This is a genomic window from Streptomyces alboflavus, assembly GCF_000716675.1.
In the GTDB taxonomy this organism is placed as follows: domain Bacteria; phylum Actinomycetota; class Actinomycetes; order Streptomycetales; family Streptomycetaceae; genus Streptomyces; species Streptomyces alboflavus.
The window spans coordinates 1-110,856 of sequence record NZ_JNXT01000016.1; the positions used below are offsets into that span (position 1 = coordinate 1).

A 110,856-nucleotide genomic window follows, 5' to 3' on the forward strand; every position below is an offset into this window, starting at 1 on the left:
GGGGCCGGGGCGGTGAGGGTGGGGGTGGGGGTGGGACGGGGGGTCGGCGGTGTGGGCGGCGTGAGCGGTGTCGGGTCGTCCAGGGCCGCACGGAGCGCCTGTTCCGCGGCCGTCACGGTGAGGCGTCGCTCCGGGTCGCGCTCCAGCAGGCCCCGGACCACCGGCAGGAGGGGGCCGAGGGTGTCGGGCAGGGCGATCTCGTCCAGGACCACCGCGTGCAGCACCCCGGCCACCGAGTCCCGGTGGAACGGCGATTCGCCCGCCACGGCCGCGCACAGCAGCACCCCGAGCGACCACAGGTCGGACGCGGGCCCCGACCGCTGACCCGACATCCGCTCCGGCGCGGTGTACTCGGGCGAGCCCACGAACGCCCCGGTCTGCGTGAGCCGTGTCTGCCCCGCGACCTGCGCGATGCCGAAGTCGGACAGGACGACGCGGCCGGACTCCGCCTCCAGGAGCACGTTCGCGGGCTTCAGGTCGCGGTGCAGCACCCCGGCCGTGTGCGCGGCCCGCAGCGCGCCGAGGAGCGCGAGAGCGATCCGGCCCGCCTCGGCGGGCGGCAACGGCCCCTCGGCCGCCATCCGGTCGGCGAGCGACCAGCCGTCGATCAGCTCCATCACCAGCCAGGGCCGCTCCTCGTACCGCACGACGTCGTGCAGGACGAGGATGCCCGGGTGCTTCACCTGCGCCACCGACCGGGCCTCGTGCAGCGTCCGCTCCTGCTGGCGCTGCGCGTCCTCGGGGGTCAGCGCGTCGTCGACGTGCAGTTCCTTGACCGCGACGGCCCGCCCGAGGAGTTCGTCCCGCGCGCGCCACACGGTGCCCATGCCGCCGCGGCCGAGCCGCGTCTCGATGCGGTAGCGTCCGGCGATCAGTTCCCCCGTGCTTGCCATGGGCGCATCATACGAACTCCCTGCCCCCGCCCCGTGATTGGGCCGTGCGCGGCGCACGTCCGGCCGGGTGCCACCTCCGCACGCTTGTCACTTTGCGTGTCTGATCCGCTACGTTTGGTCGCTCAAGAGGGTCGCGTCGGGAGCGGTCCACGTGGTGAAGGGGTATGCGCATGACGCGACGGATGAACAAGGCGGCCAGGGCGCTCGGGGTGCTCGGCGCGGCAGCGGCACTGGCGCTCTCCGTGCCGGGGTCGGCGTACGCGGCGGAGGGGGTTCTCGTCATCAACGGCCAGGCCTACGAGGATCCGAGCGGCTGCTACCCCGTCGACTGGTTCCCGACCTCGGTGGCCAACAACACCGACGCCATCGCCGAGGTCCACTCGGGCCCGGACTGCACCGGCCAGGTCGAGTGGCTCGTGTACCCGGGCGAGACGTACCACACGGAGACCGCGCAGAGCGTCTTCATCCTCTGAGGCGGCCGGCGGCCGGTTGTTAGCCTGCGGGGGCTCTGATCGCGCACGAAGAAGGAGTCCCCGTGACCGGCCCCCGCATCGCGCTCGTCACCCGCCGCCCGCAGCCCGAGCACGACCGCGACCTGCCGGTCCTCGCGCGCGCCCTCGACGAGGCGGGCGCCGAGGTCCGGATCGTCGGCTGGGACGACCCCGGCGTCGACTGGGCCGGATTCGACCTCGCGCTGATCCGCTCCACCTGGGACTACAGCTGGCGCGCCGAGGAGTACGTGGCGTGGGCCGAGCGGTGCGCCAAGCTCACCCGCCTCGCCAACCCCGCGGACGTCGTGCGCTGGAACACCGACAAGCGGTACCTGGGCGAGCTGGCCGCCGCCGGTGTGCCCACCGTCCCCACGGCCTACCGCGCGCCCGGTGACGACGGCGAACTCCCGCCCGCCGACCGGGAGTTCGTCGTCAAGCCCACCTCGGGGGCCGGTGCGCGGTACGCCGCCAGGTACGGCGCGGACGAGCGGGACGCCGCCCACGCGCACGTCGCCCGCCTGCACGAGGAGGGCTTCACCGCCATGGTGCAGCCCTACATGCGGCGCATCGACGTCACCGGCGAGCGCGCCCTCGTCTTCGTCGGCGGCCAGTTCCTGCACGCCATACGCAAGGGCGCGGTGCTCGCGCCCGGCACCGCGTTCGACGCCGACAAGGTGTCCCACCCCGACCCGCGGCCCTGGCGCCCCACCGAAGCCGAACTCGCCGTCGCCGAGCGGGCGTTGGCGGCGATTCCCGGCTCACCCGAGCTGCTGTACGCACGCGTGGACCTGGTGGACGGGGACGATCCCGACGACGGTCCGCGCGTCATGGAGCTCGAACTCGTCGAGCCCAACCTCTTCCTCGGCCTCCACCCGGACTCGCTGCCCCGGGTCGCGGAACTGATCCTCAAGGCCGCCGCCCAGTAGACCGGGAGCCCGGCAGCTCCCGTCGACCCGGCGGCCCGGACCCCGCCTCACCCCTCCGGGAACGAAAGCCGCTGCAGCAGCCCCCACGTGAACTCGGCTACACAGCGCCGCCGTTCACCCGACTCCGCGTCCGGCGCGGTGAAGGCGAGCCGCCACCGCGTCGGCGCCGTCCCCTCCATCGGGCGGGCGGGCGCGAACGCGCGGGCGGCCTCGTCCACGGTGCACGACCAGGGCGTGAGGTCGGCCAGGGTGCGCAGCGCGGGACCCGGCGCGCCGGGGGCGCGGATCAGCCACTCGTTCCACACCGCCGCGTTCGGCCCGAGCAGCACCTCGAAGCTCAGGTCGGGCCAGAGCGGCACCGGCCAGAGCAGCGCCTCGCACTCCAGGTCGCCGATCTTCCGGGGGACGCTCGCCTCGGGCGGTCCGAGCACCGAGCGATACCTGGAGACCGCCGCGCGCCCTCCGCGCGCGTGCAGCATCGCCTGCCAGCGGCGGTTGGCCTCGCGCATGTCGGTGATGGAGGTGCCCAGCGCGTGCCGGGCGTCCTCGACGAGGTCCGGGTTGTGGTCGGCCATGCGGCGCAGCAGGACCAGCTGGAAGTCGAGGGGCGTGAACGGGCCCGGCGGACGCGAGGCACGCGACGAACCCGGTCCGGAACCGGCGGCGGAGCTAGCGGACATACGCCCCATGGTCCCGCACGGCCCGCCCGGCCGGACGCCGCCCGTCCGGCAGGAAGAGCACCGAGTTCACATACCGCGGCCGCCGCGGCGTCAGCGCGCGCCGCACCAGGCCCTGCGTCACGACGTACGAGGTGGCGCGCTGGTGCGCCTCCAGGTCGAAGGAGTCCAGGGGCAGCCAGGTGTCGTCCGGCAGCACCCAGCCGCGGTAGCCGTGCGCGTCCGCGAGGTGGTCGACGACCGGGGCGATGGGCTGGATGCGGGCCTCCAGCTCGACGAAGAGCGCCGGGCGGTCCCGGTCCAGGAGTGTGCGGGCGCCGCGCAGGACGGGCAGTTCATGGCCGTCCACGTCGATCTTGATGAAGTGCACGTCGTGCAGGCCGAGGCCGTCGAGCGTCAGGCACGGCACGTCGAGCGCGGTGCCGTGCACGCCGTCCCTGCGCACCAGCGAGGACACCCCGCGGTCGCCCCGGTCGTCCTCGGGCAGCCAGAGCCGGGCCGTGCCGGGCTCCTCGCCCGCCGCCGCCTGGATCACCCGGACGTTGCCGGGCGTGGCCGCCGCGAGCAGCCGCGCCAGATGCGGCACCGGCTCCACGGTCACCACGCGCCGGGCCCGCCGGGCGAGCCGGCGCGACCAGGGCCCGTACCAGCCGCCGACGTCGACGGCGGTGCCGCAGTCGGGCGGGCACAGCTCGCCGAGGCGGGCCAGCTCGGGCTCGAAGCGCGGATAGACGAGCCGGGCCAGGGCGGCCACCGCGCGGGTGGGGAGCCGGGGCGCGACGCGGGCGGCGAGGGTCTTGCGCGCGGCGGGCGTCACGACGAGATCAGCTTGAGCAGGCGCTCGTGCTCGTCCTCCGAGACCTGTTCACCGGAGGACGGCAGGAGCTGTGGGATGCCGTCCACGATCGGGTAGCGGCGGTGCAGCCGGGGGTTGTAGAGGGCCTGTTCGGGCAGCGGCACCGGTTCCGGTGAGGGGTCGGCGGGGAGGGTGGCCTCCGGCGCGAGGAGGACCAGCGGACCCTTGTCGAGGGGGCAGGCGAGGATCTTCAGCAGCGGGTCGTCGGGGTTCATCAGGGCATCAGCTCCTTGGGTGGCAGATTCGGTTCGGCGGGCACGGCGGGTGCGGGGTCGTGCTTGGGCATCACCAGGAGCACCGCCACCGCGAGCACCGTCCCCGCGACCCGCAGCGTGAGCCGCACCGGGTCGTGGGGCAGCGCCTCACCGAACGCGAGCGTCCCGAGCACGGCGGTGAACAGCGACGTCACCGTCGTGCACACCGGGACGATCAGTGAGGCCCTGCACTTCTGGAGCGCCGCCTGCGACATGATCAGGCCGAACGCTCCGGTGAAGAGCAGCAGATAGGGGTACGGGGAGCGCAGCAGGTCGAGCAGGGCGCCGCCCAGGCCGCCGTCCAGGGACAGATGGCTGGACACGCCCTTGATGGCCAGCGAGCTGACGCCGTAGAGCAGGCCCACCGCGACGCCGTACTCCACGCCCGTCGTCGGCTGGCGGTGCTTGCTGCGGGTGCGGCGCTCGGCGGACGCGTACAGCCACAGACCGGCCGCGAGCGAGGGCAGGCAGACCGTGAGGACGAGCGGGGCGGGCGCGTCGCGGCCCACCGTGTCCGTGCCCTCCTTCAGGGACAGCACGACCATCAGGAGCGCGGCGAGGATCGCGGCGACCGCGTACCGCTCGCGCCCCGACGTGCGCTCGCCGAGCAGCTTCGCCGACAGGAGCAGGAGCAGCACGAGCCCGGAGACGAAGATGCCCTGGGCCGCCGCGATCGGCAGCGTCCGGTAGACGATCAGCTGCGCCCCGAAGCCCGCGGCGAGCGCCAGCGAGCCGCCGATCCACAGCGGGCTGGAGATCACCTGGCGAAGGAGCCGGGCCGGGTTGCGGACGCTGACCGACGGCATCGCGGTGAGCGCCCGCTTCTCCAGGACGAAGCCGGTGCTGTAGAGCAGGTTCGCGAGCAGCGCCGCGGCCACACCCCACCACATGGCTACGCTTTCCGCGCGTGCAGCAGCAGGATGGAGGCGGCGCCCGGCACGGAGCAGGCGAGTCGGTCCAGGGCGCGCAGCGGCCGCGGCACGCCGTGGAAGGGCGCGCCCGCGAGGCGTACGACGTCGAAGCCGGACGCGGCCACGAACTCCCTGAGCGCGCGGGCGGTGTAGAGCCGCAGATGGCCCACCACCTCACGCCCGGGGCGGCCGTGGATGCCGCGCAGGCTCACCTCGGAGAACACCGGCTGCACGCCCGCGAGCAGCAGCCCGCGGTTGTACCAGGCGGCGAGGTTGGGCGTGGACAGCATCAGGTGGCCGCCGGGCCGAAGGACGCGGCGCAGCTCGTCGAGGGCGCTGTCGGGGTCCACGAGGTGCTCGATGACCTCGCTGAACAGGACGGCGTCCGCCGATCCGTCCGCGAACGGCAGCCCGCCGTCCGTGAGTTCGCCGCGCACGACGTGCGGCAGGTGCGCCCCGGCGCGGCGCAGCGCGTCCTGGGACCAGTCGACGCCGACGACGCGGTGCCCGGCGAGCAGCGGCGCGGCGACACGCGCGGCGCTGCCGTCGCCGCAGCCGATGTCGAGGACGACCCCGGCGCCCGCGCTCGCGGGGCCGAGGGCGGCGGCGAGCATCCGGGCCTGGCGCAGGCTGCGGGCGTCGCCGGAGGCCACCGGCACGTTCGGGTTCTCGTAGAAGTCCCGCAGCCCGTGCGGGCGTTCGCCCTCGTCGGTACGAGGGGTGGCGCTGGTCGTCGTCATGAGCCGCTGCCCTCCGGGGTCGGGTGGAGGTTCTGCGTGGCGTGCAGATAGTGCTCGAAGAGGTCCCGCAGATGGGAGCCGTCGCCGTGGCTGAGCAGCGTCCGGGACCAGCGCAGGGCCAGGTGCAGGCGGCCCGCGGTGGACGCGGTGGTCACGGTCAGGCCGCGCGGCATCCGGGCGGGCGCGGAGAACCACACGGCGGTCGCCGCCCCCGCGTCCCCGAAGTCGAGGGCGTACGGCACCCGCCCGATGTTGCTGAGCAGCGTCGTCGACGTCCACGGCCCGGCGGCCCTGCGCAGGCCGCGGGTGACGGCGGCGCGCACAGTCACCGGAAGGACGGGCGCGGTGAGGAGCGTGGCGCCGTGGCCGAGCTGCGGGCGCGACAGGGCCTTGAGGGCGCGGGTGCGGTCGGAGGTGCGGCGCAGCAGGGCGTGGATCTCGTCGGGGGTCAGGTCTCCCGGGCCCGACCGGCCGGTTCCGGCGTCCGGCTCCAACTCAGCGGCACCGAAAGGCACTTCGACGAGCCGGGTGCCGTTGCCGATGGGCATCGTCATGTCGCGCGGCCGGTCGTCGACGGGCATGGTGATGCGCAACGGGCGCGGCCTGGAGCCGTGTTCACGGTTCCAGTGCGCGATCATCAGCGCCGTGGCGACCATCAGCTGGTCGTTGACGGTGTACGGCGCGCCCTTGGGGCGGCGCGGCACCGGCAGCTCGGCGACGAGCATGCCGTTGCCGGGGGACGGGTCGGGGGTGCCGTGGGCGACGCGGGCCGGGGCTGCCCACGGCGACGGCAGGCCGGACGGCGCCTCGTCGGTGCCGCCCGCACCGTCCGCCGACACGGGCGTACGGGTCGGCGGCGCCGCGGGCGCGTTGTCCCGGCCGCCGTACAGTTCGGCGGCGGTGGCGAGCACCCGCAGACAGGCCGGGCCGTCGAGCGCGGTGTGGTTGATGGTCAGGAACAGCACGCTGGAGGTGCCGCCCGCTTCGGCGTCGGCGACGACCTCCAGGCGGATCGGCGGGGACGCGGTGAGCGGCGGCGCATCGCACAGGGCGCGCTCCCTGGCCCGCTTCAGGGCGTCCGGCACCGGCGCCGGGAACGTGACCACCTCCACGTCGGGGCCCTCGGTCAGCTCCCACTCGTACCGCCGCCGGTACCAGGCGCCGCGCGCCTCCCGCACCAGGATGCGCGGGTGGCGTCGCAGCGCCTCGCCGAACGCCGCCTTCAGCCGCTCGGCGTCCGGCGTGCCCGGCAGATGCACCTCGATGTGGACGGTCTCCGGCTCCTCCTCCTGCAGGCAGTGCCGGGCGACCTCGTCGACGACGGGGAACGGCACCCGGCGCGGCGGACGGCCGGGGCCGTCCGCACGCCGGGCCGGGTGTTCCAGGGCGGTCATGGTGCGTTGTCCTCTCCCGGGCGCGGATCCTCACCCGAGCGCGTACCCCGGCCGGGGGTCCCCTCATCCGTCGGGGCGCCGTCGGCCGGTTCAGGCGTGTCCTTGCGCAGCGGGTCCGGGCCGCGGGCCGACAGGGTCGGGCTCGCGCTGTACGGGGGGACGGCCGGGGGCGCGTCGGGTGCGGGCGCGCCGGGTGTGGCTGCCTCGGTCCCGCCGGTCTCCCCGTCGAGCTCGTCCCCGCGCCTGCGGTGCGGCAGCGGTGGCGCGGTCGGCCCGCCCAGGTCACGGTCGGGCCCGAGCGGCATCGTCACGGCGTCGGGGGAGCCCTGCGGGCGGGGCGGCGCGGGCGTGGCTCCGCCCGCACTCCCGGGCCCGGCAGGACCGGCGGGGCCGCCGAAGACACCGGGGCCACCGAAGCCCCCGGGCCCCGCCGCCGGAACCCCCGGCCCCACGGGACTGCCCACACCCACGGCACCGCCAGGACCACCGGCACCGGGACCACCGCCACCCGCGACCGCCGCGCCCTGCGCGTCGGCCCCCTCCCGCACGCTCACCAGCGCCGCGAACAGCGCGATGAACGCGAGGAGTTGAGCGGTGTGCCCGAAGGCCCCCTGGTCGGCGGCGACGGCCTCGCCCGCGCCGGTCGCGGCGGCGATGCCTGCCCCGGCCATGGCCAGGAACGCCAGCGGCACGAGCAGCGTGTGCTTGCGCCAGGCGAGCACCGCGAGGACGGGCACGAGCACGGCGAACCAGCCCGCGACGACCACGGCCACCAGCGTCAGCACCACCGTGCCGAGCACCGGACCCGGTCCCGGCGGGGTCACGCCGGGCCCGTCCGGGTTCGGGTCGCGGCGCCGCACGAACACCAGCGCCACCAGGGCGAGGACGCCCACGCCACCGCCGATGAGTCCGGCCTCGTACGCCGTGGACGGCTCGTAGGTGAGCTTGACCGTGCCGCCCTCGCCCGCCGGGACGAGCCAGCCCTGCTGCCAGCCGTCGAGCCGCACCGAGCGCAGCTCCTTGCCGTTCAGGGTGGCCTTCCAGCCGTCGTTGACGTTCTCGTAGGTCGTCAGGTACTGGGCGGCGCCGTCCCCGACGGCCACCTCGCGGCGGTCGCCGAGCCAGTCCTTGATCTTCAGCTCGCGGGCCTTGGTGACGAGGCTGCCCGGGGTGCCGCGGGTGAGGGACACGTCGGTGACGGCGAGCGGGCCCTCGTCACCGGCCTCCACGCGGTGCTGACCGGCGGCGAGGTCCACCGAGGTCTGCTTCTTGTTGTCGTCGCACAGCGTCAGGTCGACCGGCCTGCGGTCCACCAGGTCCCGGACGGTGCCCTCGGCGCTCGTCGCGTACAGCTTGCCGTCGACCGACACCGCCGGGCCCTCGCCGCAGGCGAGTTCGAAGGTGCGGTCGGGGTCGGGCTGCTTGGTGCGGAACTTGTCGAGCGCCGGGACGTAGGCCTCGGTGAGGCCGACGGGCAGCTGCAGCTTCTCGTCCGCCACCGGGTTGTGCAGGGTGAGCGGCGCGGTCTTGGTGATGGTGATGTCGAGGCGGTCGGTGGTGATCGGCGCGAAGCGGGCGTTGCCGTTCTCGTCGACCCCCGCGACGGCCGCGCCGTCCGGAGAGCTGATCTCGATCTTCTCGGGACGGGTGGAGAGTCCGCCCGCGGGCGGCAGTACGATCTGGTCGACCGCGACCTTGCCGGGCCACCGCAGATGGATGACCGGCTTGTCGCCCGCGATCCACGCGGTCGTCAGATCGCCGTCGGTGAGGTTGCGGGGCGAGAGTCCGCCGCCGAGCTCGGACGTCGAGTCGGCGCTGGCGATGATCTGCTCGCGCTGGTCGGGCGCCACCTTGTAGAGGAGCTCGTCGAGCTTCTGGCCGGGGACGGCGACCGCGCTCGCCTTGACCTTGTAGCTGCCGTCGCCCGTGGTGGTGAAGCGGCGGTGCAGGCCGGCCTCGGCGGTCACCGGCGACAGACCGGACTGGTCGGCCGAGCGGTGCATGGAGTACGTCGTGGCGTCGGCGTCCGCGCCGTCGGTGCCCTCGGTGTCGGCGGGCATCCGCAGCAGCTTGGTGACCTGCACCTTGGGGATGCTGATCTCCGAGAACCCGGCGCCGGTCAGGCCGTCGTGGGCGACCTGCGCGTCGAGGATGGTCAGCTTCAGCCACGAGGAGTCGCCCGGCTTGACCTTGACGCGCTGCGTCTGGCCGTCGGGCCGCAGGTACGAGACCGCCTCGCCCTGCTCGGTCTCCACGCGCACCTTCGTCGGCGCGGACCGCACACCCTGCTGCGGCAGCGGCGTCACCTTGATCGACGAGGGGATGGCGGTCTTCTTCGTGAACTCCGCCTTGATCCACTCGTTGTCGGGGTTGCCCGGGTTGCCTTCCGTCCAGGCCGTGTTCGGGTTGCCGTCGAAGGCGTTCACCGGGTCGAACTGCGGCAGGTGGAACAGCCAGTTGCCGTAGCTGGACGCCGTCACGGACTTGGCGCCGCGCAGCTCCGCGACGGTCTGGTGCTTGATGCCCTTGGTCGGCAGGATCTGCCGGGGCTTCTCGCCGCCGTCCTGGAGGGCGTCCGGCGCGTTCTTCTCGTCCTTGGTGTAGGGGTACGAGGTGTTGGTGTTGACCAGGCCGAAGCGGGTGTCGGCGCGGCGCAGGCCGTCACCGACCGCCTGCAGGGCGGGCGGCGAGCCGAGGCCCGGGTGGTTGTCGCCGGTCAGGACGGCCGGACGGTCCTTCATGTCCGGGTCGGCCGACAGCGGGAGCAGCGCCTCGGGGCCGCCGCTGACGACGGCCGTGTTGGCCACCGGCTTCAGGCCGGCCTGGCCGGGGCGCTGGGCGCCGTCGCCGGGCGCGTAGATCTCGACCGCGCGCTGGCGCGGGTACAGGCCCTCGACCTGCACGGGCGTGTCGTCGGCGATCCGTCCGCCGGTCTCGGTCGGCCCGAATCCGGTGACGCGCTTGAACCCGGACTCCTCCAGGGTGCGCTTGACGGTCGCGGTCGGGACGTAGCCGATCTGGTCGGGGTCGAGGTCGTTGCGTACGACGACGTAGTAGAGCCCGGCGCGGGTCAAGTAGTCGCGCAGGCCCGGGACTTGGCCGCCGGTCATGAGGGCCTGCTCGACGGCGTCCATGGCGCGCCGGTTGCCCTTGGTGCCGAACGGCACGTAGTCGCGCTGGGCCCAGCGGGAGTCGGCGAGCACGTCGAGCGGCTGGTCGATGGGGGAGCCCCAGGTGTAGATGCCGTGCGCGGTCGCGGGCACGACCAGGGCGCGCGAGTCCGGGGAGTACTTGTCCAGCCAGTCGGCCGTCGTGTCCCAGTAGTCCGGCAGCTTCTGGAACGAACCCGGCTGCAGGATCGAGCCGTTGAGGTACGGCCAGGCGAGTCCCGGGATCACGAGGACGGCGGCCACCAGCGGCGCGTACCGCCGCCCGCGCACCGGCCGTGCCCCGCGCGCCCGCGCCGCCACACCCACCAGGTGGGCCAGGCCGAAGGCCAGGGCGAGCGCGAGCCCGGTCTGGAACTTGTAGATGTTGCGGAACGGGACGAGCCCGCCGTTCAGCCAGTCCTGCACGGTGCCGTGGAAGGGCGCGCCGAACACGCCGCCGTACCCGGCGAGGGTGACGAGCGCGACGGACAGGACCGTGAGCACCAGCCAGCGCCGCTCCGGCAGATCGCGCCGGGCGAGCCCGGCGAGGCCGAGGGCCGCGGCGAACGCCGAGCAGACGATGGCGATGACGGAGGTCGCGACGGTCCACCCGGCGGGCAGCCAGGAGTCACCGAAGTGCAGGTACGCCACCCAGTTCCCGGCGCCGCGCAGCGTCTCGGTGGCCGACATGGTGCCGGTCGTGGTCGCCGAGTTCTCCACGTACGGCAGGAAGTTCTCGCCGTAGATGCCGAGCAGGAGCAGGGGCACCACCCACCAGGCGGTGGCGAGGATGACGCCGGGCACCCACCAGGTGATCAGCTTGCGCTTGCGCGGTCCGTTCGGGCGCGACAGGAGATAGAGGCCCACGGGCAGCAGGGACGCCAGCGTCGACGCGGCGTTCACCCCGCCCATGAACGGGATGAGGAGCGCCGAGCGGAACGCCGCGATCCGTGCGGTCACGCGGTCGTTGGTGAGCGGGATAAGCACCCACGGCAGGAACGCGCCGGGCAGCGCCGCCGCCGACGTCGAGCCGACCACGACGGTGAACGTCGGCCACAGCGCGTACACGACCGCGCCGAGCAGCCGCGAGCCGTTGCTGCCGATGTTCAGCCGCTCGGCGAGCCGCAGCGCGCCCCAGAAGGCGACCGCGACGATCAGCGACATCCAGAGCCGCTCGGCCAGCCAGACGGGGATCTGCAGCAGGTCGGTCAGGGCGTAGTACGGCAGCATCGGGAAGGCGTAGCCGATGTACTGGTCCTGGATGCCGCCGAAGCCGCCCCGGTCGTGCCAGAGCTGGCCGAGGTCGGAGAGGAACTGCCAGGGGTCGACGGCGACGCCGAGCTTGGTGTCGAACGTCATCCGCCCCGGTTTGACGGCGAGGAAGCACACGAACACCACGGCCCAGAACCCGGCGAGCCAGCGCCGTGAGCGAGGCCCGCGCCCGGGTTCGGGCGCGGGCGCCGTCGGCTTCAGGGCCGCCGGGGGTGGGGACTGGACCGTGGTGGTCATGGACACCGCCTGAGGATGAGGAGGAGGTTCCAGGTGGCGACTTCGCGCAGACCTGGGACCTTCGCGACCGTTTCGGCCCAGAACGGCCAGTAGCGGGAGCGGGCCGAGACGACCTGGACGTCGTCGCGGGCCCGCACCTGTCTGAGCGTGGGTCCGACGTGGTGGGCGAAGAGGTTCTCGCCGAGCTTGTGCTTGGCGGGTTTTCCGGTGCGGCGTTCGTAGCGGGCGCGGGCCCGCTCGGCGCCGAAGTAGTGCAGGGGCGCCCACTCGTGGCCGCCCCAGGGGGAGTACCAGTTGGTGAACGCCACGTAGATGAGCCCGCCGGGGCGGGTGACGCGCACCATCTCGCTGAGGAAGGTGCCGGGGTCGTCGACGTGCTCCAGGACGTTCGAGGAGAACGTGACGTCGGCGACGCCGTCGGCGAGCGGAAGCAGATAGCCGTCGGCGACCACGGAGCCCTCGGGGGGCTTCGCGCCGAGTTCGTGCGGGTCGGGCTCGAAGAGGTAGGCCTGCGCGCCGCGCCGCTGGAACTCCTCGGTGAAGTAGCCACCGCCGCCGCCCACGTCGACGACCACCCGGTCCTTGACGGGCAGGTGCCGCTCGACCTGGTCGGCGGCGTCACGGGCGAGCAGCGCGTAACACTTCTCCGGCTCCTGCTGCTCGCGCAGGAAGGCCCGGAACAGGGTCACGGAGCGGCGCAGCGACGGGTCCCTCACGCAGATCCCTTCACTTTCGCCGGCGGCTCGTGCGCGGCGACGGCCTCGGCGGCCACCGCGCGGAACTGGCGCACCGTGTTCGCCCAGCGGAAGTGCGCGGCGCGCTCCGCCGCGGCCTTGCCGAAGGCGCGGCGCCGCTCGGCGCTGAGGGCGAGCGTGCACCAGTGGGCGGCGAACGCGCTCTCGCCGTGCGCGAGCAGCCCGGTCACCCCGTCTTCTATGGAGTCGCGTACTCCGGGTACGTCGAAGCCGATGGCGGGCGTCGCGCGCGCCGCGGCCTCGGTGACGACCAGGCCCCAGCCCTCGACGGCCGAGGGGTGCAGGAGCAGCCATGACTCGCAGAGCAGCCGGTGCTTCTCGGCCTCCGAGACATGGCCGGTGAACTGCACGCCGGGCCCGGCCATCCGCTCCAGGCGCGCCCGCTCGGGGCCCTCGCCGACGATCACGAGGCGGCCCCCGGTGACCGGGCGGACCCGCTCCCACAGGCGCAGCAGCAGATCGACACGCTTGTACTCCACGAGCCGGCCCATGGCCAGGAACATCGGTTCGTCGGAGCGCTCGTGCAGGGGCCCGGGCTCCTCCACGCCGTTGTGCACGACGCGGATGCGGTCGGGCTCGACGCCCAGGTCCTGCAGGGCCGTCGCGGTGGACGGCGACACGGCGACCAGGAGGTTGCCGCGCTGGGCGCCCGAGAGGGCCCAGTGCTCCAGGCGCCGTCCGAGGCGCGCGGCCGGGGCGAGCGGTCCCTGGAAGCGCATCGACCATAGCTCGGTGTGGACGTGGTTGACCAGGCACAGGGTGGGGCCGCGGTGCCACAGCGGGGCGAGGTACGGCATGCCGTTGCACACCTCGACCAGCAGGTCGGTGTCGCCGATCTGGCGGGTGAACGCCGACCGGGCACGCAGGTAGTGGCCGAGGTCGCCGCCCGCCGACACCACGCGGTAGTCGCGGTAGGCGGCGGGGCCGCCGCACAGCAGCGTGACCTGGTGGCCCTCGGCGGTCAGTCCGTCGGCCAGCTTGTCGACCAGGAGTTCGGAGCCGCCTGCGGCCGGGTTTCCCAGGTCGCGGCGGGCGAGGAAGGCGATCCGGCGCGGCTGTGGGGGGAGCGCCGGAAGGGGCCACGCGGGCCGTGATGCGACCGGGCGCAGCGACGACGGCACGTGCTGGGGCATAGGTGCTCCAACTCGTCTCGGGGTGCGGAACTGTGGGGGAGTTCGGGTGGATCCGGGGTGGGGCCCGGCTGTACGGGTGGCGCGAATGGATCCGGTGGTGCGGGGTGGTGCGACGTGCTACGGGGTGGTGCGGGTGGTGCTGCCGGGACCGGGGGCCGGTCCCGCGGTGCGGGGCGGGACTCCGGTGCTCCGGGGACGGAAAACACCGGGTGGTTTGCGCAGTCGTTGTGCTGGGACTGTGCGGGGACTGTGTCTGGGTGGAGTGGACAGTTTTCGCCGCACCGAACGGTGCGGCTACTCACCGGGGTGACAATTTCGGCCCTTCTTGACGCTGACGTCTCATCACATCGTGGTGGGTTGCAGGGAATTTGGGGACGTATCGGAATGTGGACCCATCGAATCCGGTCCTTCACCGTCCCTCCCCGAGCCGTTCGAGTCCTTCTCCCTGCCGCGCGCCACGAGCACCCCGCCGAGGATCGCGAGCGCCCCGCCGAGGACCACGGTGACCAGCGGCAACGTCTCGCCGACCAGCTTCAGACGCGAGCTGTCGTCGTCCGCCAGGTCCACCTGGGACTGCTGGGTCTTCTTGGTGAACGCGATCCGCTCGCTGTCGAGCAGGACGGTCGCGTCCTTCTTGCCGCCGGGGGCGCGCAGGGTCTTGCGGGGGCCGATGGCGGCGAAGATGATCCGGCCGGTGCGCTGGTCGGCGACCAGCTCGATGCCGTGGTTGGCGTACCACTCCTCGGCCATGACCTGGCTGCGCTCCGGCTGCTTCACGAGGCGCCCGGGGACCTGGCGGGTGCCGGTCTTGGTGGCCTTCACGGTGCCGGTGAAGCGCAGGCCCTCGTAGCCCTGGATCTTCTTCTTGCCCTGGTAGGACAGCGGCACCGTGGCGCCGAGCGTGCTGTCCCACCACAGGTAGGTGCGCTTCTCGACGTCGAAGGGGAACTTCAGGTACGCCTCCCCCTCGAAGTACGGCTTCTCGCCGCAGCAATGCACCGGTTTGTTCGTCTTCCGGTCGGTCACCCAGCGCTCCAGGCTCCACTGGAGCGAGTCGTGCGGATCGGCCGCGGGCAGCGACTTGTCCGGGTCGACCGAGGTCGATACGTCCCAGATCGCCCGTCCCGACTTGTCGCTGTCGGCGACGTCGCCGCGCACCTGCCGGGTGATGGTCAGGTTCTGACCGGTGACCGTCTTGATCTTCTCGGTGTCGAAGTAGCTGCCGGTCCCCTTGAAGACCGTTATCTGATCGACATCAATGGGCGTGCGTTTCGCACGCGGCTCGACGTACCAGGCCAGCATCGGGGCCAGGACGAGCAGAAAAGCGCCCAGGCCGAGCAGGACCAGGGACAAGGGCGAAGCTGTACGGCGCATCCGGCGCTCCTGCCGTGAGGGCGAACAGGGGTCGGTCGGTCAACTGTGCTGGATTACCGACGAGTTATGAGATTGCTGCGGTGCTGCGGCCGCCGGATTGCCCGAAATGATGCGGCGCTGTTTCGACGGAGTTACTGACCCGTATGGGCCGCGAACGTAGGCGGACCCTTGACGCAGTGTCAATGCGTTGTCGACACTGTCCTCCTGCGGAGCGGGGTGGGGACGACCTCCAGCAGAGAGGCTGACCCTGTATGCACCGACTGCTCGCCGCCACGCTGACCGTCGCGGCCGCCGCGGCTCTCGCCGTGGGCGCCGCCCTTGGCATCGTGGCGCTCCTGAACGCCACGCCCGACCAGCCGAACCGGCCGCTCGTGCACTACGAGTCGCCCGAGCGGGACCGGTGACGGACGTGGCCGCCATCTCCGAAAGCGTTTCCGAGAGCGCCCCCGAGGACATCGCGGACGGCGCTCCCGGAAGCCCGGGCTCCGCGTACAAGGGCTCCGCCTGGCGCGATGTCCCGCCCCTCCAGGTGCGCCGGTTCGCCGCGCTCGCCTTGGAGGAAGTGCCCATCCTCGCTCAGGACATCCTGCGCGAAATCCGGGCAGAGTACCCCGGCCTGCCGGTCGTTCTCGACGACTCCGGCGAGCCGATGGCGCTCATCGGGATCCGCCGCGCCCTGGAGGGCTTCGTGCAGCAGCTCGCCACCCGGGAGGGCCGGCCGCGCTACCACCCGGAGGTCTTCCAGGAATTCGGCCGCGGCGAGGGACTGCACGGCCGCAGCCTCGACTCGCTCCAGGCCATCTACCGCCTCGGCGTCCGGCTCGCCTGGCGCCGCCTGGCCGAGATCGGCCAGCAGACCGAGATCCCACCCCCGGCGATGTACGAGCTGGCCGAATCCGGCTTCGAGTACCTCGACGGCCTGGTCGACCAGTCGGTACGCGGCTACGCGGAAGCGGCGGCCCGGCAGGCCGGTGAGCGGCTGCGACTGCAACGCAAGCTCATGGAGCTGCTGCTTTCCGAGCGCCGCCCCGACACCTCCGCCGCCTCCGCGCTCGGTGCCGAGAACGGCCTGGACGAGCGGGCCGCCCGGGTCGGCTGGCAGCTGCCCGAGCGGGTCGCCGTCGGCGTGCTCCTGCGCCCCGCCCGGGAGGCCGTGGCCCCGGCCGTCGGCGAGGGCGTGCTGCTCGACATGGAGGCCGAGCAGCCCCGCATGGTCGTGCCCGACCCGGACGCCGCGGGCCGCCCCGAACTGCTCCGCCGCGCCATGACCGGCTGGTCGGGCGCCATCGGCCCGCCCGTGCCGCTCGCCGACGCCGCCAAGTCGCTGCGCTGGGCGGAGGCCGCGGTCGCCCTGATGGGGCGCGGACTGCTGCCCTCCGGTGAGGTCCTGTACTGCACCGAGCACACCGAGGCCCTGGTCCTGCTCCAGCCCGAGGAACTCATCGAGGACCTGTCACGGCGCTGCCTGGCGCCCCTGGACCACTGCGGCCCGGCGCACGGCCGCCGCCTCGCCGAGACCCTGCTCGCCTGGCTGGAAACGCGCGGCGGCGCCCCCGAGGTGGCCGCCCGACTCGGTGTGCACCCGCAAACCGTGCGCTACCGGCTGCGCCAGATCAGGGAGCTGTGGGGCGACGAGGTCGACGACCCCGACCGCCGCTTCGAGCTGGAGCTTGTGCTGCGGGCACGGAGGCTGCGGGGGGAGTTGGGGAGGGCGTGAGGTGCGGCCGGGCCGACGGGTGAGGTGAGGTCCGCCCCGAAGTGGGGCCAGGCCCGCCCCGAAGTGGGGCCAGGTCTGCCCCGAAGTGAGGTGAGGTCCGCCCTGACGCCTGCCTCCCTGGGTCCGCGCATGACCCTGCCCCGAGGAGGGCTTTCGCCCCGGACGGACCCGGGCCGCCCCCGCCGCCACGTGCGGCAATTCGGACGAAGCCTGCCCTGCCGTACGGTGCCGGGCGCGCCCTGACGCGAGGGCACGCCGGAAGGTTCGACTCCGCACACAACCTTCACAGCATCGGCTTCCTCCGTACCGGCCCGGGACCTAGCCTCCATGCCTCATGGACTACTGCCACGCGTGCCACCGGCACCTCAACGGCGCCCTCGCCTGCCCGGGGTGCGGCACCCCGGCCGAAGCCTGCCGTGAGTACGCGGAGGCGCTCGCCGCCCAGGACGAGCCCGACGACCTCGACGAGACGGACGAGGAGCCCTCGCCCCGCGGCCGGGTCCGGGGCCGCGGCCGCCGCAGGGAGCGGAGCCGCCGGGCCGCCCAGCACCGCCGCAGGCGCCGCAAGGTCATCCTGATCGCCGCGGGCGTCGCGCTCGCCGCGGGCGGCCTGAGCCTGGCCGAGCTGGGCACCGAGTCCGCGTCGGACGACTCCAAGGCGACGTCCGCGCGGGACCGCGACGAGTCGGCGGGAGCCGGGGACACGGGCGGCGGGCAGGGCTCGAACCCGTCCGTGGAGCCGGTGGGGGAGCCGACGGACGGTTCGCCGTCGGCATCGGAGTCGGCCCGGAAGGGCAAGGCCGACGACGACGCCGCCGACGACAAGGACAAGAAGGCGGACAAGAAGGCGGACAAGGGCGGCAAGGGCACCCGGGACGCCGATGACGGCGAAGGCGCCGACGGGGACGCCCAGGGCCCCGGCGGCGACGAGACCACCGGCGGCACCGGTACGGCGACCGGCGGCACCGGCACCTCCGGCGGCCCGGACCCGGACCCGACGTCGGGCAACCCCACCACGAGCCCGCAGGACCCGGACCCGAAGCCGTCCGCCACGAAGCCCCCGAGCGACCCGGACCCGGACCCGAGCCCGTCGGAGACGTGCGACCGGTTCCTGTGGTGGTGCACGTAGGGCGAGCCCCCGTACCGACGCGTCCAGGACACGCTCCCGCACCGGCGCCCGGAGTGCTCAGGCGCCCAGCATCCGCCGCAGCAGCTCCCGCAGCGACTCCCGCTCCGCGCGGGAGAGCTCGGCCAGCGGCTCCCGGGCGAAGTCGAGGGACTCCCGCAGGCTGCGCGCGGTCGTGAGCCCGTCGGCCGTCGGCGCGGCCAGCTTCACGCGCCGGTCGGCGGGGTCGGGCCGCCGCTCGACCAGGCCGCGCGCCTCCAGGCGGTCCACGATGCCGGTCACGTTCGACGGCTCGCACTTCAGCTTCTGCGCGATGCGCCGCATCGGCATGGGCTCCAACGAGAGCAGCCCGAGCACCCGCGCCTGCGCGCCGGTCAGCGCGTGCTTGCCCGCGGCGACCTCGTACTCCTCGTAGTAGCGCGCCACGACGGCACCGATCAGCTCGACGACCTCAAGGGTCAGCGGGTCGACGCGCGGGGCGGGGGTGTCCGGTTCCTGGGTGGCCATGGCTCCAGGTTACCCATTTACTTGACAACATGAAATATCGAAGCGCATGCTTATTTCAGAACATGAAGCATTAGCGGGCGGGGCCAACCGCTCCGCCACCCCGCCGCCCCCCAGCCTGAGGAGGACACCCTCATGTCCGCAGCCCCCGAGCAGCTCCCGGCCACCGGCCGCGCCTGGCACCTCGTGCGTCGCCCGCACGGCTGGCCGGTCCCGGAGGACTTCGCGCTCCGCGAGGTCCCGGTCGAGGCCCCCGCGGAGGGCCGCGTCCTGGTCCGGAACCTGCACTTCTCGGTCGACCCGTACATGCGCGGCCGCATGAACGACGTGAAGTCCTACATCCCGCCGTTCCAGCTGGACCAGCCCATGGACGGCGGCGCGGTGGGCGTCGTCGTGGCGTCGAACGCGGACGGCTTCGCGGTGGGCGACCACGTGCTGCACTTCGCGGGCTGGCGGGAGTGCGCGTCGGTGCCGGTGTCGTACGCGACGAAGGTGGACCCGGAGGCGGCGCCGCTGTCGGCGTACCTCGGCGTGCTCGGCATGACGGGCCTGACGGCGTACGCGGGACTGCTGGAGGTGGCGTCCTTCAAGGAGGGCGACACGGTCTTCGTCTCCGGCGCCGCGGGTGCCGTCGGCAGTGAGGTCGGCCAGATCGCGCGGCTCAAGGGTGCCGCGCGCGTCATCGGCTCGGCGGGCTCGGACGAGAAGGTCAAGCTCCTCACCGAGGAGTACGGCTTCGACGCGGCGTTCAACTACCGCGACGAGCGCCCGGTCGTCGAGCAGCTGAAGGAGGCCGCCCCCGACGGCGTCGACGTCTACTTCGACAACGTCGGCGGCGAGCACCTGGAAGCCGCCATCAGCCGCATGAACGTGCACGGCCGGATCACCATTTGCGGCATGATCGCCGGCTACAACGAGACCGAGCCGACGCCGGGCCCGCGCAACATGGCCATGATCATCGGCAAGCGGCTCCGGCTCCAGGGCATGCTCGTCCAGGACCACCAGGACCTTCAGGGTCAGTTCGTACGCGAGGTCGGCGGCTGGGTGCGCTCCGGCGAGCTCAAGTACAACGAGACGTTCGCGCACGGGATCGAGAGCGGCGCGGAGGCGTTCCTCGGCATGCTGCGCGGCGAGAACACGGGCAAGATGATCGTCTCCCTGGACGCCTGACCCTCACCCCTCGCTCTTCCGTAATCCGATAACCTAATTCCACAATCGCCGGGTCGGCGGGCGCGCGACCCGGCACACCCCAGGAGGGATCGGCCGTTATGTCCATCCAGAACATCGACGTCAAGTACACCGCCGTGGCCACCGCGGAGAACGGCCGCGACGGCCGGGTCGCCAGCGACGACGGCAAGCTCGACGTCGTCGTGAACCCGCCGAAGGAGATGGGCGGCAGCGGCGCGGGCACCAACCCCGAGCAGCTCTTCGCCGCCGGCTACAGCGCCTGCTTCCAGGGCGCGCTCGGCGTGGTCGCCCGCCGCGAGAAGGCCGACATCTCCGGCTCCACCGTCACCGCGAAGGTCGGCATCGGCGCGAACGGCGCCGGCGGCTTCGGCCTCGAGGTCGAACTCACCGCCTCCATCCCGAACGTGGACGCCGCCACGGCGCAGTCCCTCGTGGAGAAGGCCCACGAGGTCTGCCCCTACTCCAACGCCACCCGCGGCAACATCAAGGTGGACCTGAAGGTCGCCTGACGCGCGGAACGCGAGCAGGGGCGGGACCGGGGCGCCCTGGGTCCCGCCCCTGCACGCCTCTTAGGTGACGGGCTCCACCTCCGGGCAGAAGCCGTTGGCGCCTATGCCGACCTTCGGTGGTCAAGGGCACTTCTTCGTCACGGATGCCCGGAAAGGTGTGCCTTCCGGCCGGTGAGTCGCGCTTGCCGAGCGTGGTCGTGCTGCCCGTGGTGCTCCGGATGTTCGCGCCCGCGCACCTGAGCACGAACTGATCATTCACCCGACTCCACCGTCGAGCGTCCCGTCCTTGACCGCCGACACGAATGCCCCCCAACTGGCCGCCGCGAAGACGGTCGCGGGGCCGTGGGAGTTCTTGGAGTCACGGACGGGGACGCCGGTGGGGTGGCCGTCCTGGACTTCGAGGCAGTCGTCGGCGTTGGGGCCGCTGTACGACGACTTGCGCCAGCCACTCAGCAGAGCTGCGTCCGGTATGAGGTGCTCAGCCATGATGTCCGTAGTCCTTCGCTGTTGCTCTCAGCAGAGCCAGTGACGCCTTCAGCGGCAGTGCGTCGCTCAAGGCGAGATCGTAACTAGTCTGCAACTCCCGGACTACTGACGGGGAGTCATGAACCATCCCTACGTAGACGCCCTCGCAGTAGGCCAGAGGTGGTTGGTCCTCGAACCACATCAGCTTGAGCATGCTCTGCGCCAGCGGATGCGGGCCCACCGCGAACGGCAGCAGATGCACGCGGATGCGACCGGTCTCAGCGAGGCGGACGAGGTGCATGATCTGCTCCGCCATCACGTCTTCGCCGCCCACGGGGCGCCGTAGCACCGCCTCGTCCAGCAGCGCCCAGAGGATGGGCGTCACCGGATCGTCGAGGATCTTCCTGCGTTCAAGGCGGGTGGCGAGACGCTTGGCTTGCGTTTCCTCGCTCACCGGAGGGAACGCCTGGCTCAGGACGGCGTGCGCGTACCTGTCCGTCTGGAGCAGGCCCGGGACGTACGACAGGCCGAACTCCCGGATCATCACCGCCTGCTGCTCGAAGATCCTGACCGCCTCGAAGTAGTCGGCGACCTCCACCTCCTTCTTCGGGAGGAAGTTGGTCAGCGCGTCCTTCGTGCCCAGGGTCATGTCGAGCCGCCTCGCGTCCTCCGGGGACGGCACGCGGCGGCCCGCCTCGATGTGCGCGATGTGCGTGCGCGTCATGATCGCTGCTTCGGCCAGCTGCTCCTGCGTCATCCCGGCCGCCTCGCGCTGCGCCTTGAGCCAGTCTCCGTAGGTCCTTCCCATGGTCAACTCCCGTGCGGCAGAGGACGGATCGCTTGTTCCTCTGGCGAGAGTAGCCGGGGGCGGTCTCCCTCTGTGAGCGATTCGTTACAGAGCGCGGCGCTGGCGCCGAGGCGCCGCGCGTTCCGGTGACCTTGTGAGCGCGGCGGCAGCGGGGCGCCCGCGCACAGGCGCCCCGCGAGGGCTACCTCGTCCCCAGCAGCGCCCGCCCGACCTGAGCGAACACCCCCTTGGGATGCCCCCGGAACAACGGTTCCGTGCCGAACAGGACGACCCGCGTGGCCCCACGCGCACCGCTGACCACGGACGCCTCACCGGCGGCGTCGCCGGGCCCACCCGCGCCGGACGCATCCGCACGCCAGTGCCCCGACACCAACGGCTTGCCGTTCGCGTAGGCCTGCTCCACGCGAACCCCGTCCCCGAGCCCGGTGAACCACATCGGCGCGTAGACGAAGCCGTACCCGGAGCCGGAACCGGCCACGGGGCCACCGGCGTTGCGGACCCGGACCACACCGTTGGCGTCACCGTTGCCCTGGACGGCCGTGACGGGCAGGAGCCCGGCGGCCTCGTTGAGGGCGGCACCCCCGGCACCTCGCCCGACAAGCCCGCCGCCCCCGGCGAGGAACGCGTCGAGCCGCTTGCGCGCCGCGGGCTTGAGCTTGGCGCGATCGAGCCCGGAGGACACGAACAGGACGTCGGCCCTGCGCCAGTCGAAGCCGTCGTTGAGGACGGCGGTCGACACCGGCACCACGTCGAAGTTCATCTCCCGGAGCGCGAAGAGCTCCCCGGGCGTGACGGCCGCCGCAACCCGCGTGCGCCGCACCACGTCCTTGCCCCGCGCCTTGGTCGCGGTGAACGCCACGTCGTACTTCTCGGCCGCGTCCCGTGCGGCCCGCCGCGCCGAACCCGGCACGATGACGCTGCCGCCGTCGGCGGCCCGGCGCACCGAAACACCGTCAGCGGTGAGGGAGTTGAGCGCGGCCACCTCGCGGGGGTCGTCCAGGCGAAGGCGCAGGTCACCGCGCGGGGCGACGTAGCCGACGCGTGCGGCGGACTGGACGGAACGCGACGGCACCGCGGCGGGGTCGCCCTTGCGGGCGGACACCACGGACGCGCCCCACAGCCGGCCGAGGCTCCAGCCCGAGATGTCGTACATCGCCGACACCTTGTCGCTGATGTCCCGCCCGTCCGCGAGGATCACGTTCGCGATGCCCCGCTTGGGCTGGCGCATGTCGACGACGTACGAGCCCTTCTCGTACGAGGCGTTGCCGAGCCGGAAGTCCCGGGTGGCGCGCCGGACGCGGACGTCGTTGGCGAGGAGGTGGTCCACCAGGCGGGCCGTGGCGGCGGCGGAGCGCTGGCGCTTGCCCGCCGGGATGACGTACGCGCGCGGGAACTTCGTGGTGTAGACGTCCTCCGGGCCGATGCCCGGCACGCCCGGCACCGTCTCCTCGGAGATCTCCACCGACTTCGCGCCCGCGGCCCCGCGCCGGAACACCTCGATCTGGTCGGCGATCAGCGACGCGCGGTGGCCGCGCGCGTAGTCGAGCGTCGCCTTCATGGCCGCGCCCGCGATGTCCACGTTGATGGCGGAGCGGCGGCGCAGCTCGGCGGCCGGCTGGGAGTCGTACTCCTCGTTGTTCACCTGCATGGGGAACTCGATGGTGTGCGCCGCGACCGCGCCGTGGAACGGCATGTACTGCGGAGTGAAGATCGGCGGCCAGTCGTCCCAGCCCTCCTCCTGGTCGCGGAAGGGGATGACCGCGGGCAGCACGCCGTCCTTCTGCTCGGTGTAGCCGAGGCCGTTGACGGCCTTCTCCATGCCGAGGGCGTTGGCGTAGCTGTTCTTCAGGAACAGGTCGTACTCGTAGTTCTCGCCGTGCGGCGGGGTGGTCGGCTCGATGAGCGTGCCGTTCACGTACCCGTGCAGGTCGATCATCATCGTGGGCTGCTTGTCGATGGCGATCCGCCGCACCGCGCGCGTCTCGGACTGGGTGCCGGTGATGAAGTCCCGGTTCAGGTCGAAGCCGTTGGCGTTCTCGCGGGTGCCCGCGATCCGCCCGTCGGGGTTCATCGTGACGTTGAAGTAGAGGCGGTGCCGGGCGAGCAGCTCGCGGGTCTTCGTGTCCTTGGCCTTCGCCAGCTTCTCGATGAGCTTCAGGGCCGCGTCGGTGCCCTCCCACTCGTTGCCGTGGATGTTGTTGTTGATGAACACCGGCGCCTTGTACGCGGACTTGAGTGCCTTGTCCTTGGCGGCGGCCGCGGGCGCGTTCTCGATGCGGTCGCGCATCTTCTCCTGCCGGGCGGCCTCGCGCGCCGACTCGGGCGCGGTGACCGTCACCAGATACAGGTCGTGCCCTCCGGCCGACCGCCCGGCAATCTCCACGCTGACGCGGTCGCCGATGCCCTGGATCTTGTTCAGCCTGGGCGCGATGGCGTGGTACGGGGTCAGGCCCAGCTTGATCGACTTGTCGGCCGGGTTCTTCGGCACCGCGGCCAGCTTCCGCTCGCGCGGATAGCCGCGCCCCGCGCCGGTGCGGGCCGCGCCCGCGCTGTCGTCGAGCGCGCGGTCCGCCGCGCTCTCGGGGGCCCGCGCGGCCCGGTCGGGCGAGTCGAGGGGGGCCTCGTCGCGGATCACGGGGCGGGGCGCGGGGTCGGCGCTCGCGCCGCTCGGGGTCAGCACGGTGAACAGGAGCGTGCCCGCGGCGGCGGATGCGGTCAGGAGCACGGGTCTTGACGGGCGGGATATCCCCATACGTACCTCCGAAGCGTGGGCCGTTCGCCGACCCGAGAGATCAGTCGAGAGATCAGTAGGGGAGGTCTACAGGGTGAAATCGCGCGCAACAAGGGGGTATTCACGAAACAGCCACCCCACCCGTACCGGCCCGGGGCCCCGGCGGCGGGCCGGATAAGGTGTGCCGCATGCGTGAACTGGGTCGTGGATTCGGCTATCTGGTGAAGGGGCAGCGCTGGGTCGCCCAGCACGGCAAGCAGTTCGGATGGGGGCTGCTGCCAGGACTGATCACCCTCGTCCTGTACGCGGGCGCGCTCGTCGCCCTCGCCCTGTGGGGCACGGACCTCGTCTCCTGGGCGACGCCGTTCGCCGACGACTGGTCGGGCCCGTGGCCGGGCCTGTTCCGCGGCTTCCTCACCGTCCTGCTCTTCGCCCTGGCGCTGCTGCTCTCCGTGGTGACCTTCACCGCGGTGACGCTGTTGATCGGCGAGCCGTTCTACGAGTCGCTCTCCGAGCAGGTCGACATCTCCGTGGCGGGCTTCGCGCCCGAGTCGGGCCTGCCGCTCTGGCGCGAGCTGCTCATCTCCATCGGCGACAGCCTCCGCATCGTCGTACGGGCCTTGATCTGGGGCGTGCTGCTCTTCGGCCTGGGCTTCCTGCCGGTCGTCGGCCAGACCGTGGTCCCGGTGATGGGCTTCTTCGTCACCGGCTTCTTCCTGGTGGAGGAGCTGACGGCGGTCGCGCTGCAGCGCCGCGGTGTGCGGCTGCGCGACCGCCTGGCCCTGCTCCGGGCCCGCAAGTCCCTGGCGTGGGGCTTCGGCGCCCCGCTCGCGGTCGTCTTCCTGGTGCCGTTCGTCGCCGTGTTCCTGATGCCGGGCGCGGTCGCCGGGGCGACGCTGATGGCACGGGACCTCATGGGCGAGGACGCGGGCGCCGACGACGACTCCGACGACTCCGACGACACTGACGGCTCCGGCGACGCGAGCGGGACCCCCCGGCCGGACGGCCGGGGCGCGCCTACCGCCCGTTAGCCTCCACGGCCGTCACGACGATCTGGCGCACCTGCCCGATGATGTCGACCCGGTTGCGGACGAACTCCGCATCCGTGATCTTGCCGGTCGCCGGGTCGGTGTTCCCGGCGCCGAACTGCAGGACGGGCGTGTGCACATGGCCGCCGGGCAGCCGGTCGCGCAGCCCGAGCCGGTCGCGCAGCAGCGTCGCCCGGTAGGCGATCTCGTTGGACAGGTAGTCCCCGCCGCCGCCCTGCCGTGCCGTCGACCCCGGCGTCGGCCCGTCAGGCCGCTGCACCGGCGTGCTGCCGCCCGCCGGGATCTCGGTCACGGCTGTGTTGTCGTACACGGGGAAGCGCCCGGTGTCGGCCGCCACGATGTCCTTGTACGGGAGCGTGGTCGTCGTCCACTGCGGCTGCGAGGCCGGGTCGGTGACCGGCACGGTGCCGGTGCTCGACAGGTTCTCGTTGTCCCCGAACCCGCCCCGCCAGGCCCCGTTGGTCCGCTCGATGTCGAACTTGCCGACCCGGCCCTGGCTCACCGTCGTGAACAGGTCGACGCGCGGCAGCTGCCGCCGCAGGACCCGCTCCACCTCGCCCTCGGCGAAGTCCGTCCAGCGCACCGGGAACACGGCCGTCTCGATGCGCACCGGGCCCGCGGCGGTGCGCACGACGGTGCCGTCGAGGGCGAGCGCGGAGGCCCCGGAAGGGTTGCTGATGCGGGTGTCGCGGTCGAGCGTGAACGGGTCGAAGCCGGTCACGAGCACCCGCTTCATCCGGTGACCCTTGGGGTAGCTGATCGTGTCCTGGCCCCGGGACGTCGTCTCCAGCTTCCCGAGCAGCCGCTCCCGCCGCTCGTCACCAAGATCGAACCCGCGCGGCTCCCAGCCTCGCAGCGCCCGCGTCATCCCGAGCCGCGCCCAGTACAGCGGCCGGTCGTCGTCCCGGCTCAAGTCCCCGCCCTTGGGCCCGCGCCCCTGCGCCCGGTCCACGGCCCGCCGCCACAGCTCCGCCCCCTCGCGTGCGACCAGCCGCTCCGCCTGCGCGTAGGAGCGCACCCGGCCGAGGTCCCGCGCGAAGCCGGGCGCGATCCGGTCGAACCCGGCGCGCCGCAGGATCTCCTGGGGCGCCGCGCGGTCGAGGCGCTGCTCCTCGACGGTGGGCGCGCCGGCCCGGGCGGTGTCGGCGGCCGACGCGGACGGCACGGCGGCCCCGGCGAGGAGCAGGGCGCCCAACACGCCGTACACGCCGAGCCGTCGGCCTGATATCCCGGGGGTGGGGGACGTAGCCACGAGAGTCCTTCCGTTGCAGGTGAGGTGGCCGAAGTATCGCGGGGCGGGGGTGGTCCGCGCCATGCCCCGCGGAAAGCTTTCCCCACCGCCGTCGCCACGCTGAGTCCCCGCCGCTCTCGCTACGCCGAGTTCCCACCGCCGTCGCTACGCCGAGCCCCCACCGCCCCGCTACGCCGAGCCCCCGCACGCCTCCCGCAGCGCCGCCAGGAACGGGCCCACCGCGGGCGGCGGCGTCCGGCCCCGCGCCGTCGCCGCGTACACCACCCGCGCCGGGACCCCCTCGTCGCGCACCGGCACCAGGGCGATGTCGGGCCGCGCCCCCTGTGCCGCGAGCGCCGGGACCAGGGTCACGCCGAGGCCCGCGGCGACGTACCCCTGCTTGGCCGTCCACTCGCCGACCACGTGCGCGATCCGGGGCCTGAAGCCGTGCCGCAGCGCCGCGTCGAGGAGGGTGCCCGCCGGTTCGGGGCTGCCGGAGATCCAGTCCTCGGCGGCGAGCCGGTCCAGGCCGACGCACGGCTCGGCCGCCAGCGGGTGGCCCGCGGGCACGGCCACGTACAGCGCCTCGTCGAGCAGGTGGTGCAGTTCGTAGGCGTCGTCGGCGAGCGGGCCGCCCGTCGTCGACACGACGGCCAGGTCCAACTCGCCCTCCACGAGCCGCCCGAGCAGCGGCCCGGTGAAGCCCTCCTCGCGCGCGAGGGCCACGCCGGGGTGGCGGGCCCGGAACAGCGCGATGGCCCGCGGCACCAGCGCCGCGTCCGCCGTGGCGAACGCCCCGAACCGGAGCAGCCCGCCCGACACGTCGTCCAGATCCGCCAACTCCCGCCCCAGCAGCCCCAGTTGGCGCAGCATCGTCTCCGCGTGCGGCAGCGCGGCCCGCCCGTGCGCCGTCGGCCGCACCCCGCGCGGCAGCCGGTCGAACAGCGGCGCGCCGCCGAGCGCGCCCTCCAGGGAGGCGATCTGGCGGGACACGGCGGACTGCGTCCAGCCGAGGCGCCGCGCGGCCACGGTGAAGGAGCCGTCCCGGGCCACCGTCACGAACGCGCGCAGCCAGACGGTCGACACATCGGCCGCGGCGGCGCCGGACGCGTCACTCACGGTGCTCTTTGAGGCATGCGGATCATGCATGGCTCCCATGCTAGGCATTCGCTTGTGGCATCGCGTGCCCGGGCCTAGCGTCGTACGCATGGAACGGAACACCGAACAGAGCACGGAACCAAGCACGGAGCAGCCCGCCCCCACCCCGCGGCAGCGCGTCGCCTTCCTCGGGCTCGGGCACATGGGTGCCCCCATGGCCGGTCGCGTCCTGGCCGCCGGGCATCCACTGACCGTGTGGAACCGCACCGCCGCGAAGGCGGAACCGCTCGTCGCGGCGGGCGCGCGCGCCGCCTCGACGCCCGCGGAAGCAGTCCGCGACGCCGACGTCGTCCTCACGATGCTCGCCGGACCGGACGCGCTGCGGCACGTCGCCGACGAGATCCTGCCGGTGCTGCGGGAGCGCGTCGGCGTCCACTGGGTGGAGATGTCGACCGTCGGGCCCGACGCCGTACGGGCGCTGGGGGAGCGGATGGCGGACGGCGTCACCCTGGTCGACGCGCCCGTGGCGGGCAGCACGGACAAGGCCGCGGCGGGGCGGCTCGGCATCCTCGCGGGCGGCGACGCCACCGCCGTCGAGCCCCTGCTCGCCCACCTCGGCACCGTGACCCGCACCGGCCCGCTCGGCTCGGGCGCCGCGCTCAAGGTCGTCGTGAACACCGCGGTGCTCGGCGGAGTCGCCCTGGTCGCGGAGTCGATGGCCCTCGCCGACGCGCTCGGCCTGGATGCCGAGGTGGCGCGGGGCGTCCTGGCCCAGGGGCCGCTCGGCGGCGCCGTCGCCCGCGCCTTCGCCACCGACGTGCACTTCGGCAACGGCCTCGCCGCGAAGGACGTGGCCCTCGCCACGACCACGACGTGGCTGCCCGCGATGGAGGCGGTCCTCGGCCACTACGAGGCCGCGGCGGCGGACCCGGACGTGGCCGACGAGGACATCGCCGCGGCGGTCACCCGCATCCGCCGCACCCGCGAGCCCCGCACCTGACGCCGAGCGAGCCCGCACCTGAGCCCCACCGGCCCCGCGCCCGCCGCCCGCCGGTCACGCCGCCCTGCCCGAACCCGCCTCAAGGAGACCGACCCCATGCACGTCACCCTCGACAACCCCACCGCCGCACCCCGGCCCCTCGGCCCCTACTCCCAGGTCGCCCGCGTCCAACTCGCCGACGGCAGCGCCCTGTTGTACCTCTCCGGACAGATCGCCGAAGGCGCGGACATCGCGGAGCAGACCCACGGCGTCTTCGCGACCCTCACCGCCCTCCTCCAGGCGCACGGCGCGACGCTCGCCGACATCATCAACATCCGTACGTTCCTGACGGACATGGACGACCTGCCCGGCTACGCCGCCGTGCGCCGCACCTACCTCACCGGGACGCCGCCCACCAGCACCACGGTGTCGGTCCCCCGGCTGTTCAGGCCGGAGGCCCTGATCGAGGTGGAGGTGGTGGCTAGCTGCGCGGCCGGGCGGCCGTGACCCCCTTGTGGGCCATCTCGGCGAGGCGCGACTGCCCGTCCTTGCTGGGGTGGAACCAGTCCCAGTGGCTCAACTGGTCCCCGTCGAAGCGGAAGTCGAAGACGGCCCCGCCGTCGTACCGGCAGCGCTGATCCCGCGCGCAGACGTCCTTGAGCACCTTGTTGTACGCCACCACGCGGTCCTGCACCGACTGGCGCCGGTCGGTGGCGGCCCGGTCCATGTTGTCCGCGTCGGCCAGCATCGACTTGCAGATGCCGAGCTTCCACACCTGCTTGCCGAGCTGGTTGGTGCGGCCCGTGGACCAGAGCCGCTTCAGGTCCGGCACGCTCGCCACGTACACCTGCGTCTTCGGCTGGGTGCGGCGCAGCGCGCGCAGGGCGTCCTGGAAGTCGGCGCGGAACTCCGCGACGGACGTCATCTCGTCGGCCGAGGACCGGCAGGCGTCGTTGGCGCCCGCCATCACCGTCACCAGCTCCGGATCGCGCGCCGCCGCCCGCTGCATCTGCCCCGGCAGATCGGCCATCCGCGCGCCGGTCTTGGCGTAGTTCCAACTGTGCGTCTCCGCGCGCTGCTTGCCGAGCAGCCGCCGCGCGAGGCTGCGCACGTCGTCGTCGCTGCCGGTCGCCCAGGACGCCTCCGGGCAGTCGGAGAGCACCGAGCAGGCGTCGAAGCCGCGCGTGATGGAGTCGCCGACGGCGGCGAGGGAACGAGGGCTGGTGTCCCAGGCGGGGGCCCGCTTCGGAGCCGCTCTGTCCTGCGCAGACGACCCGCCCGGAGCCGCGGAGTCGCCGCCCGACGCGTCACACGCGGTGAGCGTGGCGAAACCGGTGAGAGCCGCCGTCGCGAGGGCGACGGCGGCCCGTACGCGGTGCCTTGAATTCCGCATCCTCGTCCCCTCTGTCGTCCAACGTGACGTCGCGCGGGCCGTTCGGGTTGCGTCCCGCCGAGTGCTGATATGTCCCGTGCGCGGCCCCGGGACACCCAACCGGGGGTTTCCGGGCCTCCCAGCGAGTGAAACCCAGGGGATTCCCGGCATGCGGACCGACGGTACGTCACACTCCTTGCCTCGCCGCACGGTAGCCTCGCCACCCAGTGGCACCCGATTTTCTCGGTTCCGCTAAATTACATCACGTCACATCTGTCCCCTTTTTTGACTTTCCTCGCTTTTGGGGAATATCGCTCGGCACGGGCGCGAGGCCGCTGGGGAAGGCGTACCTCGTCCCACACTGGAGGTCCCGGTGACGACACGTGGAGTTCTGTACGTGCACTCCGCACCGCGCGCGCTGTGCCCGCACGTCGAGTGGGCCGTCGCGGGCGTGCTCGGCGCACGCGTCAGCCTCGACTGGATCCGACAGCCCGCGGCGCCCGGCACCTGGAGATCCGAGTTCTCCTGGCAGGGCTCGGCGGGCACCGCCTCCAAGCTCGCCTCCGCGCTGCGCGGCTGGGACCTGCTGCGCTTCGAGGTCACGGCCGAGCCCAGCGCGTCGGCCGAGGGCGAGCGCTACAGCGCGACGCCCCAACTCGGCATCTTCCACGCCGTCACCGGCATCCACGGCGACATCCTGATCCCCGAGGACCGGCTGCGCGCCGCCCTCGCCCGCTCCCAGAGCGGCGAGAGCGACCTGGCCGCCGAGCTGGCCAAGCTCCTCGGCAAGCCCTGGGACGACGAACTGGAGCCGTTCCGGTACGCGGGCGAGGGCGCGCCGGTGCGCTGGCTGCACCAGGTCGTCTGAGGGCGCTCGCACAAGCGGACACGTCGAAGGCCCACCCGGTTGAACCGGGTGGGCCTTCGACGTGACTGCTGCCGACGGTGGTTACACCGTGCGGAAGGCGAGGACCACGTTGTGGCCGCCGAAGCCGAACGAGTCGTTCAGCGCCGCGATCGTGCCCTCGGGCAGCGGGCGGGGTTCGCCGCGGATGATGTCCGCCTCGACCTCGGGGTCGAGGTTGTCGATGTTGATCGTCGGCGGGGCCACCCGGTGGTACAGCGCGAGGACCGTCGCGACGGTCTCCACACCACCGGCGCCGCCCAGGAGGTGACCGGTCATCGACTTCGTCGAGGAGATCGCCATGTGGTCGACGTCGTCGCCGAAGGCCTGGCGCAGCGCCTTGATCTCACCGACGTCGCCCTGCGGGGTCGAGGTGGCGTGCGCGTTGATGTGCGCGATCTCGGCGGGCTTCAGGCCGGTGTTGTCGACCAGGTTCTGCATCGCCGCGGCGATGCCGTTGCCGGACGGCTCGGGCTGCGTGATGTGGTGCGCGTCGGCCGAGATGCCCTGGCCGACGGCCTCCGCGTAGATCCGCGCGCCGCGGGCCTTGGCGTGCTCCTCGGACTCCAGGACGATCACGCCCGCGCCCTCGCCGAGCACGAAGCCGTTGCGGTCGCGGTCGTAGGGGCGGGAGGCGCCCTGCGGGTCGTCGTTGTTCTTCGACATCGCCATCATGTTGCCGAACGCGGCGATCGGCAGCGGGTGGATGGCCGCCTCCGTGCCACCGGCGACGACGACGTCGGCACGGCCGGTGCGGATCATCTCGATCGCGTAGCCGATGGCCTCCGCGCCGGACGCGCAGGCCGAGACCGGGGTGTGCACCCCGGCGCGGGCGTTCAGGGTGATGCCGACGTTCGCCGCGGGCGAGTTGGGCATCAGCATGGGGACCGTGTGCGGGGAGACGCGGCGTACGCCCTTCTCCTTCAGCACGTCGTACTGGTCGAGGAGGGTCGTCACACCGCCGATGCCGGAGGCGATGACCGCGCCGAGCCGGTCGGGGTCGACGGCCGTGTCCTCGCCCGCCTTCGCGGTGAAGCCCGCGTCCTTCCAGGCCTCGTCGGCCGCGACCAGCGCGAACTGCGCCGAGCGGTCGAGCTTGCGGGCCTGCGGGCGCGGGATGGTCTCCGTCGGCTCGACGGCGATGCGGCCGGCGATGCGGACGGGCAGCTCGGCCGCCCAGTCCTCCTCGATGAGGCTGATCCCGGAACGGCCCGCGAGCAGACCCTCCCAGGTCGATGCCGCGTCGCCACCCAGCGGTGTGGTTGCGCCGATACCGGTGACGACCACGGTGCGATTGGTCGAGTTCACTGGATTTCTCTCTCCACGATTTGGTTCAGATGCGGATTGCGGCGGCGCCACCGCCGGGTGGCGGCTGGCAAGAGCCCCGGTCGGGTACGAGCCCGCGGTCGTCAGGCTCGGACCTGGTGTCAGGCCTGGTGCTCGAGGATGTACTTCGTCGCGTCGCCGACGGTCTTCAGGTTCTTGACGTCGTCGTCCGGGATCTTGACGTCGAAGCGCTCTTCGGCGGCGACGACGACCTCGACCATGGACAGCGAGTCGACGTCCAGGTCGTCGGTGAAGGACTTGTCCAGCTGGACGTCCTCGACCGGGATGCCGGCGATCTCGTTGACGATCTCGGCGAGACCGTCGACGATCTCCTTCTCAGTGGCGGCCATGTTGGCGCTCCTTCGTATGTATCCAGAGGGTGTGGCGGCAACCGCGTGGATCCGAAGATCCGCAGTGGGTGCCTAGGGGAGGGTAACGACCGTGGCGGCGTACACGAGACCCGCCCCGAAGCCGATGACGAGCGCGGTGTCGCCGCTCTTCGCCTCACCGGTCGCCAGAAGCCGCTCCATGGCGAGCGGGATCGAGGCGGCCGAGGTGTTGCCGGTGGTGCGCACGTCACGGGCGACCGTGACGTGCTCCGGCAGTTTCAGAGTCTTCACCATCGAGTCGATGATCCGCTCGTTGGCCTGATGCGGAATGAAGACGTCCAGGTCGTCCGCGGTGATTCCGGCCGCGTCCAGCGCCTGCTGGGCGACCTTCGCCATCTCGAACACGGCCCAGCGGAACACCGCCTGGCCCTCCTGCGTGATGGCAGGGAACTTGTCGGGGGCGCCGTCGCGGTACGCCTCCCACGACTCGGTCTGCTTGATCGTGTCGGACTTGTCGCCCTCCGAGCCCCAGACCGTCGGACCGATCCGCGGCTCCTTGGCCGGGCCCACGATCACCGCGCCGGCGCCGTCGCCGAACAGGAAAGCCGTGGCCCGGTCGTGCAGGTCGGTGAGGTCGCTGAGCCGCTCCACGCCGATGACGAGGACGTACTCGGCGGAGCCCTCGACGACCATGCCCTTGGCGAGGGTGAGGCCGTACCCGAAGCCCGCGCAGCCCGCGGAGATGTCGAACGCGGCGGGCTTGCCCGTGCCGAGCTTGTCCGCGATCTCGGTGGCGATGGCCGGGGTCTGCTTGAAGTGCGAGACGGTGGAGACGATCACGGCGCCGATCTGCTCGGGCGTGATGCCCGCGTCCGCGATGGCCTTGCCCGACGCCTCGATGGACATCGCGGCGACGGTCTCCTCGTCGGAGGCCCAGTGCCGGGTCTGGATCCCGGAGCGGGAGCGGATCCACTCGTCGGACGAGTCGATCGTCTCGAGGATGACCTCGTTCGGCACGACCCGCGTGGGGCGGTAGCCGCCGACGCCCATGATCCGTGCGTACGGGGCGCCCTGGCTGGGCTTGATCTTCGACATGCGCTACGGCTCCTTGTCTCGCTCAGGAATGCTCGGCGACGAGCGTGCGGGCCGCGTCGAGGTCATCGGGGGTCTTCACCGCGAGTGTCTTGACACCCTTGAGCGCGCGCTTGGCGAGACCGGTCAGGGTGCCGCCCGGGCACACCTCGATCAGCGCCGTCACACCGAGCTCCTTGAAGGTCTCCATGCACAGGTCCCAGCGGACCGGGTTGGCGACCTGGCCGACCAGCCGGGAGATCACGTCGGCACCGGCGGAGACCGCCTTGCCGTCGCGGTTGGAGAGGTACGTGAGCCGCGGGTCGGCGACGGTGAGACCGGCTGCGGCCTCCTCCAGCTTCGCCACCGCGGGCGCCATGTGCTCCGTGTGGAACGCGCCGGCGACCTTGAGGGCCACCACCTTGCGCACGCCCTCGGGCTTGTCCTCCGCGAGGGCGGCGAGCTGCTCCAGGGTGCCCGCGGCCACGATCTGGCCCGCGCCGTTCACGTTCGCCGGGGTCAGGCCGAGCTTCTCCAGGTGCGGCAGGGTGACCTCGGGGTCGCCCCCGAGCAGCGCCGCCATGCCGGTCTTCGTCACGGCGGCGGCGTCGGCCATGGCGAGGCCCCGCTTGCGCACGAAGCGCAGGGCGTCGTCCTCGGTCAGCACACCGGCGTACGCGGCGGCCGTGATCTCGCCGACGCTGTGCCCGGCGACGGCGCCGGGCGCGATGTCACCCAGTGCCGCGGCGGAGAGCAGACCGGCGGCCACCAGCAGCGGCTGCGCCACCGCGGTGTCACGGATCGCGTCCTCGTCCCCTTGCGTTCCGTAGTGGGCGAGGTCGAGCCCGATGGCGTCCGACCAGGCGGCGAGCCGGTCGGCGGCACCGGGGAGGTCGAGCCAGGGAGTCAGGAAGCCGGGCGTCTGAGCGCCTTGGCCGGGAGCGACGAGTACGAGCACTCTCACACTCTCTCTTGTGGACAGTACGAACCGCCCGTGGGGACAGGGACGAAGAACGGCTGAGGGAATTGTAGAGCCCCGACAAAGACTTAAGGCTGGGGATCACCGTCGGCGAGACGTCCCAGGATCAGTGCGATGCGCAGAGTGAACGCCGAGCGCACATCCGAAGGGGACCAGCCGGTGACGTCAGTCACACGTCGAAGCCGGTAGCGCACGGTGTTGGGATGCACAAAGAGCATCCGTGCGGCGCCCTCCAGGCTACTCGCCTGTTCCAGGTAGACGCTGAGGGTTTCCAGGAGCGCCGAACCGGCTTCCTCCAGCGGTCTGTAGATCTCCTCCACCAGCTGTTCGCGCGCCGCCGGATCGCCCGCGATCGCCCGCTCCGGCAGCAGATCGTCCGCGAGGACGGGGCGCGGCGCGTCCTGCCAGGCACCGCACGCCTTCAGGCCCGCGGCGGCCGCCTGCGCGGAGCGGGTGGCGGCGAGCAGGTCGGGCACGATGGGCCCGGCCACCACGGGCCCGGCCGCGTACGGCCCGATCAGTGCCTTGGCCACGGCCAGCGGGTTGTCGTTGCCGCCCGCGATGACGACGAGACGGGTGCCGAGCACGCCGGTGAGGACCTGGAGCTTGGCGTGCCGGGCGGCCCGCCGGATGGCCTCCACGGTGAGCTCGCTGTCCCCGTCAGGGGCGGTACCGAGCACCACGCACACGTGGTCCGGCGAGTTCCAGCCAAGGGCGGCGGCACGGGAGACGGCACCCTCATCGGCCTCCCCGGAGAGCACGGCGTTCACGACGAGCGACTCCAGGCGTGCGTCCCAGGCACCGCGTGCCTCGGCGGCCTGTGCGTACACCTGCGCGGTGGCGAAGGCGATCTCGCGGGCGTAGACGAGCAGCGCCTCGCGCAGCACCGACTCGTCGCCGGGCGCGGCGACCTCGTCGATCGCCGACTCCATGACCTCGATGGTGGTCCGCACCATCTCCACGGTCTGGCGCAGCGTGATCGCCCGGGTCAGCTCGCGGGGCGCGGTGCCGAAGACGTCCGTCGAGATCGCCTGGGGGGCGTCGGGGTGCCGGAACCACTCGGTGAACGCGGCGATGCCCGCCTGCGCGACCAGGCCGATCCAGGAGCGGTTCTCCGGTGGCATGGCCCGGTACCAGGACAGCGTCTCGTCCATGCGCGCGATCGCCTGCGCCGCGAGGCTGCCGGACGACTTCTCCAGGCGCTTCAGGGTCGCGGCGTGCGCGTGGGCGCGGCCGCCGCGCCGGGCGTCGGCTCCGGCGTCCTGGTGGGCTGAGTTCGCTTCAGGTACGGGCACGGGGACAAGACTGCCTTATCGGGACGGCGGTGTGCGGGGCCGGGGCTACGGTGGGGGGCGTGATTGAAGTACGGCGCTCCGGTGAGCGGTATCCCGGGGGCGACCCCATGGCGGGGATCGACTCCTTCCACGCCTTCTCCTTCGGGCCCTACTACGAGCCCGACAACCTCCGCTTCGGCGCGCTGCTCGCCTGCAACGAGGAGCACCTCGCGCCCGGCGCCGGGTTCGACGAGCATCCGCACAGCCACACCGAGATCGTCACCTGGGTCGTCGCGGGCGAGCTGACCCACCGCGACTCCACGGGGCACGAGTCCGTCGTCCGTCGCGGCGACGTCCAGCACCTCAGCGCGGGCGCGGGGGTCCGGCACGTCGAGCGCAACGCGGGCCCCGAGCCGCTCACCTTCCTCCAGATGTGGCTGACCCCCAAGGACCCCGGCGGCCCCCCGGCCTACGACATCGTCCGCGGCATCGCCGACTCCACGCCCTACGCCGTCCCCGCCGCCTCCGCCCTCCTCCACGTCCGCCGCCTGGCCCCCGGCGAACGCACGGCCCTGCCCGACGCCCCGGCGGTCTACGTCCATGTGGTCGCCGGTGAAGTCGCCCTGTCCGACGAGGAGTTGGGTGCGGGGGACTCGGCGCGGGTGACGGGGGAGCGGGGGTTGGACGTGGTGTCGTACGGAGGGAGGGCGGAGCTGTTGGTGTGGGAGATGGGGTAGGGCTTCGCCGTGCCTAGAGTTCGGCCAGCACCGCGTCCGTGAACGTCGGCCAGACCTCCACGGCCCACGGCCCGAAAGCCCGGTCCGTCAGGGCCACGCACGCGGCGCCCGCGTCCGGATCCACCCAGAGGAACGTTCCCGCCTGCCCGAAGTGCCCAAAGGCCCGCGGCGACGACGAACTCCCCGTCCAGTGCGGTGACTTCCCGTCCCGGATCTCGAACCCGAGCCCCCAGTCGTTGGGATTCTGGTGCCCGTACCCGGGAAGCACGCCCTTGAGCCCGGGCCAGGCCACGGACATGGCCTCGGCGACGGTCCGCGGGTCGAGCAGCCGCGGCCGCTGCACCTCGGCGGCGAACCGCACGAGGTCGTCCACGGTCGACACCCCGTCCTTCGCGGGCGAGGCCCCGCCGTCCAGGAACGTCGAGGACATCCCGAGCGGCTCCAGGACGGCCTGGCGCAGATAGTCCGCGAAGGGGATCTCGGTGGCCTTGGCGATGTGCTCGCCGAGCACCTCGAACCCGGCGTTGGAGTACAGCCGCCGCGTCCCCGGCGCCGCCGCCACCTGGTGCTCGTCGAAGGCGAGCCCGCTGGTGTGCGCGAGCAGATGCCGCACGGTGGCACCGTCCGGCCCGGCGGGCTCGTCCAGCTCGATCGCCCCCTCCTCGTACGCGACGAGCGCCGCGTACGCCGCGAGGGGCTTGGTGACGGAGGCGAGGGCGAACTGCCGCCCGGTGGGCCCGCGCGTCCCCGCGACGGTGCCGTCCGCGCGGACGACGGCGGCGGCAGCGGTCGGGACCGGCCAGTTCTCGATCAACGCCAGGCTCTGCATGCCCCGAGCCTAAGCGCCCGTGAGTTTCAGCTGCATGTAGGGGTCGGGCTTGCGGACGAACCCGAGCGAGGCGTACAGCGGCTCGGCCTCGGGCGACGCGGTCAGGTCGACCTGCCCGGCGCCCCGCTCCCGGAACCAGTCGAGCAGCGCCTCCACGCAGGCGCGCGAGAAGCCCCGGCGGCGCATGCCGGGGTCGGTGGCGACGCTGAAGACGTAACCGGCGACACCGTGCGGATTGCCCGCGCGCCCGATGCGGTACTCCAGGGTGCCCACGGCCAGCGCGGCGAGGGCACCGGACCGCTCGGGGTGGTCGACGACGAACGCGGCGAAGTTCCCGTCGGGGTCGGCGAGGCGCTCGCGCACGGTGGGGATGGACTCGGCGTGCCAGTCGGTGACGGAGGCGGCGGGCAGGGTGCCGTCCAGGGTGAGCACGGAGTCGATCATGACCTGGCGCAGGCGTATGACTTCTTCGGCGTCCGCCGCCGCGGCGCGTCGTACAGCATTCATGGGCCGCACGGTAGCCACCGCACCCCGGCGCCGTCCCGTGGATTACGGCCGGGTCCGGCGATCTTTCGGATTGCCCTTGCTTGGAGTGCGCTCCAAGGTTCTAGCGTGGGGGCCATGACGGTGATGGAGACCACCCCCGCACCTACACCCGCCCCCACCCGCGACCCGGCCGCGCCCGAGATCTGCCCGCCCCCGCCCGCCCATCCGCGCCCGGACGGGCAGGACCACTACACGATCAGCGAGGTCGTCGCGGTGACCGGTCTGACCGCGCACACCCTGCGCTGGTACGAGCGGATCGGCCTGATGCCGCACATCGACCGCTCCCACACGGGCCAGCGCCGCTACCGCAACCGTGACCTGGACTGGCTGACCCTCGTCGGCAAGCTGCGCCTGACCGGGATGCCGGTCGCCGACATGGTGCGCTACGCGGAGCTGGTGCGCGAGGGCGAGCAGACCTTCGCGCAGCGCCGGGAGCTCCTGGAGCGCACCCGCAGGGACGTCCGGGCCCGGATCGCGGAGCTCCAGGGCACGCTCGCCGTCCTGGACCACAAGATCGACATCTACTCCTGAGCCCCGGCCGCCCCACCACCCCCACCACCCTGAATCCCAGCGGAGGCACGACCAAGTGAAGATCAACACCGCCCGGCTCGGCACGGCAGGCCCCGAGGTCGGCGTCCAGGGCCTCGGCTGCATGGGCATGAGCTTCGCGTACGGCCCGACGGACGCCGACGAGGCAAGGGCCACCCTGGAGCGGGCGCTCGACCTGGGCGTCACGCTCTACGACACCGCCGACGCGTACGCTGCCGGCGAGAACGAGAAGTTCCTCGCCCCCTTCTTCGCGGCGCACCGCGACGAGGTCGTCATCGCCACGAAGTTCGCCCTGTCCATCGACCCGGCCGACCCGACGAAGCGGACCATCAACAACGCGCCGGAGTACATACGCGCCTGCGTCGACGCCAGCCTGAGCCGCCTCGGCGTGGACGCCATCGACCTCTACTACATGCACCGCCGCGACCCGCGCGTGCCGATCGAGGAGACGGTCGGCGTGATGGCCGAGCTTGTCGCCGCGGGCAAGGTCAAGCACCTCGGGCTCAGCGAGGTCACCGGCGACGAGCTGCGCGCCGCGCACGCCGTGCACCCGATCGCGGCCCTGCAGTCGGAGTGGTCGCTGTTCAGCCGCGACATCGAGCGCGCCGTCGTCCCGGCCGCCGCCGAGCTCGGCGTGACCCTGGTCCCGTACTCCCCGCTCGGCCGCGGCTTCCTGACCGGCTCCTTCGTGAGCGCCGACAAGGAGCTGACCGAGGACGACGTCCGCCGCATGCAGCCCCGCTTCACCGGCGCCAACGCCGAGGCGAACGCGGCCCTCCTCGCCCCGATCCGCGAGGTCGCCGCCGCGCACGGGGCGACCCCGGCCCAGGTGGCCCTGGCCTGGGTGCAACAGCGGGCCGAGGCTCACGACCTCCCCGTGGTCCCCATCCCCGGCACCCGCAAGCGCACCCGCCTGGAGGAGAACACGGCGTCCACACGCATCACCCTGACGCCCGCCGAACTGGCCCTCCTGGACCCGATCGCGGGCAAGGTGGCGGGGGACCGCTACGCGGACATGACGTTCTCGTCGGCGGGCCGCGAGTAGGAACGGCGCAGAGGGGCCCTGTAAGGGGCGCGGGGAACTGCGCGAGCAACCCCCGCGCTCCCGCGGACGGCAAGGACCAACCCGCCCCACCCCGAACCCCGAAGCCCAGCGGCAGGCTAAAGCTCAGCGAGCAACTCGGCCTTCTTCGCAGTGAATTCGTCATCCGTGAGCAACCCGGCCTGGTGCAACTCCCCAAGATGCCGAATCCGCTCGGCGATGTCCGCGGGATCACGCCGGACGGCGGGCGCGGCAGCGGGGATCACGGCGGGCGCGGGCCCCGAGGCCCGCACGGCGGCGAGCACGGACGCCGCGAAGGGCAACGACTCGTGCACGGGGCCGTAGCCGAGGCCGAACACGACGGCCGCCGGATCCTGGTCCGCCTGCGCGGGCTGCGCGGGCTGTGCCTCGCGGCGCAGCAGCCGCAGATGGCCCTCGAAGACCTCCGGCGAGCGCCACTCGACCCCGCTCAGGTCGGTGACCAGGAAACTCTGGTCACCGGCCTTCCACTTCGCCGACGAGGCCCCCGTCCAGAACCAGCGGAACGCCACCGTCTTGCCGTCGAAGGACGCCTTCCCGTCGTACGCCTTGAACTGCAGCGGCGCCTCGGGCGCGGCCACCAGATGGCGCTCCGCCGGGCCCGGGTCGTCCGAGGGGAGGGCGGCGCGCAGCTCGTCCGCGTAGTACTCGGCGAGCGTCTCGCGCTCCGCCGGGAGCACCAGGCGGTAGGGATCGGAGCCGTCCTTGAGCTGTCCCGCCGCCGCCTCCATGAGCGGATCGGCGCCCGGTCTCGGGACGGCGTGCAGGACGGTCGTCCCGCGTTTGCCCGGTGTGAGCGTGACCCCCGCGATCGCCTCATGAGGGATGCGGCGCTCACCGAGAGCCTGGAACAGCTTCGGCGTACGGATCCCCCGTTCGAAGCGGATGAGCACGGAGTCGGACTCGAACTCCCAGGCGGCGTGAAATCCGGCCAGTACATCACCCATGCGGCTCATCGTATGCGGCACGCGCTTCTCCGTCTCTCCTGCGGCGGGCCGCTGTTTCGTCGATTTCTACGCGCGTCAGGCCGCTGTCGTACCGGACATACCTTCCCGGCAGGCCACGGACTGAACGGCGCAGCGCACCTTGTCGTACGCGCCGACGCCGATCTGGGCGAAGTTGCGCAGGCTGTCCGTGCCCGGCTCGAAGTAGCCCGTGTGGCCCCGGGCGCGGTCGGCGGACACCACGCGCGCGCCGAAGCCCGCGGAGACGGGGTCGGCGCCGTGGCCGAGCCCGCCGACTTCCATGTGCGGCACATCCTGGATCCAGTCGTCGCTGTCCCGTGCGGCCCAGATCCGCGCGCGGCTGCCGAGGCCCGTGGCGCTGTCGGCGCGCATGCCGGGGCTGCCCGCGACCGCGATGTCGGTGACCCGCGACGGCAGCCGGTGGGCCGCGACTCCGCACACCACGGAGCCGTAGCTGTGGCAGTACAGCGCCACCGCGGCCCGGCCGGGCAGCGCGCTCACCAGTGAGTCGAGGCGGACGGCCCCGTCGTCGGCGCGCATCGAGGTGGCCGCGTCCACGCCGAGGCCGACGGGCGCGGTGTAGTCGGCCCAGGCGATCACGGCGGTCCGCGCGCGGGGGTCGACCGCGCGCTCCGCGCGGTACAGCGACTGCGCCATGCCGACGGGCGCCGCGTACTTGCGCTGGGTGCGCTCGAAGGTGAGGACGTTCGTGTCGACTCCGGGCACCACGACCGACACCCGTGCGGCCCGGTCGAGGTCTCCGTAGACCTCGGCCATGCGCCCCGACCCCATCGGGTCGAAGGCGAGGACCTGGCGGTCCGGGCGCATCATCACGCCGAACCGCTTCATCCTGCGCTCCGCCTCCTGCTTGCCCACGGGCGAGAGGCGGTCGTCGTGGACGCGCTTCTTCTCGATCGCGCGCGCCTGTTGCAGGGCGACGCGGTTCGCGTGGTACCGCAGTTGTACGGGGGCGCCGTTCATGTTGCCGACGGCGAGGGGGTACCGGGCGGCGAGGCGCGTGCGCTGCTGAGCGGTGAGCGAGGCGAAGAACCGGGCGATCCTGACCGCGGGTGCGCCGGAGTCGGGCAGGTCACGCCCGTCGATGCGCCCGCGGTCCCAGGCGGCCAGGGTGGCTTCGAGCGGCGATCCTGCGCCGTTGTGCTGGCGCACCGCGGTCCAGCCGGTGGTCGCGAGCATGACGAACACCACGGTGAGCGCGAGCAGTGCGCGCCAGACGCCGAGTTGGGGGGATGAGTCGAAGGAAGTCACTGCGGGACACCCTAGGAGAAGCGCGAAGCCTCCCGTGCACGGGGTGAGGCAGATCACGTTTCTAGAGGGGTAATTGTGGTGAAGCGGACACTTCCCTTGCGTTTTCGTCACGCTCTGTGCGTAGGGTGCGTACGAGGCGCATGTGCGGCGCGTGGTCACGCGGAGTGCGCCGTGGTCACTCAACGTGGGCGCGCCGGTGGGAAAGTCGGCCCGGTCAGCCCGCGTGCCAGTCCGCGGAGAGCACCGGGCCCAGGTGGTCCCGACACACCCAGGGGAAGTCCCGCAGCCGGGAGAAGCCGTCTCAGGGAAAGTCCTCCGGGTCCGCTCGGGGGGCTTTCGCCTATCAGGGTGAGCGGTACGAGAACCCCTTTCCGGCCCCGTGTCCCACGGTCGAGAGTGGCGACAAGTGAGCGATACGACACGGGGGTTGAAGCACATGCGTACGACCACGCGATCCACCTTGCCCGCCGCCACGGCCGGAGCCACGGCCGTCCTCGCACTGACCACGGCCGCCCTGGCCGCCGTGGTCCTGACGCCCGCACACGCCGGGGCCGCGGGACCACCACGGCTCGGCGGCTGCGGCCCCGGGGAGCTCTGCCTCTGGGAGAAGGCCGGTTTCAAGGGCCAACGCCACACGTACGAGCTGGCCGGTACGGACATCGAGAGCTGTGTCGCGCTGCCGGAGGGGGGCAGCGCGCAGGCCATCGCCAACCGCACCGGCCGGCCCGTCACGACGTACCAGTCGGCGGAGTGCGCCGAGACGGGGGAGTTCAACACCTATCCGGGCACCGGCACCTGGGCCCCGGAGTCGCCCTACAAGGTGCGGGCGTTCAAGATCTGGGAGAGCTGATCGGCGGTCCCGCCTCGCCGACGGAGTCCTCGGCCGCGGCCTGGCGGGGCACGGTGGTCTTCACGGGCCCCCCGGACAGGGCACTGACCTGCGCGCGCAGGGCGATGACCTCCGCGGTCAGGGACTCGATCGCGGCGGTCTGGCGGCGCTCCTCGGCGTCGTCCTTCTCGAAGCGGGCGATGAACCACGCCGCGATGTTGGCGGTGACGACACCGAGCAGCGCGATGCCCGACAGCATCAGGCCGACCGCGAGCACCCGGCCGAGCCCGGTCGTCGGCGCGTGATCGCCGTAGCCCACGGTGGTCATCGTGGTGAAGGACCACCACACGGCGTCGCCCAGCGTCTTGATGTTGCCGTCCGGCGACTCCCGCTCCACCGAGAGCACGGCCAGCGAGCCGAACATCAGCAGACCGACCACGGTGCCCACGACGTAGGTCGTCATTCGGATCTGCGACGCCATCCGGGCCCGCCGGCCGACCAGGAGGAGGGTGGAGACGAGCCGCAGCAGCCGCAGCGGCTGGATCATCGGCAGGACCACGGCGCACAGGTCGAGCCAGTGCGTGCGCACGAACCGGGCACGGTGCTCGGCGAGCGTGAGCCGCACCAGATAGTCGACGGCGAACGAACCCCAGACGACCCACTCCACCGCGGTGCAGGCGCTCGTCACGGACTCACTCGCCTCGGGTCTGACGATCGGCACGGCGTAGGCGACCGCGAAGGCCACGGCGAGCGCGAGCAGCGGACGCTGCGTCCGGCGCTCCCAACGGACCTGTGCCGACTGTTCCTTCATACCCGCATCGTAGAAAGCCCGACGGGCGGTGGCCCCACGGCCCGCCGCCCGTCGCACTGATGAGGTGTTTATGTGCCGGTCGTGCCGGTTGTTCCGGCCGTCAGGCGTCGCCCCCTGCGGCGCCCGGGTCGGCCGCCGCGACGTCCAGGAGCTGATAGCGGTCGATCGCCTGCTTCAGGACGGAGCGGTCGATCTTGCCCTCGCGGGCCAGCTCGGTGAGCACGCCGACCACGATCGACTGGGCGTCGATGTGGAAGAAGCGGCGGGCGGCACCCCGCGTGTCCGCGAAGCCGAAGCCGTCCGCGCCGAGCGACTGATAGGTCCCCGGCACCCAGCGGGAGATCTGGTCGGGCACGGACCGCATCCAGTCGGAGACGGCCACGAACGGCCCCTCGGCGCTGCTGAGCTTCCGCGTCACATAGGGGACGCGCTGCTCCTCCTCGGGGTGCAGCAGATTGTGCCGCTCCACCTCGACGGCCTCGCGGCGCAGCTCGTTCCAGGAGGTCGCCGACCAGACGTCCGCCTTGACGTTCCACTCGGCGGCGAGGATCCGCTGGGCCTCGACGGCCCACGGCACCGCGACACCGGAGGCGAGGATCTGCGCCGGGATCGCGCCCTGCTCGCCCGCCTTGAAGCGGTGGATGCCCTTGAGGATGCCCTCGACGTCCACGTTCTCGGGCTCGGCCGGATGCTGGATCGGCTCGTTGTAGACCGTCAGGTAGTAGAAGACGTCCTCGCCGTGCGGGTGGTCCGCCGACGAGCCGTACATCCGGCGCAGGCCGTCCTGGACGATGTGCGCGATCTCGAAGCCGAAGGCCGGGTCGTAGGCGACACAGCCCGGGTTGGTCGAGGCGAGCAGCTGCGAGTGCCCGTCGGCGTGCTGCAGACCCTCACCGGTCAGGGTCGTGCGTCCTGCGGTCGCGCCCAGGACGAATCCGCGCGCGAGCTGGTCGGCCATCTGCCAGAACTGGTCGCCGGTGCGCTGGAAGCCGAACATCGAGTAGAAGACGTACACGGGGATCAGCGGTTCGCCGTGGGTGGCGTAGGCCGAGCCCGCGGCGATCAGGGACGCCGTGCAGCCCGCCTCGGAGATCCCGTCGTGCAGCATCTGCCCGGTCGGGGACTCCTTGTAGGCGAGCAGCAGATCCCGGTCCACGGCCTCGTACTGCTGGCCGAGCGGGTTGTAGATCTTCGCACTCGGGAAGAACGAGTCCATGCCGAAGGTGCGGTACTCATCGGGCGCGATCAGCACAAAACGCTTTCCGATCTCCTTGTCCCGCATGAGGTCCTTCAGAAGTCGCACAAACGCCATGGTGGTGGCGATGGACTGCTGCCCGGAGCCCTTCTTCACGGCCGCGTACGTCTTGTCCTCGGGCAGGCGCAGTGGCTCGGAGCGCACCACACGGGTCGGGACATAGCCGCCGAGGCCCTTGCGGCGGTCGTGCATGTACTGGATCTCTTCCGAGTTCCGGCCCGGGTGGTAGTACGGCGGGGCGCCGTCCTCCAGCTGCTTGTCCGTGATCGGCAGGTGCAGCCGGTCGCGGAAGCCCTTGAGGTCGTCGACCGTCAGCTTCTTCATCTGGTGGGTCGCGTTGCGGCCCTCGAAGTTCGGGCCGAGCGTCCAGCCCTTGACGGTCTGGGCCAGGATCACCGTCGGCTGGCCCTTGTGGGCCTTGGCCGCGGAGAACGCCGCGAAGATCTTCTTGTGGTCGTGACCGCCGCGGCCGAGGTGCAGGATCTGGTCGTCGGTCATGCCCTCGACCATGGCGCGCAGCCGCTGGTCGTCACCGAAGAAGTGGTCGCGGATGTAGGCGCCGGTCTCGGTGGCGTACGTCTGGAACTGGCCGTCGGGCGTGGTGTTCAGCTTGTTGACCAGGATGCCGTCCCGGTCCTGCGCGAGCAGCGGGTCCCAACTGCGGTCCCACACCAGCTTGATGACGTTCCATCCGGCGCCGCGGAACTGCGACTCCAGCTCCTGGATGATCTTGCCGTTGCCGCGCACCGGGCCGTCCAGGCGCTGCAGATTGCAGTTGACGACGAAGGTGAGGTTGTCGAGCCCCTCGCGCGCGGCGATGGACAACTGCCCGAGCGACTCCGGCTCGTCCATCTCACCGTCGCCGAGGAACGCCCAGACGTGCGACTTGGAGGTGTCGGCGATGTCGCGCGCCGCCATGTAGCGGTTCATCCGCGCCTGGAAGATCGCGCCGAGCGGGCCGAGGCCCATGGAGACCGTCGGGAACTCCCAGAAGTCCGGCATGCTGCGCGGGTGGGGATACGACGACAGGGCGTGCGGGGCCTTGGACTTCTCCTGCCGGAATCCGTCGAGCTGCTGCTCGGAGAGCCGGTCGAGGAGGAAGGCGCGGGCGTAGATGCCGGGGGAGGCGTGCCCCTGGAAGAAGATCTGGTCGCCGCCGTCGCCCTCGTCCTTGCCGCGGAAGAAGTGGTTGAACCCCACGTCGTACAGCGACGCCGAGGAGGCGAAGGTGGCGATGTGGCCGCCCACCCCGATGCCGGGGCGCTGCGCGCGGGACACCATCACGGCCGCGTTCCAGCGGGTCGCGTTCAGGACCTTGCGCTCGATCTCCTCGTTGCCGGGGAAGAACGGCTCGTCCTTGGTGGCGATCGTGTTGACGTAGTCCGTGCTGCGCATCTCGGGCACGGCGACGCGCTTCTCGCGGGCGCGCTCGATCAGGCGGAGCATCAGATAGCGGGCCCGCTCGCGGCCGCGCTCGTCGACGGCGGCGTCGAGGGAGTCGAGCCATTCCTGGGTCTCTTCTGGATCGAAATCCGGGACCTGGCTGGGAAGGCCGCCAATGATGATCGGGTTGCGATCGGATCCGGAAGCCACGCTGTTCCTTCGCTGTGTGGTCGCGCGTGCGCGCGATGCGGTTCGTGCTCGGGCTTGATCTCTGCTCCGGCCCTCGCGGGGCGCTGCTCCGTCCCCGGCCGGGGCTCTGCTCTGGACTCTCTGGGCTCGTGCGTACGACGCTCACCATCGTCTACCCCGGTGCGGTCTACGTCATCTCTACCTCCAGGTAACCGGGACGACGGCCGCCGTCCCTGGGGTAGGCTCGGCCAAATCGCAACGATACGCCCATCCCGCCCAACGGCTCCGCGGAGCCGTCCGGCCCCTTCCGGATGCGGCCACAGTTGCGGTGACACGGTCGGGAACGTCACCGTTTCGGCGGTCTTGACGGCTGGGTACTTGCGCGATCCGTCCCGCCCGTGTGGACTACGGCCAATGCCCCTCGCACGCGCGGGGCCGAAGGCATTCCCAAGAACAAGATCAGGAGGCAATCCGTGAGCGCGACCGCGGACCACGCGGAGACGAACCTTGCCGTAAGGCTGGGGTTCCAGCCCGACATGGTGGTCCAGGAGATCGGCTACGACGACGACGCCGATCAGGAGCTCCGCGAGGCCATCGAGCAGGCCACCGGCACAGAACTCGTCGACGAGGAATACGACGACGTGGCTGATGCCGTGGTGCTCTGGTTCCGAGAGGACGACGGGGACCTGACCGATGCGCTGGTCGATGCCATCGCGTACATGGAGGAAGGCGGTTCGATCCTCCTCCTCACACCGAAGACAGGGCGCGACGGGTACGTCGAGCCCAGCGAGATCGGTGAGGCCGCAACCACCGCGGGGCTGTCCCAGACCAAGAGCATCAACGCGGGCAAGGACTGGAACGGGTCTCGGCTGAGTACGCCCAAGGGAGCGGCCAAGAAGCGCTAGCTGGCCGCAGGCCCTCCGCAGACCCCCGTGAGGCCCCCGACGGTTCGTCCGTCGGGGGCCTCACGTGTGTCCGGGGCGGGCCCCTGCTTCGCGCCGCCGCGCTCGTCCTCACACGCCGGACGGGCTCTCTCCCACCCACCCGCCCTTCCTGGGGCTCCGCCCCAGACCCCGCTCCTCAAACGCCGGAGGGGCTGAAAATTACCCGCCGCAGGGCCTGAAAATTACCCGCCGGAGGGGCTGCAAATTCCCTGCCCTGCGGCCTGAGGCGCACCCGCCCCGCGGCCTGAGACGCACCCCGCCGCAGGGCCTGAGGCGCACCCGCCGCAAGGCTTGAGCCTCACCCGCCGGGGTGTCCTGAACCTCACCCGCCCGGGTGGCCTGAACCTCACCCGCACACTCCCAGCCCGCCCCGGCGGCATCTCAGCCCGTCCGGCGATTGAGGACGAGGCGCGGAGCGCCGATTCGGCGGGGGTCTGTCCCACCCGAGGGGACACCCACCCCCGGGGTCCAGGGGCGGAGCCCCGGTTTCGGAGAAGGGGCGGGCCTGGGGCGCCCCGCGAGGGGACGAGGCCCACCCGTACGCTGGGGGGCACCCCAATGGCCCAGGCGAAGGGAAGTGGCTCCTCGTGGCGATCGAGGTCGGCGTCAAGGCTCCGGAATTCGAGCTCAAGGACAACCACGGGCGCACGGTGCGACTCGCGGACTTCCGCGGACAGAAGAACGTGGTGCTGCTCTTCTACCCGTTCGCGTTCACCGGGGTGTGCACGGGCGAGCTCTGCGCCCTGCGCGACGAACTGCCGAAGTTCGTGAACGACGACACCCAGCTCCTCGCCGTCTCCAACGACTCCATCCACACCCTGCGCGTCTTCGCCGAGCAGGAGGGCCTGGAGTACCCGCTCCTGTCGGACTTCTGGCCGCACGGCGAGACCTCGCGGGCGTACGGCGTCTTCGACGAGGACAAGGGCTGTGCGGTGCGCGGCACCTTCATCATCGACAAGGACGGCGTCGTGCGCTGGACCGTGGTGAACGGCCTGCCCGACGCCCGGGACCTGAACGAGTACGTGAAGGCGCTTCAGAACCTCTGAGAACACCCGTGTGGAAGCCTGTGGCCACCGGGAACCGGTCACTAGGATCCACACGTTGATCCGATGGCAAGCACGACTGGGGCTCCCCGCCCCTGGACACTATTTGGGAGGACTCGTGGGAGTCAGCCTCAGCAAGGGCGGCAACGTATCTCTGAGCAAGGAGGCGCCCGGCCTGACCGCCGTCACGGTCGGCCTCGGCTGGGATGTCCGCACCACCACCGGTCAGGACTTCGACCTGGACGCCAGCGCCATCCTGACGAACGCGGAGGGCAAGGTCAGCAGTGACGCCAACTTCGTGTTCTTCAACAACCTGAAGAGCCCCGACGGCTCCGTGGAGCACACCGGCGACAACATCACCGGTGAGGGCGAGGGCGACGACGAGCAGATCAAGGTCAACCTCGCGGCCGTCCCGGCGGACATCGAGAAGATCGTCTTCCCGGTCTCGATCTACGACGCCGAGAACCGCCAGCAGTCCTTCGGCCAGGTCCGCAACGCCTTCATCCGCGTGGTGAACCAGGCCGGCGAGGCGGAGCTCGCCCGCTACGACCTCTCCGAGGACGCCTCCACGGAGACGGCCATGGTCTTCGGCGAGCTGTACCGCCACGGCGCGGAGTGGAAGTTCCGCGCCGTCGGTCAGGGGTATGCCTCGGGTCTGCGCGGCATCGCGCAGGACTTCGGCGTCAACGTCTGAGCCGAGCAGCATCCAGCAGGGCCGTCCGGCGCCGCACACGACAGGTGCGGCGCCGGACGCGCTCGGCATCGCACGGCCACCGTGCCCCGGCCCTGGTGCCGGGGCACGCGGCAGTCCAACGCAACACCTCGGGGAGGACCAGCATCATGGGCGTCACGCTCGCCAAGGGAGGCAATGTCTCCCTGTCCAAGGCCGCACCCGATCTCACGAAGGTGATGGTCGGCCTCGGCTGGGACGCTCGCTCCACCACCGGGGCCCCGTTCGACCTGGACGCCAGCGCGCTGCTGTGCCAGTCGGGCCGGGTCCTCGGCGACGAGTGGTTCGTGTTCTACAACAACCTGACGAGCCCCGACGGCTCCGTCGAGCACACCGGCGACAACCTCACCGGTGAGGGCGACGGCGACGACGAGTCGCTGATCCTCGACCTGACCAAGGTCCCCGCGCACTGCGACAAGATCGTCTTCCCGGTCTCCATCCACGACGCGGACAACCGGGGGCAGACGTTCGGTCAGGTCAGCAACGCCTTCATCCGCGTGGTGAACCAGGCCGACGGCCAGGAGCTCGCCCGCTACGACCTCAGTGAGGACGCCTCCACGGAGACCGCGATGATCTTCGGCGAGGTCTATCGGTACGGGGGCGAGTGGAAGTTCCGCGCCGTCGGGCAGGGGTACGCGTCCGGCCTGCGGGGCATCGCTCTAGACTTCGGAGTCAATGTTTCCTAAAGGACTCTCCCCGGGATCCCCAAACGGCTGACGGCTCTGCCCGCCGGCCGCCTGAGGAGCCCGGGGGCACCCCCTGGCGAAGGCTTCGCGAAGCCGGAGCCGGGGACGGCGCGGGGGAGACCCGTACACACACGATTGGGTAGCCAGTGGTTCTGAAAACCTTCGGCTGGTCGTTCGCAGTTACTGCGCTCGGCCTGGTCGCAGCGGTGCTCTTTGGGGGGTGGACGGCGTTCGGGATCGTGGCGATCCTGTCCATCCTCGAGATCTCGCTGTCCTTCGACAACGCGGTGGTCAACGCCGGAATCCTGAAGAAGATGAATGCCTTCTGGCAGAAGATCTTCCTCACCATCGGCATCCTCATCGCCGTCTTCGGCATGCGCCTCGTCTTCCCGGTCGTGATCGTCGCCGTCAGCGCGAGCATGGGGCCGATCGAAGCGGTCAAGCTCGCGCTCAACGACAAGGACCAGTACCAGCAGCTGGTCACCGACGCGCACCCGTCGATCGCGGCGTTCGGCGGCATGTTCCTGCTGATGATCTTCCTCGACTTCGTCTTCGAGGACCGGGACATCAAGTGGCTCGGCTGGCTGGAGCGCCCGCTCGCCAAGCTCGGCAAGATCGACATGCTGTCGGTGTGCATCGCGCTCATCGTCCTGCTCGTCTCCTCGATGACCTTCGCCAAGCACGCGCACCAGCACGGCGGCACCCACGCCGACAAGGCGGAGACGGTCCTGATCTCCGGCGTCGGCGGCCTCATCACGTACCTCATCGTGGGCGGACTCTCCAGCTACTTCGAGAACAAGCTGGAGGAAGAGGAGGAGCGCGAGCACGAGGCCGAGGAGGAGGCCAGGGCCAAGGGCAAGCAGGTCTCCCTGATCCAGCTCTCCGGCAAGGCCGCGTTCTTCATGTTCCTCTACCTGGAGGTCCTGGACGCGTCGTTCTCCTTCGACGGCGTCATCGGTGCCTTCGCGGTCACCAACGACATCGTCCTGATGGCGCTCGGCCTCGGCATCGGCGCGATGTACGTCCGGTCGCTCACCGTCTACCTGGTCCGCCAGGGCACCCTCGACGACTATGTCTACCTGGAGCACGGCGCGCACTACGCCATCGGCGCCCTCGCCGCGGTCCTGCTCATCACGATCCAGTACGAGATCCACGAGCTGATCACCGGCTCCATCGGTGTGCTCCTGATCGGCGCCTCGTTCTGGTCGTCCGTCCGCCGCAACAAGGCCCTGGCGGCCGCGGAGGGCGACGGCGCGGGCTCGGGCGACAAGACCGAGGTCTCGTCCGGCGTCTAGGCGCCCTTCGGCCACCCGGCCGGAACAGAAACACCGCGACGGCGGCGTCCCCGACCCGGGGGCGCCGCCGTCGGCGTACCCGGGGTGGCATACGGTGGGCCGACTTCCTGATCCGGACGTGTGGGGCCCGCTCCGGCGAGGAACGCTTCTGTGCGGGGCGGTAGTTGGGGCGTGACCCGGGGCCGCCCCGAGACGTGACGACAACCGACGCGGGGCATTTCTTCTGGGGGTGGCATGTCCTTCTGGGACGGTCTGCGGCCGGGGCGTTCGATGGACTTCGCATCGGGCAGCGCCGCGACCAACTCCATCGAGCTGACCAAACGGCATCCGACGGTCTCGCTGACCAAACAGGGCGCCGCCACGGGCAATCTGCGCGTCACGCTGACGTGGCAGATGCGCACGTCCGACCTCATCGGCAAGAAGCGCGGGGGCGGCAGCCTGCTGCGGCACCCGCTGAAGATGTTCCAGCCCGAGCCGGTGCAGGCGCACACCCAGAGCATGGTCAACGTGGACCTCGACCTGGGCTGCATGTACGAGCTGACCGACGGCAGCAAGGGCGTCGTACAGCCCCTCGGCAACTTCTTCGGGAGCCTCAACTCCCCGCCGTACGTGAAGGGCAGCGGCGACGACCGGTTCGGCTCCGGCTCCGGCGAGACGCTCTACGTCAACCTCGACCACCGCGAGTCGATCAAGCGCCTGCTCGTGTTCGTCTACATCTACGACCAGACGCCCGCCTTCGACCGCACCCACGCCAAGGTGACGCTCTACCCCAGCAACGGTCCGCGCGTCGAGATCGACCTGGAGGAGCGCGCCCCGCAGGCCCGCTCCTGCGCGGTCCTCACGGTCGAGAACATCAAGGACGAGCTGATCGTGCGCCGCGAGGTCCGCTATGTGTACGGCTTCCAGGCCGAGCTCGACCGGCTGTACGGCTGGGGGCTGCAGTGGGGCCGCGGCTACAAGACCAAGGTGGGCGGCACCTGAGCGGCCCCGCGGGGCGGGCGCCGGGGGCGGCTCAGCGGGGCAGGAACTGCGGCCCCTGCGGCGGCAGCCGGAAGTTCGGGTCCGGCACCGGCGCGGGTGCCACCGGATGCGGGTAGCCGTACGCCGGCACGGGGGGCTGGGTCGGCGCGGGCTGCGGGTAGCCGTAGGAGGGCTGGGGCGCGGGGTAGCGCGGCGGCTGGGGCGGGTAGCCGTACGCGGGCTGGGGCGCCGGCGGCGCGGTGGCCGGGTACGGCACCGACGGCTGCGCGGGCTGCGCGGGCTGCGCGGGCGGCAGGGTGTGCGCCGGGGGCACCGGGGCGGGGCCCGTCGTGCCCAGGCGCTGCGTCTGCAGCACGGACGCGTCGGGCGTCGGCTCGGGCACGGCCTCCGACTCGTCCACGGAGATGCCGAAGTCGGTGGCGAGGCCCACCAGGCCGTTGGAGTAGCCCTCGCCGAGGGCACGGAACTTCCAGCCCTCGCCGCGGCGGTACAGCTCCCCGCAGATCAGCGCGGTCTCGGCGCCCGTCTCCGGGGTGATGTCGAAGTACGCGAGGGGCTCCGCGTCGGCCGCGGCTGGGGAGGCGTCGTACAGCAGGATCCGCAGCGCGCGGACGTGCTCGAAGGGCACGTCGTCGGCGGACGCGACGAGCAGCACCCGGCCGACCGCCGGGTCGAGGCCCGCCAGATCGGTCTGGACCGTGTCCGTCAGGCCCTCGGCGACCCGCTTCTTGCCCAGGCGCCAGACCTTGCCGGAGGGGTGGCGCGGCTGGTTGTAGAAGACGAAGTCCTCGTCCGAGCGCACCCGGCCGTCGGTGCCGAGCAGCAGCGCCGACGCGTCGACGTCGGGGGCGCCCTGGCGCGGCGTCCAGCGCAGGACGGCGCGGACGGCGGCGGCTTCGAGCGGGACGTTCGACCCCTTCAACATCGCGTGCGTCATGCGGTCATCCTGCCTTCCTCGTCCGGCGCCGGACAACGCGGGTCCCGGGCTCAGGACCGCCGTGTTCCCGCCCGGCTGCCGGGCCCCGCTTCCGGGCGCACGCTTTCGGACACCCGCCGGTCCCGGCGCCGTCCTGCCCGTGTCCTGCCCGTCTTGTGGCCTATGACACCTGCCTGTGCCGGTGTGGGGCACTCGTGTGCGACATGGCCGGGTTACCTGAATTTCATGCCCGGAGGGAACCTCCGACACCCGCCCCTACGTACTATTACCGGCCACATCACTTCGGATCGCGTCGACGATACGTCGGGTCGCGTCGGCGATACGGGCGATATCAGGAGAATTCCAGGGGAACCCCATGCGTCATTTCGGGCACATAGCCCCAGAGGTGCGAGCGCGCCTCTTCCATCGGGAGCCGTGTGCCTTCACCGCGGACTCCCCGCCGCAACTGCTCGCGGTGGCCCTCGGCGCCACGCTGTACAGCCCGGCCACCCGGCCGCGGCTCGCGGACGACATCCTCAAGCAAGCCAGCCGTGGCGTGATCTCGATGGTCATCTGCCTGGAGGACTCCATCGGCGACGCGGACGTCGTGGCCGCCGAGGAGAATCTGATCCGGCATTTCGTGGACCTCGCCGGACGGCCGGACGTCGAGCCGCCGCTGCTCTTCATCCGGGTCCGCACCCCAGGGCAGATCCCTGACCTGGCCCGCAGGCTCGGCCCCGCGATCCGCCTGCTGTCCGGATTCGTCCTGCCCAAATTCACCGAGGAGCGCGGCGTCCCGTTCCTGGAGTCCCTCGCGGCCGCCGAGGTCGCCACCGGGCGGCGGCTTTTCGCGATGCCGGTCCTCGAATCGCCCCAGCTCCTCTATCTGGAGAGCCGCGCCGAGGTCCTCGCGGGCATCGCCCGCACCGTCGACAAGTACCGCGAGCGGGTCCTCGCGCTGCGCCTCGGCGTCACCGACTTCTGTTCCGCGTACGCCCTGCGCCGACCCCCGCACATGACGGCGTACGACGTCCAGATCGTCGCGTCCGTGATCGCGGACGTGGTCAACCACCTCGGCCGCGCCGACGGCACCGGCTTCACCGTCACCGGGCCCGTCTGGGAGTACTTCCGCGTCCAGGAGCGGATGTTCAAGCCGCAGCTGCGCCAGAGCCCCTTCCTCCAGGTCCGCGCCGAGGAGCTGCGCCAGGCCCTGATCGAGCACGACCTGGACGGCCTCCTTCGCGAGATCGAGCTGGACCGGGCCAACGGCCTGCTCGGCAAGACCTGCATCCACCCCTCGCACGTCCTGCCCGTGCACGCCCTGTCGGTCGTCAGCCACGAGGAGTTCAGCGACGCCCAGGACATCCTGCGCCCGGAGCGGGACGGCGGCGGCGTCATGCGGTCCGCGTACACGAACAAGATGAACGAGGTGAAGCCGCACCGCGCCTGGGCCGAGCGGACCCTGCGCCGCGCCGAGGTCTTCGGCGTCGCGCGCGAGGACGTCGGCTTCGTGGAGCTGCTCAGTGCGGGGTTGCCCCAGTGAGCGGTGTCGGCGACGGTGCCGAGGGGATCCCCATCAGCGAGGCAAGGAATTCAGTGGACGTGGTGTGGTCGGGTACGTGGGTCGCCGAGCGGCTCGGGGTCGAGCTGGTCGAGAGCGGCGGGGCCGATGTCTCCGGCGGCTCCGCCGGGGCGGGGCCGCTGCGGGAGCTGCTCGGGCTCGCCCTGCGCCGCAACCCCAAGCGGGCGCATCTGCTCGTGTCGAACGTCCTCGGCAAGCACGTGCCGCAGCACCCGTCGGTGATCTGGCGCTCCGGGTACGACCTCGGCGTGCGCGTCCGCGAGCTGCTCGGCCCGGACGAGGCCGCCCGCGCCCTCGTCCTCGGCTACGCGGAGACCGCGACCGGACTCGGCCACAGCGTCGCCGACGGCCTCGCCCTCGCCCCCTACCTGCACTCCACCCGCCGCCCCGTGCCCGGCGTCGAGCGCGCGGGCGGCTTCGAGGAGTCCCACTCGCACGCCACCTCCCACCTGCTGCTCCCGGAGGACCCCCGGCTGCTCGCGGGCGACGGCGCCCTCGTCCTCGTCGACGACGAGTTCTCCACCGGCAACACCGTCCTCAACACCATCCGCGGCCTGCACGAGACCTTCCCGCGCGAGCGGTACGTCATCGTCGCCCTGGTCGACATGCGCGCGCCCGAGGACCGTGCCCGCCTCGACGCCTTCGCCCGCGAGATCGGCGCCCGCGTCGACCTCATCGCCCTCGCCTCCGGCACGGTGCGGCTGCCCGCCGACGTCCTGGACAAGGGGCAGGAGCTGGTCGCCCGGTACGAGACGGCTGCGGCCCCGGTGTCCGCGCCCGGCGCGGGGCGGGCGCCCGTCACCCGCGTCGACCTGGGCTGGCCGGCCGGGGTGCCCGACGGCGGCAGGCACGGCTTCACCGCCGCGCACCGGGCCCGCCTGGACGCGGCCCTGCCGGAGATGGCGGAGCGGGTCGCGGCCGCGCTGCCGGAGGAGGCCCGCCGGGTGCTCGTGCTCGGCTTCGAGGAGCTGATGTACGCGCCGCTGGCGCTGGGCGTGGCTCTGGAGCGGAGGCTGGGCGGGGGTGAGGCGGAGGCCGGTGGCGTCGGCGAGGGCGCCGCGGGCGTCGAGGTCCGCTACTCCACGACCACCCGCTCACCCGTCCTCGCCGTCGACGACCCCGGCTACGCCATCCGCACCCGCCTCGTCTTCCCGGCGCACGACGACCCGGCCGACGGCCCGGGCCCGCGCTACGCGTACAACGTGGCGGGCGGCGGCTTCGACGCGGTCGTCGCGGTCGTGGACTCGGTCGCGGACACGGAGGCGCTGCACGCGCCCGACGGCCTCCTGGCCGAGCTGTCCGCGCACACCGGACACGTCCTGCTCGCCGTGGTCCCCTCGTACGTCCCGTCCCCGACCGCCGCCCCGCACCCTTCCCCGCACGCCCCCCAGGATCAGGAACCCCGCATGCTGCCCGACCCCCTCCGCGGCCCCGCCTTCTCCTCCTACGCGCCCGAGGACGTCGGCTGGCTGCTCCAGGACCTGTCGGACGTCACGCTTGAGGCGCCCACCGAGGAGCGCGAGGAGGCCATCCAAAGCGGCGGCGCGCACTACGCCGAGTCGCTGCCGGTGGAGTACCAGCCGAGCCCGCGCTACCAGGAGCTGTTCCGGGCCGCGCTCGACACCTCCGCGGCCCGCATCGCACAGGCCGTCGGCACGGTCACCGAGACCGTCCTCGCCGAGCGCGCGGGCGGCACCGGCCGCCCCGTCCTCGTGTCCCTGGCCCGCGCGGGCACCCCCGTCGGCGTCCTGATGCGCCGCTGGGCCGAGGCCCGGCGCGGCCTCGACCTGCCGCACTACGCCGTGTCCATCGTGCGCGGCCGCGGCATCGACGCGAACGCGCTGCGCTGGCTCGCCGCGCACCACGACCCGGCCGACGTCGTCTTCGTCGACGGCTGGACCGGCAAGGGCGCCATCACCCGTGAACTCGCCGCCGCGATCGAGGAGTTCGAGGCGGCGGGCGGCGCCCACGGCTTCGACCCGGCGGTGGCGGTGCTCGCCGACCCCGGCTCCTGCGTGCGCACATACGGTACCCGCGAGGACTTCCTCATCCCGTCCGCGTGCCTCAACTCCACGGTGTCCGGCCTGATATCGCGTACGGTGCTCCGCGCGGACCTGGTCGGACCCGACGACTTCCACGGCGCGAAGTTCTACCGCGACCTCGCTGACACCGACGTCTCCGGTGACTTCGTCGACGCGATAGCGGCCCGCTTCGACGAGGTGGCGGGCGCCGTGGACGTCCAGGTCAAGGAGCTCCTGGCCGCGGACAGGGAGCCCACCTGGGAGGGCTGGGCCGCCGTCGAGCGCATCAGCGAGGAGTACGGCATCCACGACGTGAACCTCGTCAAGCCCGGCGTCGGCGAGACCACCCGGGTGCTGCTGCGCCGGGTCCCGTGGAAGATCCTCGCCCGCGAGGGCGCGGGTGCCGACCTCGACCACGTCCGGCTGCTCGCCGAGCAGCGCGGCGTACCCGTCGAGGAGGTGGCCGAACTCCCCTACACCTGCGTCGGGTTGATCCACCCCAAGTACACGCGTGGCGCGACCGGCGCCGACGGCAAGGCGGTGGCGAGCGCATGAGCACTCCGCGTACGTCTCCCGCCCCCGGCTCCGCCGCCCCCCGCCCGCTCGTCGCGAGCGACCTCGACCGCACCCTCATCTACTCCGCCGCCGCGCTCGGCCTGCGCATGCCCGACGCCGACGCGCCGCGGCTGCTCTGCGTCGAGGTGTACGAGGGCAAGCCCCTGTCGTACGTCACGGAGGCCGCCGCCGCGCTTCTCGTGGAGCTGGCCGAGCGCACCGTCTTCGTGCCCACGACGACCCGGACCCGCGAGCAGTACCACCGCATCCATCTCCCCGGCCCCGTACCGCAGTTCGCGATCTGCGCCAACGGCGGGCACCTGCTGGTCGACGGCGAGTCCGACCCGGCGTGGCGGGCCGCCGTCGAGCGCCGCCTCGCCGTCGAGTGCGCGCCCCTCGCCGAGGTCCGCGCCCACCTCCTGCGCACCGCCGACCCGTCCTGGCTCCTGAAGGAACGCGTCGCCGAGGACCTGTTCGCCTACCTCGTCGTGGACCGCGCGCAGCTGCCGTCCGGCTGGGTCAAGGAGCTGGGGGAGTGGGCCGCCGGGCGCGGCTGGACCGTCTCCCTCCAGGGCCGCAAGATCTACGCCGTGCCGCGGCCGCTCACCAAGAGCGCGGCCATGCGCGAGGTCGCCCGCCGCACGGACGCCCCCGAGGTCCTCGCCGCCGGCGACTCCCTCCTCGACGCCGACCTCCTCGAAGCCGCCACCCGCTCCTGGCGCCCCTCCCACGGCGAACTCGCCGACACGGGCTGGACGACGAAGGGCCTGACGGTGCTCCCGGAGCGGGGGATCGCAGCAGGCGAACAGATCCTGCGAGAGTTCTTGGCAGGCCCCACATCTGCGTAGCCCTTCGGGCCCACCCCGCCCTGTGGGCAGCTGGTCCGCCCAGAGGGCGGGCTGGGCACAGGGCGGGCCCCGCGGCACCGGGCAGCCGTTCCCACGCCCACCGCACCGCGCCCCGGGGCCGCCCCCACCCCCGTACCCTGTCCCCATGCCCCGATACGAGTACCGCTGCCGCCCCTGCGGCACCACCTTCGAGCTGTCCCGCCCCATGGCGGAGTCCGCCGCCCCGGCCACCTGCCCCTCCGGCCACGAGGACACGGTGAAGCTCCTGTCGACCGTGGCGGTGGCGGGCACGGCCTCGGCACAGGCGTCGGCCCCGGCGGCCGCAGGCGGCGGTGGCGGCTGTTGCGGTGGCGGCTGCTGCGGCTGACGTCCCGGCGCGGGACGGGCGGGGCTAGCGGAGCACGGCCCCGTCCCCGTCCCCCAGCATCCCCAACTCCCCCCGAGTGGGCGCCCCTTCCCAGTCCCCCCGGGAGGCCACGGCGAACGCCCCCGTGGTGACCGCCCGCTCCAGGCGCCCGGCCACGTCCGCCCCGTCGAGCAGCGCGGACAGATACCCGGCGACGAAGGCGTCCCCGGCCCCGACGGCGTCCACGGCCCGCACGGCCCGTGCGGGCCGGTGGAGTTCCCCGCCCCGCGTGTACGCGGTGGCCCCGCGGGAGCCGAGCTTGACGACGACCTCGCGCACGCCGAGCCCGAGCAACAGCCCGGCCTGGTCGGCGGGTTCACCGGGAGCGCCGTCGGCGGGCAGGCACAGCGGCAGCTCGTCGTCGGAGGCGACGAGGACGTGGACGTACGGGATCCAGTCCCGGATCACCGCCGCGGCCTCCTCCTGACTCCACAGCCGAGACCGGAAGTTGACGTCGAGGCAGACCCGCACGGAGTGCTCCCGGGCGAGCCGCAGCGCCCGCTCACAGGCGGCCCGCGGCCCGGGCCCCAGGGCCGGGGTGATGCCCGTCAGATGCAGCACCCGGGGCGGCGGCCCGGCGGCGAAGGCCCGCTCCACGGCGTCGGGGCCGAGCCGTGAACCGGCGGACCCGGCACGGTAGTAGTGCACCCGCGTCACCTCGGGCAGCCGCGGCTCGAAGAGCAGCAGCCCCGTCGGCGCGCCCGCGTCCCGGCCCGCGCCGCGGACGTCCACACCCTCGGCCCGCAGCGTGCGCAGCACCAGCTCCCCGGCCTCGTCGTCGCCGACGGCCCCCGTCCAGCGGACGCCGTGGCCGAGCCGGGACAGTCCGATGGCGACGTTCGACTCGGCCCCGGCGACGGACACGGCCATCGACCCGCCGAGCTTCAGCGGCCCGTCGCCGCGCAGGGCGACCATGCTCTCGCCGAAGGTGAGGACGTCCGCGCTGCCACCGAGCGCATGCGCGTCCGTGCTCTCGCCGGAGGTGGGTGCGTCCGCGCTCTCACGGGAGGCGGGCACGTCCGCCCCGCGGGCGCTCACCCGCACACCGCCACGAACCGCGCGGCCCGCGCCCGCAGCGCGCCCACGTCCCCGCCGTCCGCCGCGTCACCGACCAGCGGCGAGCCCACGCCGACGGCGACCGCGCCAAGGTCCAGGTACTCCGCGGCGGCGGCCGCGTCCACGCCGCCGACCGGCACGAACGGCAGGCCGGGGAACGGCCCGCGCAACGCCTTCAGATACGCGGGCCCGCCCACCGCCGACGCCGGGAAGATCTTCAGGGCGCTCGCGCCCGCCGCCCCGGCCGCGATCACGTCGGTCGGCGTCAGGACCCCCGCGAGGACGGGCAGGCCCCGGCCGACAGCGGCGTCGACGCCCGGGCCGAGTCCCGGCGTCACCACCAGGTTCGCGCCCGCGTCGGCCGCGCGCGCCGCGTCGTCCGCCGTGAGGACCGTGCCCGCGCCGAGCCACGCGTCGGGACCCAGTTCGGCGCGCGCCCGGCGCAGCACGCCCAGCGCGTCGTGGCCGCTGAGCGACACCTCGACCAGCGGCACACCGCTCTCGATCAGCGCCATGACCGTACGGAACGACGCCTCCGCGTCCGTGCCGCGCACGATGGCGACGAGCCGCCGGGTCCGCAGCTCCTGCATGAAGTCGACCATGCCCCCAGGCTCGCACAGGGCCCCGGGCGCGGACCGGCGCCCCCGGAGCACCGCCCTGGTCAGACCTGGTCCGGGTGGCGCGCCTTCCAGTACGGGTTGTCGTGCGGCAGCGTCGCGCTGACGCGCCCGTACATCCCGAAGAACATCAGCAGCACGCCCACCACAAAGCTGAACAGCACGTTCTGGATGCGGAACGCGAGGAAGTTGAAGCTGCTCTCCAGCAGGGCGAGATTGACGAAGCCGCTGAGGATGAACGCGATGCCGAGGACCATGTTCAGCGTCGACGCGAAGTTGCCGCCGATCACCATCCCGGCGAACAGGAGCAGCCCGACGCAGATCGACAGGACGCTCAGCGCCCCGTTGGTGTTCAGGCCCGCCACGGTGTCGCCACGGGTGTCGAAGAACCCGATCTTGTCGATCAGGCCGAGGATGCCGAACGCGAGCAGGACCAGGCCCATCAGACCGGCGCCGAAGCGGTAGATCCGGCTCAGCCGGTGGTCGACGGGCAGATGCTCGTCGAGGGTGACGTGCCGCCTGCGGTCCTTGGACCGGGGCCCGGGATGAAGTACGTGCGTGGCCATGTCCGCCTCCCTGAATCCTTCAAGGCGCATCCTTCGATGCGCGCGAAAGGCCCGGCCTTCGTCCTTCCAGGATCCGCCCGGCGGCCGCCGACCGCCAACAAGAGGCCCACCGACCAGCACATTCGTGGTTTCGCCGGGGGCCTACGTGCGGCCTCAGGCGCCCTGCCCCCGCTCCTCCCGAATCTGGGCGACGACCCGGGCGACGGTCGTGCGCACGCCCTCCGTCTCGGTCAGGAAGTGCCAGTAGTCGGGGTGGCGGCCCTCCAGGGCGGCGACGGCCCGGTCCAGGCGGGCCACCGAGTCGTCGAGGGGGCGGGCGTGGCGCGGGTCGGGCGTGCTGCGGCCCGCCATGGCCAGGCGCTGGGCGTCCCGGACGGCGAAGCGGGTGCGCTCGATCTCGGCCTGCGGGTCCTTCGACACGGCGTTCAGGCGGCGCAGCCGGTCACCGGCGGCGGACACGGCCTCGTCGGTGGAGTTCAGCAGTGCTCGTACGGTGGACAGCAGGGCCGTGGCGTCCGGCCAGCGCTGGTCCTCGCGGGCCCGCTGCGCCTCCTTCAGCTTGGTCTCGGCCTGCCGCACGTTCTCCTCGGCCTGCTGCGGCACCCGCTGGAGGTCCTGCCAGCAGGCGGCGGTGAACCGGCGCCGCAGCTCGCTGAGGATCGGCTGCACCTGGTCGCTGCGCGTGGTCAGCGCCTGCGCGCGAGTCCGCAGCGACACCAGCCGCCGGTCGATCTCACGGGCCCGCTCCGGCAGCCGCTCGGCCTCGGCGCGGACCGCTTCGCCGTCCCGTAGGACACGGTCGGCGCGCTGCAGCGTGTCGGCGACGCCGTGCTGTCCCGCGCCCTGGTTCAGCTTGGTCAGCTCGGGGGCGAGCGCGGCGAGGCGGCCCGCCAGATCGTCGGCCTTCAGCCCCGCGGCCCGGACCGCGTCCAGGGCGTTGCTCGCGGCGAGCAGTGTCTGCCGGGCGCGCTCCACGGCCGGGGCCAGGCGCGCCAGTTGGGTCTCGGCCTTGTCGAGCAGCGGGGACAGGCCCTGCGTGAACCGGTCCAGGTCCTTCTTGGCGCTGCCGAGCGCGTCCTTGGCCTCGGTCAGCTCGGCACGGGCCCGCGCGGCGGCCGACGTCTCCAGGTCGTCGCGGTCGAGGTCGTGCGCGTCGACCGCGGTGATGTACTGATGGCTCACCTCGTCGATGCGCCGCCCGAACGCCTCGAAGTCGGCGGCGGCCTTGCGGGCGGCCGGGGAGGAGTCCACGGCCGCGATGGTCTCGATGGAGATCCGCAGGTCGCGCTGCGCGGTGTCCAGCTCGTAGAACGCGGCCGCGGCGGCGTCCTTCGCGGCCTGCGCCTCGGCCCGCACGCTCTCCCCGCGTCCGCCGAACCAGCGTCGCGTACCGCCGCCGGCGAAGGAGGCGGGCAGGGCGGCGGCGAGCAGGGGCAGGGGGAGCAGGACCAGGGCGAGGGTGTCGCGGGCGGCGGCCCGCAGGGGTGGGCGCCCGGCGGGCAGGGGTGGGCGCGCGACGGGCAGGAGTGGGCGCCCGGTCGGCAGGGGTGGGCGCGGCTTCCGCCGCCGCGACCCGCCGCTCACGGCGGCGCCGCAGCGCGAGACGACGGCATCTGCGGCGGACACCGCCGACGACGCCCATCTGTTCCCTGTGTACGGCCGCGGAGGTGTCGCCGTCACTGTCCCTCTCCCGTGCTGTTCGCCCTGCCCGGTTCATTCTCCCACCGGTTAGGGACGAACACACGGGCCGGTCAGTTCGCGCTGCGCACTGTGACGTTGCCGTCGGCGCTCCGCACGGACACGTGGTGGGGGCTGCGGTCGTCGCGGGGGACGGTGACGTCGGTGCCGCCGTCGACGGTCTCGGTGTCGACGCGGTACGAGGCGGCCCCACCTTCGCCACTCCCCTTGCTCCCCTTGCTCCCCGTCACCGGCAGCGCGATGTCCACGGACCCGTCCTGGCTGCGGGCCTGGAGCCGGTCGGGGGCGGCGGCGAGGTCGAGCCGCACGGAGCCGTCCTTGGAGGTGGCGCTGACACGCTTCGACGTGACGCCGACGGCGCGCACGGACCCGTCGACGCTGCGCAGGTCGAGCGGCCCGCTGACGTCGCGCAGCCGCACGGACCCGTCGGCCGTACGCACCTTCAGCGGCTCCCGGAACCCGGTGGCCGTCACCGACCCGTCCCTGTTCACGACATCCACGGCGGTGCCGCGCGGCACGACGACCCGATGCTTGGCCGAACAGTTGCTGATGACCCCGCTGCACTTCACGCGCAGGGTCAGCCGGTCCCCGTCCATGTCCCACGTCACCTTGGGGCTCTTCCCGAGCACGGTCCGCCCGTCGAACCACCGCGTCACCCGCACGTCCCTGGCCCCCTTGTCGCCCGCGACCACCAACTCCACCGCCGAGTCGTCCGAGTCCACGGTGAGGGTCCGCCCCGACAGCGCGAACGACCGCCGCTCCGGATCGGAGTCGTCCGAGGCATCGGCCCCGCACGCCGCGACGAGCCCGACGACGGCACTCGTCGTCCCCACGGCGACCAGCACCCGCATCCCACGCGGACTCCGCCCCTGCCCCGGACGACGACTGCGCACGGCCATGACACGCTCCCCTTGCTCACCTGCCCACAGCCCCTGCCGCAAGCACAGGACGACCGTACGAACCCGCGCCCACCAAGGGGATCCGGCTGCCCACCGAATCCGAGGTGGGGCTGACCCCCGCACCCCCGGCGACCTCCGCCCCCACCCCCACCAGGGGTTTGCGGGGCCGCCCCACCGGCAGGGTAGGCTGTCGGAACATTCCGGGCGCGTAGCTCAGGGGTAGAGCGCTGCCCTTACAAGGCAGATGTCGGCGGTTCGAAACCGTCCGCGCCCACCAGTGCGAAGACCTCCGGCCGATCCTGGCCGGGGGTCCTCGGCGTACGTGACACTCGCCCTCATCCCTGCGTCCTCACGTCGGCCGCGAGCCGCGCGGCGCGCACGGCCTGGCGCAGGCGGGTGCCCTCAGGGCACGCGTCGTCCCTGCCGCACGCCGGGCAGTCGCGCAGGTGGTGGAGGTGGGCGCGGTACAGCTGGTCCGCGTGCCAGGTGGCGCCCTCGGTCACGTCTCGGCCGCCGTCGGGCTGTCGGCCGTCGCGAGCAGAGTGCGCAGGCGCGCCGGGTCGCAGAGGTGGCCCGGGTGCCGGGGTGGGACCACCCAGGCCGCGAGTGGCGTGACGCCGTCCGGGCGGGGGACGCCTAGGTAGGCGTCGGCGCCCAGGTGTTGCTCCGTGTCGGGCCATGGGGTGCCCGGGGGTACGAGTGCGTAGTACGGGGCTTCGCTGTAGCGGGTGTCGCGGAGGACCGGACCGTGCAGCCACTCCGCCAGGACCTTGGCCACGGTGTCCGGCTCGGCGCTGCCGACCACGCCGCGCATGCGCCCGGCCGGAATCCGGATCGCGTCGAAACGACGGCCGAGAGGGAGCAGGGCGAGGCCGTGATGGGCCCATTCGGCGTGGGCCTGTTCGGGCAACGGGTGGGTGCGGGCGAGCCAGTTGCAGACCGCCCTGCGGTGCGCGGAGCACGTCGATGAGTCCATGGTCAGGACCGTAGGGACAGCTTTCGTGCGCCTGTGCGCTGATTGCGCGGGATTGCGTGGTCCGTTACGGACGGTGCGAGGAGGAGCACGGATCAGCCGAGCGCAACGCGAGCGCGGCCCAGAAGACGCCGAGCAGCGGCGTCGTGCAACGCGGACTCGTTGAGCCGGTCCCACACGCGGCCGTACAAGGTGACGTCGTCGGCCGACTCCAAGTGCAGCTCCGTATTGATGGTCTCGACGACGACCCGCTCTTCGTCGAAGATCCAGAAGCCGTGCTTGGGCGTGATCCTGAGCGGCGCACCGAGCGGCACGATGCCGAAGGACACCGACGTCATCCCCATCAGGCCCATCAGCCGGTCGAGTTGACCGGCCATGACCTCGGGCGGGCACACGAGAGCGTGCAGCGCCCCCTCCCACAGGAGGATGCGGAAGGTCTTGTCCATCTCGTACAGGACTTCCTGCCGCTTCATGCGAGCTCGCACCGCGGCCTCGGTGTCGCGCGGCGTGCCCATGAGATCGGCGTTTGCGATCAGCAGATGGCGCGCATACTCCGGAGTCTGGAAGAGACCCGGCACAACGGTGGCTTCATAGCCGCGTAGCGCCGAAGTGCGCCGATACTCCGCGACGTACTTCTCCTGTACGCCGCGATGGCCGGAGGCGAGTTGCCGACGCCAAGCACGCTGCTGCGACCGTACGCCACGCAGTCGGCTCTTCAGGTCGGCCGCGGTTTCGGGCGCGCCCACAGCAGCGGCCCACTGATCAAGGTCACTGGGTGTCGGCGTCTGTTTTCCCGTCTCCAGCCTGCTGACCCGTGACCGCTGCCACCGCAACCGAGCAGCCACGTCCTTCCCGGTGAGACCCGCGTCGGTGCGCAGTTCACGAAGCCGCGCACCGAGGGCTACCCGGTCGGCGTCGGGGTGGGTGGTCACAGCTCAGACGGTACCTGCGCCTGGAACTCCCTGGTAGGCACCGCATGATGCCAAGCCAGATCTCGGACCTGGCACGCGTGAACGACGCTCGGGGGGTCCTCCAGGACGTGCACCCCGAGTGTCACGTTGTCGGCGTCGATGACGAACCTCACGACTGTGCGGGAGTCGAACAGCCAGAAGTCGTGGTCCGGCAGGCCAAGCCGAACGGCGTCCGCGCGCCACATGTTGCGGATGTCCTCGCCCGCGGCGACGTTTCCCAGGCCGGAGGCGAGAAGGAACCGCTGCCCCTCGGTAGGAGGGTTGTCGACCAGGCGGACGCGCTCATACCGCTTGCCTTGCGCCACCTGCTTGCTGACGCCGATTCGCCAGGAGTCGGATGGCTCGCAGGCGATGTCCTCCCCGTTCTTCCACCGTCCCCACTTGGGGCTCTGACGGTCCGAGGCGTACCCGCGCCGGGTCTCCAGGCGCCATGCGGTGTGCTCGAAGTCGGTGAAGAGATGGGTGATCTCGTCGAAGGGGATCAGGTCCGGCACTTCGACTACTCCTTGTCCTGCGGTTCGTCGGACGCTTCGGCGTCGCGCGGAGCGAAGCGGGTGAGCAGCTCGCGCGGGATGCGCACGAAAGTCTCCGACGGTTTCACGTCCCGCAGGTGGGCGAGGTGTTCGGGGTCCGTCTCCCGCTCGCCCTGCACCAGGATTTCGCCCGTCTCGACGACCTCGTACAAGGTCGGACAGTTCCCGTGATCGGAGGTCGTGCCGATGAACCGGAGCGTCATGTCGCTCTCCATTCAGGCTGGTTGGGTTACAGGATGCGGCGTGCCGGAGCAGTGGCGCTGGCGGATTGCGGGCGATTGCTCGAAATCGATCGGAAGATCTTCCGTACGGGCAACCAGCGGGCTGGACGGCCTTGCTGCTACGGGCCGGCGGCCGTCTCGGCGTCCGCGACGAGCGCCGCGTAGTCGCCCTTCCTGACCCCGTCGCACGTCTCCGGTCGGCCCTTGCCGCCCTCCGCGTACTGCTGCTCCAGTGCCTGGGCGCAGTCCTCGACGCGGTCCTCGTACGAGGAGTGGTTCAGCCAGAGGACGAGGCCGGTGATGCCGGCGGCGATGGTGAGGGTGGAGGTGGGGATGAAGATGGTCGAGCGGCGCATGGGTCCCCCCCGGGGGCGGGTGTTGAGGGCCCGGAGCGTAGCGGCGCGGTCGGTGTGATCGGGTGGGAACCGAGGGGGAACCCATCGAAGTGGGTGTCGGGGTGCCGTCGTCGGTGAACTCGGGTGCGGGGGCTGCTACTTCGGCTCGTCCGGCGGGGCGAACAGGGACACCAGTGTGCGGAACGCCGTGCGGTACGCCGTGGGGGTGGTGCCGTTGAGGCGCTGGAAGTGGTGGCGGAGGTTCGCGGGGGTGCCGAGGCCCGTGCGGGCCGGGATGTTCTCCACGGGAGTGTCCGTGTGTTCCAGGAGCCACTGGGCATGGCGTACGCGGGCGCGCAGGAGGTACTGGAGCGGGGTGAGGCCCGTGTGGACGCGGAAGCTTCGGTTCAGGCTGCGGACGCTGGTTCGGGCGTGGGCCGCGATGTCCGTGAGCGTCAGGGGGCGGTGGAGGTTCGACTCCAGCCAGGTGGTGGTGGGGGTGAGGGGAGTGGGTTCGGAGGGTGGTGGTGAGTTGGGCGGGGGTGGTGGGTTCTTCGTTGGTGGTTCGGTGGTGGGTTCGTGGGGGCTGTGGGGGCCGTGGGGTGTGCGTGGTGCCGCCCGCAGCGCGTCCGACGGGTTCGGGAGCATCAGGAAGAGTTGGCGGTCCGCCTCCAGGGCGGCCTCCTTGCCGTGGTCCTCCTCGATCATCCGTACGCAGACGTCCTTGCCGCCGAGCACGCCCGCCGACGTGAGGAACGGGCCGTCGGCGACCGGCCAGTCGGTGAGTTCCACCTCGATGCGGGGGTGACGGCGGGCCAGTTCGGGCGCGTGCGACCAGGCCGTCGTGGCGCGGCGGCCGTCCAGGAGGCCCGTCGCCGCGAGGGCGAAGGTGCCGGTGCCGATCGACGCGATGCGGGCGCCCCGGTCGGCGGCCGCCCGCAGTGCGGCGAGTACGTCGGCGGGAGGCGGGTCGGGGCACGCGCCGTACCCCGTCACCAGGACCGTCCCCGCGTCCGCCAAGCCGTCCGGGCCCCGCTCCGGCGTGACCTGGAGCGGGCAGGGCGGGGCCGTCGTGATCGTCTCCCGCGCGGCGCACACCCGCAGCTCGTACGGCGGGCGGCGGTAGAACGTCCGCGAAGCCGCGCCGAACAACAGCGCCGGAGTGCTGAGCTGGGGCGCGGGCACCCCGTCGAGCGCGAGCAGCGCGATCACGGGCATGGCCAGAATTTAGCCCACGGTGGCAGCGGGACGCTTTTTCCTGGCCCCTGGGCCCACGGAACATGGAGGAACACGAGGCGGGGCCGGGTGGTGTGCATGCCACCGCCGTCCGCCCGTTCACCTCAGCTGTTCACCCATTTCATTCAGCCGCGTTCAGCACACGCAGCTGCGTTCAGCACACGCATCAGGCGAAGGGCACCTCCATGTCTGCTCCGGTCACTTCAGCCACTCCCGCACAGTCGGCTCCCGCCTCCCGCCCGTCCCGTACCGCCCGGCGCGTCCTCGGTGGTCTCGGCGCGCTCGGCGCCGCCACCGCCCTGTGCGCCACCGGCCTCACCGGCAGCGCCCAGGCCGTCGTCGGCGGCAAGGACGCCACCAAGGCGTACCCGTTCATGGTGTCCGTCCCGATGACCGTGGAGCAGGAGGACGGCAGCAAGCTGAAGGGCGTGTGCGGCGGGACCCTGATCGACCCCGAGTGGGTCGTCACCGCCGCCCACTGCGCCCAGGACGACTTCGTGGCCCGTCCGACCGGGAAGGTCCGCGTCGGCAGCGACCGGCTGAGCTCCGGCGGCACGGTGCGCACCATCGTCGAGAAGGTCGTCCACCCCGACTACGACGTCAGCGGCGGCGAGCGCTCCCACGACGACATCGCCCTGCTCCGCCTCGACCGGCCCGTCACCCGGTACGCCCCGATCCCCGTCGCCGACCGCGCCCCGAAGGTCGGCGCGCACACCCGGATCCTCGGCTTCGGCACGACCGTCGACAGCACCGACCTGGAGGAGTGGAAGTTCTCCGAGCGCCTCCAGGAGCTCGACACCCGTCGGGCCGCGGCCGGCAAGTGCCTGGACATCAAGGGCAAGACCGAGCTGTGCACGCAGAGCCTGGTCCGCGACGCCATGGCCTGCAACGGCGACTCCGGCGGGCCGCAGGTCCAGCGGGTCGGCGGGCGCTGGCAGCTCGTCGGCGCGACCTCCGGCGACGGTGACGCGGCCGTCGACCGGCGCTGCGCGGGCGGCCCGGGGATCTACACCTCCGTACCCGCGTACAAGAAGTGGATCGACAAGACGATCGCCTCGCGGCGCTGAGCGGCCGGAGCAAGAGGTGACTCCCGGCGGATGCAGGTGACTCCCGGCGGATGCAGATGACTTCCGGCGGATGCGGATAATGCCGGGTATGTCAGCTGTACCGGTCATCGCGCTGCTCGTCCTCGACGGCGTCCCCGCCCACCAGCTCACCACCCCCGGCCTGGTCCTGGACGCCGTCGCCCGCAGCGCCCCCGGGGCCGCGTACGAGCTGCGGGTCTGCGCGGTCCCGCGCACCGTCACCACCGCACGTCCCGCCCCGCTGACCGTCACCGCGGACCGGGGGCTCGACGGGTTGGCCGGGGCCGGGGCCGTGCTGGTGGCCGGGCACGACGGGTTCCGGGCGGAGCCGCCGCCGGGGGTGGCCGATGCCCTGCGCGCGGCGGTCGGCCGGGGGAGCCGGGTGCTCGCCGTGGGCACGGGCGCGTTCACACTCGCCGCCGCCGGGGTGCTCGACGGCCGCCGGGCCACGACCGAGTGGAGCCACGTCCCCGAACTGGCCGCGCGCCACCCGCGGGTGGCCGTCGACCCGGCGGGGACCCTCGTCGTGGACGGGCCGTTCCGCACGTCGGCCGGGTTCCTCGGCGGGCTCGACCTGTGGCTGCGGCTCGTCGCGGAGGACCACGGCGACGAGGTGGCCGCCGCGACCGCCCGGCAGCTCGTCCTGCCCGTGTACGACGACGCCGGGGCCGCGCGCGCCGAACTGGCCCGCGCCCTCGCCGAGTCCGGCGGTCTGGAGCCGACCGTCCGGTGGCTGGAGGCGTCCGCGGACCGGCCCCTCACCCTCGCCGACATCGCCGCGCACGCCCGCCTCAGCCCCCGCACGCTCGACCGCAGGTTCCGCGCGCACACCGGGCTCAGCCCGCTCAAGTACCTGCTGCGCGTGCGCCTCGACCGGGCCCGGCACCTCCTGGAGCACGACGACGCGACGATCGAACAGATCGCCGCGCGCGTCGGGTTCGGCTCGTCGGCGGGCTTCCGCAGGCACTTCCGCGACGCGACCGGCCGCACACCCCGGGACTACCGGGCGGCGGCCCGGCGCGACTCCGACTGAAGGTGGGCCTTCGCGTTGATCAGCGCCCGGGCGCGCAGGCGGCGCCACTCGGCGAGGTCGCCGCGGTGGCGGTCGCGGATCTCGGTGAGCGGCTGCTTGCGGAAGGCGGCTTCCGGCTTGAGGTTGTTGACGACCGTGGACACGCGGAACCAGCGTCGCTGGTCGCCGTAGAGGGTGCGCTGGGCCGAGGCGAGACAGCCGTCGGTGTGGGCGCGCACCGCGTGGCCGGTGGGCAGGGTCAGGGACAGCTCCGTGCGGCCGGTGCCGAACAGGGCCCGCGCCACCCGCTGTTGCTCGGCGGCGGACGGGGGGCGGTCGCCGGGGCGCGGCGGGGTCAGGCCCTTGCGGGTCAGACAGGTGTCGGTGAGCTGCTGCTGCGCCGCCTTGATCGTGTCGGCGGGGGGCAGTCCGGGCTTCCGCTCGGCACTCGGCGCGCAGCCGACGGTCAGGACGGTGAGCAGCAGCAGGAGGGGCAGGGGCGCGAGCGTGTGCGGGCGCCGTGCGGGCCGACCTGCTGCGTACCGGCCCGGTGTGGGCAGGTGTGCCCCGGCCTCTCGGTCGTCTCGAGGGGTGGCGTCTCGGCGCATGCGGAGGGCTCCTGGGGGCTGGTCGGTGCGCGGTGCATGCGCACCCTCCCCACGGACCGCCGCGCTAAGCGCCTTGTCACCCGTACTGGTGAGCGTCCGGGCCGGACGCTACCGGCGGCGCTGCTGCGACGCCGGATGCGTGCGCCGGTACCTGCGGTCCCAGCGCTCCTGGCGGGCCCGCCGGATGCGGTAGTCGCGGTACGAGGAGGGGGTGAAGCCGCCCCCTCCGGAACGCCCGCCGCCCGCACCACCCGCACTGCCCGTGCCTCCGGCACCACCCGCACCGGCCCCGCCAGTCGACGGTCCCGGCCGGGCGGCGGCCCTGTCGTGATGGCGGACGAGGAAGTAGACGAGCACCGCGGCGGCCACCCACAGCAGGGGCTGCTGGAAGCCCAGGGCGATCAGGACGGCTAGTACGGCGACGATCAACATGTTCATGGCTGAACCTCCGCACGCTGGACGCGGGCAGCCCGGGTCGCATGGCGTCAGCTGTGATCGATGACAGATGTGATCGGTGACAGGGGACGCGCGGGCGCGGAGCGGGGGCGGCTCCGGCGCGCGGGCCCGCTGTCACGGGGTCGTACGAGGGCTCGTTCGGCCCTCGTACCGGGAGTCAACGCCCGCCGCCACCGCCTGTCAATGCTCCTCGGCGGACGTGCTGGGCGCGGCTTCCCCGGCGTGTTCGTGCGCGTGCTTGAGCAGCATCCGGGTATCCACCGCGTCCGGGCCCGAAACCTGCTCCCAGAAGCGGTGGCAGCTCACGAACACCGCGAGCTCACGCTCCCGTGCGCGCAGCTTCTCGACCTCGGCCTGTTCGTCCGGCGTCCAGCCGGGGGAGGCGGGGCGCTCGACCTTCCGCCAGCCGCCGTCGTCGCTGAAGCCGTCCAAGGGCTCCACCGACCAGGGCAGCCGCCGCAGCAGGGCGTGCAACTCCGACCTGACCTGGTGCAGCTCCTCCTGTCCTGCGAGGAGGTCGCTCGGGAACTCGTACGAGGGGGTTGCGGGCACGCCGTAATGGTACTCCTGTTCGAATTCGGGAGGCGAGTGGTGCGGGGGGTGTGTCGGCCGGGCGGCCGCCGGTGGGTGCCAGACTGGCGCGCATGCTCGTACAGTTCCTCGCCGCCGCCGGTGTGCTCGCCGTACTGACCGTCGTGCCCGGACCCGACATGGCCGTGACGACGAAGCGTGCCATCGCCTCCGGCCGGCAGGACGGCCTGCGGACGGTCGGCGGCATCACGGCGGGGCTGCTGGTGTGGGGCGTGCTCACGGTGGCGGGCCTTGCCGCCGTCCTCGCCGCGTCCGCCGTCGCCTACACCGTCGTCAAGCTGGCCGGCGCGGCCTACCTGGTCTTTCTCGGGGTCCAGGCGCTGTGGCAGAGCCGCCGGGGCGGCTCCGGGGCCCTGCCGGTGGCCGGGCCGGCCGCGACGGGCAGCCCCTGGCGCACGGGCCTGGTCAGCAACGTGCTCAACCCGAAGATCGCGGTCTTCTACACCGGGCTGCTGCCCACCCTCGCCCCGGCCGGCCTCGCCCCGCAGGCCGGGATGGCGCTCCTCGTCCTGGTGCACGCGGTGCTGACCTTCGTCTGGCTCGGCGGCTATGTGCTGCTGGCCACGGCCCGCGCGTTCTTCGAGCGGCCCGCCGTGCGCAGGGCGCTCGACCGGGTCACGGGGGTCGTCCTGGTCGGGTTCGGGGTGAAGGTCGCGACGGCGCAGCCGTGACCGCGGGCCGGGCAGGGCAGGGCCGGATCCGGCCCGACTTCGGCGGCGCTTTGCGTGATCGGTTCCCGTCCGGGCCGCGTACGCGCGAAGCTGGAGGCATGTGCCGCAGCATCAAGACCCTCCGCCCGCCCGCCCTCCCCGAGAAGGCCACCGACGACGAGATCCGGGCCGCCGCGCTCCAGTACGTGCGCAAGGTCTCCGGGTTCCGCGCCCCGGCCGCCCACAACCGCGAGGTGTTCGACCGCGCCGTCGACGCCGTCGCCGAGGCGACGGCAGACCTGCTCGCCCACCTGGAGGTGCGCGGAGCGCGCGCGGCGTCCTAGTCGCGCGGCCCCGGGAGCGGGGCCCCGGGAGCGGGGCCCCGTGCACCTACGCCGTCGGCCAGGCCCTAGCCCGCCGTCGACTCCCGCGGCCGCCGCACCAGGAACGCCGCCCCCGCCCCGGCAAGGGCGAGCGCGAGGACCGAGACGCCGGTGGCGAGCCAGGTCGCGCCCAGCCACTGACCGCCGAAGTAGCCGAGGCCCACGCTGTAGCCCGCCCAGGCCACGCCCGCGAGCACCGACCAGGGCAGGAAGTCGCGCACCCGGCGGTGGGCCGCGCCCGCGCCGAGCGAGACGATCGAGCGGCCCGCGGGCGCGAAGCGGGCGATGACGACAAGGACGCCGCCGCCGCGCGCGAGCGCCGTGCCGAGCCGCTCCTGGGCGCTGGTCAGGCGCCGGGAGCGGGCGATGGCGCGGTCGAGGCGCTCACCGCCGCGCCAGGCGATGCGGTACGCGACGAGGTCGCCGAGCACGGATGCCGTCGCGGCGCAGAGCATGAGCAGCAGGATGTCCGGCACGTCGTGCGGGACCCGCCCGGTGCCGGAACCGGCGGCGGCCGCCGCCGTGGCCGCGGTGATGACGAGCACGCCGCTCGGCAGCAGCGGCAGAAAGACGTCGAACAACACGGAGAGGGCCACGACCGCGTAGATCCATGGGCTGCCGGTCAGCGCCCCCACACTCTCCAACACCGAAACTCCCCCGTTGTTACTCCCCGGTCGGCAACTCGTCGCCGCGATGTCGCGGGGAGCGGCGGGTGGCGGCCTGACAACAGCTGTACAGCGTACGCCGGACCACCGGCCGGAGATCCACTGGGGGCTCAGATGTTCGCTACATCACGTTCACCCGGCTGCCCTCTCCGACGCGGCGCACACCCCTGAAGTCCCGTACGAACGGAGCAGAAGCGCACACAACGGGCGCTGAATCACTGACAAGTCGACAAGTAGGAGAAAGGGAGAACTCGACAATGGTGGCAGGGATACTCACCGCGGCCGTGACGGCCGCCGTGCTCGCCGCGAGCGGCGGCGTACCGGGCGACACCGGTGACTGCGTGCGCGCGAAGGGCCGGTTCGCGCCGTCCAAGGCGCTCTCGCCCGCGCTGACTTACGACCGCCAACTGGTGCCTCCGGGCGCCCGGATCGAGGTGACGCAGCGCCACGAACGGTCCGGCACCCGGGTCGCCCTGCGGGTGCGGGGCCTCAAGCCCGGCTACGCGTACGGCGTGCACGTGCACCAGAAGCCGTGCGGCCCGGACCCGGCCGCGGCGGGCGGCCACTACCAGCACCGCCGTGACCCCGTGCAGCCCTCGAAGGACCCGGCCTACGTCAATCCGGCCAACGAAGTGTGGCTGGACTTCACCGCGCGGCGGGACGGCTCGGGGGCGGCGGCCGCGGTCCACTCCTGGGGGTTCAGGCCCGGGCAGGCGTCGTCGGTGGTGCTCCACCGGGAGCAGGGCGGCGCCGGGGACCGGGTGGCCTGCTTCACGGTGCCGTTCGCGCCGCGCGCGTGAGACGGAACGTGCGCGCGGACGGGCGGCGCGCTTGAACGGAGCGCACACGAAGGCGCCCCCTCCTCCGTACCGGGAACCACGTACGGAGAAGGGGGCGCCGCTCGGGCGGCCCGGTGGGTCAGGCCGCGATGGGCGTGCGCTCCGCGTCCGCCGTCGCCTTCGTCTCCCGCTCGCCGCGGGCCGCCGCGATCACGCGGTCGAGGCTGAACGCGCCGGAGCCCGTGAAGACGAGCAGCAGGAAGACCCAGCAGAACATCGCGGAGGCCTCGCCGCCGTTCTGTATCGGCCACAGGGCCTCGGGCTGGTGGACCTTGAAGTAAGCGTAGGCCATCGAGCCGGACGAGACGAGCGCGGCGCCGCGGGTGCCGAGGCCCAGCAGGACCAGGCTGCCGCCGACGAGCTGGATGACGGCCGCGTACCAGCCGGGCCAGGTGCCCGCGTCGACGGTGCCGCCGCCGCCGTCCGTGCCGCCGAGGACGCCGAAGAGCGAGGCGGCGCCGTGGCAGGCGAAGAGCAGGCCGACGACGATGCGGAACAGGCCGAGGGCGTAGGGCTGGGCGCTGTTGAGACGTCCAGTCATGGTGGGGGACTCCTTCGGTCTTGACTCGGTTTGGGGACGGGAACCGATCGAAGACCCAAGATTAGGTCCGCCTAATTAGTACTTGCAACTTCAACATCTGAGTGTTTCGTGAGAATCGGCTGTATCCAGCCGTCGCAGGTGTCCCGGGTGCCCGGCGCCCCGTCCTGAACCGGCGTCGCCGCCCGGACCGGAACGGCCGCCGCCCGCAGCGCCGCCCGCGCCACCGCGTCCGCGTCGGACAGCGTCACCGAGTCCACGCCCGGCCTGGCCCCGGCCGCCGTCACCCAGTGCACCCCCTCCGTCGGCACCCCGAACGCGAACCGCCGCGCGTGCGCCCGGCCGCCGCGGTCGAGCAGGCGGTAGGGGCGTGGCGTGACGTCGAGGCCGCCCGTCTCGTGGCCGTCGACGGTGTGCGGACGGCACCGTCCCGACCGCAGCAGCCCCGCCAGCAGCGCGTCCCCGGTGCGCCGCAGATCGGGCTCGGGGAGGCGCGCCTCGATCAGGGTGGTCACCCGCACCCCGGACCCGGGCACGTCCGGCGAGTACGCGTAGAACGCTCCGTCCGCCGTGTCGGCCCCGTCCGCCGGGCCGCCCCCGGCGCTCCCGCCCCCGCACCGCACGTCGAGCCGCGGCCCAAGGACCTCCACCACCCCCGCCTCGACCAGCGCCGTCAGCTCCTCGATGCGCCGCCGGGGCGGGCCGATGGACAGGAACGCGTTGAACGGCGTGTACCAGCCGTCCAGATGGGCCCGGCGCGAGGCGCCCGCGAGGCCGCCGTGGTCGACGACGAGCCGCAGTTCGTTGCGCAGGTCGCGGAGCACGTCGAGGGCGGCCTTCAGGGGGCCATGGACATTGCCGAGTGCGGCCTGCGCGGCGTCCTCGCGCAGGTGCCCGAGCAGCCAGGCGCGGAAGTCCCCGGGGGAGCGGAAGACCTGCCCCGCGTACGGGTGCGCGAGGCGCTCCCAGGACCACCGGTCGGCGGCGGCGAACCCGAACGCGTCCAGGACCAGGGACTCCTCGGGGCTGCCGTGCGCGGTGTCGAGGAATCGGTCGCGGAAGGCGGCGGCCCGCTGCGCCGCGCCGGCCGCCGCGAGCCGCGCCTCGTAGTGGACGGTCTCGACCTCCTTGGCGACCAGGGGCCAGACCTCGGTCAGGAAGTCCGGCGCGTCCCCGCTGTCGGCGCGCTTGCGGAAGCGGGCGACGGCCTCCGGGGTGAGCACGGCGGGCCGGTGCCGCCCGTAGGGGCCCTTGGCGTTGTCGCCGCGCGCCTGGTACGGCACACCCCGGCGCGAACCGGCGTACAGGCGCGGCTCGTCGCCGGAGGCGAGATAGCGCAGCCCGCCCCGCTCGCCGGGCACGAAGCGGCCGCCGCGCCCCGACGTCAGGAGCGCCATGTGGTCGAAGAAGTTCAGGCCGAGCCCGCGAAGCAGGACCGGCTCGCCCGGGGCGATGGCGGTGAGGTCGACGTCGGCGGGGTTGGCGGGCGGGATGTGGCGCAGTCCGTGCCGGTCGGCGTACGCGGACAGCTCCGCCCGGTCGCGGTCGGCGGTGTCGGGCAGATGGCCCTGCGCGAGGACGACGGCGGCGAGCCCGGATATCTCCCGGGAGTCGTCGAGGACGAGGGTCTGCGCGCCCCCGTCGGTGCGGTCGGTGCCCTTGGTGCCCTCGGTGTCGTCAGTGTCGTCGGTGTTGTCGAGGCGGACCGCGCGGGCCGCGTGCGTGCGGACGCGGACGGAACCCGGGGCGGCGCGCACCGTCTCGGCGAAGAACCACTCCAGATAGCGGCCGTAGTCGGCACGCGTCGGGTAGTCGTCAGGACCGAGCCCCGGTATGTGCCCGCGCGCCGCCCACTCGTACAGGCTCGGGCCCGGCCGGATCGGCCCCGCGCAGTCGACGCTCGCGTCGGTGAACAGCGTCACCTGGGAGGCGACGGTGTTCATCAGGAGCTCCCGCGACTGGCCGGTGCGCCAGACGAGGCCGGGCCCCGGCGGCGCCGGATCGACCATGTGCACCGTCAGCCGCGCCCCCGGCGGCAGCAGCTCGGCGGCCGAGGCGCACAGGCGCTCCAGGACGCTGGTGCCGCGCGGCCCCGCGCCGACGACGGCTATGGAGTGGTCGACGGTCGCAGCAGCAGACAAGAGCGTGACTCCCGGTACGGACGGGGCGAGGACCGGCTCATCATGCCGCCGGAGACACCGTTGCCGAAGCCCGCTTCGGAGGATCTCCATCCGGTTGTGTCCTGAGTCACGGCCAAGGCGGACATCGCCGCTACCTGTGGGAGGTTCGCCCCGTCACACCCGTACCCGCAGCAACCGTGCACACGGGACGCACGGGACGCACGAGACCCGGTGCCGTCCGCAGGCCGCACTCACGGCGTGAGCGTCGTCCGCTCCACCGTCTCCAGGCGCTCCCCGCCGCCCTTCTCCGCCCGCGCCCGGTCCAGGCGCAGCTCCGCCGAGCGCCCGCGCAGCGTCAGCGTCATCAGGTGGTTGCCGAACCAGGGGCCGCCCGTCCTGCGCCAGTTCACGGCGGCGCGCGGGAGCCGCCCGTGCCGGGCGAAGCGGCGGCCGAGGGCGCGGCCGACGCGGCTCCAGCCGAACCGGAAGCCGACCCTTATCGAGGCGGGGATGGAGTTGTGCACCGGCGAGCAGGTGAGCTGCAGGACGCGGGCGTCGGGCCCGCCGCCCCCGGGCCAGGTGGGCTCGGCGACGTACGCGTGGTGGACGTCGCCGGACAGGACGCATACCGTCGCGGGCGCGTCCGCGACGGAGCCCGCGTCGGCGATCAGGGCGGCCAGGGCGTCGAAGGACGTGGGGAAGGCGGCCCAGTGTTCGAGGTCGGCGCGTCTGCGCAGGTCCTCGCCGAAGCGGGCCCAGCGGGCGCCGCGTTCGCCCCGGCACAGGGCGGCGTTCCAGCCCTCGGCGTCGTGGATGAGGTGGGGGAGCAGCCACGGCAGGGACGTCCCGATGAGGAGGTGGTCGCAGCCGCCCTCCAGGGCCTGCTCGCGCAGCCAGGCCGCCTCGCCGGGGTCGAGCATGGCGCGCTTGTCCTCGTCGAGGACGCGGGCGGCGCGGGTGTCGACCATCAACAGACGGACGCGACCGAAGTCTCTGCGGTAGCTCCAGCGGGCGGTCGTGGGGTCGGCGTCGGCGGTGGCGGCGTGGGCGCGCAGGGCGTCGGTGCCGTCGGGCGTGGCGCGCACGGCCGCGTACACCTCGTCCCGCGCCAGCTCCTCGGGCGGCAGATTGCCCAGGTGCTGATAGACCCAGTACGACATCAGGCCGCTGAGGATGCGCTCGCGCCACCAGGGCGTGGCGCGCATCTCGGCGAGCCAGGAGGCGCTGGTGTTCCAGTCGTCGATGACGTCGTGGTCGTCGAAGATCATGCAGCTGGGGACGGTGGAGAGCAGCCAGCGCACCTCGGGGTCGAGCCAGGACTCGTAGTAGAGGTGGGTGTACTCCTCATAGTCCGCGACCTGGTCGCCCGGTGGCTCGGAGAGGTCGCGGCGGGCGGCGAGCCAGCGGCGGGTGGCCTGCGACACCTCGTCCGCGTACACCTGGTCGCCGAGCAGGAGCAGCACGTCGGGGCGCGGGGCGGCGGGGTCGGCGGCGATGCGGGCCGCCAGGGTGTCGAGGGCGTCGGGGCCGACGGGGTCGTGCTCCTTGCCGGTGTCCCTGCCGGCGCCCTTGTCGCCCCGGTGGCCCAGGTCGTGCAGGTGGGAGGTCTTGGCGGGCGGCGCGGCCCACCGGCAGGAGCCGAAAGTGACACGCAGGGCGGCGGCGTCCCCGCCGTCGGTGCCGTCCCCGCCCGGCGTGCGGATCGTGCTCGCCGGGAAGGGCGAGTCGGGCAGCGGCCACACCGGGGTGTCGTCGAGCGTGACCTCGTACGCCGTGTCGGTCCCCGGGCGCAGGCCCTCGACCGGCACCAGGGCGTAGTGGTGCCCGGCGACCTGGAAGGTCCTGGCCGTCCCGCGCGTGCCGTCGGCGCAGCGCACCTCGGCCGTGCAGGGCCGGTCGGCCTCGACCCAGACGGTCGCCCGCGCGCCGTCGACGTACCTCAGCAGTGGACCCAGACGCAGCCGCGCCACAGTGATCACCTTCCTCCGTCGCCCCGTACGGTACGGAACGACGGAGGCGGGCGGGCCGGTTCCGCACAAGCGGGACCGGCCCCGGTGCGATCAGTGGCTGCCGGGGCGGGTCAGCAGCCGTTCAGGATGGAGCTGAGCGCGCTCTTCTCGGCGGAGTCGACGGTGAGGCCGTAGTGCTGCTTCACGTCCACCCACATGCGGGCGTAGAAGCAGTGGTACGAGGTGGTGGGCGGCAGCCACTTCGCCGGGTCCTTGTCGCCCTTGGCCTGGTTGACGTTGTCGGTCACGGCGATGAGCTGGGGCTGGCCCAGGTCGTTGGCGAAGCTCTCGCGACGGGCGGTGGTCCAGCCGCTGGCGCCGGACTTCCAGGCCTCGGAGAGCGGGATCACGTGGTCGATGTCGACGTCGGAGGCGGCGGTCCAGACACCGCCGTCGTAGGGGGACCGCCAGGTGCCGGAGGTCGCGGCGCAGCTGCCGTCCTGCTGGACGTTCTCGCCGTCGCGCTTGAGGACGACCTCGCGGGTGTTGCAGGCGCCGGACTGGGTGGACCAGTGCGGGAACTTGTCGCGGCTGTAGCCGTCGGAGGAGCCCTCGGGGGCCACGGTGAGCTGGCCGAGGTAGGTGCGGGCGGTGGCGGCGCTGACCGGGGTGGGCGGGGCGGCCTGGGCGGGGGAGCCGGAGAGCAGGGTCGCGGCGGAGGCGAGGGCGGCGACGGCGCCGACGGCGGCGAGGCGGTGACGCGCGTAGATCGTGGGCATGCGAACTCCCTTGACGTGGGGGGACATTGACCGGTGGGGCGGCCATGCTGGTGCGCTCGGGTTGCCCCGAGGTGTGCATCGGGTGACAGGGTCGCGTCAATCACCTGTAAACATCAAGGGTTCTGGCGTGTCGTCATGGAGGCGTGCCGGGGCGGAAGTTGGCGATTCGGGGGAATTGCCCCGCGCGGGATGCTCCGGTTCGCGGGGGATCGCCGGGGCGGGCGCCGGGGCGGATGTGGCCCCGGTCACGGTGGGCCCGGGCCGAAAGTCCCTGGCCGGGGCCGCGCGCGGGTCGCGTACGATGGCCGGAGCAGAAGGGGAGTAGCTCTTCGCCGGACCGTCGACATACTGCTCAGCTCGTCTGAGCCGGCGCCCGGAGGCAGCCCACCGTGAGTGGGCGGCCAGCGAGACCTTCGGCCAGCAGTGCCCGACGCACACCTCCGTGTGCGTCACCGAGCGCTGCCGTGCCGAGGTGTCGTACGCGAAGGCTGCGGAACTCTCGGCGGGGCGGCCCGACCGATTGAGGAACCTTGATCAGCATCAGCGTGACGGCGCTTGTCTTCGGCGTCGTCTTCCTTGCCGAACTGCCCGACAAGACAGCGCTGGCCGGGCTCGTCCTCGGCACCCGTTACCGCGCCTCGTACGTCTTCGTGGGCGTCGCCGCCGCGTTCGCCGTGCACGTGGTGCTCGCCGTGGCGGCGGGCAGCGTGCTCACCCTGCTGCCGCAGCAACTGGTGCACGCCCTCACCGGCGTCCTCTTCCTCGGCGGCGCGGCGATGCTGCTGATGAAGAAGGACGATGACGACGAGCAGGTCAAGGCCCCCAAGGACCAGAGCTTCTGGCGGGTCTCGGGGGCGGGCTTCATGCTCATCCTGGTCGCGGAGTTCGGCGACCTCACTCAGATCATGACGGCCAACATGGCGGCGCGGTACGACGACCCGCTGTCCGTGGGCCTCGGTGCGGTGCTCGCGCTGTGGGTGGTCGCGGGCCTCGGGATCGTGGGCGGCAAGGCGCTGATGAAGCGGGTGCCGCTGGTCCTCATCACGAAGATCGCGGCGATGCTGATGCTGGCGCTCGGTGTGTGGAGCCTGTACGAGGCGATCGCGTAAGGGTGTGCCCAGAAGTGCGTCCAGGGATGTGCCCAGAGGTGCGCCTTGGTCTGCTGACCTGCGGTATTGGCGCTCGGAGGGCTTGTTTTGTACCGTGGAGGAACAAAGTGGCTTCGCCCGTTTCCCTGACCGGCGGGCGGAGCCGCCTTGTCTTCCACTTCCGTGTGCGGGCCCTTCCCTTGGAGTACGCCGATGACGGCTGCGAACGTACTGACCGCCCGAGCCCTCCTCCTGGACATGGACGGCACCCTCGTCAACTCCGACGCCGTCGTCGAACGCTGCTGGCGGCAGTGGTCCGCCAAGCACGGGCTCGACGCCGACGAGGTGATGAAGGTCGTGCACGGGCGGCAGGGGTACGCCTCCATGGCGCTGCTGCTGCCCGAGCGGCCCATGGCCGAGAACCACGCCGAGAACCGCGAGATGCTGGCGCGCGAGACCGCCGACATGGACGGCGTCGTGCCCATACCGGGAGCGCCGGAGTTCATGGCCTCCCTCGCCGGGCTGCCGCACGCCCTCGTCACGTCCGCCGACGTGGGGCTCTCCACCGGGCGGATGGCCGCGGCCGGGCTCACGCTGCCCGAGGTGCGGGTGACCGCCGAGAGCGTCGGGGCCAGCAAGCCCGACCCCGAGGGGTTCCTCAAGGGTGCCGCCGAGCTCGGGTTCGACCCGGCCGACTGTGTGGTCTTCGAGGACTCGGGGGCCGGGATCGAGGCGGGGCGGGCCGCGGGGATGCGGGTCGTCGGGGTCGGGCCGCGGGCCGGGGAGTACGGGCCCACGGTGTGGGTGGACGACCTCACGCAGGTGCGGGTTTCCGCTGACGCGGGGGTCTTGAGGCTTACGTTCGGGTGAGCCGGGTGGCCCTTGCCGGGCCGGGGGGGCGGGGTGGCCGCTAGGGGGAGTCGGTCTCGGATTCCAGGGATCTTCTTGTCGCCGGGCCGTAGGTGCCCTGGGGGTCCGTTCTGATGCCTCGGGCCCATTGGTAGCGGGATACTGCGCCGGTCACCGGGGGTGTGTAGCGGCCGTCCGCGGGGCCGATGTAGAGGTGCAACTGACGTAATCGCAGCTGGAGTTCGGCCACCTCGGCGCCCCGGTCGCCGCTGTGCAGGGCGGGCGCGCGGGATGGGGTGCGGGACGGGGGCGGGCCCACCGAACCCGTGGCGCGGGCCGTCGTGCGCGAGGGTGCGGGCGTCGGGGACTTGCGGACCGGTACCGACCGCGGGGCCGTGGCCGACGGGGTGCGGGTCGGGGTGCTGCGGGGGGCGATGGAGGCCGAGGGGGCCGGTGCGGCCCTCGGGGCGTTGCGCGGGGCGGGCTCCTTGGCGGTCCTGTGCGGGGTGTCGTCCGCCAGGTCCGGAAGCGCGCGGTCCGTGCCGCCGCCCCCGTCGCCGCCCGCCCCGTCCCCGGCGTTTCCGGACATCACCCCGCCCGTGAACACCGCTGCCGCCGCGACCACGAGGCCCGCCCCGGCGAACAGCGCTCCCCGCCCCCGCCGCGCGGACCGCTCCTGCCGGGTGGTGGCCTCGGCAGGCGTGGCCGTGGCGGCCGGGGGCAGCTGCGGGGGCAACGGTGCCGACGACAGCGCGGGCAAGGGAGCCGACGGCTCCGGCAGCGTCACGTACGGACGTATGCGTATCGGATCGAAGTCCTCCGCCGCGGCCGCCTCCGCGGACCGGGTTTCCAGGGCGGCGTCCGCGGCCTCGCGCGCGCAGCCGCAGGACGGGGCGGCCCTCGGGGGGCGGGGGGTGCCGCAGCCGGGACAGACCGGCCCGGCCGCGCCAGCCGGGCCTGCTGCCGTGTCCGCTGTGCCTGCCCCGCCCGCTGGGCCTGCTGCCGTGTCCGCTGTGCTTGCCGTGCCTGCCGCACCCGCTGCGTCCGCCGTGCCTGCCGCGTGCACCGCGTCCAGGGGGCCCTCGGGCTCCCGGGCACCCCCGGGCTCCCCGTGTCGTCCGGCCCGTCCGTTCGCCTCGCTCATCGCGTGCTCCCCTCCCTCGCCGGCCCCGCAGAGCTCTGAAGGAGTATGCAGCCACTCGGCTCGACAGGCCATAACGGATGACTCGGACCACGATGGAAGGTGGACAGCACCGCAGGAGGTGTCCATGACGCAGGACGTGAGCACCCGCCCGGCCGGGCCGCGGCCCGGCGGAGGACCTCCGGAACACGTGGGCGGCGGCGTACTGGTCTCCATCGGGGCGCTGCTCCTCGGCATGCTCCTCGCCGCCCTCGACCAGACCATCGTGTCCACCGCCCTGCCGACCATCGTCAGCGACCTCGGCGGCCTGGACCACCTGTCGTGGGTCGTCACCGCGTACATGCTGGCCGCGACCGCCGCCACCCCGCTGTGGGGCAAGCTCGGCGACCAGTACGGCCGCAAGAAGCTCTTCCAGACCGCCATCGTGATCTTCCTGATCGGCTCGGCGCTGTGCGGCGTCGCCCAGAACATGCCGCAGCTCATCGGGTTCCGGGCGCTGCAGGGCCTCGGCGGCGGCGGCCTCATGGTGCTCTCCATGGCGATCGTCGGGGACCTCGTCCCGCCCCGCGAACGCGGCAAGTACCAGGGCCTGTTCGGCGCCGTCTTCGGCGCGACCAGCGTCCTCGGGCCGCTCCTCGGCGGCCTCTTCACCGAGCACCTGAGCTGGCGCTGGGTCTTCTACATCAACCTGCCCATCGGCGTCGTCGCACTCGTCGTCATCGCCGCCGCCCTGCACATCCCGGCCAGCCGGGCCCGGCACGTCATCGACTACCTGGGCACCTTCCTGATCGCCTCCGTCGCCACCTGCCTCGTCCTCGTCGCCTCCCTCGGCGGTACGACCTGGGGCTGGGACTCGCCGCAGATCATCGGGCTCGCCGTGCTCGGCGCGGTGCTCGCCGTGTGCTTCGTGGCGGTCGAGCGGAAGGCCGCGGAGCCCGTCATCCCGCTGAAGCTGTTCCGGATCCGCACCTTCACCCTGACCGCCGTCATCAGCTTCGTCGTCGGCTTCGCGATGTTCGGCGCCATGACCTACCTGCCGACGTTCCTCCAGGTCGTCCAGGGCGTCTCGCCGACCATGTCCGGCGTCCACATGCTGCCCATGGTCGCCGGGCTGCTGATCGCGTCGACCGCCTCCGGGCAGATCGTCAGCCGTACCGGGCGCTGGAAGGTGTTCCCCGTCGCGGGCACCGCCGTCACCACCCTCGGCCTGCTGCTCCTGCACCAGCTCGACGAGAACAGCCCCACCGGCGAGATGAGCGCCTACTTCTTCGTCTTCGGCCTCGGCCTCGGGCTCGTCATGCAGGTCCTCGTCCTCATCGTGCAGAACGCCGTCGGCTACGAGGACCTCGGCGTCGCCACCTCCGGCGCCACGTTCTTCCGGTCCATCGGCGCCTCGTTCGGCGTCGCCATCTTCGGGACCGTGTTCACCAGCAGGCTCGGGGACAAGCTCACCGACGCCCTGCGCGGACAGGACCTGCCGGGCGGCGTCACCACCGACTCCCTCAAGGCCGACCCGCGCGGCATCGCCGAACTGCCCGCCGCGCTGCGGCCCGGAGTGCTGCACGCCTACTCCTCCGCCATCACCGACGTCTTCCTGTACGCGGCGCCGGTCGCCCTCGTCGCCTTCGTCCTCGCCTGGTTCCTGCGCGAGGACCGGCTGCGCGGGGCGGTGACGGCGCCCGACCCGACGCAGACGCTCGCCAGCAACCCGGTCGAGCGGTCCTCCTACGAGGAGGTGGCGCGCGCCTTGTCGCTGCTCGGGACGCGGGAGGGGCGGCGGGAGGTGTACGTCCGGATCACCGCGCGGGCCGGGTACGACCTGCTGCCCGCCGCCAGCTGGATGCTTCTGCGGATCGCCCGGCACGGGCACGTCGAGCCGGCCACGCTGGCCGAGCGCAGCATGATTCCCCTGACCGTCGTCACCCAGGCCTCCCGGCAGTTGGAGGAGCGGCGGCTCGCCCTCCGCGAAGGGCTCGGGCTTCGGCTCTCCGACTCCGGGCGGGTGGCCGCCACCGAGCTGGCCAAGGCCCGGGAGGCCGAGCTGGCCGAGCTCCTCGGGGACTGGTGGGGGCCCGGGCGGCCCACCGATCTCATGCAGTTGGTGGAGGAGTTGGGGGCGGAGATGTGCGGCTCCGACGCGGAGCGGCCTCGCGGCCTGCCCCGGGTGTAGGTGGCCGTCGGGCCCACGGTCGCCCTGTCCGGCGTGGTCGCCTCCCCCTGGCGCGGTCGCCTCACCGGCGCGGGGGTGGCCCCTCTTCGCCGCCCACCCGTTTGCTGTTGGGCGTGGAGTGGGCCCCATGGTGGCGCCCTCGTCGTCTCACCCGGCGCCTGGGCGGCCCTTCTGCGCCGCTCCTACTGGGGTGGGTGGGGTGGTCACGCCGCTCGGGGGCTCAGGTCCTTGCGGAACCAATGTTCCGCGTACGGCTCGGAGTTGTGCTGCGGCCCCTCCGCGTACCCGTGCCGCGCGTACAGCGCCCGTGCCTCGACCAGGTCGTTGCGGGTGTCGAGGCGGACGCGGACCGCGCCGAGGCCGCGGGCGGCCTCCTCCGCGGCGTCCAAGAGGACGGAGCCGCCGCCCTTCCCGCGCAGGCCCGCCGCGACGAAGACGCGCTTCAGCTCGGCGGTGGTGTCGTCCACGAGGCGCACCCCGGCCGTGCCCGCGGGCTCACCGTCCCAGCGGGCGACCAGCAGCACGCCACGCGGTGCCGCGAGCCCCGCCTCCACCGCGCCCGCCGCGATCTCACGCTCCAACTCGGCGGGATCGGTGGCGTGCCCCTCGTGCAACTCGTACCAGCGGTCGCTGACCTCGGTGTAGTACGCGCGCCACAGCGCGAGAGCAGCGACCGAGTCGACCGGTTCGGGGCCCACGATCCAGGACATGCGGGGTCAGACCTCCTTGTGGGGCGCATGGGATGCGTCAGAGCATCTTACGAAGCACGAGTGTTGACGATTCGGCGCCAGGAGAGACCAGAGGAGAGACGAGAGGGGGATCGTGCGTGGACAGGGGCGAAGGACCCCGCACGCTCGTCGAATCCGGCCTTGAACGCGTCAGCGGCGGGCTCACGGAATGCTCTGGATATCGACCCACGGGCTCGCGGCCCTCCGCCCGGGGCGGGCGGCCCATGGCCGCGCTATGCGGGTACCAGCACGGTTATGGAATCCACCTGCAACTCTGGAGCAGTCGTTTCTCCGCCGATCGTGTTCTCGTAGGTGATGGTCCCGCTCACTTCGACCTTCGCCGTGAAGGTGTCATCCGCGACTATCTCCGCGAACGCTGACGCCTCTCCGGTCAGGACGGTGTTGGTCGGATACTCGTAGGCGTAGGTGTGCCGAACGCCGTCGACACTGGCGCGGAGCATCTCGGTGCCCGTCGCCGTGTCGGACTGCGTTACCACCCCGTACACGACATAGCGCTCGCCGATGTGCGCGTCCGGGTTCTTCGCGATCAGTGCCCATTCGCGTGCGGTCAGCACGTCGTAATCAGCCGTGGGCTTCGGCAGTGGGGCCTGAACCGACGTGGTCGGCAGAGCGAGGGCTGCCCCAGACGTGGCCAGGACCAGCCCCAGCGTCGCCAGTATCCCCCCGAGCACCGCCAGCACCCCTGTGGTGATCACTCGGTTCTTCATCGGAACTCCTGGGGTCAGCTCCCCCTTCGATGGTAGATCCGGATTCGGGCGGCCGTCGCTTTCGTTGCCCCTTCGACGAGCGGGCCGGACGACGCGCGCAGCGGTGCTTGCCTCGGTGGCGGCCACCGGCGACATCTGTGGCATGTGACGGGCCCCGCACTCAGACATCGGCGCGGAGGCCCGTCAGGTGCCGGCGGTGTCAGGCCGCGGCAGGCGTCCGTGGCTCGTCGGCCCGGGGTGGTGTCACGAGGGCCGCTACTCGCTCTTGGGCGCCGCCTGCTGGACCACCTCGAAGGTCCAGACGGCGGCGCTGGACGACGCGGGCTTCGGCCGCTCCCCGGCGCCCTCCGCGCCGGCGGCACCCGCGGCACCCCCGCCCTGGTGCGCCGCCTTCATCGGGCCCTCCATCCACGCCTGGAAGGCCGCCTCGTCACGCCAGCGCGTGTACACCAGGTACTGGTCGGTGCCCTCGACGGGGCGGAGCAGTTCGAACCACTCGAAGCCGTCCGAGCTCTCGACGGCTCCCGCGCGGGAGGCGAACCTGCGCTCCAGGACCTCGCGCTGCTCCGCGGGCACGGTCAGGACGTTGATCTTCACGATGCTCATGGGCACCATCGTCGCGCACGCCCGCGCGGGCCCGACGGCCGCCCCGGCGACGCCGCGCGGGACTCATGCCCCGTGCCGCTCCCGCCAGTCCCGGGCGACCTCGTCGACGTCGAAGGGGCGCAGGCCGAGCGGCGGTCCGGGAGGCGGGGTGCGCAGGGCCTCGCGGATCTTGTCGTTGAGGTCGGTGACCAGGCGGCGGGCCATGGTTTCCGAGGGGGCCTCGGCGGCGGCGGCAAGGACGTCCTCGGCCTCCTTGCGGAGGGCCAGGGTCGGGGAGAGCACGCCCATGCCCTCACGGGCCAGCTTCCGCTTGACCCACCACATCTCGTCGTACGCCGCGCCGGGATCCTCCGGCAGGGGCTTGCCGCGTCCGGGCAGGGCGGCGAAGTCGCCCCGCTCCTCCGCCTCACGGATCTGCTTGTCGACCCAGGACTCGAAGTTGACTCCCGGTGGCTTCCGTTCAGTCATACGACCATGGTGGCAGAGGGCCCCCGGCGGCGCGGGGCCACGGGCCCGCAACACCGCGGGGCTAGGATGCGGCCGGTTGTCCGGACTTCGGGTCAGGGGGTACCCAGGTGCTTGAACTCACCATGGCGATGGTGTCGGGGGTGTCGGACGCGGACGCGGGAGCGACCGCCGGAATGCTCCTCGCGGAGGAGCCGAGCGAGCCCGGCGCGGTGCTCCGCGTGGGGCGCGACCGCGCCGTCTGCCGGCTCGCGCCGCCGCAGGACTGGCTGTTCGTCTCCCGTACCCACCTGGAGTTCCGCTGTCGCGTCGACGGCGCGTGGACGGTCACCTGGGTCCGCGGCTCCCAGCCCGACCCGGCGTCCGAGGTGCGGATCCTGGCCGGGGGGACGGCGGTGCCCCTCGCGTACGGAGGGACGACGCCGTTGCCCCGGGGCGGCTCCGGTGAGGTCGTCGTGCAGGACCGGTCGGGGCCGCGCAGCGTCAACGTGGGCTTCTACCACGAGGATTGAGCGGGTGGCGGGGCCGGGCTCAGTCCCGTACGCGCCCTTCAGTCCAGTACGCGGGCCAGCGCGAAGCCGTCGTAGCCCTTCGTGCCGACCGTCTGCACCGCCGTGCCGTCCAGCTTCGGGTGGGTCGCGATCAGGTCCAGGGCGGCGCGGGTGCCGCGGACGCTCGGGTCGTCGCTGGTGGCGTCGGTGACGGCGCCGCCGCGTACGACGTTGTCGATGATGATGAGGCTGCCCGGGCGGGTCAGCCGGAGGGACCACTCCAGGTAGTTCGCGTTGTTGGCCTTGTCCGCGTCGATGAAGACCAGGTCGAAGGGGGCCGGGTCCTCGTCGTGGAGGGCGGCCAGCGAGGTCAGGGCCGGGCCCGTGCGGACCTCGGTGATCTTGTCGAGGTCGGCGCGGGCGAGGTTGGCGCGGGCCACCTCGGCGTGTTCCGGCTTGTACTCCAGGGTGATCAGGTGGCCGTCGGCGGGGAGGGCGCGGGCCAGCCAGATCGTGCTGTAGCCGCCCAGGGTGCCGATCTCCAGGATGCGGTGGGCGCCCTGGAGTTGGGCCAGGAGGTGGAGGAGTTTGCCCTGGTTGGGGGCTACGGCGATGGCCGGCAGGCCGGCCGCTTCGCTGTCCTGGAGGGCGGTGGTGAGGGCCGCGTCCGCGGGGGTGAGGAGGTCGGTGAAGTAGTGGTCGACGGTGTTCCAGAGGGTGGGCTCGGTGCTCATGCGGGCGTGCTCCTTGGGGTTGGGCGGCGCTGCGGGTCGGGCGGCGCTGCGCTGAGCATTCCCCAACCCCGCCCCTTCCCGAAACCGGGGCTTCGCCCCTGGACCCCGGGGGTGGGGGTCCCGTTGCCGTGGGACGGGGGCACCGTCGAATCGGCGCTCCGCGCCTCGTCCTCAAACTCCCCCAAGCTCTTAAGGAGCAGGGGGTACCCCCACGACGGGCTGAAAACTTCCCCGAGGCGGGCTGAAAACTTCCCCGAGGTGGGCGGAAAGTCTTACCGAGGCGGGTGGAAAACCTTACCGAGGCGGGCGGAAACTCCTCGCTGGGGCGGGCTGAGTGACACCGGGCAGGCAGTGCGTCCCACTCCGGCCGAAGCAATAGCTGGGGCGGGCGGGTGGGGAAAAGCCCGTCCGGCGTTTGAGGACGAGCGCGGAGCGCGATCCGGGGGTGACCCCGTCCGTGCCGGGGTCAAGGCCGGTCGGGTCGGGGCTCCAACGACGGTGGGGAGCCCGGGAGGGGGCGGCCCGCCGACTCCTGGAGGTACCAGACGGCCACGCCACCGATCACCGCCGCCGCCATCATGTAGTACGCGGGCATCATCACGTCCCCCGTGGCCCCGATCAGAGCCGTGACGACCAGCGGCGTCGTGCCGCCGAAGATCGAGACGGACACGTTGAAGCCGATGGAGAGGGACCCGTAGCGGACGGGGGTGGGGAAGAGGGCGGGGAGGGTCGCCGGCATGGACGCGGTGAAGCAGACCAGGAGCAGGCCGAGGGCCGCCATGCCGAGGCCGATGGCCCACAGGGAGCCGTTGCGGATCAGGAGCAGGGCGGGGATGGACAGGAGCAGGAAGCCCGCGCAGCCCGCGGCGATGACCGGGCGGCGGCCGACCCGGTCCGTGAGGGCGCCCACGAACGGCTGGGCGCACATCATCAGGGCCATGACGACGAGCACGACGAGCAGCCCGTGCGTCTCGTCGTACTCCAGCTCACCGGTGAGATAGCTCGGCATGTACGACAGGAGCATGTAGTCGGTGACGTTGAAGACCAGGACGAGCCCGACGCACAGGAGCAGGGCCCGCCACTGCCCGGTCACGAGGTCCCGGATCCGCACCTTGGGCCGGGCTCGCTCGTCCTCGTGGGCCTTGGCCAGCTGCGCGGCGAACGCCGGGGTCTCCTCCAGGCGTGTGCGCAGATAGAGGCCGATGAGCCCCATGGGCCCGGCGATGAGGAACGGGATGCGCCAGCCCCAGGACTGCAGGTCGTCGCTGGAGAGCAGCGCCGTCATCAGGGTCACGAGGCCCGCACCGCCGATGTATCCGGCGAGGGTGCCGAATTCCAGCCAGCTCCCGAGGAAGCCGCGCTTCTTGTCGGGCGCGTACTCGGCGATGAACGTGGCGGCGCCCGCGTACTCGCCGCCGGTGGAGAAGCCCTGCACCAGGCGGGCGGCCAGGAGCAGGACCGGCGCCCAGACGCCGATGGTGGCGTACGACGGGATCAGGCCGATCGCGAACGTGCCCGCCGCCATCATGATCATGGTGAGGGCGAGGACCTTCTGGCGGCCCACGCGGTCGCCGAGCGGGCCGAAGACCATGCCACCGAGCGGACGGATCAGGAAGGCCGCGGCGAAGGCGCCGAACGTCGAGAGCAGCTGGGCCGTGGGGTTGCCGGAGGGGAAGAAGACCTTGCCGAGGGTGACCGCGATGTAGCTGTAGACCCCGAAGTCGAACCACTCCATGGCGTTGCCGAGCGCGGCGGCCTTCACGGCGCGCTTGACCAGCGCGGGGTCCGTGACGGTGGCGGCGCCGTCCGCCGGCGTCGCTGCGGGCGCGGGGTCCGTCCCGGTGGGGGAGGGGGCCGCGGGGGTGCGGGGTCCGACGTGTTGCGCGGTCGGCAAGGGCTCGCTCGCCTGCCTTTCGTGGACGACAAGGACCCGGTGACCTTAGGTGCAGTAACCATCATTACGGGGGGTGCGGGAGTGATCGCGCAGTGTGCGCAATCGCCCTGTATTCAGGCCAAACGGGGGTACTTCCGGCGAGCGCGGCATGAGTCCCATGTGATCTATGTCGCGTCCGGGCGGGGGAACCGGGCAGGGGGGTTCCCGCCGTCCTTGCTCGAATGAGTCCGTGGAACCGGGGGAACCGGGCCTCCCGCCTGCGCGGAAAGCGGCCACCGGGCGGCGCGGCCGCAGCGGGGCGGTTGGGCACCGGCGCCCAAAAGCCGGTAGAAAGCGGGTGTGGCTGCCAGGCGAACTGGGGGTTGCGCGCGTCTCACTCAGGGGCATGCGAGCCTCTTTGGGCGAGATCAGGAATCTCCTGGCACTTTGATCAAGGATGACGGATGGGGCGGGAGGGCCGACAGGGCGTGGCGAATGTTGAGCACAGGGGACCGGGGAATGCCTTGGGCGCGGGGGCATCCGGGACACCCGAGGGGCGAATCGGAGCGGTCCGTGTCGCCCTCTGGCTGATCGCCGCCGTCCTCGCCGTCCGCCAGGCCGCCGTCGTCCTGCGCACCCCCAAGGGCGAGCGCCTGATCGACTGGGAGACCTGGGTCGGGCCGAACGGCGTGCTGCACGTGAACGGCTCGCTGTACGACGCGGACAAGTTCACCGGCACCCCCTTCGCCGGACTCGTCCTCAAGCCGTTCGCCCGGGTCGCCGAGGACGCCCTCGGCTGGGCCTGGACCTTCGGCACCCTCGGCCTCGTCGTGGTCCTCGGCCTGGTCGCCGCCCGCGCGCTGCCGCAGCCGGTCTCGCGCCGCACCTCGCTGCTCGCGGCCCCCCTCGCGATCTCCCTGCTGATGCTGTCCCTGCCGGTGCGCAACACCCTGCACCTGGGCCAGACCAGCATCATCCCCGTCCTGCTCGTCCTCCTCGGCTGCTTCGCCGTGCGCGGGGAGCGGGCCAGCGGCATCCTGATCGGCCTCGCCGCGGCCCTGCAGCCCACCGTGCTCCTGTTCGCGCCGCTCCTGTGGTTCACCGGACGCAAGAAGGCCGCCGTGTCCACGGGCGCCACCTTCGCCGCCGCCACCGCCATTGCCTGGGCGGCCATGCCGCACGACTCGTGGACGTACTGGATCCACCACCTGGCGGGCGCCGGACTCGGCGCCAACCCGGACGCCAACGCCAACCAGTCGCTGCACGGAGCCCTGCTCCGCCTCGGCCTTCAGGGACCGCTCGAAATAGGGCTCTTCCTCGGCCTGGGCGCCGGCGTCGCCTTCCTCGGCCTGCGCCGGGCCGTGCGCTACGCCCGCGACGGGCAGCTGCTCCTCGCCGTCGCGCTCACCGGCTGCGTCGCCATCGCCGTGTCCCCGACCAGCTGGCAGCACCAGCTCCTGTGGCTGCTGCTCGCCGTCGTCGGCCGGGTCGGCAAGCGGGCATCGGACCGGTACGTGTGGCCGATCGCGGTCGTCCTCGTGATGACGCTGCCGTCGAAGATGATGCTGCCGAACATGTCGGTCCTCGAGCCGCTGCGCGACAACGTCGTCCTGCTCGCCGCGCTCGCCTCCGCGCTGATCGTGCCGTTCCTGTCCCGCACGGCTCCCGAGTACCAGCGGCCGATCCCCACCTCGTACGCCGATCCCGTCCCGGCGCGCTGGAAGTGGGTGCCGCTGTTCCCGTTCTGGCGGCGCGTCCTGACCCGCCCGAACCTGCTCCTGGAACTGCTCCTCATCCGCGTCGGCTACTCCGCGTATCAGCAGACCCGCCTCGCCGCGACCGGCGGCACCATCTCCGGCGGCCGGGAGCGGGCCGAGACGCACGGCGAACAGATCCACTCCATCGAGCAGTTCCTGCACATCGACATCGAGCACTGGTTCAACCAGCTGACGGCGCGCACGCCCTGGATGGAGAGCTTCTTCAACTTCTACTACACGTCGTTCCACTTCGTGGTGCCGCTGAGCGTCCTCGCGATCCTGTATCTGCGCCGCCCCGCCCAGTACCGCTGGGCGCGCTCCGCGCTGGGCTTCGCGACGCTGCTCGCGCTCATCGGCTTCTGGGGCTACCCGCTCGCGCCGCCGCGGCTGATGGAGGACCTCAACTTCATCGACACCATCCACGGCGTGCAGGACTTCTCGCAGCCGGACTACGGCACGCTGACGAAGCTCACCAACCAGTACGCGGCGATGCCCTCGCTGCACTTCGGCTGGTCCCTGTGGTGCGGTCTGACCATCGCGATCCTCGCGCCCAAGTGGTGGATGAAGGCCCTCGGCCTGCTGCACCCGTTCTTCACGGTCTGCGCGATCGTGGGCACCGGCAACCACTGGATCCTCGACGCGGTGGGCGGCGCGGCCGTCGTCGGCGCCGGATTCGGGCTGACGTACCTGCTCCAGGGGCCGCGGGTGAAGCACGTGCTCAAGGTCGGGACGGGGCTGAAGCCGGCGATGGCGGGCCTCCCGGCGGAGCCGCCCGGCGCCCCGGACGCCCCGTCGGACAAGCCGAAGGACATCCTGAGCACCCCTGAGGACGGGCTCAGCACGCCGAAGGACGCGAAGGGCGACCGTACCCCGAGCTGATCCGGTAGGTGCCGGGCGTCTGGACCGTCAGCTCCGTGAACTCGCCGTTCGGCTTCAGGCACGCACCCGCGGCCCGGAGCCACGGCGAGTACACGATCCGCACGGTCACCGAGCCCCGCTCCGGCACCCGCACCACCACGTCGGTGCTGGTGGACCGGACGACGGAGGCGGGCGCCGACGCCATCGGCACCGCGTTCCGCACCCGGAAGATCCGCCAGTGCTTGTCCTTCCACACCGGCTCCAGCCACTTCGGGCCGCTCCTGACCAGCGCGGCCTCGTCGAGCGCGGGCCCGTCGGGCCGACCGGACGGCAGCACGACGAAGCCGACCGCCCACTTGTCGAGCCAGGCGCGGTAGGTCGTGGCGGAGAACGAGCCGTCGTAGAAGAGGCGGCCGCGCTCGATGTCGAGCTGACGGTTCCAGCCGCGCGCCATGTTCACGTACGGCGCGAGCGCGGTGGCCTCGCGGTGGTTGCGGGCCGGTACCACCTCGACCCGGCCCCGGTCGGCGCCGAGCCGCTTCAGTTCCCGGACGACGGCCTGGGTGTCCGTCGCCCAGGCCGGGACGACGGTGGACACCTCCAGGTCGTCGGCCGTCTTCTGCGCGACCCACGCCGTCGACAGGACCAGAGCCGTCACCAGGGCCATCCGCCGCATCACCGGAAGCGCCGGGGTCAGCAGGGCCGCGAGCAGCAGGGCGGGCGCGACGAGTTCGGCGAGGCGCTCGACGTTCGTGCCGATCGGTGACGGGATGAGGTACGTCAGGACGGTCCCCACTGCGTACACCCCCGCCCCCCACCGCAGCACCCGCCACTCCCGTGGCCCCGCCACCACCAGGACGAGGCTGAAGAACACCGGCGGGAAGATCCGGTCCGCCCACATCAGGTGCTCGCCCTTGAAGGGGAAGAGCAGGGTCGTCACGCCGACCACCACGACCGGCGGCGCGAGCAGCGCGGCGGCGCGCCCCCACTCCCGTACGAAGAAGTAGCCCGACCCCACGACGAGCAGGAACAGGCCCGCCACCGGGGAGGCCATGGTGGCGAGCGCCGAGCACACCACCGCGACCGTCAGGCGCTTCGCGCACAGGAGCGCGAGGACCGCGCCGAGCCCGAAGGCGAGGCCGAGGGCGAACGTGGTGCGACCGGACGCGACGTTGCACCACACGGCGAGGGAGGCGAGGACCGCGGGCCACAGCGGGCGGCGCACGCCCGCGCGCTCGATGAGCACGGCGACCAGCCAGGCCCCCGCGACGCCGGAGAGGACCGTGACGGTCTTCACGCCGATCGCGGCCATCAAGTACGGCGATATCAGGCTGTAGTTGGCGGTGTGCATGCCGCCGTACCAGAACAGGCTGTACGCGGCGGAGCCGTGGTCGGAGGCGAATCTGGCCCAGGCCTGCTGTGCGGCGAGGTCGCCGCCGCCGGTGGCGAGGAAGGCCGCCCACAGCGCGTACAGGGGAAGGGTGGGGGCGGTGGCGAGTACCGGGACGCGGTGGCGGCGGTAGAAGGAACGGGCGGCCCGGCGGAAGGGATTCTTCCGTTCGGTGGGTGCGCTGCCGGTCGGGAGGATCGAGAGGTCGGCAGAGACCACGGTCACCGTTTCCGTTCGACGTCTGGGACGGGTGGAGGGCTCAGGTACACCTCCCAAGACGCTGTGTTCGACGAAAACGTTGGCGATGATTGCCGATCAAGTGAACTTTTGGCGGATTTCTTGGGTCCGTTTCCCTCGGTGGGAACCGGAGAGGCAGGGGCGGGGCGTAGGGGTGTGCCCCTGCCTCCCGTCCTCGGGGTCAGCGGGTGCTGACCTGGAGTTCCTTGACTCCGTTGAGCCAGGCCGAGCGCAGTCGGCGGGGGTCGCCGACCAGGCGGAGGGTGGGCATGGCCTCGGCGATCGCGTGGAAGATCAGGTTGATCTCCAGGACCGCGAGGGACTTGCCGAGGCAGAAGTGCGGGCCGCCGCCCCCGAAGCCGAGATGGGGGTTCGGGTCCCGGCTGATGTCGAACACGTCGGGGCGCTCGAAGACCTCGGGATCGTGATTGGCGGAGGAGTAGAAGATCCCGACCCGGTCGCCCTTCTTGATCCGGGCCCCGCCCACCTCGGTGTCCTGGGTGGCGGTGCGCTGGAACGACACCACGGGCGTGCCCCACCGCACGATCTCCTCGGCGGTCGTCGCCGGGCGCTCGCGCTTGAACAGCTCCCACTGGTCGGGATGGGTGAGGAAGGCGTGCATGCCGTGCGTGATGGCGTTGCGGGTGGTCTCGTTGCCCGCGACGGCGAGCAGGATCACGAAGAACCCGAACTCGTCCGAGGACAGGTTCCCCTCGTCCTCCGCCGCGACCAGCTGGCTGACGATGTCCTTGGCCGGGCACTCCTTGCGGGCGGCGGCCAGGTTCATCGCGTACGACACGATCTCCATGGCGGCCTCGGCGCCGACCTCCTCGGTGATCGCGTACTCCGGATCGTCGTACGCCGCCATCTTGTTGGACCAGTCGAAGATCTTCGAGCGGTCCTCCTGCGGTACGCCGATCAGCTCCGCGATGGCCTGCAGCGGCAGCTCGACCGCGACCTGGGTGACGAAGTCGAACGAGCCGTCGTCGGCGGCGTTCTCCAGGGCGGCTTCGACGATCCGGTGCGCGCGGCTGCGCAGGGCGTCCTCCAGGGAGCGGATGGCGCGCGGGGTGAAGCCGCGCTGCACGATCTGGCGCACCCGGGTGTGCTCGGGCGGGTCCATGTTGAGCATGATCAGCTTCTGGACCTCGATCTGGTCGCGGCTGATCGACTCGTTGAAGCGGATGACGGCGGTGTTGAGGTTCGAGGAGAACAACTCCGGGTGCGTGGACACGTACTTGACGTCGGCGTGCCGGGTCACGGCCCAGTACCCCGCGTCGCCGAAACCGGCGACGCCCGGCCGCTGGGCGATCCAGCGCACCGGCTCCGACTGCCGAAGCCGCGCGAACTCCGGGAAGGGCACGCGGTCTTGCAGCACATCGGGATCGGTGAAGTCGAACCCGTCGGGCAGCGCGGGACAGACCATCAGCAACTCCAGACGTTCATCTGACGGGGCATCAGGAGATGCGTCGCAACGTAGTAACGGGTTCTACAAGTGGCAAGGCCCTTGACGCGTCGCTTTGGGCGCCGGTTGTGCGGGCGGTGCGTGCACGACCCTTGCGGCGGCGGGGTCGGGCTCAGCAGACTGGGGAGATAACTAGAACGCGTACTAGTTATCGCGTGCGGGCTGCCGGGACGCCCCGTGGGCTGTGGAGGAGAGGACGAGTCTATGGCCGCTGAACCTGTCATCGTCGAAGCCGTACGCACGCCGATCGGCAAGCGCGGGGGTGCGCTCGCCAACCTCCATCCCGCCTATCTTCTGGGCGAGACCTACCGCGAACTCCTCGGTCGCACCGGCATCCACGCCGACTGCGTCGAGCAGATCGTCGGCGGCGCGGTCACCCAGGCCGGCGAGCAGTCCGCGAACCCCGCGCGCACCGCGTGGCTCACCATGGGCCTGCCGTACGAGACCGGGGCGACGACGGTCAACTGCCAGTGCGGCTCGTCCCAGCAGGCCGCGCACCTGGTCGCCAACATGGTCGCGGGCGGCGTCATCGACGTCGGCATCAGCTGCGGCGTCGAGTCCATGTCGCGGGTGCCGCTCGGGTCCGCCTCCAAGCACGGGCCCGGCAAGCCGTTCCCCGACGAGTGGAACATCGACCTGCCCAACCAGTTCGAGGCGGCCGAGCGGATCGCCCGCAAGCGGGGGCTCAGCCGCGAGAACGTCGACTCCCTCGGGCTCATCTCGCAGGAGCGGGCCGCCGTCGCCTGGGGCGAGGAGCGGTTCAAGCGCGAGACGTTCGCCGTGCAGGTGCCCACCGACGAGGCCGAGCAGGCCGCGGGGCAGGGGATGTGGCGGCTCGTGGACCGCGACGAGGGGCTCCGCGACACCTCCATGGACGCCCTCGGGCGGCTCAAGCCCGTCATGCCCACCGCCGTGCACACCGCCGGGAACTCCTCCCAGATCTCCGACGGGGCGGCGGCACTGCTCTGGACCTCCAAGCGGATGGCTCGGGCGCTGCGGTTACGGCCGCGGGCGCGGATCGTCGCGCAGGCGCTGGTGGGGGCCGATCCGCACTTCCACCTCGACGGGCCGATCGACGCCACTCGGGCCGTGCTCGGCAAGGCGGGGATGTCCTTGGCGGACATCGATCTGGTCGAGATCAACGAGGCGTTCGCCTCCGTCGTGCTGAGCTGGGCGCAGGTCTTCGGGCAGGACCTGGAGAAGGTGAACGTCAACGGCGGTGCGATCGCCCTTGGACACCCGGTCGGGGCGACCGGGGCGCGGCTGCTGACCACCGCCCTTCACGAACTGGAGCGGGCGGACAAGGAGTTCGCGCTGGTGTGCATGTGTGCGGGGGGTGCGGTGGCGACGGCGACGATCCTGCAGCGGCTGTAGCCCGCGTGGGACGCCCCAGTCCCGCCCCTTCCCGAAACCGGGGCTGCGCCCCTGGACCCCGGGGGTGGGTGTCCCGTTGCCCTGGGCCGGGGGCACCCTCGAATCGGCGCTCCGCGCCTCGTCCTCAAACGCCGGACGGGCTGAAAATACTTCGCCGTGGCGGGCTGAGGGCTTCCGCCGGGCGAATGGGGCGAGCTGATGGTGCCGACTGCCTCTGTCGGTTCAAAGGTGGGGCGGGTGGGTGGGAGAAAGCCCGTCCGGCGCTTGAGGACGAGCGCGGAGCGCGAAAGAGGGCGGCACCCCGCACGGGGTGCCGCCCTCTTTCGCGGCTCAAGTGGGAACTGGTCAAGGCCCAGGGGCCAGGCTCAGTACCAGCCGTTAGCCTGCCAGTGGCTCCACGCGCCGCACGGGCTGCCGTAGCGGTCCTTCATGTACGCGTGGCCCCACTTGATCTGGGTCTCGGGGTTGGTCTGCCAGTCGGCGCCCGCCGAGGCCATCTTCGAGCCGGGCAGGGCCTGGACCAGGCCGTACGCGCCGGAGGAGGCGTTCTTGGCGTTGACGTCCCAGCCGCTCTCGTGGGAGACGATGCGGTCGAAGCACTGGAACTGCGCGTCGTCCGCGATCATCCGCTGCGCCACGGCCTTGGCCGAGTCGGAGGTCGCAGCCGCCGGGGCGGCCTGGGCGGGGGCCGCAGCGAAGACCATGCCTGTGGCGGCGGCCGTGACGGCGCCGGCGGCGAGGGCCTTCTTCGGGGAGGCGATGCGGCGGAGGATGGAGACGGACACAGAGGAACCTTCCGTGGGGAACAGGGGCGGTCGCGGCACGCCGTGGTCACGCGGACCGTGGGGGGAATGCCTCGGCGCCGAGGCCCGGGTGGGCTCGTCGGCGCCGTGCGACTCATCCAGAGAAGCAGGGCTGTTACGCCGCCGCAATGACCCCTCTTACTAGTGGCACTCGCACCCGTGCCGGACGACCCTCGTGTGAGCTGGGTCTCAATCCGCAGGTCAGCGCGGAGATTGGCGCGTACGCGACAAAGGGAAGCGGCTACTGGCCCCGGTAGTAGAGGACCAAAGTCCTGTGGGCCGCCTCACCCGCCACCCACCCGTTTCATCACAGAACGCGCAAGGCCGTTCACCGCTGCGAGGGCTCGAATGTGACCGGCGTCTCGAACGCGGCCCGCCTGGTCGCCCGGCGCAGCGCCTTCAGGACGGCCGGGCCGAGCGTGACGCTGAGGACGACCGTGACGACGGCCCGGGGCAGGTCCCAGCCGAGGGAGGTGGCCAGGCAGTACGCGACGAAGCGGGCGAGGTTCTCGCCGACCGGGTCGCCGGGGACGAAGGAGACGCCGGTGGCGAGGCCGCCGATATAGGGCCAGCCCTGGAGGTTCATCACGGTGCCGTACAGGACGGAGGAGACCGCTCCGTACGCCCCGAGCACGTACAGCTCACCCCGTCCGCGCAGAGTGTCGGGGCCCGGCAGCAGCCCCGCCCCCATGCACACCCACCCCATCGCCAGCATCTGGAACGGCATCCACGGCCCCACGCCACCCGTGAGCAGCGCCGACGCGAACATCGACACCGCCCCGAGCACGAAGCCGAACCCCGGCCCGAGGACCCGCCCGCTCAGCACCATCAGGAAGAACATCGGCTCGATCCCGGCCGTCCCCGCGCCCAGCGGCCGCAGCGCCGCCCCCGCCGCGGCGAGCACCCCGAGCATCGCGATGGCCTTCGCGTCCAGGCCGACGTCGGCGATCGTCGCCACGACCACGCCGAGGAGAAGGGGAAGGAGCGCCGCGAACAGCCACGGGGCGTCCTTCGCGTGTGCGCTGAGGCCCGAGTCCGACCCGGCGAGCAGTGGCCATCCGAAGGCGACGACGCCGACGGCGCTCACCAGTGCCAGCGCGGCGATGGACCGGCGCCCCAGGCGGACGGGGCGCACCTGTCCGCTACTCATCGGTCGCCTCCAGAGCCTCCAGAGCCGCCAGGGCCTCCCGTACCTGCGTCACCGTCAGCCACGGCTGCGGCGCGAGCACCTTCGTCACCTGGGGGGCGAACGACGGTGACGACACCACGACGTCCGCCGTCGGGCCGTCGGCCACCACCTCGCCGTCGGCGAGGATCACCACCCGGTGGGCCAGCTCGGCGGCCAGTTCCACGTCGTGGGTGGCCAGGACGATCGCGTGGCCGCGGCCCGCGAGGTCCCGCAGGATCGTGACCAGGCGGGCCTTGGCCGCGTAGTCCAGGCCGCGGGTCGGCTCGTCGAGCAGGAGCAGGGGCGGGCGCGCGGTCAGGACGATCGCGAGGGCGAGGGCGAGGCGCTGGCCCTCGGACAGGTCGCGGGGGTGCGTCTCGTCCGCGATGCCGGGGACGAGCTCGGCCACCAGGGCCCGGCAGGTGCCCGGCGCCGCGTCCGCGTCGCGGTCGGCGGCGGCGCACTCGGCCGTGACCGTGTCCGCGTACAGGAGGTCGCGCGGCTCCTGCGGTACGAGGCCGACGTGCCGGATCAGTTCGCGCGGCGGCATCCGGTGCGGAGCGGCGCCGCCGACCCGCACGGTCCCGGAGGTCGGCGGCAGCAGGCCGACCAGGGTGGACAGGAGGGTGGACTTGCCCGCGCCGTTGCGGCCCATCAGGGCGACGGTCTCGCCGGGGGAGACGGTGAGGTCGACCCGGCGCAGGGCCTCGACGCGGCCCCGGAGCACGGCGAGCCCGCCGACCCGGGCGGCGGGCTCCGCCTGTGCGGACGTCACCCCGTCGGGCCCCGCCCCCGAGTGCGCCGCCGCGGTCACCACCTCCGCCAGTCGCTCCCGCAGCGCCCCCGTCCGCCGCCGCGCGTCCCGCACCGTCAGCGGCAGCGGCGTCGCGCCCGCGAGGCGGCCCAGGCCCACCACCGGCGGGTACACCGGCGAGACGGCCATCACCTCGGCCGGGTCGCCGAGGAGCGGGGGCTCGCCGGGGGCGGCGAGGAGGAGGACCTGGTCGGCGTACTGCACGACGCGTTCCAGGCGGTGCTCGGCCATCAGGACGGTGGTGCCGAGGTCGTGGACGAGGCGTTGGAGGACGGCGAGGACCTCCTCGGCGGCGGCGGGGTCGAGGGCCGACGTCGGTTCGTCGAGGACGAGGACGCGGGGGTGCGGCGTGAGGACGGAGCCGATCGCGACGCGCTGCTGCTGGCCGCCGGAGAGGGTGGTGATGGGGCGGTCGCGCAGCTCGGCGAGGCCGAGGAGGTCCAGGGTCTCCTCGACGCGGCGGCGCATCACGTCCGGGGCGATGCCGAGGGACTCCATGCCGTACGCCAGCTCGTCCTCGACGGTGTCGGTGACGAAGTGGGCGAGCGGGTCCTGGCCCACCGTGCCGACCACGTCGGCCAGTTCGCGGGGCTTGTGGGTGCGGGTGTCGCGGCCCGCGACGGTCACGCGGCCGCGCAGGGTGCCGCCGGTGAAGTGCGGGACGAGGCCGCTGACCGTGCCCAGGAGAGTCGACTTGCCGACACCGGAGGGGCCGACGAGCAGCACCAGCTCGCCCTCGGGCACGTCCAGGTCGACGCCCTGGACGGTGGGCCCGGCGGCGCCCTCGTACCGTACGGAGACGTCCTCGAACCGGATCATGGTCATGAGGTCTTCTCCTCGGCGTCGCGGCGGGCGCGGGTGGGCACGGGTGCCTCGGCGGGCGGTGGCACGGGGGCCACGAACGCCGGGAGCAGGCCGATCAGGACGGCCGCAGCGGGCAGCAGCGGCAGGGTGGGGGCGACCAGCGGGACCACCCCGGGGTGCAGCGCGGCCGCGGCGGACGAGCTCGCGGCGATCATCAGGGCGGCGACCGCGGCACCGGAACCGGCGACCAGCCAGGCCCGCGCCCCCCACCGGTCCGGCCGGTAGCGCGTGCGCACCGAACGCCGCCCGCCGAGCCAGAGCCCGCCGAGCGCGGCGCCGAGCCCGACGGCGAGCACCGGCAGGCCGTACGTCGAGCCGTCCGCCGTGAGTAGCCCGTACGTACCCGCGCAGACCCCCATGAGGCCGCCGAGCGTGAGGACCGCCGTCGTCCTGCGCACCCGCGCGGGCACGGCGGCGGTGCGGCCGAAGCCCCGCGCGTCCATCGCCGCGGCAAGGGCGACGGAACGCTCCAGGGCGCCCTCCAGGACGGGCAGGCCGACCTGGAGCAGCCCCCGTACGCCCTTGTCCGGGCGGCCGCGCAGGCGTCGGGCGGCGCGCAGCCGCTGGACGTCGCCGATCAGGTTCGGCGCGAACGTCATCGCGACGACGACGGCCACCCCGACCTCGTAGAGCGCCCCGGGCAGGGACTTGAGGAGGCGGGCCGGGCTGGCGAGGGCGTTGGCGGCGCCCACGCAGATCAGCAGGCCCGCGAGGCGCACCCCGTCGTACAGCGCGAACAGGACGCCCTCCGCGGTGACCCGGCCGCCGATGCGCACGCCCTGCGCCCAGTCCGGCAGCGGCACCTCGGGCAGCGTCACGATGAGGTGGGTGCCGGGGATCGGCGAGCCGAGGACGATCGCGAAGACCAGGCGGATGCCGATGACGACGAGGGCGATCTTCACGAACGCGCCGTAGGAGCGGGCCCACGGCGCGGACGTGCGCCGGGCCGCGACGACGTACCCGGCGACGCCGATGAGCAGCCCGATCAGGAGCGGGTTGGTGGTGCGGGACGCGGCCGTCGCGAGGCCGAGCGCCCACAGCCACCAGGCGCCCGGGTGCAGCGCGTTGGAGCGGTGCGCCTGGGGCGCGAGGCGCCGCCGCGGGACGAGCCGGTCGGCGGCCGCGTCAGCCACGGCGGCGGCGGGCCTGCCAGACGGCGGCGGCACCGAGCGCGACGATCGCCGCGACCCCGGCGAGCAGGCCCACGGAGGGACCGCCGTCCCCGTCGCCGTCCTTGGCCGACGCGGTTCCGTCAGCCTTGTCGCCCTTGCCGCCCGACTCCTTGCCGGAGACCTGCTCGCCGCAGCCCTGCTCCGGATAGCCGGAGATGGCGCACAGCAGCGCCGAGCTGTTGTAGCGCAGCGGCTTGGCGACGGCGGCGAGCGCGTCGGCGGTGGTCCCGTCGGAGTCGACCCGCGCGCACGCCGTACGACGCTTTGGCGGCTGCTCGCCGCCGGGGGCGTCGTCCGGCGTGCCGAAGTCGACGACGAGCGCGACGCGCTTCTGGCCGTCCTTCGCGGGGGTGTCGGCGCAGATCGCGTCGAAGTCGGCGGCGCCGCGCGGCTTCTCGGCGCTGCCGGAGTTCGCGGACACGGCGAACCGGAAGCCCTCGACGTCGCCGTCGTCGGGCCGGGCGATGGAGGGGCCCTGCGTCGCGTACACCCACGCGCCGCTCTTGCCCTGCTGCCAGAACGACCAGTAGCGGTAGTCGGCGGCGTGGGCGGGGCCCTGGGCGAGGAGCGCGGCGGGCAGGGTCAGCAGGGCGGTGAGCAGCGCGGCCACCGTGAGGCGGCCGCGCCCCGGGTGGCGCCGGCTCACAGCTGGTTCTTCTTCTTGCGGCCGCTGAGCAGGAAGCCGATGCCCGCGCCCGCGACCAGGCCGACGCCGACGATCCACCAGACGCTGACGCCGGAGCCGTCGTCGTCCTTCTTCTCGTCCTTCTCCTCGGCCCCGACGGTGACCTCGCTGACCGCCTTCGGGGTCGGGCCCTGCGCGTTGAGCTGCTTGACGAGGTCGGCGCCGCCGAAGTCGCGGGCGTCCATGCCCGCGGCGAGGGACGCGAAGACCAGCTGGGCGTAGGCGGCGGGGCCGCTCTCCTTGGCCCAGGCGGCGGAGTTCTCCGACAGCCACTCGCCGGACTTCTCGGCCTGCTCCTGCTGGCCCGCCGCGGCGAGCGCGACCACGGCGTCGGCGGTGTTGCCGACGTCGGGCTGGTCCTTGGCGCCGGGCATGGCGGAGGTGAGGTGGCCGGTCTTGGCGAGGGACTTCAACAGATAGCCGGTGCCGTTGGCGGCGGCCTGCCCCGCGGTGTCGGGCTTCGCGCACTTCGGCGCGGCGTCGGCCTTCTTGCCCTTCACGGGCACCAGGCCCTGGCCGAGGCCGCCGAGCACCCCGGCCGCGGTCGCGTCGGCGTTCGGGGCGAGCTTGCCGGACTTGGCGTCGGCGAGGCCGAACGCGCCGCCGTCCTTGCCGCAGTCCATGGCGAGCTTCGTGAGCGCGTCGAGCGGCGACTTGCCCTTCTGGGACTTCACCGACGCGGGCTTCTCACCGACGGCGGCGAGGGCGCCGACGACGATGCCGGTGGAGTTGGCGTCGCTGGGCAGGCCCGGGTTGTAGCCCCAGCCGCCGTCCTGGTTCTGCACGGACTTCAGCCAGTCGAGGCTCTTCTTCACCGCGCTCGACTCGTTGCCGACGGCGTGCAGCGCCTGGATCGCGGCGGCCGTGGAGTTCGAGTCGACCTGCGTCTTGGAGTTGCAGGGCTCACTCGCGTCCGCGCGGTACGCCGCGAAGCCGCCGCTCGCGCACTGCTGGCCGGTGAGCCAGTCCACGGCCTTCGCGGCCGGGGTGACGCCCACGGTCTTCTGCGCGAGCAGGGCGTACGACTGCCGGAACACGCCGTCGAACTGCGGGTCCTTCTTGCCGTACAGACCCGAGGGGAGCGGGCCCTTGGGCGACGGCGAGGCGTCGTCGGCGAAGGCGGCCGGGGCGGCGGCGGTGCCGAGGGCGACGACGGCCACGGCCAGGGCAGCTGCGCTGCGGCGAACGTTCATGATGCGGCGGGTGCCTCTCCCTGCGGGGGGCCGGGCAGCACGGCACGGAGGGGCACCGGGCGGCTCCGGCTCCGTATACCTCGACGGTGCCGGCCATCGGCACGATCCGATGACGCGAGCCGGTCATGCGGCGTGCGAGGCATTCCGGCTTGCCGCGCGGGTTGTGCGCGGCTGTACGGCTGCGGGTCAGCGCCGGACTTCCACCGGCTTCCCCTCGTACGCGCATGAGACGACCCGCCCACTGTACCGGCCCGTAGCCCGCGCCCCGGGGCCCGGCACGGGGTCCCGCCGCCCTCGCTCCGGCGCGCGCCGGAGCCAGGACCGTGCTCCCGGCGCGGTCTGGCAGGGGCCGCTGGGGCGGCGTTACGTTGGCTCGGGCCTCTGGACACGGGAGTTGGGCTCGGGCCTCTGGATACGGGCTCGGGCCTCTGGATACGGGAGTGGAGAGGGAGCACGCATGGCGGTCACCGCGACGGAGCGTGAGATGAGGCCGGGCGGGCGGGACGGCGCCCGGGTCTGCCTCGTGACCGGCGCCGCGTCCGGCATCGGCCGGGCCGTCGCGCGCCGCCTCACCGGCCGGGGCCACCGGGTCATCGGCGCCGACGTCAAGGACACCGACGGCGTCGACATCCAGGCCGACCTGGGGACCGCCGACGGGCGTGCGCTGCTCGCCGATGCCGCCGCCGAGCTGGGCGGCGGGCGGCTCGACGCGGTGGTGGCGTGCGCGGGGGTCGGCGTGTTCGACCCCGTCACGGTGCGGGTCAACGCCTTCGGCGCCATCGCCACGCTCGCGGGCCTGCGGCCGCTGCTCGCCGTGGGCCGCGACCCGCGCGCGCTCGCCGTGTCGTCGGTCGCCGCCGTGCACGAGACCGACCCGGCGATCGTCGCCGCCGTCCTCGCGGACGACGAGGAGGCCGCCGTGGCCGCCGCGCGGGCCGCCGTCGACCGCGGCGAGGGCCCCCTCGTGTACGCCTCCTCCAAGCGCGCCCTGGTCCGCTGGGTGCGCAGGGCCGCGGTCACCGACGCCTGGGCGGGCGCCGGGATCCCCCTCAACGTCATCGCCCCCGGCATCGTCCGCACCCCCCTCAGCCGCCCCATGCTGGAGAACCCCGAGACCCGCGCCGTCGCCGACGCGGGCGTACCCATGCCCCTGCACGGCTACGCCGACCCCGAGCAGGTCGCCCCGCTCGTGGACCATCTGACGGCGCCGGAGAACACGCACGTCACGGGTCAGGTGGTGTTCATCGACGGGGGTGCGGACGCGGTGCTGCGGGGGGACGAGGGCTGGTGAGCGTCGGCGTTCCGGCCGGGTGGGTGGGCTGCCGGGGCGTCGGGACGCCGGGGTGAGCGCCGTCTATGCCCCACCCTCCCCGCACGCCACGTACGTCACCGGATCACTCCCCGCCACTGCCTCCGCGCGCCCCAGCTTCACAAGCCGCCGCAGGTGGGCCTCCGCCTCCGACACCGCGATGTTCCGGGAGCCGTAGGGGATGTCGGCCCAGGGCCTGTTCCACTCCATGCGCTCGGCGAGCTGCCAGGGGGTGCGGGGCTCGGTGAGCAGGGTGAGGAGCTGGGTGAGGCGCTCCTCGTGGTGGTCCAGCAACTCCCGTACGCGGGGCCGGGCTTCGGTGAAGGCGTGCTGATGGGCGGGCAGCACCTCGGCGACGCCGAGCCGCCCGACGCGCTCCAGGGAGTCCAGATAGTCGCCAAGGGGGTCCCCCCTGCTCGAGCGAAGCCGAGAGCTTGGGGGCGGATCGGTGACGGCCGTGGGGTCGTCCGGGTCCTCGTAAAGACCGATGTGCGGGGTGATGCCGGGCAGCAGGTGATCGCCGGAGAAGAGCCGCCCGCGACCGGCGAGCCCCGCCGGATGGTCCTCCTCCAGATGCAGGCAGACGTGGCCGGGGGTGTGCCCCGGGGTCCAGATCGCCCGCAGGGCGCGCCCCGCGAGGGGGAGGAGCTCACCGGGGGCGATGGACCGGTCGGGCAGGGCGGGGGCGAGACCCGGGAGCCTCGGGGTGCGGCCCGCGTCCCGGGCGGCGAGCAGCGGGGCCACGTGCTCGGCGGGAGCGCCGGCGGCGGCGAGCTTGTCCGCCATGTACCCGTACCAGCGGGCGGGCGCGTGCTCGCGGGTGCGCCGCACCACGTCGGCGTCGGCGTCGTGCATGGCGATCCACGCCCCCGACGCCTCCCGCACCTTCGCGGAGAGCCCGTGGTGATCGGGGTGATGGTGCGTGATCAGCACCCCGTGCACGTCCCCGACGTCGGCCCCGCACGCGGCGATCCCCGCGACGAGGGTGTCCCACGACCCCGGGTCGTCCCACCCGGTGTCGATCAGGACGGGCCCACGACCGGTGTCCATGAGGTGCACGAGGGTGTACCCGAGCGGGTTGTCGGGGATGGGCACCCGCATGCTCCACACCCCACCACCGTGCGCGACGATCCCCGCGCCGCTGCCCTGAGCCATCCGTTGCCCCCGCTCGCCGCCGAGGGTGCCCACTATAACTAGAACTTGTTTCGATAGTCGCTCAAGTCGACTGGGGGGACGGGGGATTGGGGCTTCCCGCCCGAAGCCGGACGGCCTGTCGGGCTACTCTCCGAGCGCCTCGGCGAGCGACAGGAAGACTCCCGCGCCGAAGAGCGCCACGACCCCGAGCCCGAGGACCACCAGCGAACAACAGGAGGCGAAGGCCACCGTGCCCCACGCCCGCCCCACGGCCCGGTGATACCCGCTGTCGTCGTCCCAGTCCTGATCGGTCATGGTGCTCCCCCGTCTCCCCTGTTGGCGATCACCGTACAGAGCGGGGTCCGCCTCACCTGAACGCGGCCGACGGCAGCTCCGCCTCCGTCTCCTCCCAGGGGACGCGGAGCCCGAACTCGTTCTCCAGGAACCGCAGGAACGCGACATCGCCCGCCTCGTCGCCGTCGTGGACGAAACCGAGTGCCACCTCGGCGGAGGTGCCGTTCGTCAGGTGCGGCAGGCCCGGCTCGAAGGTGGTCACCGGCTCGCCGCGCAGTGCGTAGTCGACGTGGCTGGAGCCCTTGGCGCTGCTGTGCACGCACAGCGCCCGTCCCCGCCGGGACAGCGCCGTGACGTGTGCTTCCGTGTGGCAGCTGTACTCCTCCAGGGCGTACGCCCAGCCCGCCACCGACCCCGCTCTGACGATGGCGTCCGGCGGGGCGGGCAGGAAGCCCGCGTTCGTCAGGCGGGTGACCGCCTCCTCGTCCTCCCAGTCCAGGAAGTCGAGGTCGCTGATGTGGTCCTCCTCGCCCCGGAGCAGCAGCTCGGACGCGGCGGAGCGGGACAGCGGGAGGATGTGGTGCTCCTCGGCGCCGACGTCGCGCAGCAGTTCGTGCGGCGAGAGGCCCTCGGCGAGGGTGAGGGTGAAGCCGACGCTGTAGTCGTCGGGTATCCAGGACAGCCCCTTGGCCGCGGGTCCTTGGTTCATCGAACTGTTCCTTCCGTGCCGTGTTCCACCGCGATCGCGGCCTCGCGCGCCGAACGCTAGCGGTCGCCACTGACATCGCACCGGCGACGTCTGCGCTGGTGAGAGCCCGATTCGCGCTAACCCTGGCCTCCTTTAACTAGAACTGGTATCAGTTCTGAAACGGCGTCAGGAACGCGCGGCGCCGGGATTCAGGAACAGGCGGCGTCGGGGATCCGGTGCCGGAACGGCACGCGTCCCGCAGGAGGCAGTCAGTCATGACCGAGCTCGTGGAACACGGACAGCTGTTCATCGGCGGGGAGTTGGTCGACCCGCTCGGCAAGGACGTCATCGAGGTGGTCTCGCCGCACACGGGGGAGGTGTTCGCGCGGGTGCCGCACGCCGCGCCCGCGGATGTCGACCTGGCCGTCGCGGTGGCGCGGAAGGCCTTCGACGAGGGGCCCTGGCCGCGCATGACGTTGGACGAGCGGATCGCGGTCGTCGAGCGGATCAAGGACGGGGTCGGGGCGCGGCACGACGAGATCGCGCGGGTCATCAGCTCCGAGAACGGCACCCCGTACACCGCCTCGGTGATGGTGCAGGCGCTGTCGTCGATGATGGTGTGGGACGCGGCGATCACCACCGCGCGCGGCTTCACGTACGAGGAGGCGCGGGACGGGGCGCTGGGGAGGATCCTGGTGCGGCGCGAGCCCGTCGGGGTCGTCGCGGCCGTGGTCCCCTGGAACGTCCCGCAGTTCACCGCCGCCGCCAAGCTCGCGCCCGCGCTGCTCGCCGGGTGCCCGGTGATCCTGAAGACCTCGCCGGAGGCACCCCTCGACGCGTACGTCCTCGCCGAGATCGCCAAGGAGGCGGGCCTGCCCGAGGGCGTGCTCTCGATTCTCTCGGCCGACCGGGAGGTGAGCGAGTACCTGGTCGCGCACCCGGGCGTCGACAAGGTGTCCTTCACCGGCTCCGTCGCCGCGGGCAAGCGGGTGATGGAGGTCTGCGCGCGGAACCTCACCCGCGTCACCCTGGAACTCGGCGGCAAGTCGGCCGCCGTGATCCTGCCCGACGCCGACCTCGCGGGCGCCGTCGCCGGCATCGTGCCCTTCGCCTGGATGATCAACGGCCAGGCATGCGTGGCCCAGACCCGCATCCTGCTCCCGCGCTCCCGCTACGACGAGTTCGCCGACGCCTTCGCCGCCGCCGCGTCCGCCCTGAAGGTCGGCGACCCGATGGACCCCGAGACCGAGCTGGGCCCGCTGGTCGCCGAGCGCCAGCAGCGCCGCTCCCTCGACTACATCCGGATCGGGCAGGAGGAGGGCGCCAAGATCCTCGCCGGGGGCGGCCGTCCCGCCGGGCTCGACCAGGGCTGGTACGTGGAGCCGACGCTCTTCGGCGGCGTCGACAACTCCATGCGCATCGCCCGCGAGGAGATCTTCGGCCCCGTCATCTGCCTGCTCCCGTACGGCGACGAGGACGAGGCCGTACGCATCGCCGACGACTCCGACTACGGCCTGAGCGGCAGCGTCTGGACCGCCGACGTCGAGCGCGGCATCGACGTGGCGCGCCGGGTGCGCACCGGCACGTACTCCGTGAACGCCTTCAGCCTCGACATGCTCGGCCCCTTCGGCGGCTACAAGAACTCCGGCCTCGGGCGGGAGTTCGGCCCCGAGGGCTACGGCGAGTACTTCGAGCACAAGATGATCCACCTGCCGCCGGGGTACGAGCCCGCCACCGACGGGGGCGGTGCCTGATGGGTGACCGCTGGCACGTCGAGGTCGACCGGTCGGTGTGCATCGGCTCCGGCATGTGCGTGGGCACCGCCCCGGACGGCTTCACCCTCGACACCGCCCGCCAGTCGCACCCCACGCGCCCCGAGACGGACGCCGCCGAGAAGATCCTGGAGGCGGCCGAGAGCTGCCCCGTCGAGGCCATCACCCTGACCCTGCTCGGCAGCGGGGAGGTGGTGTTCCCGCCGGAGGACTAGGGAGCGTCCGGCGGGCCCCCGGGTCCCCGCCGCGCCGTCCCGACGGATGGCGCTCCGAGCGCGCCGGGGACCGTCAGGCCGGGTCCGGCACCGTCAGGTCGATCAGACGGCACACCATCTCGATGTCGATCTTGACCTGGGCGATCGAGGCGCGGCCCGACAGCCAGGTGATCAGCGCCGAGTGCCAGGTGTGCTCGATGACCCGCACCGCGGAGAGCTGCGCCGCCGTCGGCTGTCCCTCCAGGCCCATGGCGTCCAGGACGATCGCCGTGGTGAGCCGCGAGACCGTGTCGACCTCGGGGCTCACCGACCGGTCGGCGAAGGTGAGGGCGCGCACCATGGCGTCGGCGAGGTGCGGCTCGCGCTGGAGGGCGCGGAAGGCCCGCATCAGGGTCTCCGCGACCCGCTCCGCCGGGGTCTCCCCGGCCGGGGGGTGTTTGCGCAGGGTGGTGTGCATGTGCTGCAGCTGGTCCTGCATCGTCGCGACGAGCAGGTGCACCTTCGAGGGGAAGTAGCGGTAGAGCGTGCCGAGGGCGACGCTCGACGACTCCGCCACCTCCCGCATCTGGACCGCGTCGAAGCCGCCCCGGCTCGCCAGCTGGGCGCTCGCGTGCAGGATGCGGCGGCGGCGCGCCTCCTGGCGTTCGGTGAGGGGCGGCGACGCCGGATGTGCCGCGCCCGCTCCAGCCGTCTTCGCGTCAGCCGTCATAGTCCCGTCGCCCCGTCAGTCCCGTCAGCGGTGTCCATCGCTTCCGCCCAGTCCCCGTGCCGTTCCCGTCCTGTTCCCGTCCATCGGGACCGCACAGCATGGCAGGGCGGCCGCCGTGGCGCGAATCACCTGATCCGGACCTTCCGGCCCGGCTACCTGCCGGTAGATTCGAGCGGGTCCGGCGATCAAGGGCGATCATGACAGGAACAAGTCTGAAACTTGTTCTACATTACCGTCCCGGCGTAATCTCGCGGACAACTGAAGGCAGAAGGGGGCCAGAGTGACCGCTGAGGCCATGGAGGCGGGTCCCCTGCCGGGGCCGGTGCCGGGCACGACACCGGGCACGACACCGGACGTGCCGCCGGGCGCGGCCGCCGACGGCGACCGCCCGCTGCGCATCGCGCTCCTCACGTACAAGGGGAACCCGTTCTGCGGCGGCCAGGGCGTCTACGTACGCCACCTCTCCCGCGAGCTGGTCCGCCTCGGCCACCGCGTCGAGGTCATCGGCGCGCAGCCCTACCCCGTGCTCGACGAGGGCGAGGACCTGCGCGGCCTCGGCCTCACCGAGCTGCCGAGCCTGGACCTCTACCGCTCGCCGGACCCCTTCCGCACCCCGAAGCGCGACGAGTACCGCGACTGGATCGACGCCCTCGAAGTGGCGACGATGTGGACCGGCGGCTTCCCCGAACCGGTCACCTTCAGCCTGCGCGCCCGCCGCCACCTGCGCGCCCGGCGCGGCGACTTCGACGTCGTGCACGACAACCAGACCCTCGGCTACGGCCTCCTCGGCGACCTCGGCGCCCCCCTGGTGACCACCGTCCACCACCCCATCACCGTCGACCGCCGCCTGGAGCTCGACGCCGCGCCCGACTGGAAGCGCCGCGCCTCGGTCCGCCGCTGGTACGCGTTCACGCGGATGCAGAAGCGCGTCGCGCGCCGCCTGCCGTCGATCCTCACGGTGTCCGGCACCTCGCGCCAGGAGATCGTCGACCACCTCGGCGTCCGCCCCGACCGCGTCGACGTCGTCCACATCGGCGCCGACACGAACCTCTTCTCACCCGACCCGGCGGTGCCCGAGGTGCCGGGCCGGATCGTGACGACGTCCAGCGCGGACGTACCGCTGAAGGGCC

The 110,856-nt window shown here is 72.6% G+C and carries 109 protein-coding genes, 1 tRNA gene and 1 riboswitch (1 of these 111 only partly in view); of the genes, 41 read left to right on the forward strand and 69 right to left on the reverse strand.

Annotation, left to right across the window (positions count from 1 at the left end; genetic code table 11):
• A partial coding sequence (locus OO63_RS13800; protein ID WP_157853995.1) for a serine/threonine-protein kinase occupies window positions 1-893 on the reverse strand: 893 nt, incomplete at its 3' end.
• 170 nt (window positions 894-1,063) lie between these two features.
• Between OO63_RS13800 and OO63_RS13805 the strand changes: the two genes are divergently transcribed.
• On the forward strand, window positions 1,064-1,366 hold the full coding sequence (locus OO63_RS13805; protein ID WP_157853996.1) for a hypothetical protein: 303 nt from the start codon (window positions 1,064-1,066) through the stop codon (window positions 1,364-1,366).
• A gap of 62 nt (window positions 1,367-1,428) precedes the next feature.
• Window positions 1,429-2,310, forward strand: coding sequence for an ATP-grasp domain-containing protein (locus OO63_RS13810; protein WP_030358570.1), 882 nt, complete (start codon window positions 1,429-1,431; stop codon window positions 2,308-2,310).
• Between the two features lie 47 nt (window positions 2,311-2,357).
• Here the strand turns inward: OO63_RS13810 and OO63_RS44645 are convergent, their stop codons facing one another.
• From OO63_RS44645 to pgfA, 10 genes are all read right to left on the reverse strand, one after another.
• Entirely contained in the window at window positions 2,358-2,990 is a 633-nt protein-coding gene (locus OO63_RS44645) for a hypothetical protein (RefSeq protein ID WP_397622118.1), read from the reverse strand.
• Window positions 2,980-3,804 (reverse strand): FkbM family methyltransferase, encoded by an 825-nt coding sequence (locus OO63_RS44650; protein ID WP_030358568.1) that lies wholly within the window; start codon window positions 3,802-3,804, stop codon window positions 2,980-2,982. The genes OO63_RS44645 and OO63_RS44650 overlap by 11 nt, the downstream gene beginning before the upstream one ends.
• Window positions 3,801-4,058 (reverse strand): Trm112 family protein, encoded by a 258-nt coding sequence (locus OO63_RS13825; protein ID WP_030358567.1) that lies wholly within the window; start codon window positions 4,056-4,058, stop codon window positions 3,801-3,803. The genes OO63_RS44650 and OO63_RS13825 overlap by 4 nt, the downstream gene beginning before the upstream one ends.
• The gene (locus tag OO63_RS13830) at window positions 4,058-4,975 is read right to left on the reverse strand and encodes a hypothetical protein (RefSeq protein ID WP_033264128.1); all 918 of its coding nucleotides are present in this window, start codon (window positions 4,973-4,975) and stop codon (window positions 4,058-4,060) included. Before OO63_RS13830 ends, OO63_RS13825 begins: the two co-directional genes overlap by 1 nt.
• A 14-nt stretch (window positions 4,976-4,989) precedes the next feature.
• Window positions 4,990-5,748, reverse strand: coding sequence for a class I SAM-dependent methyltransferase (locus OO63_RS13835; RefSeq protein ID WP_030358565.1), 759 nt, complete (start codon window positions 5,746-5,748; stop codon window positions 4,990-4,992).
• Window positions 5,745-7,142 (reverse strand): condensation protein, encoded by a 1,398-nt coding sequence (locus OO63_RS13840; RefSeq protein WP_030358564.1) that lies wholly within the window; start codon window positions 7,140-7,142, stop codon window positions 5,745-5,747. The genes OO63_RS13835 and OO63_RS13840 overlap by 4 nt, the downstream gene beginning before the upstream one ends.
• The gene (locus OO63_RS13845) at window positions 7,139-11,800 is read right to left on the reverse strand and encodes an alpha-(1->3)-arabinofuranosyltransferase (RefSeq protein ID WP_030358563.1); all 4,662 of its coding nucleotides are present in this window, start codon (window positions 11,798-11,800) and stop codon (window positions 7,139-7,141) included. Before OO63_RS13845 ends, OO63_RS13840 begins: the two co-directional genes overlap by 4 nt.
• On the reverse strand, window positions 11,797-12,516 hold the full coding sequence (locus tag OO63_RS13850; protein WP_030358562.1) for a class I SAM-dependent methyltransferase: 720 nt from the start codon (window positions 12,514-12,516) through the stop codon (window positions 11,797-11,799). The genes OO63_RS13845 and OO63_RS13850 overlap by 4 nt, the downstream gene beginning before the upstream one ends.
• On the reverse strand, window positions 12,513-13,688 hold the full coding sequence (locus tag OO63_RS13855; protein ID WP_030358561.1) for a glycosyltransferase family 4 protein: 1,176 nt from the start codon (window positions 13,686-13,688) through the stop codon (window positions 12,513-12,515). Before OO63_RS13855 ends, OO63_RS13850 begins: the two co-directional genes overlap by 4 nt.
• A 342-nt stretch (window positions 13,689-14,030) precedes the next feature.
• Window positions 14,031-15,062, reverse strand: a complete 1,032-nt coding sequence (gene pgfA / locus OO63_RS13860) for a cell envelope lipid trafficking protein PgfA (protein WP_030358560.1) — start codon at window positions 15,060-15,062, stop codon at window positions 14,031-14,033.
• A 251-nt stretch (window positions 15,063-15,313) separates the two neighbouring features.
• Between pgfA and OO63_RS45965 the strand changes: the two genes are divergently transcribed.
• From OO63_RS45965 to OO63_RS45970, 3 genes are all read left to right on the forward strand, one after another.
• The gene (locus OO63_RS45965) at window positions 15,314-15,466 is read left to right on the forward strand and encodes a hypothetical protein (protein WP_169786610.1); all 153 of its coding nucleotides are present in this window, start codon (window positions 15,314-15,316) and stop codon (window positions 15,464-15,466) included.
• 50 nt (window positions 15,467-15,516) lie between these two features.
• Window positions 15,517-16,779 carry a PucR-like N-terminal domain-containing protein gene (locus OO63_RS13865; RefSeq protein WP_030358559.1) on the forward strand — a complete coding sequence of 421 codons (1,263 nt, stop codon included), beginning with the start codon at window positions 15,517-15,519 and terminating at the stop codon, window positions 16,777-16,779.
• A gap of 334 nt (window positions 16,780-17,113) precedes the next feature.
• Window positions 17,114-17,908, forward strand: a complete 795-nt coding sequence (locus OO63_RS45970) for an SCO2400 family protein (RefSeq protein ID WP_051810844.1) — start codon at window positions 17,114-17,116, stop codon at window positions 17,906-17,908.
• A 57-nt stretch (window positions 17,909-17,965) separates the two neighbouring features.
• On the opposite strand, the gene OO63_RS13875 is transcribed toward OO63_RS45970, so the two are convergent.
• Window positions 17,966-18,412: a MarR family winged helix-turn-helix transcriptional regulator gene (locus tag OO63_RS13875; protein WP_030358557.1), complete on the reverse strand. Its 447-nt coding sequence runs from the start codon at window positions 18,410-18,412 to the stop codon at window positions 17,966-17,968.
• 132 nt (window positions 18,413-18,544) lie between these two features.
• Here OO63_RS13875 and OO63_RS13880 point away from each other — a divergent pair, with 132 nt between their 5' ends.
• Both OO63_RS13880 and OO63_RS13885 read left to right on the forward strand, forming a co-directional pair.
• Window positions 18,545-19,579: an NADP-dependent oxidoreductase gene (locus OO63_RS13880; RefSeq protein WP_030358556.1), complete on the forward strand. Its 1,035-nt coding sequence runs from the start codon at window positions 18,545-18,547 to the stop codon at window positions 19,577-19,579.
• Window positions 19,580-19,677: 98 nt separating this feature from the next.
• On the forward strand, window positions 19,678-20,106 hold the full coding sequence (locus OO63_RS13885) for an organic hydroperoxide resistance protein (protein ID WP_030358555.1): 429 nt from the start codon (window positions 19,678-19,680) through the stop codon (window positions 20,104-20,106).
• 255 nt (window positions 20,107-20,361) lie between these two features.
• On the opposite strand, the gene OO63_RS13890 is transcribed toward OO63_RS13885, so the two are convergent.
• The 3 genes from OO63_RS13890 to OO63_RS13900 form a co-directional block, all read right to left on the reverse strand.
• Window positions 20,362-20,592 (reverse strand): DUF397 domain-containing protein, encoded by a 231-nt coding sequence (locus tag OO63_RS13890; RefSeq protein WP_030358554.1) that lies wholly within the window; start codon window positions 20,590-20,592, stop codon window positions 20,362-20,364.
• Window positions 20,585-21,379 (reverse strand): helix-turn-helix domain-containing protein, encoded by a 795-nt coding sequence (locus OO63_RS13895; RefSeq protein ID WP_030358553.1) that lies wholly within the window; start codon window positions 21,377-21,379, stop codon window positions 20,585-20,587. The genes OO63_RS13890 and OO63_RS13895 overlap by 8 nt, the downstream gene beginning before the upstream one ends.
• A 181-nt stretch (window positions 21,380-21,560) precedes the next feature.
• Window positions 21,561-24,131, reverse strand: a complete 2,571-nt coding sequence (locus OO63_RS13900; protein WP_030358552.1) for a M14 family zinc carboxypeptidase — start codon at window positions 24,129-24,131, stop codon at window positions 21,561-21,563.
• 167 nt (window positions 24,132-24,298) lie between these two features.
• On the opposite strand from OO63_RS13900, the gene OO63_RS13905 reads away from it, so the two are divergent.
• Window positions 24,299-25,141 (forward strand): EI24 domain-containing protein, encoded by an 843-nt coding sequence (locus OO63_RS13905; RefSeq protein WP_051810845.1) that lies wholly within the window; start codon window positions 24,299-24,301, stop codon window positions 25,139-25,141.
• Here OO63_RS13905 and OO63_RS13910 read toward each other — a convergent pair.
• Window positions 25,128-26,411 (reverse strand): pyroglutamyl-peptidase I, encoded by a 1,284-nt coding sequence (locus OO63_RS13910; protein WP_397622119.1) that lies wholly within the window; start codon window positions 26,409-26,411, stop codon window positions 25,128-25,130. The genes OO63_RS13905 and OO63_RS13910 overlap by 14 nt on opposite strands.
• 168 nt (window positions 26,412-26,579) lie before the next feature.
• A complete protein-coding gene (locus OO63_RS13915) occupies window positions 26,580-27,476 on the reverse strand; it encodes a LysR family transcriptional regulator (RefSeq protein ID WP_030358549.1) in 897 nt (298 codons plus the stop codon).
• Between the two features lie 121 nt (window positions 27,477-27,597).
• On the opposite strand from OO63_RS13915, the gene OO63_RS13920 reads away from it, so the two are divergent.
• Window positions 27,598-28,488: an NAD(P)-dependent oxidoreductase gene (locus tag OO63_RS13920; protein ID WP_078619123.1), complete on the forward strand. Its 891-nt coding sequence runs from the start codon at window positions 27,598-27,600 to the stop codon at window positions 28,486-28,488.
• A 96-nt stretch (window positions 28,489-28,584) separates the two neighbouring features.
• Window positions 28,585-28,974, forward strand: a complete 390-nt coding sequence (locus tag OO63_RS13925; RefSeq protein WP_030358547.1) for a RidA family protein — start codon at window positions 28,585-28,587, stop codon at window positions 28,972-28,974.
• Here the strand turns inward: OO63_RS13925 and OO63_RS13930 are convergent.
• Entirely contained in the window at window positions 28,949-29,860 is a 912-nt protein-coding gene (locus OO63_RS13930) for an SGNH/GDSL hydrolase family protein (RefSeq protein WP_030358546.1), read from the reverse strand. The genes OO63_RS13925 and OO63_RS13930 overlap by 26 nt on opposite strands.
• Window positions 29,861-30,212: 352 nt before the next feature.
• Here OO63_RS13930 and OO63_RS13935 point away from each other — a divergent pair, with 352 nt between their 5' ends.
• Complete coding sequence (locus tag OO63_RS13935) at window positions 30,213-30,707, forward strand: DUF3145 domain-containing protein (protein ID WP_030358545.1); 495 nt, start codon at window positions 30,213-30,215, stop codon at window positions 30,705-30,707.
• 81 nt (window positions 30,708-30,788) lie between these two features.
• On the opposite strand, the gene fabF is transcribed toward OO63_RS13935, so the two are convergent.
• The 5 genes from fabF to fasR form a co-directional block, all read right to left on the reverse strand.
• Complete coding sequence (fabF, locus tag OO63_RS13940; RefSeq protein WP_030358544.1) at window positions 30,789-32,051, reverse strand: beta-ketoacyl-ACP synthase II; 1,263 nt, start codon at window positions 32,049-32,051, stop codon at window positions 30,789-30,791.
• A 119-nt stretch (window positions 32,052-32,170) separates the two neighbouring features.
• Window positions 32,171-32,419: an acyl carrier protein gene (locus tag OO63_RS13945; protein ID WP_030358543.1), complete on the reverse strand. Its 249-nt coding sequence runs from the start codon at window positions 32,417-32,419 to the stop codon at window positions 32,171-32,173.
• A 72-nt stretch (window positions 32,420-32,491) separates the two neighbouring features.
• Entirely contained in the window at window positions 32,492-33,493 is a 1,002-nt protein-coding gene (locus OO63_RS13950) for a ketoacyl-ACP synthase III (protein WP_030358542.1), read from the reverse strand.
• Between the two features lie 22 nt (window positions 33,494-33,515).
• Window positions 33,516-34,427 (reverse strand): ACP S-malonyltransferase, encoded by a 912-nt coding sequence (locus OO63_RS13955; RefSeq protein WP_030358541.1) that lies wholly within the window; start codon window positions 34,425-34,427, stop codon window positions 33,516-33,518.
• Window positions 34,428-34,516: 89 nt separating this feature from the next.
• Entirely contained in the window at window positions 34,517-35,656 is a 1,140-nt protein-coding gene (gene fasR, locus OO63_RS13960) for a fatty acid biosynthesis transcriptional regulator FasR (RefSeq protein WP_087887534.1), read from the reverse strand.
• Window positions 35,657-35,802: 146 nt separating this feature from the next.
• On the opposite strand from fasR, the gene OO63_RS13965 reads away from it, so the two are divergent.
• Window positions 35,803-36,459 (forward strand): pirin family protein, encoded by a 657-nt coding sequence (locus OO63_RS13965; protein ID WP_030358539.1) that lies wholly within the window; start codon window positions 35,803-35,805, stop codon window positions 36,457-36,459.
• Between the two features lie 13 nt (window positions 36,460-36,472).
• Here the strand turns inward: OO63_RS13965 and OO63_RS13970 are convergent, their stop codons facing one another.
• Both OO63_RS13970 and OO63_RS13975 read right to left on the reverse strand, forming a co-directional pair.
• Entirely contained in the window at window positions 36,473-37,288 is an 816-nt protein-coding gene (locus tag OO63_RS13970; RefSeq protein ID WP_030358538.1) for a serine hydrolase domain-containing protein, read from the reverse strand.
• Between the two features lie 9 nt (window positions 37,289-37,297).
• Window positions 37,298-37,795: a GNAT family N-acetyltransferase gene (locus tag OO63_RS13975; protein ID WP_030358537.1), complete on the reverse strand. Its 498-nt coding sequence runs from the start codon at window positions 37,793-37,795 to the stop codon at window positions 37,298-37,300.
• A 114-nt stretch (window positions 37,796-37,909) separates the two neighbouring features.
• On the opposite strand from OO63_RS13975, the gene OO63_RS13980 reads away from it, so the two are divergent.
• A complete protein-coding gene (locus OO63_RS13980) occupies window positions 37,910-38,365 on the forward strand; it encodes a MerR family transcriptional regulator (protein ID WP_030358536.1) in 456 nt (151 codons plus the stop codon).
• Window positions 38,366-38,486: 121 nt separating this feature from the next.
• On the forward strand, window positions 38,487-39,428 hold the full coding sequence (locus OO63_RS13985; RefSeq protein ID WP_234311171.1) for an aldo/keto reductase: 942 nt from the start codon (window positions 38,487-38,489) through the stop codon (window positions 39,426-39,428).
• A 116-nt stretch (window positions 39,429-39,544) separates the two neighbouring features.
• Here the strand turns inward: OO63_RS13985 and OO63_RS13990 are convergent, their stop codons facing one another.
• Window positions 39,545-40,420 (reverse strand): DUF4429 domain-containing protein, encoded by an 876-nt coding sequence (locus OO63_RS13990; protein ID WP_033264119.1) that lies wholly within the window; start codon window positions 40,418-40,420, stop codon window positions 39,545-39,547.
• A gap of 66 nt (window positions 40,421-40,486) precedes the next feature.
• A complete protein-coding gene (locus tag OO63_RS13995; RefSeq protein ID WP_030358533.1) occupies window positions 40,487-41,698 on the reverse strand; it encodes an alpha/beta hydrolase in 1,212 nt (403 codons plus the stop codon).
• 436 nt (window positions 41,699-42,134) lie between these two features.
• Here OO63_RS13995 and OO63_RS14000 point away from each other — a divergent pair, with 436 nt between their 5' ends.
• Window positions 42,135-42,548 carry a peptidase inhibitor family I36 protein gene (locus OO63_RS14000; RefSeq protein ID WP_030358532.1) on the forward strand — a complete coding sequence of 138 codons (414 nt, stop codon included), beginning with the start codon at window positions 42,135-42,137 and terminating at the stop codon, window positions 42,546-42,548.
• Here OO63_RS14000 and OO63_RS14005 read toward each other — a convergent pair.
• Both OO63_RS14005 and aceE read right to left on the reverse strand, forming a co-directional pair.
• A complete protein-coding gene (locus tag OO63_RS14005; RefSeq protein WP_051810846.1) occupies window positions 42,529-43,338 on the reverse strand; it encodes a potassium channel family protein in 810 nt (269 codons plus the stop codon). The two genes, OO63_RS14000 and OO63_RS14005, sit on opposite strands and share 20 nt — an antisense overlap.
• Before the next feature lie 100 nt (window positions 43,339-43,438).
• Complete coding sequence (gene aceE / locus OO63_RS14010; RefSeq protein ID WP_030358530.1) at window positions 43,439-46,186, reverse strand: pyruvate dehydrogenase (acetyl-transferring), homodimeric type; 2,748 nt, start codon at window positions 46,184-46,186, stop codon at window positions 43,439-43,441.
• Window positions 46,187-46,638: 452 nt separating this feature from the next.
• On the opposite strand from aceE, the gene OO63_RS14015 reads away from it, so the two are divergent.
• From OO63_RS14015 to OO63_RS14040, 6 genes are all read left to right on the forward strand, one after another.
• Window positions 46,639-47,070 carry a DUF3052 domain-containing protein gene (locus tag OO63_RS14015; RefSeq protein WP_030358529.1) on the forward strand — a complete coding sequence of 144 codons (432 nt, stop codon included), beginning with the start codon at window positions 46,639-46,641 and terminating at the stop codon, window positions 47,068-47,070.
• 626 nt (window positions 47,071-47,696) lie between these two features.
• Complete coding sequence (locus tag OO63_RS14020; RefSeq protein ID WP_030358528.1) at window positions 47,697-48,155, forward strand: peroxiredoxin; 459 nt, start codon at window positions 47,697-47,699, stop codon at window positions 48,153-48,155.
• Between the two features lie 115 nt (window positions 48,156-48,270).
• Window positions 48,271-48,846 (forward strand): TerD family protein, encoded by a 576-nt coding sequence (locus OO63_RS14025; RefSeq protein ID WP_030358527.1) that lies wholly within the window; start codon window positions 48,271-48,273, stop codon window positions 48,844-48,846.
• Between the two features lie 146 nt (window positions 48,847-48,992).
• Entirely contained in the window at window positions 48,993-49,568 is a 576-nt protein-coding gene (locus tag OO63_RS14030) for a TerD family protein (protein WP_030358526.1), read from the forward strand.
• A gap of 146 nt (window positions 49,569-49,714) precedes the next feature.
• Window positions 49,715-50,863, forward strand: coding sequence for a DUF475 domain-containing protein (locus OO63_RS14035; RefSeq protein WP_030358525.1), 1,149 nt, complete (start codon window positions 49,715-49,717; stop codon window positions 50,861-50,863).
• Between the two features lie 234 nt (window positions 50,864-51,097).
• On the forward strand, window positions 51,098-51,844 hold the full coding sequence (locus tag OO63_RS14040; RefSeq protein WP_030358524.1) for a TerD family protein: 747 nt from the start codon (window positions 51,098-51,100) through the stop codon (window positions 51,842-51,844).
• Window positions 51,845-51,875: 31 nt separating this feature from the next.
• On the opposite strand, the gene OO63_RS14045 is transcribed toward OO63_RS14040, so the two are convergent.
• Window positions 51,876-52,781: a TerD family protein gene (locus tag OO63_RS14045; RefSeq protein ID WP_030358523.1), complete on the reverse strand. Its 906-nt coding sequence runs from the start codon at window positions 52,779-52,781 to the stop codon at window positions 51,876-51,878.
• A 355-nt stretch (window positions 52,782-53,136) separates the two neighbouring features.
• Between OO63_RS14045 and OO63_RS14050 the strand changes: the two genes are divergently transcribed.
• The 4 genes from OO63_RS14050 to OO63_RS14065 all read left to right on the forward strand — a co-directional run bounded on the left by OO63_RS14050 (window position 53,137) and on the right by OO63_RS14065 (window position 58,133).
• On the forward strand, window positions 53,137-54,303 hold the full coding sequence (locus tag OO63_RS14050) for an HpcH/HpaI aldolase/citrate lyase family protein (protein ID WP_030358522.1): 1,167 nt from the start codon (window positions 53,137-53,139) through the stop codon (window positions 54,301-54,303).
• 53 nt (window positions 54,304-54,356) lie between these two features.
• Window positions 54,357-56,918 (forward strand): phosphoribosyltransferase, encoded by a 2,562-nt coding sequence (locus OO63_RS14055; RefSeq protein ID WP_169786611.1) that lies wholly within the window; start codon window positions 54,357-54,359, stop codon window positions 56,916-56,918.
• The gene (locus OO63_RS14060) at window positions 56,915-57,766 is read left to right on the forward strand and encodes an HAD family hydrolase (protein ID WP_033264120.1); all 852 of its coding nucleotides are present in this window, start codon (window positions 56,915-56,917) and stop codon (window positions 57,764-57,766) included. Before OO63_RS14055 ends, OO63_RS14060 begins: the two co-directional genes overlap by 4 nt.
• 145 nt (window positions 57,767-57,911) lie before the next feature.
• Window positions 57,912-58,133, forward strand: coding sequence for an FmdB family zinc ribbon protein (locus OO63_RS14065; RefSeq protein WP_030358519.1), 222 nt, complete (start codon window positions 57,912-57,914; stop codon window positions 58,131-58,133).
• A 24-nt stretch (window positions 58,134-58,157) separates the two neighbouring features.
• Here OO63_RS14065 and OO63_RS14070 read toward each other — a convergent pair whose 3' ends face one another.
• From OO63_RS14070 to OO63_RS14090, 5 genes are all read right to left on the reverse strand, one after another.
• The gene (locus OO63_RS14070; protein ID WP_267885476.1) at window positions 58,158-59,210 is read right to left on the reverse strand and encodes a sugar kinase; all 1,053 of its coding nucleotides are present in this window, start codon (window positions 59,208-59,210) and stop codon (window positions 58,158-58,160) included.
• Window positions 59,207-59,830 (reverse strand): bifunctional 4-hydroxy-2-oxoglutarate aldolase/2-dehydro-3-deoxy-phosphogluconate aldolase, encoded by a 624-nt coding sequence (locus OO63_RS14075; protein WP_030358517.1) that lies wholly within the window; start codon window positions 59,828-59,830, stop codon window positions 59,207-59,209. Before OO63_RS14075 ends, OO63_RS14070 begins: the two co-directional genes overlap by 4 nt.
• 59 nt (window positions 59,831-59,889) lie before the next feature.
• Window positions 59,890-60,411 (reverse strand): DUF4383 domain-containing protein, encoded by a 522-nt coding sequence (locus OO63_RS14080; protein ID WP_033264121.1) that lies wholly within the window; start codon window positions 60,409-60,411, stop codon window positions 59,890-59,892.
• Between the two features lie 153 nt (window positions 60,412-60,564).
• Entirely contained in the window at window positions 60,565-61,935 is a 1,371-nt protein-coding gene (locus OO63_RS14085) for a coiled-coil domain-containing protein (RefSeq protein ID WP_199819488.1), read from the reverse strand.
• 227 nt (window positions 61,936-62,162) lie between these two features.
• A complete protein-coding gene (locus OO63_RS14090; protein WP_030358514.1) occupies window positions 62,163-62,960 on the reverse strand; it encodes a DUF4097 family beta strand repeat-containing protein in 798 nt (265 codons plus the stop codon).
• Between the two features lie 250 nt (window positions 62,961-63,210).
• Here OO63_RS14090 and OO63_RS14095 point away from each other — a divergent pair.
• Window positions 63,211-63,285, forward strand: a tRNA-Val gene (locus OO63_RS14095).
• Window positions 63,286-63,343: 58 nt separating this feature from the next.
• Here the strand turns inward: OO63_RS14095 and OO63_RS45380 are convergent.
• From OO63_RS45380 to OO63_RS47380, 7 genes are all read right to left on the reverse strand, one after another.
• The gene (locus OO63_RS45380; RefSeq protein ID WP_157853997.1) at window positions 63,344-63,511 is read right to left on the reverse strand and encodes a hypothetical protein; all 168 of its coding nucleotides are present in this window, start codon (window positions 63,509-63,511) and stop codon (window positions 63,344-63,346) included.
• Window positions 63,508-63,984, reverse strand: a complete 477-nt coding sequence (locus tag OO63_RS45385; RefSeq protein WP_051810847.1) for a hypothetical protein — start codon at window positions 63,982-63,984, stop codon at window positions 63,508-63,510. The genes OO63_RS45380 and OO63_RS45385 overlap by 4 nt, the downstream gene beginning before the upstream one ends.
• A gap of 92 nt (window positions 63,985-64,076) precedes the next feature.
• Window positions 64,077-64,913 carry a helix-turn-helix domain-containing protein gene (locus tag OO63_RS14105; RefSeq protein WP_030358512.1) on the reverse strand — a complete coding sequence of 279 codons (837 nt, stop codon included), beginning with the start codon at window positions 64,911-64,913 and terminating at the stop codon, window positions 64,077-64,079.
• Window positions 64,910-65,446: a DUF6879 family protein gene (locus OO63_RS14110; protein ID WP_033264122.1), complete on the reverse strand. Its 537-nt coding sequence runs from the start codon at window positions 65,444-65,446 to the stop codon at window positions 64,910-64,912. The genes OO63_RS14105 and OO63_RS14110 overlap by 4 nt, the downstream gene beginning before the upstream one ends.
• Window positions 65,447-65,451: 5 nt before the next feature.
• Window positions 65,452-65,688, reverse strand: a complete 237-nt coding sequence (locus tag OO63_RS14115; protein WP_051810848.1) for a hypothetical protein — start codon at window positions 65,686-65,688, stop codon at window positions 65,452-65,454.
• A gap of 137 nt (window positions 65,689-65,825) precedes the next feature.
• The gene (locus tag OO63_RS14120) at window positions 65,826-66,062 is read right to left on the reverse strand and encodes a hypothetical protein (RefSeq protein WP_030358509.1); all 237 of its coding nucleotides are present in this window, start codon (window positions 66,060-66,062) and stop codon (window positions 65,826-65,828) included.
• 135 nt (window positions 66,063-66,197) lie between these two features.
• Window positions 66,198-67,259 (reverse strand): GlxA family transcriptional regulator, encoded by a 1,062-nt coding sequence (locus tag OO63_RS47380; RefSeq protein ID WP_033264123.1) that lies wholly within the window; start codon window positions 67,257-67,259, stop codon window positions 66,198-66,200.
• 203 nt (window positions 67,260-67,462) lie between these two features.
• Here OO63_RS47380 and OO63_RS14130 point away from each other — a divergent pair, with 203 nt between their 5' ends.
• Window positions 67,463-68,344 (forward strand): S1 family peptidase, encoded by an 882-nt coding sequence (locus OO63_RS14130; protein WP_033264124.1) that lies wholly within the window; start codon window positions 67,463-67,465, stop codon window positions 68,342-68,344.
• Window positions 68,345-68,432: 88 nt separating this feature from the next.
• Complete coding sequence (locus tag OO63_RS14135; protein ID WP_030358506.1) at window positions 68,433-69,395, forward strand: GlxA family transcriptional regulator; 963 nt, start codon at window positions 68,433-68,435, stop codon at window positions 69,393-69,395.
• On the opposite strand, the gene OO63_RS14140 is transcribed toward OO63_RS14135, so the two are convergent.
• The 3 genes from OO63_RS14140 to OO63_RS14150 all read right to left on the reverse strand — a co-directional run bounded on the left by OO63_RS14140 (window position 69,362) and on the right by OO63_RS14150 (window position 70,990).
• Window positions 69,362-69,982 carry a hypothetical protein gene (locus OO63_RS14140; RefSeq protein WP_234311166.1) on the reverse strand — a complete coding sequence of 207 codons (621 nt, stop codon included), beginning with the start codon at window positions 69,980-69,982 and terminating at the stop codon, window positions 69,362-69,364. The genes OO63_RS14135 and OO63_RS14140 overlap by 34 nt on opposite strands.
• Window positions 69,983-70,090: 108 nt before the next feature.
• On the reverse strand, window positions 70,091-70,420 hold the full coding sequence (locus tag OO63_RS14145; protein WP_030358504.1) for a hypothetical protein: 330 nt from the start codon (window positions 70,418-70,420) through the stop codon (window positions 70,091-70,093).
• A gap of 198 nt (window positions 70,421-70,618) precedes the next feature.
• The gene (locus tag OO63_RS14150) at window positions 70,619-70,990 is read right to left on the reverse strand and encodes a hypothetical protein (protein ID WP_030358503.1); all 372 of its coding nucleotides are present in this window, start codon (window positions 70,988-70,990) and stop codon (window positions 70,619-70,621) included.
• Between the two features lie 92 nt (window positions 70,991-71,082).
• On the opposite strand from OO63_RS14150, the gene OO63_RS14155 reads away from it, so the two are divergent.
• The gene (locus OO63_RS14155; protein WP_030358502.1) at window positions 71,083-71,700 is read left to right on the forward strand and encodes a LysE family translocator; all 618 of its coding nucleotides are present in this window, start codon (window positions 71,083-71,085) and stop codon (window positions 71,698-71,700) included.
• Between the two features lie 98 nt (window positions 71,701-71,798).
• Entirely contained in the window at window positions 71,799-72,023 is a 225-nt protein-coding gene (locus OO63_RS14160; protein WP_030358501.1) for a DUF2277 domain-containing protein, read from the forward strand.
• A 65-nt stretch (window positions 72,024-72,088) separates the two neighbouring features.
• Here the strand turns inward: OO63_RS14160 and OO63_RS14165 are convergent, their stop codons facing one another.
• Window positions 72,089-72,709: a DedA family protein gene (locus OO63_RS14165; protein ID WP_030358500.1), complete on the reverse strand. Its 621-nt coding sequence runs from the start codon at window positions 72,707-72,709 to the stop codon at window positions 72,089-72,091.
• 275 nt (window positions 72,710-72,984) lie between these two features.
• Here OO63_RS14165 and OO63_RS14170 point away from each other — a divergent pair, with 275 nt between their 5' ends.
• Window positions 72,985-73,527, forward strand: a complete 543-nt coding sequence (locus tag OO63_RS14170) for a superoxide dismutase family protein (protein WP_030358499.1) — start codon at window positions 72,985-72,987, stop codon at window positions 73,525-73,527.
• 118 nt (window positions 73,528-73,645) lie between these two features.
• Here OO63_RS14170 and OO63_RS14175 read toward each other — a convergent pair whose 3' ends face one another.
• From OO63_RS14175 to OO63_RS14190, 4 genes are all read right to left on the reverse strand, one after another.
• Window positions 73,646-74,107, reverse strand: coding sequence for a DoxX family protein (locus OO63_RS14175; protein ID WP_030358498.1), 462 nt, complete (start codon window positions 74,105-74,107; stop codon window positions 73,646-73,648).
• A gap of 71 nt (window positions 74,108-74,178) precedes the next feature.
• On the reverse strand, window positions 74,179-76,245 hold the full coding sequence (locus OO63_RS14180) for an FAD/NAD(P)-binding protein (RefSeq protein WP_033264125.1): 2,067 nt from the start codon (window positions 76,243-76,245) through the stop codon (window positions 74,179-74,181).
• A gap of 230 nt (window positions 76,246-76,475) precedes the next feature.
• Entirely contained in the window at window positions 76,476-78,194 is a 1,719-nt protein-coding gene (locus OO63_RS14185) for a DUF7800 domain-containing protein (protein WP_030358496.1), read from the reverse strand.
• A gap of 110 nt (window positions 78,195-78,304) precedes the next feature.
• Window positions 78,305-78,952, reverse strand: coding sequence for an HNH endonuclease family protein (locus OO63_RS14190; protein ID WP_030358495.1), 648 nt, complete (start codon window positions 78,950-78,952; stop codon window positions 78,305-78,307).
• 530 nt (window positions 78,953-79,482) lie between these two features.
• Here OO63_RS14190 and OO63_RS14195 point away from each other — a divergent pair.
• Together OO63_RS14195 and OO63_RS14200 are read left to right on the forward strand one after the other, a co-directional pair.
• A complete protein-coding gene (locus tag OO63_RS14195; protein WP_030358494.1) occupies window positions 79,483-80,061 on the forward strand; it encodes a TMEM165/GDT1 family protein in 579 nt (192 codons plus the stop codon).
• Window positions 80,062-80,253: 192 nt separating this feature from the next.
• The gene (locus OO63_RS14200; RefSeq protein ID WP_030358493.1) at window positions 80,254-80,910 is read left to right on the forward strand and encodes an HAD family hydrolase; all 657 of its coding nucleotides are present in this window, start codon (window positions 80,254-80,256) and stop codon (window positions 80,908-80,910) included.
• 40 nt (window positions 80,911-80,950) lie between these two features.
• On the opposite strand, the gene OO63_RS14205 is transcribed toward OO63_RS14200, so the two are convergent.
• Window positions 80,951-82,033, reverse strand: coding sequence for a peptidoglycan-binding domain-containing protein (locus OO63_RS14205; protein WP_157853998.1), 1,083 nt, complete (start codon window positions 82,031-82,033; stop codon window positions 80,951-80,953).
• 124 nt (window positions 82,034-82,157) lie between these two features.
• Here OO63_RS14205 and OO63_RS14210 point away from each other — a divergent pair, with 124 nt between their 5' ends.
• Window positions 82,158-84,200, forward strand: a complete 2,043-nt coding sequence (locus tag OO63_RS14210) for an MDR family MFS transporter (protein ID WP_051810850.1) — start codon at window positions 82,158-82,160, stop codon at window positions 84,198-84,200.
• A gap of 203 nt (window positions 84,201-84,403) precedes the next feature.
• Here the strand turns inward: OO63_RS14210 and OO63_RS14215 are convergent, their stop codons facing one another.
• The 4 genes from OO63_RS14215 to OO63_RS14230 all read right to left on the reverse strand — a co-directional run bounded on the left by OO63_RS14215 (window position 84,404) and on the right by OO63_RS14230 (window position 86,730).
• Complete coding sequence (locus OO63_RS14215; RefSeq protein WP_030358490.1) at window positions 84,404-84,910, reverse strand: GNAT family N-acetyltransferase; 507 nt, start codon at window positions 84,908-84,910, stop codon at window positions 84,404-84,406.
• Between the two features lie 251 nt (window positions 84,911-85,161).
• A complete protein-coding gene (locus OO63_RS14220; protein WP_051810851.1) occupies window positions 85,162-85,656 on the reverse strand; it encodes a hypothetical protein in 495 nt (164 codons plus the stop codon).
• Between the two features lie 255 nt (window positions 85,657-85,911).
• Window positions 85,912-86,262: an antibiotic biosynthesis monooxygenase family protein gene (locus OO63_RS14225; RefSeq protein WP_030358488.1), complete on the reverse strand. Its 351-nt coding sequence runs from the start codon at window positions 86,260-86,262 to the stop codon at window positions 85,912-85,914.
• A 63-nt stretch (window positions 86,263-86,325) separates the two neighbouring features.
• Window positions 86,326-86,730, reverse strand: a complete 405-nt coding sequence (locus OO63_RS14230; protein ID WP_030358487.1) for a DnaJ family domain-containing protein — start codon at window positions 86,728-86,730, stop codon at window positions 86,326-86,328.
• A gap of 107 nt (window positions 86,731-86,837) precedes the next feature.
• Between OO63_RS14230 and OO63_RS14235 the strand changes: the two genes are divergently transcribed.
• Window positions 86,838-87,239: an FHA domain-containing protein gene (locus OO63_RS14235; RefSeq protein ID WP_030358486.1), complete on the forward strand. Its 402-nt coding sequence runs from the start codon at window positions 86,838-86,840 to the stop codon at window positions 87,237-87,239.
• A gap of 38 nt (window positions 87,240-87,277) precedes the next feature.
• Here the strand turns inward: OO63_RS14235 and OO63_RS14240 are convergent, their stop codons facing one another.
• Window positions 87,278-87,952, reverse strand: a complete 675-nt coding sequence (locus tag OO63_RS14240) for an O-methyltransferase (RefSeq protein ID WP_030358485.1) — start codon at window positions 87,950-87,952, stop codon at window positions 87,278-87,280.
• Window positions 87,953-88,418: 466 nt separating this feature from the next.
• A complete protein-coding gene (proP, locus tag OO63_RS14245; protein ID WP_030358484.1) occupies window positions 88,419-89,846 on the reverse strand; it encodes a glycine betaine/L-proline transporter ProP in 1,428 nt (475 codons plus the stop codon).
• A 467-nt stretch (window positions 89,847-90,313) separates the two neighbouring features.
• Here proP and OO63_RS14250 point away from each other — a divergent pair, with 467 nt between their 5' ends.
• Window positions 90,314-92,461, forward strand: a complete 2,148-nt coding sequence (locus OO63_RS14250) for a bifunctional glycosyltransferase 87/phosphatase PAP2 family protein (RefSeq protein WP_234311165.1) — start codon at window positions 90,314-90,316, stop codon at window positions 92,459-92,461.
• Here OO63_RS14250 and OO63_RS14255 read toward each other — a convergent pair.
• Both OO63_RS14255 and OO63_RS14260 read right to left on the reverse strand, forming a co-directional pair.
• A complete protein-coding gene (locus tag OO63_RS14255) occupies window positions 92,418-94,049 on the reverse strand; it encodes a hypothetical protein (protein ID WP_397622123.1) in 1,632 nt (543 codons plus the stop codon). The genes OO63_RS14250 and OO63_RS14255 overlap by 44 nt on opposite strands.
• Window positions 94,050-94,248: 199 nt before the next feature.
• Entirely contained in the window at window positions 94,249-95,493 is a 1,245-nt protein-coding gene (locus OO63_RS14260) for a cytochrome P450 (RefSeq protein ID WP_030358481.1), read from the reverse strand.
• Window positions 95,494-95,736: 243 nt separating this feature from the next.
• On the opposite strand from OO63_RS14260, the gene OO63_RS14265 reads away from it, so the two are divergent.
• Window positions 95,737-96,906 carry a steroid 3-ketoacyl-CoA thiolase gene (locus tag OO63_RS14265; RefSeq protein WP_030358480.1) on the forward strand — a complete coding sequence of 390 codons (1,170 nt, stop codon included), beginning with the start codon at window positions 95,737-95,739 and terminating at the stop codon, window positions 96,904-96,906.
• 365 nt (window positions 96,907-97,271) lie between these two features.
• Here OO63_RS14265 and OO63_RS14270 read toward each other — a convergent pair whose 3' ends face one another.
• From OO63_RS14270 to OO63_RS14295, 6 genes are all read right to left on the reverse strand, one after another.
• Window positions 97,272-97,691 (reverse strand): aggregation-promoting factor C-terminal-like domain-containing protein, encoded by a 420-nt coding sequence (locus tag OO63_RS14270; RefSeq protein ID WP_030358479.1) that lies wholly within the window; start codon window positions 97,689-97,691, stop codon window positions 97,272-97,274.
• A 346-nt stretch (window positions 97,692-98,037) separates the two neighbouring features.
• On the reverse strand, window positions 98,038-98,859 hold the full coding sequence (locus OO63_RS14275; RefSeq protein WP_030358478.1) for an ECF transporter S component: 822 nt from the start codon (window positions 98,857-98,859) through the stop codon (window positions 98,038-98,040).
• On the reverse strand, window positions 98,852-100,510 hold the full coding sequence (locus OO63_RS14280; protein WP_030358477.1) for an ABC transporter ATP-binding protein: 1,659 nt from the start codon (window positions 100,508-100,510) through the stop codon (window positions 98,852-98,854). The genes OO63_RS14275 and OO63_RS14280 overlap by 8 nt, the downstream gene beginning before the upstream one ends.
• A 2-nt stretch (window positions 100,511-100,512) precedes the next feature.
• Window positions 100,513-101,688, reverse strand: coding sequence for an energy-coupling factor transporter transmembrane component T (locus OO63_RS14285; RefSeq protein ID WP_051810859.1), 1,176 nt, complete (start codon window positions 101,686-101,688; stop codon window positions 100,513-100,515).
• Window positions 101,681-102,373 (reverse strand): SCO2322 family protein, encoded by a 693-nt coding sequence (locus tag OO63_RS14290; RefSeq protein ID WP_051810852.1) that lies wholly within the window; start codon window positions 102,371-102,373, stop codon window positions 101,681-101,683. The genes OO63_RS14285 and OO63_RS14290 overlap by 8 nt, the downstream gene beginning before the upstream one ends.
• Window positions 102,370-103,605, reverse strand: coding sequence for an SCO2321 family membrane protein (locus OO63_RS14295; RefSeq protein WP_030358474.1), 1,236 nt, complete (start codon window positions 103,603-103,605; stop codon window positions 102,370-102,372). The genes OO63_RS14290 and OO63_RS14295 overlap by 4 nt, the downstream gene beginning before the upstream one ends.
• Before the next feature lie 122 nt (window positions 103,606-103,727).
• Window positions 103,728-103,852: riboswitch (cobalamin riboswitch) on the reverse strand.
• Between the two features lie 210 nt (window positions 103,853-104,062).
• Here OO63_RS14295 and OO63_RS14300 point away from each other — a divergent pair.
• Window positions 104,063-104,896, forward strand: a complete 834-nt coding sequence (locus OO63_RS14300) for an SDR family oxidoreductase (RefSeq protein ID WP_078619126.1) — start codon at window positions 104,063-104,065, stop codon at window positions 104,894-104,896.
• 63 nt (window positions 104,897-104,959) lie between these two features.
• Here the strand turns inward: OO63_RS14300 and OO63_RS14305 are convergent, their stop codons facing one another.
• The 3 genes from OO63_RS14305 to OO63_RS14310 all read right to left on the reverse strand — a co-directional run bounded on the left by OO63_RS14305 (window position 104,960) and on the right by OO63_RS14310 (window position 107,051).
• The gene (locus OO63_RS14305; RefSeq protein ID WP_030358472.1) at window positions 104,960-106,069 is read right to left on the reverse strand and encodes a Strvi_7410 family MBL fold metallo-hydrolase; all 1,110 of its coding nucleotides are present in this window, start codon (window positions 106,067-106,069) and stop codon (window positions 104,960-104,962) included.
• Window positions 106,070-106,192: 123 nt separating this feature from the next.
• Complete coding sequence (locus OO63_RS45390) at window positions 106,193-106,363, reverse strand: hypothetical protein (RefSeq protein WP_157853999.1); 171 nt, start codon at window positions 106,361-106,363, stop codon at window positions 106,193-106,195.
• A 52-nt stretch (window positions 106,364-106,415) separates the two neighbouring features.
• Entirely contained in the window at window positions 106,416-107,051 is a 636-nt protein-coding gene (locus OO63_RS14310; protein WP_030358471.1) for a DUF6461 domain-containing protein, read from the reverse strand.
• A 254-nt stretch (window positions 107,052-107,305) separates the two neighbouring features.
• On the opposite strand from OO63_RS14310, the gene OO63_RS14315 reads away from it, so the two are divergent.
• A complete protein-coding gene (locus OO63_RS14315) occupies window positions 107,306-108,784 on the forward strand; it encodes an aldehyde dehydrogenase (protein WP_030358470.1) in 1,479 nt (492 codons plus the stop codon).
• A complete protein-coding gene (locus OO63_RS14320) occupies window positions 108,784-109,017 on the forward strand; it encodes a ferredoxin (RefSeq protein WP_030358469.1) in 234 nt (77 codons plus the stop codon). Before OO63_RS14315 ends, OO63_RS14320 begins: the two co-directional genes overlap by 1 nt.
• 73 nt (window positions 109,018-109,090) lie before the next feature.
• On the opposite strand, the gene OO63_RS14325 is transcribed toward OO63_RS14320, so the two are convergent.
• Entirely contained in the window at window positions 109,091-109,726 is a 636-nt protein-coding gene (locus tag OO63_RS14325) for a TetR family transcriptional regulator (RefSeq protein WP_030358468.1), read from the reverse strand.
• Between the two features lie 280 nt (window positions 109,727-110,006).
• Here OO63_RS14325 and OO63_RS14330 point away from each other — a divergent pair, with 280 nt between their 5' ends.
• Window positions 110,007-110,856, forward strand: the 5' portion of a protein-coding gene (locus OO63_RS14330) for a glycosyltransferase family 4 protein (protein ID WP_234311164.1). 617 nt of this gene lie beyond the right edge of the window; 850 of the gene's 1,467 nt are visible here — the first part of the coding sequence; its start codon is at window positions 110,007-110,009; the stop codon falls past the right edge of the window.

Coding starts and splice junctions, on each gene's coding strand:
- OO63_RS13885 (WP_030358555.1), top strand. CDS start 19,678: ATGTCCATCCAGAACATCGACGTCAAGTACACCGCCGTGGCCACCGCG.
- OO63_RS13970 (WP_030358538.1), bottom strand. CDS start 37,288: ATGCAGAGCCTGGCGTTGATCGAGAACTGGCCGGTCCCGACCGCTGCC.
- pgfA (WP_030358560.1), bottom strand. CDS start 15,062: ATGCGCCGTACAGCTTCGCCCTTGTCCCTGGTCCTGCTCGGCCTGGGC.
- OO63_RS14260 (WP_030358481.1), bottom strand. CDS start 95,493: ATGGTCTGTCCCGCGCTGCCCGACGGGTTCGACTTCACCGATCCCGAT.
- OO63_RS14130 (WP_033264124.1), top strand. CDS start 67,463: ATGTCTGCTCCGGTCACTTCAGCCACTCCCGCACAGTCGGCTCCCGCC.
- OO63_RS13840 (WP_030358564.1), bottom strand. CDS start 7,142: ATGACCGCCCTGGAACACCCGGCCCGGCGTGCGGACGGCCCCGGCCGT.
- OO63_RS14305 (WP_030358472.1), bottom strand. CDS start 106,069: ATGGCTCAGGGCAGCGGCGCGGGGATCGTCGCGCACGGTGGTGGGGTG.
- OO63_RS45385 (WP_051810847.1), bottom strand. CDS start 63,984: ATGGACTCATCGACGTGCTCCGCGCACCGCAGGGCGGTCTGCAACTGG.
- OO63_RS13825 (WP_030358567.1), bottom strand. CDS start 4,058: ATGAACCCCGACGACCCGCTGCTGAAGATCCTCGCCTGCCCCCTCGAC.
- OO63_RS14320 (WP_030358469.1), top strand. CDS start 108,784: ATGGGTGACCGCTGGCACGTCGAGGTCGACCGGTCGGTGTGCATCGGC.
- OO63_RS14310 (WP_030358471.1), bottom strand. CDS start 107,051: ATGAACCAAGGACCCGCGGCCAAGGGGCTGTCCTGGATACCCGACGAC.
- OO63_RS13805 (WP_157853996.1), top strand. CDS start 1,064: ATGACGCGACGGATGAACAAGGCGGCCAGGGCGCTCGGGGTGCTCGGC.
- OO63_RS14295 (WP_030358474.1), bottom strand. CDS start 103,605: ATGAACGTTCGCCGCAGCGCAGCTGCCCTGGCCGTGGCCGTCGTCGCC.
- OO63_RS13920 (WP_078619123.1), top strand. CDS start 27,598: ATGGAACGGAACACCGAACAGAGCACGGAACCAAGCACGGAGCAGCCC.
- OO63_RS13895 (WP_030358553.1), bottom strand. CDS start 21,379: ATGGGAAGGACCTACGGAGACTGGCTCAAGGCGCAGCGCGAGGCGGCC.
- OO63_RS14000 (WP_030358532.1), top strand. CDS start 42,135: ATGCGTACGACCACGCGATCCACCTTGCCCGCCGCCACGGCCGGAGCC.
- OO63_RS14220 (WP_051810851.1), bottom strand. CDS start 85,656: ATGAAGAACCGAGTGATCACCACAGGGGTGCTGGCGGTGCTCGGGGGG.
- OO63_RS45970 (WP_051810844.1), top strand. CDS start 17,114: ATGGACTACTGCCACGCGTGCCACCGGCACCTCAACGGCGCCCTCGCC.
- OO63_RS13975 (WP_030358537.1), bottom strand. CDS start 37,795: ATGAATGCTGTACGACGCGCCGCGGCGGCGGACGCCGAAGAAGTCATA.
- OO63_RS14080 (WP_033264121.1), bottom strand. CDS start 60,411: ATGGCCACGCACGTACTTCATCCCGGGCCCCGGTCCAAGGACCGCAGG.
- OO63_RS13905 (WP_051810845.1), top strand. CDS start 24,299: ATGCGTGAACTGGGTCGTGGATTCGGCTATCTGGTGAAGGGGCAGCGC.
- OO63_RS13845 (WP_030358563.1), bottom strand. CDS start 11,800: ATGACCACCACGGTCCAGTCCCCACCCCCGGCGGCCCTGAAGCCGACG.
- OO63_RS14170 (WP_030358499.1), top strand. CDS start 72,985: ATGGTGGCAGGGATACTCACCGCGGCCGTGACGGCCGCCGTGCTCGCC.
- OO63_RS14160 (WP_030358501.1), top strand. CDS start 71,799: ATGTGCCGCAGCATCAAGACCCTCCGCCCGCCCGCCCTCCCCGAGAAG.
- OO63_RS14060 (WP_033264120.1), top strand. CDS start 56,915: ATGAGCACTCCGCGTACGTCTCCCGCCCCCGGCTCCGCCGCCCCCCGC.
- OO63_RS14115 (WP_051810848.1), bottom strand. CDS start 65,688: ATGACGCTCCGGTTCATCGGCACGACCTCCGATCACGGGAACTGTCCG.
- OO63_RS14175 (WP_030358498.1), bottom strand. CDS start 74,107: ATGACTGGACGTCTCAACAGCGCCCAGCCCTACGCCCTCGGCCTGTTC.
- OO63_RS13980 (WP_030358536.1), top strand. CDS start 37,910: ATGACGGTGATGGAGACCACCCCCGCACCTACACCCGCCCCCACCCGC.
- OO63_RS13930 (WP_030358546.1), bottom strand. CDS start 29,860: ATGCGGAATTCAAGGCACCGCGTACGGGCCGCCGTCGCCCTCGCGACG.
- OO63_RS45390 (WP_157853999.1), bottom strand. CDS start 106,363: ATGACCGATCAGGACTGGGACGACGACAGCGGGTATCACCGGGCCGTG.
- OO63_RS13950 (WP_030358542.1), bottom strand. CDS start 33,493: ATGTCGAAGATCAAGCCCAGCCAGGGCGCCCCGTACGCACGGATCATG.
- OO63_RS13855 (WP_030358561.1), bottom strand. CDS start 13,688: ATGCCCCAGCACGTGCCGTCGTCGCTGCGCCCGGTCGCATCACGGCCC.
- OO63_RS14090 (WP_030358514.1), bottom strand. CDS start 62,960: ATGCGGGTGCTGGTCGCCGTGGGGACGACGAGTGCCGTCGTCGGGCTC.
- OO63_RS14075 (WP_030358517.1), bottom strand. CDS start 59,830: ATGGTCGACTTCATGCAGGAGCTGCGGACCCGGCGGCTCGTCGCCATC.
- OO63_RS14140 (WP_234311166.1), bottom strand. CDS start 69,982: ATGCGCCGAGACGCCACCCCTCGAGACGACCGAGAGGCCGGGGCACAC.
- OO63_RS14065 (WP_030358519.1), top strand. CDS start 57,912: ATGCCCCGATACGAGTACCGCTGCCGCCCCTGCGGCACCACCTTCGAG.
- OO63_RS14135 (WP_030358506.1), top strand. CDS start 68,433: ATGTCAGCTGTACCGGTCATCGCGCTGCTCGTCCTCGACGGCGTCCCC.
- OO63_RS14030 (WP_030358526.1), top strand. CDS start 48,993: ATGGGCGTCACGCTCGCCAAGGGAGGCAATGTCTCCCTGTCCAAGGCC.
- OO63_RS14005 (WP_051810846.1), bottom strand. CDS start 43,338: ATGAAGGAACAGTCGGCACAGGTCCGTTGGGAGCGCCGGACGCAGCGT.
- OO63_RS13880 (WP_030358556.1), top strand. CDS start 18,545: ATGTCCGCAGCCCCCGAGCAGCTCCCGGCCACCGGCCGCGCCTGGCAC.
- OO63_RS14040 (WP_030358524.1), top strand. CDS start 51,098: ATGTCCTTCTGGGACGGTCTGCGGCCGGGGCGTTCGATGGACTTCGCA.
- OO63_RS14275 (WP_030358478.1), bottom strand. CDS start 98,859: ATGAGTAGCGGACAGGTGCGCCCCGTCCGCCTGGGGCGCCGGTCCATC.
- OO63_RS14325 (WP_030358468.1), bottom strand. CDS start 109,726: ATGACGGCTGACGCGAAGACGGCTGGAGCGGGCGCGGCACATCCGGCG.
- OO63_RS13925 (WP_030358547.1), top strand. CDS start 28,585: ATGCACGTCACCCTCGACAACCCCACCGCCGCACCCCGGCCCCTCGGC.
- OO63_RS14145 (WP_030358504.1), bottom strand. CDS start 70,420: ATGAACATGTTGATCGTCGCCGTACTAGCCGTCCTGATCGCCCTGGGC.
- OO63_RS14265 (WP_030358480.1), top strand. CDS start 95,737: ATGGCCGCTGAACCTGTCATCGTCGAAGCCGTACGCACGCCGATCGGC.
- OO63_RS14120 (WP_030358509.1), bottom strand. CDS start 66,062: ATGCGCCGCTCGACCATCTTCATCCCCACCTCCACCCTCACCATCGCC.
- OO63_RS14240 (WP_030358485.1), bottom strand. CDS start 87,952: ATGAGCACCGAGCCCACCCTCTGGAACACCGTCGACCACTACTTCACC.
- OO63_RS14205 (WP_157853998.1), bottom strand. CDS start 82,033: ATGAGCGAGGCGAACGGACGGGCCGGACGACACGGGGAGCCCGGGGGT.
- OO63_RS14210 (WP_051810850.1), top strand. CDS start 82,158: ATGACGCAGGACGTGAGCACCCGCCCGGCCGGGCCGCGGCCCGGCGGA.
- OO63_RS13990 (WP_033264119.1), bottom strand. CDS start 40,420: ATGAGCCGCATGGGTGATGTACTGGCCGGATTTCACGCCGCCTGGGAG.
- OO63_RS14050 (WP_030358522.1), top strand. CDS start 53,137: ATGCGTCATTTCGGGCACATAGCCCCAGAGGTGCGAGCGCGCCTCTTC.
- OO63_RS13875 (WP_030358557.1), bottom strand. CDS start 18,412: ATGGCCACCCAGGAACCGGACACCCCCGCCCCGCGCGTCGACCCGCTG.
- OO63_RS14200 (WP_030358493.1), top strand. CDS start 80,254: ATGACGGCTGCGAACGTACTGACCGCCCGAGCCCTCCTCCTGGACATG.
- OO63_RS47380 (WP_033264123.1), bottom strand. CDS start 67,259: ATGCCCGTGATCGCGCTGCTCGCGCTCGACGGGGTGCCCGCGCCCCAG.
- OO63_RS14225 (WP_030358488.1), bottom strand. CDS start 86,262: ATGAGCATCGTGAAGATCAACGTCCTGACCGTGCCCGCGGAGCAGCGC.
- OO63_RS13945 (WP_030358543.1), bottom strand. CDS start 32,419: ATGGCCGCCACTGAGAAGGAGATCGTCGACGGTCTCGCCGAGATCGTC.
- OO63_RS14280 (WP_030358477.1), bottom strand. CDS start 100,510: ATGATCCGGTTCGAGGACGTCTCCGTACGGTACGAGGGCGCCGCCGGG.
- OO63_RS14300 (WP_078619126.1), top strand. CDS start 104,063: ATGGCGGTCACCGCGACGGAGCGTGAGATGAGGCCGGGCGGGCGGGAC.
- OO63_RS13985 (WP_234311171.1), top strand. CDS start 38,487: ATGGGCATGAGCTTCGCGTACGGCCCGACGGACGCCGACGAGGCAAGG.
- OO63_RS14230 (WP_030358487.1), bottom strand. CDS start 86,730: ATGACTGAACGGAAGCCACCGGGAGTCAACTTCGAGTCCTGGGTCGAC.
- OO63_RS45965 (WP_169786610.1), top strand. CDS start 15,314: ATGCACCGACTGCTCGCCGCCACGCTGACCGTCGCGGCCGCCGCGGCT.
- OO63_RS14155 (WP_030358502.1), top strand. CDS start 71,083: ATGCTCGTACAGTTCCTCGCCGCCGCCGGTGTGCTCGCCGTACTGACC.
- OO63_RS13835 (WP_030358565.1), bottom strand. CDS start 5,748: ATGACGACGACCAGCGCCACCCCTCGTACCGACGAGGGCGAACGCCCG.
- OO63_RS14315 (WP_030358470.1), top strand. CDS start 107,306: ATGACCGAGCTCGTGGAACACGGACAGCTGTTCATCGGCGGGGAGTTG.
- OO63_RS14190 (WP_030358495.1), bottom strand. CDS start 78,952: ATGCCCACGATCTACGCGCGTCACCGCCTCGCCGCCGTCGGCGCCGTC.
- OO63_RS13900 (WP_030358552.1), bottom strand. CDS start 24,131: ATGGGGATATCCCGCCCGTCAAGACCCGTGCTCCTGACCGCATCCGCC.
- OO63_RS13890 (WP_030358554.1), bottom strand. CDS start 20,592: ATGGCTGAGCACCTCATACCGGACGCAGCTCTGCTGAGTGGCTGGCGC.
- OO63_RS14045 (WP_030358523.1), bottom strand. CDS start 52,781: ATGACGCACGCGATGTTGAAGGGGTCGAACGTCCCGCTCGAAGCCGCC.
- OO63_RS14215 (WP_030358490.1), bottom strand. CDS start 84,910: ATGTCCTGGATCGTGGGCCCCGAACCGGTCGACTCGGTCGCTGCTCTC.
- OO63_RS44645 (WP_397622118.1), bottom strand. CDS start 2,990: ATGTCCGCTAGCTCCGCCGCCGGTTCCGGACCGGGTTCGTCGCGTGCC.